This window comes from Neolewinella marina (assembly GCF_002631205.1).
Classification (GTDB): Bacteria; Bacteroidota; Bacteroidia; order Chitinophagales; family Saprospiraceae; genus Neolewinella; species Neolewinella marina.
Genome location: NZ_PDLO01000001.1, coordinates 229,329 through 344,671, shown reverse-complemented (window position 1 = coordinate 344,671; position 115,343 = coordinate 229,329). Strand labels below are relative to the sequence as shown.

The 115,343-nt window shown below is 60.7% G+C and carries 97 protein-coding genes and 2 tRNA genes (2 of these 99 cut by a window edge); 60 read left to right on the top strand and 39 right to left on the bottom strand.

What is annotated here, in order from left to right; translation table 11 throughout:
* Positions 1–963, top strand: partial view of a hypothetical protein gene (locus tag CGL56_RS01380; RefSeq protein WP_099104709.1) — the 3' portion only. Its footprint begins 441 nt before the window's first position; 963 of the gene's 1,404 nt are visible here — the last part of the coding sequence; its start codon lies off the left edge, out of view; the stop codon is at positions 961–963.
* On the opposite strand, the gene lon is transcribed toward CGL56_RS01380, so the two are convergent.
* Complete coding sequence (gene lon / locus CGL56_RS01375) at positions 926–3,307, bottom strand: endopeptidase La (protein WP_099104708.1); 2,382 nt, start codon at positions 3,305–3,307, stop codon at positions 926–928. The genes CGL56_RS01380 and lon overlap by 38 nt on opposite strands.
* A 111-nt stretch (positions 3,308–3,418) precedes the next feature.
* Here lon and CGL56_RS01370 point away from each other — a divergent pair, with 111 nt between their 5' ends.
* A complete protein-coding gene (locus tag CGL56_RS01370) occupies positions 3,419–4,189 on the top strand; it encodes an SDR family oxidoreductase (protein WP_099104707.1) in 771 nt (256 codons plus the stop codon).
* Here the strand turns inward: CGL56_RS01370 and CGL56_RS01365 are convergent.
* The 4 genes from CGL56_RS01365 to miaB all read right to left on the bottom strand — a co-directional run bounded on the left by CGL56_RS01365 (position 4,183) and on the right by miaB (position 9,600).
* Entirely contained in the window at positions 4,183–5,709 is a 1,527-nt protein-coding gene (locus CGL56_RS01365; RefSeq protein ID WP_099104706.1) for an NAD(P)H-hydrate dehydratase, read from the bottom strand. The genes CGL56_RS01370 and CGL56_RS01365 overlap by 7 nt on opposite strands.
* A gap of 6 nt (positions 5,710–5,715) precedes the next feature.
* Positions 5,716–6,756 (bottom strand): MlaD family protein, encoded by a 1,041-nt coding sequence (locus CGL56_RS01360; RefSeq protein ID WP_099104705.1) that lies wholly within the window; start codon positions 6,754–6,756, stop codon positions 5,716–5,718.
* 90 nt (positions 6,757–6,846) lie between these two features.
* Positions 6,847–8,109, bottom strand: a complete 1,263-nt coding sequence (locus CGL56_RS01355) for a sigma-54 interaction domain-containing protein (protein ID WP_099104704.1) — start codon at positions 8,107–8,109, stop codon at positions 6,847–6,849.
* Between the two features lie 42 nt (positions 8,110–8,151).
* Positions 8,152–9,600 carry a tRNA (N6-isopentenyl adenosine(37)-C2)-methylthiotransferase MiaB gene (gene miaB, locus CGL56_RS01350; protein WP_099104703.1) on the bottom strand — a complete coding sequence of 483 codons (1,449 nt, stop codon included), beginning with the start codon at positions 9,598–9,600 and terminating at the stop codon, positions 8,152–8,154.
* Between the two features lie 156 nt (positions 9,601–9,756).
* Between miaB and CGL56_RS01345 the strand changes: the two genes are divergently transcribed.
* The gene (locus CGL56_RS01345; protein ID WP_099104702.1) at positions 9,757–11,739 is read left to right on the top strand and encodes an OmpA family protein; all 1,983 of its coding nucleotides are present in this window, start codon (positions 9,757–9,759) and stop codon (positions 11,737–11,739) included.
* A gap of 308 nt (positions 11,740–12,047) precedes the next feature.
* On the opposite strand, the gene CGL56_RS01340 is transcribed toward CGL56_RS01345, so the two are convergent.
* Positions 12,048–13,454 carry a HEPN domain-containing protein gene (locus CGL56_RS01340; protein ID WP_099104701.1) on the bottom strand — a complete coding sequence of 469 codons (1,407 nt, stop codon included), beginning with the start codon at positions 13,452–13,454 and terminating at the stop codon, positions 12,048–12,050.
* A 185-nt stretch (positions 13,455–13,639) separates the two neighbouring features.
* Here CGL56_RS01340 and CGL56_RS01335 point away from each other — a divergent pair, with 185 nt between their 5' ends.
* A complete protein-coding gene (locus tag CGL56_RS01335) occupies positions 13,640–16,378 on the top strand; it encodes a putative LPS assembly protein LptD (RefSeq protein ID WP_099104700.1) in 2,739 nt (912 codons plus the stop codon).
* 60 nt (positions 16,379–16,438) lie between these two features.
* On the opposite strand, the gene CGL56_RS01330 is transcribed toward CGL56_RS01335, so the two are convergent.
* From CGL56_RS01330 to CGL56_RS01300, 7 genes are all read right to left on the bottom strand, one after another.
* Entirely contained in the window at positions 16,439–17,014 is a 576-nt protein-coding gene (locus CGL56_RS01330; protein WP_099104699.1) for a YlmC/YmxH family sporulation protein, read from the bottom strand.
* Positions 17,015–17,055: 41 nt separating this feature from the next.
* A complete protein-coding gene (locus tag CGL56_RS01325; protein ID WP_099104698.1) occupies positions 17,056–17,715 on the bottom strand; it encodes a hypothetical protein in 660 nt (219 codons plus the stop codon).
* A gap of 87 nt (positions 17,716–17,802) precedes the next feature.
* Positions 17,803–18,624, bottom strand: coding sequence for a YsnF/AvaK domain-containing protein (locus CGL56_RS01320; protein WP_099104697.1), 822 nt, complete (start codon positions 18,622–18,624; stop codon positions 17,803–17,805).
* A gap of 45 nt (positions 18,625–18,669) precedes the next feature.
* Positions 18,670–19,104, bottom strand: a complete 435-nt coding sequence (locus CGL56_RS01315) for a YsnF/AvaK domain-containing protein (protein WP_099104696.1) — start codon at positions 19,102–19,104, stop codon at positions 18,670–18,672.
* A gap of 144 nt (positions 19,105–19,248) precedes the next feature.
* Entirely contained in the window at positions 19,249–22,521 is a 3,273-nt protein-coding gene (locus CGL56_RS01310) for a TonB-dependent receptor (protein ID WP_099104695.1), read from the bottom strand.
* A gap of 133 nt (positions 22,522–22,654) precedes the next feature.
* Entirely contained in the window at positions 22,655–23,389 is a 735-nt protein-coding gene (locus CGL56_RS01305; RefSeq protein WP_099104694.1) for a DUF4197 domain-containing protein, read from the bottom strand.
* A gap of 52 nt (positions 23,390–23,441) precedes the next feature.
* A complete protein-coding gene (locus tag CGL56_RS01300; protein ID WP_099104693.1) occupies positions 23,442–24,518 on the bottom strand; it encodes a saccharopine dehydrogenase family protein in 1,077 nt (358 codons plus the stop codon).
* A gap of 348 nt (positions 24,519–24,866) precedes the next feature.
* On the opposite strand from CGL56_RS01300, the gene CGL56_RS01295 reads away from it, so the two are divergent.
* The 5 genes from CGL56_RS01295 (at position 24,867) to miaA (ending at position 29,918) form a co-directional block, all read left to right on the top strand.
* The gene (locus CGL56_RS01295) at positions 24,867–26,306 is read left to right on the top strand and encodes an anthranilate synthase component I family protein (protein ID WP_209280263.1); all 1,440 of its coding nucleotides are present in this window, start codon (positions 24,867–24,869) and stop codon (positions 26,304–26,306) included.
* A gap of 23 nt (positions 26,307–26,329) precedes the next feature.
* Complete coding sequence (locus tag CGL56_RS01290) at positions 26,330–26,962, top strand: anthranilate synthase component II (protein WP_099104692.1); 633 nt, start codon at positions 26,330–26,332, stop codon at positions 26,960–26,962.
* A gap of 70 nt (positions 26,963–27,032) precedes the next feature.
* Positions 27,033–28,229 (top strand): tryptophan synthase subunit beta, encoded by a 1,197-nt coding sequence (gene trpB / locus CGL56_RS01285; protein ID WP_187305560.1) that lies wholly within the window; start codon positions 27,033–27,035, stop codon positions 28,227–28,229.
* On the top strand, positions 28,226–29,014 hold the full coding sequence (gene trpA, locus CGL56_RS01280; protein ID WP_099104691.1) for a tryptophan synthase subunit alpha: 789 nt from the start codon (positions 28,226–28,228) through the stop codon (positions 29,012–29,014). The genes trpB and trpA overlap by 4 nt, the downstream gene beginning before the upstream one ends.
* Before the next feature lie 19 nt (positions 29,015–29,033).
* Complete coding sequence (gene miaA / locus CGL56_RS01275) at positions 29,034–29,918, top strand: tRNA (adenosine(37)-N6)-dimethylallyltransferase MiaA (RefSeq protein WP_099104690.1); 885 nt, start codon at positions 29,034–29,036, stop codon at positions 29,916–29,918.
* Positions 29,919–30,183: 265 nt separating this feature from the next.
* On the opposite strand, the gene CGL56_RS01270 is transcribed toward miaA, so the two are convergent.
* On the bottom strand, positions 30,184–30,771 hold the full coding sequence (locus tag CGL56_RS01270; RefSeq protein ID WP_099104689.1) for a hypothetical protein: 588 nt from the start codon (positions 30,769–30,771) through the stop codon (positions 30,184–30,186).
* Positions 30,772–31,074: 303 nt separating this feature from the next.
* On the opposite strand from CGL56_RS01270, the gene CGL56_RS01265 reads away from it, so the two are divergent.
* From CGL56_RS01265 to atpG, 7 genes are all read left to right on the top strand, one after another.
* Positions 31,075–32,280 (top strand): saccharopine dehydrogenase family protein, encoded by a 1,206-nt coding sequence (locus CGL56_RS01265; protein WP_099104688.1) that lies wholly within the window; start codon positions 31,075–31,077, stop codon positions 32,278–32,280.
* A 151-nt stretch (positions 32,281–32,431) separates the two neighbouring features.
* Positions 32,432–33,760, top strand: a complete 1,329-nt coding sequence (gene atpB, locus CGL56_RS01260) for a F0F1 ATP synthase subunit A (protein WP_099104687.1) — start codon at positions 32,432–32,434, stop codon at positions 33,758–33,760.
* 41 nt (positions 33,761–33,801) lie between these two features.
* Positions 33,802–34,002, top strand: coding sequence for an ATP synthase F0 subunit C (gene atpE, locus CGL56_RS01255; RefSeq protein WP_099104686.1), 201 nt, complete (start codon positions 33,802–33,804; stop codon positions 34,000–34,002).
* A gap of 109 nt (positions 34,003–34,111) precedes the next feature.
* Positions 34,112–34,624 (top strand): F0F1 ATP synthase subunit B, encoded by a 513-nt coding sequence (gene atpF, locus CGL56_RS01250; protein WP_099104685.1) that lies wholly within the window; start codon positions 34,112–34,114, stop codon positions 34,622–34,624.
* A 7-nt stretch (positions 34,625–34,631) separates the two neighbouring features.
* Positions 34,632–35,204, top strand: coding sequence for an ATP synthase F1 subunit delta (atpH, locus tag CGL56_RS01245; RefSeq protein WP_099104684.1), 573 nt, complete (start codon positions 34,632–34,634; stop codon positions 35,202–35,204).
* A gap of 76 nt (positions 35,205–35,280) precedes the next feature.
* A complete protein-coding gene (gene atpA, locus CGL56_RS01240; protein ID WP_099104683.1) occupies positions 35,281–36,867 on the top strand; it encodes a F0F1 ATP synthase subunit alpha in 1,587 nt (528 codons plus the stop codon).
* Positions 36,868–36,931: 64 nt separating this feature from the next.
* The gene (gene atpG / locus CGL56_RS01235) at positions 36,932–37,840 is read left to right on the top strand and encodes an ATP synthase F1 subunit gamma (RefSeq protein ID WP_099104682.1); all 909 of its coding nucleotides are present in this window, start codon (positions 36,932–36,934) and stop codon (positions 37,838–37,840) included.
* Positions 37,841–37,904: 64 nt separating this feature from the next.
* Here atpG and CGL56_RS01230 read toward each other — a convergent pair whose 3' ends face one another.
* From CGL56_RS01230 to CGL56_RS01210, 5 genes are read right to left on the bottom strand one after another with little or no spacing between them, the layout of a single operon-like run.
* Positions 37,905–39,305 (bottom strand): MATE family efflux transporter, encoded by a 1,401-nt coding sequence (locus CGL56_RS01230; protein ID WP_099104681.1) that lies wholly within the window; start codon positions 39,303–39,305, stop codon positions 37,905–37,907.
* Between the two features lie 29 nt (positions 39,306–39,334).
* Positions 39,335–41,290: a sialate O-acetylesterase gene (locus CGL56_RS01225; RefSeq protein WP_143470570.1), complete on the bottom strand. Its 1,956-nt coding sequence runs from the start codon at positions 41,288–41,290 to the stop codon at positions 39,335–39,337.
* Between the two features lie 33 nt (positions 41,291–41,323).
* Entirely contained in the window at positions 41,324–42,082 is a 759-nt protein-coding gene (locus CGL56_RS01220; RefSeq protein ID WP_099104679.1) for a shikimate dehydrogenase family protein, read from the bottom strand.
* Between the two features lie 3 nt (positions 42,083–42,085).
* Positions 42,086–43,057: a DUF368 domain-containing protein gene (locus CGL56_RS01215; protein WP_099104678.1), complete on the bottom strand. Its 972-nt coding sequence runs from the start codon at positions 43,055–43,057 to the stop codon at positions 42,086–42,088.
* On the bottom strand, positions 43,058–43,501 hold the full coding sequence (locus CGL56_RS01210; RefSeq protein ID WP_099104677.1) for a hypothetical protein: 444 nt from the start codon (positions 43,499–43,501) through the stop codon (positions 43,058–43,060).
* A gap of 198 nt (positions 43,502–43,699) precedes the next feature.
* On the opposite strand from CGL56_RS01210, the gene CGL56_RS01205 reads away from it, so the two are divergent.
* The 3 genes from CGL56_RS01205 to CGL56_RS01195 are packed head-to-tail and all read left to right on the top strand — an operon-like array spanning position 43,700 to position 45,256.
* Entirely contained in the window at positions 43,700–44,404 is a 705-nt protein-coding gene (locus CGL56_RS01205) for a MotA/TolQ/ExbB proton channel family protein (RefSeq protein WP_099104676.1), read from the top strand.
* A gap of 46 nt (positions 44,405–44,450) precedes the next feature.
* Positions 44,451–44,852, top strand: coding sequence for an ExbD/TolR family protein (locus tag CGL56_RS01200; protein ID WP_099104675.1), 402 nt, complete (start codon positions 44,451–44,453; stop codon positions 44,850–44,852).
* Between the two features lie 11 nt (positions 44,853–44,863).
* Positions 44,864–45,256 carry an ExbD/TolR family protein gene (locus CGL56_RS01195; RefSeq protein ID WP_099104674.1) on the top strand — a complete coding sequence of 131 codons (393 nt, stop codon included), beginning with the start codon at positions 44,864–44,866 and terminating at the stop codon, positions 45,254–45,256.
* Here the strand turns inward: CGL56_RS01195 and CGL56_RS01190 are convergent.
* Together CGL56_RS01190 and CGL56_RS01185 are read right to left on the bottom strand one after the other, a co-directional pair.
* Positions 45,209–45,697, bottom strand: a complete 489-nt coding sequence (locus tag CGL56_RS01190) for a hypothetical protein (protein WP_099104673.1) — start codon at positions 45,695–45,697, stop codon at positions 45,209–45,211. The genes CGL56_RS01195 and CGL56_RS01190 overlap by 48 nt on opposite strands.
* 224 nt (positions 45,698–45,921) lie before the next feature.
* The gene (locus tag CGL56_RS01185) at positions 45,922–47,466 is read right to left on the bottom strand and encodes an OmpA family protein (RefSeq protein WP_099104672.1); all 1,545 of its coding nucleotides are present in this window, start codon (positions 47,464–47,466) and stop codon (positions 45,922–45,924) included.
* Positions 47,467–47,584: 118 nt separating this feature from the next.
* On the opposite strand from CGL56_RS01185, the gene CGL56_RS01180 reads away from it, so the two are divergent.
* From CGL56_RS01180 to CGL56_RS01170, 3 genes are all read left to right on the top strand, one after another.
* The gene (locus CGL56_RS01180) at positions 47,585–48,679 is read left to right on the top strand and encodes an arginase family protein (RefSeq protein WP_143470569.1); all 1,095 of its coding nucleotides are present in this window, start codon (positions 47,585–47,587) and stop codon (positions 48,677–48,679) included.
* A gap of 279 nt (positions 48,680–48,958) precedes the next feature.
* Positions 48,959–52,660, top strand: coding sequence for a PKD domain-containing protein (locus CGL56_RS01175; protein ID WP_167641525.1), 3,702 nt, complete (start codon positions 48,959–48,961; stop codon positions 52,658–52,660).
* 323 nt (positions 52,661–52,983) lie between these two features.
* Positions 52,984–56,700 carry a PKD domain-containing protein gene (locus CGL56_RS01170; RefSeq protein ID WP_099104669.1) on the top strand — a complete coding sequence of 1,239 codons (3,717 nt, stop codon included), beginning with the start codon at positions 52,984–52,986 and terminating at the stop codon, positions 56,698–56,700.
* 64 nt (positions 56,701–56,764) lie between these two features.
* Here the strand turns inward: CGL56_RS01170 and manA are convergent, their stop codons facing one another.
* Entirely contained in the window at positions 56,765–57,955 is a 1,191-nt protein-coding gene (gene manA / locus CGL56_RS01165) for a mannose-6-phosphate isomerase, class I (RefSeq protein ID WP_167641526.1), read from the bottom strand.
* 211 nt (positions 57,956–58,166) lie between these two features.
* On the opposite strand from manA, the gene metK reads away from it, so the two are divergent.
* On the top strand, positions 58,167–59,420 hold the full coding sequence (gene metK / locus CGL56_RS01160) for a methionine adenosyltransferase (protein ID WP_099104667.1): 1,254 nt from the start codon (positions 58,167–58,169) through the stop codon (positions 59,418–59,420).
* 13 nt (positions 59,421–59,433) lie between these two features.
* Here metK and CGL56_RS01155 read toward each other — a convergent pair whose 3' ends face one another.
* Entirely contained in the window at positions 59,434–61,050 is a 1,617-nt protein-coding gene (locus tag CGL56_RS01155; protein ID WP_099104666.1) for a CTP synthase, read from the bottom strand.
* 154 nt (positions 61,051–61,204) lie between these two features.
* Here CGL56_RS01155 and CGL56_RS01150 point away from each other — a divergent pair, with 154 nt between their 5' ends.
* The 4 genes from CGL56_RS01150 to CGL56_RS01135 all read left to right on the top strand — a co-directional run bounded on the left by CGL56_RS01150 (position 61,205) and on the right by CGL56_RS01135 (position 66,310).
* Positions 61,205–62,149, top strand: coding sequence for a pepsin/retropepsin-like aspartic protease family protein (locus CGL56_RS01150; RefSeq protein WP_099104665.1), 945 nt, complete (start codon positions 61,205–61,207; stop codon positions 62,147–62,149).
* Between the two features lie 117 nt (positions 62,150–62,266).
* Positions 62,267–65,173: a leucine--tRNA ligase gene (locus CGL56_RS01145; RefSeq protein ID WP_099104664.1), complete on the top strand. Its 2,907-nt coding sequence runs from the start codon at positions 62,267–62,269 to the stop codon at positions 65,171–65,173.
* Positions 65,174–65,203: 30 nt separating this feature from the next.
* Positions 65,204–65,779, top strand: a complete 576-nt coding sequence (locus CGL56_RS01140) for a hypothetical protein (RefSeq protein ID WP_143470568.1) — start codon at positions 65,204–65,206, stop codon at positions 65,777–65,779.
* A 3-nt stretch (positions 65,780–65,782) separates the two neighbouring features.
* A complete protein-coding gene (locus CGL56_RS01135) occupies positions 65,783–66,310 on the top strand; it encodes an Lrp/AsnC ligand binding domain-containing protein (protein WP_099104662.1) in 528 nt (175 codons plus the stop codon).
* Here CGL56_RS01135 and CGL56_RS01130 read toward each other — a convergent pair.
* Positions 66,270–67,079, bottom strand: coding sequence for a PhzF family phenazine biosynthesis protein (locus CGL56_RS01130; protein WP_099104661.1), 810 nt, complete (start codon positions 67,077–67,079; stop codon positions 66,270–66,272). The genes CGL56_RS01135 and CGL56_RS01130 overlap by 41 nt on opposite strands.
* 166 nt (positions 67,080–67,245) lie before the next feature.
* Here CGL56_RS01130 and CGL56_RS01125 point away from each other — a divergent pair, with 166 nt between their 5' ends.
* From CGL56_RS01125 to CGL56_RS01060, 14 genes are all read left to right on the top strand, one after another.
* On the top strand, positions 67,246–67,587 hold the full coding sequence (locus tag CGL56_RS01125) for a LytR/AlgR family response regulator transcription factor (RefSeq protein ID WP_099104660.1): 342 nt from the start codon (positions 67,246–67,248) through the stop codon (positions 67,585–67,587).
* Positions 67,588–67,650: 63 nt separating this feature from the next.
* A complete protein-coding gene (locus tag CGL56_RS01120; protein ID WP_099104659.1) occupies positions 67,651–68,193 on the top strand; it encodes a 3'-5' exonuclease in 543 nt (180 codons plus the stop codon).
* 67 nt (positions 68,194–68,260) lie between these two features.
* A complete protein-coding gene (locus CGL56_RS01115) occupies positions 68,261–71,638 on the top strand; it encodes a VCBS repeat-containing protein (RefSeq protein WP_167641527.1) in 3,378 nt (1,125 codons plus the stop codon).
* On the top strand, positions 71,635–72,237 hold the full coding sequence (locus tag CGL56_RS01110) for a hypothetical protein (protein WP_099104657.1): 603 nt from the start codon (positions 71,635–71,637) through the stop codon (positions 72,235–72,237). The genes CGL56_RS01115 and CGL56_RS01110 overlap by 4 nt, the downstream gene beginning before the upstream one ends.
* Positions 72,238–72,239: 2 nt before the next feature.
* Complete coding sequence (locus CGL56_RS01105; RefSeq protein WP_099104656.1) at positions 72,240–75,560, top strand: VCBS repeat-containing protein; 3,321 nt, start codon at positions 72,240–72,242, stop codon at positions 75,558–75,560.
* Positions 75,557–78,133 (top strand): FG-GAP repeat domain-containing protein, encoded by a 2,577-nt coding sequence (locus CGL56_RS01100; protein ID WP_099104655.1) that lies wholly within the window; start codon positions 75,557–75,559, stop codon positions 78,131–78,133. The genes CGL56_RS01105 and CGL56_RS01100 overlap by 4 nt, the downstream gene beginning before the upstream one ends.
* Entirely contained in the window at positions 78,094–79,353 is a 1,260-nt protein-coding gene (locus CGL56_RS01095) for an MFS transporter (RefSeq protein ID WP_099104654.1), read from the top strand. The genes CGL56_RS01100 and CGL56_RS01095 overlap by 40 nt, the downstream gene beginning before the upstream one ends.
* Before the next feature lie 67 nt (positions 79,354–79,420).
* Positions 79,421–79,804, top strand: a complete 384-nt coding sequence (locus tag CGL56_RS01090) for an STAS domain-containing protein (RefSeq protein ID WP_099104653.1) — start codon at positions 79,421–79,423, stop codon at positions 79,802–79,804.
* 5 nt (positions 79,805–79,809) lie between these two features.
* Complete coding sequence (locus CGL56_RS01085; protein ID WP_099104652.1) at positions 79,810–80,745, top strand: ribonuclease Z; 936 nt, start codon at positions 79,810–79,812, stop codon at positions 80,743–80,745.
* A 51-nt stretch (positions 80,746–80,796) separates the two neighbouring features.
* On the top strand, positions 80,797–81,531 hold the full coding sequence (locus tag CGL56_RS01080) for a 3-keto-disaccharide hydrolase (protein WP_099104651.1): 735 nt from the start codon (positions 80,797–80,799) through the stop codon (positions 81,529–81,531).
* A 12-nt stretch (positions 81,532–81,543) separates the two neighbouring features.
* Positions 81,544–82,659, top strand: a complete 1,116-nt coding sequence (locus CGL56_RS01075) for a glycerate kinase family protein (protein WP_099104650.1) — start codon at positions 81,544–81,546, stop codon at positions 82,657–82,659.
* 61 nt (positions 82,660–82,720) lie between these two features.
* On the top strand, positions 82,721–83,269 hold the full coding sequence (gene msrB / locus CGL56_RS01070; RefSeq protein WP_099104649.1) for a peptide-methionine (R)-S-oxide reductase MsrB: 549 nt from the start codon (positions 82,721–82,723) through the stop codon (positions 83,267–83,269).
* A 38-nt stretch (positions 83,270–83,307) separates the two neighbouring features.
* Positions 83,308–83,379: transfer RNA gene (locus tag CGL56_RS01065), tRNA-Arg, on the top strand.
* Positions 83,380–83,518: 139 nt separating this feature from the next.
* Entirely contained in the window at positions 83,519–84,499 is a 981-nt protein-coding gene (locus CGL56_RS01060) for a T9SS type A sorting domain-containing protein (protein WP_099104648.1), read from the top strand.
* Positions 84,500–84,515: 16 nt separating this feature from the next.
* Here CGL56_RS01060 and CGL56_RS01055 read toward each other — a convergent pair whose 3' ends face one another.
* Positions 84,516–85,232 carry a membrane or secreted protein gene (locus CGL56_RS01055; protein WP_099104647.1) on the bottom strand — a complete coding sequence of 239 codons (717 nt, stop codon included), beginning with the start codon at positions 85,230–85,232 and terminating at the stop codon, positions 84,516–84,518.
* A gap of 141 nt (positions 85,233–85,373) precedes the next feature.
* Between CGL56_RS01055 and CGL56_RS01050 the strand changes: the two genes are divergently transcribed.
* Positions 85,374–85,757 carry a hypothetical protein gene (locus CGL56_RS01050; protein ID WP_099104646.1) on the top strand — a complete coding sequence of 128 codons (384 nt, stop codon included), beginning with the start codon at positions 85,374–85,376 and terminating at the stop codon, positions 85,755–85,757.
* Here CGL56_RS01050 and CGL56_RS01045 read toward each other — a convergent pair.
* The 4 genes from CGL56_RS01045 to CGL56_RS01030 all read right to left on the bottom strand — a co-directional run bounded on the left by CGL56_RS01045 (position 85,744) and on the right by CGL56_RS01030 (position 91,033).
* Positions 85,744–87,048, bottom strand: a complete 1,305-nt coding sequence (locus CGL56_RS01045; protein WP_099104645.1) for a hypothetical protein — start codon at positions 87,046–87,048, stop codon at positions 85,744–85,746. The two genes, CGL56_RS01050 and CGL56_RS01045, sit on opposite strands and share 14 nt — an antisense overlap.
* 330 nt (positions 87,049–87,378) lie before the next feature.
* Positions 87,379–87,451: transfer RNA gene (locus CGL56_RS01040), tRNA-Gly, on the bottom strand.
* A gap of 103 nt (positions 87,452–87,554) precedes the next feature.
* On the bottom strand, positions 87,555–90,260 hold the full coding sequence (locus CGL56_RS01035; protein ID WP_099104644.1) for a carboxypeptidase regulatory-like domain-containing protein: 2,706 nt from the start codon (positions 90,258–90,260) through the stop codon (positions 87,555–87,557).
* A gap of 26 nt (positions 90,261–90,286) precedes the next feature.
* Entirely contained in the window at positions 90,287–91,033 is a 747-nt protein-coding gene (locus CGL56_RS01030) for a GLPGLI family protein (RefSeq protein WP_099104643.1), read from the bottom strand.
* 187 nt (positions 91,034–91,220) lie between these two features.
* Between CGL56_RS01030 and CGL56_RS01025 the strand changes: the two genes are divergently transcribed.
* From CGL56_RS01025 to CGL56_RS01015, 3 genes are read left to right on the top strand one after another with little or no spacing between them, the layout of a single operon-like run.
* Positions 91,221–91,469, top strand: coding sequence for a NifU family protein (locus tag CGL56_RS01025; protein WP_099104642.1), 249 nt, complete (start codon positions 91,221–91,223; stop codon positions 91,467–91,469).
* 8 nt (positions 91,470–91,477) lie between these two features.
* Entirely contained in the window at positions 91,478–92,200 is a 723-nt protein-coding gene (locus CGL56_RS01020; RefSeq protein WP_099104641.1) for an RsmE family RNA methyltransferase, read from the top strand.
* Positions 92,201–92,214: 14 nt separating this feature from the next.
* On the top strand, positions 92,215–92,883 hold the full coding sequence (locus CGL56_RS01015; protein ID WP_099104640.1) for a DUF4159 domain-containing protein: 669 nt from the start codon (positions 92,215–92,217) through the stop codon (positions 92,881–92,883).
* Positions 92,884–92,887: 4 nt separating this feature from the next.
* Here CGL56_RS01015 and CGL56_RS01010 read toward each other — a convergent pair whose 3' ends face one another.
* Positions 92,888–93,853, bottom strand: a complete 966-nt coding sequence (locus CGL56_RS01010) for a hypothetical protein (protein ID WP_099104639.1) — start codon at positions 93,851–93,853, stop codon at positions 92,888–92,890.
* Position 93,854: 1 nt separating this feature from the next.
* On the bottom strand, positions 93,855–94,931 hold the full coding sequence (locus tag CGL56_RS01005) for a metallophosphoesterase (RefSeq protein WP_167641528.1): 1,077 nt from the start codon (positions 94,929–94,931) through the stop codon (positions 93,855–93,857).
* A gap of 154 nt (positions 94,932–95,085) precedes the next feature.
* Between CGL56_RS01005 and CGL56_RS01000 the strand changes: the two genes are divergently transcribed.
* The 5 genes from CGL56_RS01000 to CGL56_RS00980 all read left to right on the top strand — a co-directional run bounded on the left by CGL56_RS01000 (position 95,086) and on the right by CGL56_RS00980 (position 100,712).
* Positions 95,086–95,748 (top strand): hypothetical protein, encoded by a 663-nt coding sequence (locus tag CGL56_RS01000; RefSeq protein ID WP_143470567.1) that lies wholly within the window; start codon positions 95,086–95,088, stop codon positions 95,746–95,748.
* 121 nt (positions 95,749–95,869) lie between these two features.
* Positions 95,870–97,552 carry a dihydroxy-acid dehydratase gene (ilvD, locus tag CGL56_RS00995; protein ID WP_099104636.1) on the top strand — a complete coding sequence of 561 codons (1,683 nt, stop codon included), beginning with the start codon at positions 95,870–95,872 and terminating at the stop codon, positions 97,550–97,552.
* Between the two features lie 21 nt (positions 97,553–97,573).
* Positions 97,574–99,337, top strand: coding sequence for a biosynthetic-type acetolactate synthase large subunit (ilvB, locus tag CGL56_RS00990; RefSeq protein ID WP_099104635.1), 1,764 nt, complete (start codon positions 97,574–97,576; stop codon positions 99,335–99,337).
* A gap of 38 nt (positions 99,338–99,375) precedes the next feature.
* The gene (ilvN, locus tag CGL56_RS00985) at positions 99,376–99,909 is read left to right on the top strand and encodes an acetolactate synthase small subunit (RefSeq protein WP_099104634.1); all 534 of its coding nucleotides are present in this window, start codon (positions 99,376–99,378) and stop codon (positions 99,907–99,909) included.
* A 20-nt stretch (positions 99,910–99,929) separates the two neighbouring features.
* Positions 99,930–100,712 carry an enoyl-CoA hydratase/isomerase family protein gene (locus tag CGL56_RS00980; protein WP_099104633.1) on the top strand — a complete coding sequence of 261 codons (783 nt, stop codon included), beginning with the start codon at positions 99,930–99,932 and terminating at the stop codon, positions 100,710–100,712.
* A gap of 70 nt (positions 100,713–100,782) precedes the next feature.
* On the opposite strand, the gene CGL56_RS00975 is transcribed toward CGL56_RS00980, so the two are convergent.
* Positions 100,783–101,703 carry an FKBP-type peptidyl-prolyl cis-trans isomerase gene (locus CGL56_RS00975; protein WP_099104632.1) on the bottom strand — a complete coding sequence of 307 codons (921 nt, stop codon included), beginning with the start codon at positions 101,701–101,703 and terminating at the stop codon, positions 100,783–100,785.
* A gap of 5 nt (positions 101,704–101,708) precedes the next feature.
* Complete coding sequence (locus CGL56_RS00970) at positions 101,709–102,740, bottom strand: DHH family phosphoesterase (protein ID WP_099104631.1); 1,032 nt, start codon at positions 102,738–102,740, stop codon at positions 101,709–101,711.
* A 91-nt stretch (positions 102,741–102,831) separates the two neighbouring features.
* On the opposite strand from CGL56_RS00970, the gene CGL56_RS00965 reads away from it, so the two are divergent.
* The 8 genes from CGL56_RS00965 (at position 102,832) to CGL56_RS00930 (ending at position 108,487) form a co-directional block, all read left to right on the top strand.
* A complete protein-coding gene (locus CGL56_RS00965) occupies positions 102,832–103,254 on the top strand; it encodes a nucleoside-diphosphate kinase (RefSeq protein WP_099104630.1) in 423 nt (140 codons plus the stop codon).
* Positions 103,255–103,268: 14 nt separating this feature from the next.
* Positions 103,269–104,234, top strand: coding sequence for a bifunctional heptose 7-phosphate kinase/heptose 1-phosphate adenyltransferase (locus CGL56_RS00960; protein ID WP_099104629.1), 966 nt, complete (start codon positions 103,269–103,271; stop codon positions 104,232–104,234).
* Positions 104,235–104,292: 58 nt separating this feature from the next.
* Positions 104,293–105,249, top strand: a complete 957-nt coding sequence (locus tag CGL56_RS00955; RefSeq protein WP_099104628.1) for a mechanosensitive ion channel family protein — start codon at positions 104,293–104,295, stop codon at positions 105,247–105,249.
* 97 nt (positions 105,250–105,346) lie between these two features.
* A complete protein-coding gene (locus CGL56_RS00950) occupies positions 105,347–105,811 on the top strand; it encodes a hypothetical protein (protein WP_099104627.1) in 465 nt (154 codons plus the stop codon).
* Positions 105,812–105,908: 97 nt separating this feature from the next.
* Positions 105,909–106,118: a hypervirulence associated TUDOR domain-containing protein gene (locus tag CGL56_RS00945; protein ID WP_099104626.1), complete on the top strand. Its 210-nt coding sequence runs from the start codon at positions 105,909–105,911 to the stop codon at positions 106,116–106,118.
* A gap of 23 nt (positions 106,119–106,141) precedes the next feature.
* Positions 106,142–106,648 carry a hypothetical protein gene (locus tag CGL56_RS00940; RefSeq protein ID WP_143470566.1) on the top strand — a complete coding sequence of 169 codons (507 nt, stop codon included), beginning with the start codon at positions 106,142–106,144 and terminating at the stop codon, positions 106,646–106,648.
* Between the two features lie 82 nt (positions 106,649–106,730).
* Positions 106,731–107,237 (top strand): hypothetical protein, encoded by a 507-nt coding sequence (locus CGL56_RS00935; protein WP_099104624.1) that lies wholly within the window; start codon positions 106,731–106,733, stop codon positions 107,235–107,237.
* Positions 107,237–108,487 carry an AI-2E family transporter gene (locus CGL56_RS00930; RefSeq protein WP_099104623.1) on the top strand — a complete coding sequence of 417 codons (1,251 nt, stop codon included), beginning with the start codon at positions 107,237–107,239 and terminating at the stop codon, positions 108,485–108,487. Before CGL56_RS00935 ends, CGL56_RS00930 begins: the two co-directional genes overlap by 1 nt.
* Here the strand turns inward: CGL56_RS00930 and CGL56_RS00925 are convergent.
* From CGL56_RS00925 to CGL56_RS00910, 4 genes are read right to left on the bottom strand one after another with little or no spacing between them, the layout of a single operon-like run.
* A complete protein-coding gene (locus CGL56_RS00925; protein ID WP_099104622.1) occupies positions 108,416–109,549 on the bottom strand; it encodes a DUF819 family protein in 1,134 nt (377 codons plus the stop codon). The genes CGL56_RS00930 and CGL56_RS00925 overlap by 72 nt on opposite strands.
* A gap of 2 nt (positions 109,550–109,551) precedes the next feature.
* Entirely contained in the window at positions 109,552–110,046 is a 495-nt protein-coding gene (locus CGL56_RS00920; protein WP_167641529.1) for a SixA phosphatase family protein, read from the bottom strand.
* A 32-nt stretch (positions 110,047–110,078) separates the two neighbouring features.
* Positions 110,079–111,146, bottom strand: coding sequence for a peptide chain release factor 1 (gene prfA, locus CGL56_RS00915; RefSeq protein ID WP_099104620.1), 1,068 nt, complete (start codon positions 111,144–111,146; stop codon positions 110,079–110,081).
* 42 nt (positions 111,147–111,188) lie between these two features.
* The gene (locus CGL56_RS00910) at positions 111,189–111,788 is read right to left on the bottom strand and encodes a Sua5/YciO/YrdC/YwlC family protein (protein WP_099104619.1); all 600 of its coding nucleotides are present in this window, start codon (positions 111,786–111,788) and stop codon (positions 111,189–111,191) included.
* Positions 111,789–112,015: 227 nt separating this feature from the next.
* Between CGL56_RS00910 and CGL56_RS00905 the strand changes: the two genes are divergently transcribed.
* Positions 112,016–114,355, top strand: coding sequence for a PKD domain-containing protein (locus CGL56_RS00905; protein ID WP_099104618.1), 2,340 nt, complete (start codon positions 112,016–112,018; stop codon positions 114,353–114,355).
* Here CGL56_RS00905 and CGL56_RS00900 read toward each other — a convergent pair.
* Both CGL56_RS00900 and CGL56_RS00895 read right to left on the bottom strand, forming a co-directional pair.
* Positions 114,344–114,826, bottom strand: coding sequence for a GNAT family N-acetyltransferase (locus tag CGL56_RS00900; protein ID WP_099104617.1), 483 nt, complete (start codon positions 114,824–114,826; stop codon positions 114,344–114,346). The two genes, CGL56_RS00905 and CGL56_RS00900, sit on opposite strands and share 12 nt — an antisense overlap.
* Positions 114,827–114,829: 3 nt before the next feature.
* Positions 114,830–115,285, bottom strand: coding sequence for a nuclear transport factor 2 family protein (locus tag CGL56_RS00895; protein WP_099104616.1), 456 nt, complete (start codon positions 115,283–115,285; stop codon positions 114,830–114,832).
* Here CGL56_RS00895 and CGL56_RS00890 point away from each other — a divergent pair.
* Positions 115,284–115,343, top strand: partial view of a DUF6503 family protein gene (locus CGL56_RS00890; protein ID WP_099104615.1) — the 5' end (the start) only. Its footprint extends 777 nt past the window's final position; 60 of the gene's 837 nt are visible here — the first part of the coding sequence; its start codon is at positions 115,284–115,286; the stop codon falls past the right edge of the window. The genes CGL56_RS00895 and CGL56_RS00890 overlap by 2 nt on opposite strands.

Sequence of the window (115,343 nt, the reverse complement as noted above, 5' to 3'; positions counted from 1 at the left end):
GCCATCCCCACCAAGCGGGTGCGGCAATTCCTCCTGCAGCAGAAGTCCGACGACGCCCGCACCGCCGCCGGCCGCAAGCAGATCTACGACCGCTACAAGCGGCAGTTCAAGAGCCGCAATTACCAGTACGCTCCCTTCCCCGTGGAGCCCGTGGAACTGATCTCCCACACCGACCACATGGTCAACTTCCTGCTGTACCGGGTATCGAACGCGGAACTGAACAACGACGCCCTGCCCGCGCCCCTCTTTGAATTCGCTACCAACCCCGACTTCGCCGGTCGGCGTGAACTGATCGAGCCGGTGCTGATCTATGGCGCCTACCTGACCCCCGAAGAGGAGACCAAGGATGCCATCGTAGAGGTGATGAACCGGGAACGGAAGGACAACGGCGACCGCGTAACCAGCCAGGTCATGAACTTCATCCTCCGCCTGAAGAACGACCCGACGGTAACCTTCGGTCCTGAGCAGGAGCTTGCCCTGGGCACCATCATTGACCGCAGCATCGACGATGAGCTGACGGCCTACTTCAACCTTACCGACCGCATCCACGGGGAAGGCTACACCGAACCCGAGGTACAGGAGGCCATCCAGGAGGAAGTGCTGAAGCACGACGGTCTGAGCGACTTCAACGAGAACATCCGCCAGAGCATCCTGGTGTACTTCGACCGCCTGGCGACCAGCCTGGGTACCGATGACTACAACGAGTGGTACAGCGTGACCGGCAAGCACTTCCCGGTGTACATGAAGATCTTCGCCAACGAGCAGTTCAACCAGGAACTGCGCCGCCTGGCCATCCGCTACACCAAACGGCTCATCAAGGTGCACACCAACAAGCGGGGCAAGGACTACCGCGACATCAAGAAGACCACCGTCTCTACCTGGACGGACTACAACTTCATGAACGAGAAGCAGCTGAAGGAATTCTTCAAGACGCCACGGAAGCGGAAGAAGACGGAGTCTTAGTCAGCGCGATCGACAACACGTCGTCGAAGCGATTGGCGAAGTGTGCCGTAAGCCCCTCCTTGAGGTAGTCATCGAGCTCTTCGTAGTCCTGGCGGTTCTCCTCCGGGAAGATGAGGGTATCGATGCCTACCCGGCGGGCGCCGATGGTCTTTTCCTTCACCCCGCCAATGGGTAGCACCCGGCCGGTCAGCGTCAGCTCGCCCGTCATGGCCAGTCCGTCCCGCGGGGGCTGACCGGTAGCCAGGGTATACAGGGCCAGGGCCATGGTGATGCCCGCGCTGGGACCGTCCTTGGGCGTGGCGCCCGCCGGGACGTGGAGGTGCACCTGGTGTTTGTCGTAGTAATGATTCTCCTGCCGGCTGAGCAGCGACTTTACGTAGCTGAGCGCGATCTGGGCACTTTCCTTCATCACGTCCCCCAGTTGGCCCGTTAGGCGGAAACCGCCGGACTCCGCCGGTATACCCTGGGCCTCGATGTAGAGGGTAGCACCGCCCAGGGCGGTATAGGCCAGTCCCAGCACCACCCCGGGAATGGGCTCACCGTACAGTTTCTCGGTATTGAAGCGGGGGCGGCCGAGCATATCCTGGATGGTATCCACGGTAACCTCAAAGGTGTGCTGGTCGGTCTCGGCCTGTTTCAGGACCAGCTTGCGGATGATCTTGCGGATCTGTTTTTCCAGGTTTCTGACTCCCGCCTCCCGGGCGTAGCGGTCGACGAGGAAATCCAGGGCCTCCTCCGTGAAAGTGACTTCGTCGGTAGCGAAACCGTGCTCCTTCAGCTGGCGGGGGATGAGGTACTCCCGGGCGATGTTGATCTTTTCTTCCTTGATGTAGCCGCTGAGGCGGATGACTTCCATGCGGTCCATCAGGGGGCCGGGAATGGTATCCAGTTGGTTCGCGGTCGTGAGGAAGAGTACGTTGGAGAGGTCGTAGGGCACGTCGAGGTAGTGGTCCACGAAAGCGTCGTTCTGCTCGGGGTCCAGCACCTCGAGGAGGGCCGAGGCGGGGTCGCCGTGGCCGCTGCCCAGCTTGTCGATTTCGTCGATGAGGATGACCGGGTTGCTGCTTTTGGCCCGGTCGATGGCCTGGATCAGCTTGCCGGGCATGGCGCCGATGTAGGTGCGGCGGTGGCCCTTGATCTCGGCCTCGTCGCGCATCCCCCCAACGCTGAAGCGGTAGAATTCCCGTCCCAGCGCCCGCGCGATGCTCTGCCCGATGCTGGTCTTGCCCACGCCGGGCGGGCCCACCAGGCAGATGATGCTGCCGGCCACGGAGCTGCGCTTGATGATGGTGGCAAGGAACTCCAGGATGTTGTCTTTCACATCGTCCAGCCCGTAGTGGTCGGCATCGAGGATGCGCCGGGCCTCAGCGATGTCGTTGGTGTCCGGGCTGAACACCCCCCAGGGCAGGCCGGCCAGGGTTTCCAGGTAGGTGCGGGTGACGTTGAACTCCGGGCTCTGGGTATTGAGGGACCGGAGCTTGCTCATTTCCCGGTCGAACACTTCCCGCACCGGCTCCGGCATTTCCTTGCCTTCCAGCATGCCGAGGATGCGTTCGGAGATGGACTCTCCCTCGTCCTGCTCTTCCCCCAGTTCCCGGCGGATGGCCGAGAGCTGTTCCCGCAGGAAGTATTCCTTTTGCTTGGCGTTTACGCCTTCCTCGATCTGCTGGTTGATGCGCGACTGGATCTTGGCAACCTGTAGCTCATCCTTGATGATGTTCAGCAGCAATTTGGCGCGTTCGGTAATGTTCCAGCACTCGAGCAGCTCCTGGAGCTTTTCCTTTTCGGAGCTCACCAGGTTGGAGATCACGTCGATGGTCTGGCCAGGCTTGTCGTAGTTCAGCTGGGTGACCACCATATTCACCTGTTCCTGGAAGAGGGGATTCAGGGCGAGGAGACTCTTGATGTCGGAGCTGATGGCCAGCATGTAGGCTTTAAGCTCCGGATCGGGCTTGATGGAGGGTTGGTTGTCGTATTCCACCCGCCACCGCAGGCTCGGTTCGGTCTGCACTACCCGCTGGCGGCGGAAGCGCTTGATGGTGCGGCCCAGGACCTGGATTCCGTTGGGGCCCATCGGCATTGCCTTGATTATTTGGTAAACCGTACCAACGTCATAGTATTCAGACTCCCGGTAATCGTCTTCGTTGGTTTCCTTTTCCAGAACGGCGCCGATGTAGCCGTCGTGTTGCTCAACGGCAATTTTCAGGGCGGTGAGTTTATCCTGGCCGCTGAAGGTCATGGGCAGGGCGGTACCGGGAAAGATGGGGCGCTGGGAAAGGGGCAGGATGGTGAGCAGCTGGGGCAGGGAAGGGTCGATGAGTTGCATGGCAACGTCATGCATCATTCCGTTAATGTCGTTTTGTTGGGTCTCGTCTTGCAAGGGCGTGGACTTTGGCTTTCGGTACAATACTGAGGTCCGTTGCCATTTGTTCAGCCCGGGAATTACCTTGCAGGGATGCAGAAATCAATTGTGATAACGGGAGCCACGGGTGGCTTCGGGCGGGCCTGCGCCGCCCGGTTTGCCCATGCCGGTTACTTCCTGGGGCTCTTCGACCTGGATGAAGCGGGGCTGAAGGAAATGGAAGACTCCTACGGTCCGGAGCGGTGCTTTGTCCGGCGGGTCGACGTTACCGACGCCGAGGATTGCCGTCGGGCCCTGACGGAGTTCGGAGCGCGCAGCGACGGGCGGCTGGATGTACTCCTGAACAACGCCGGCATCATCAACGTGGGCGATTTTGAGCGCCTGCCATTAGCAACAGAACAACGGGTCGTGGACGTCAACGTCATGGGCGTCATGAATATGGCGTACCACGCCCACCCGCTGCTGAAGCGTACCCCCGGTGCCCGGCTCATCAACCTGGGCAGCGCCGCGGCCCTCCACGGCAATCCCGAGATGGTGGCCTACAGCCTCAGCAAGCGGGCGGTGAACAGCTTCACGGAAAGCCTCGATATCGCCTGGGCAGCGGACGACATCCGGGTGTGCGACGTCAACCCGATGTACGCCCGGACGAACCTCATCACCGCCAACCGTCACCTGCTGCGCAACCTGCCCGAACGGAAGATCCGCCTCACCGCCGAGGACGTGGCCGACGCGATGGAGAAGTGCCTGAACAGTCGGCGGGTGCACCACTACGTGGGCACCGATACCCGTTTCTTTTCCCTGGCCGGGGGACTGTTGCCGTTCCGCCTACGGCGCTTTCTGATGAAGAAGGTAATCGGCTACTGATGCCGTTCCGCCAGGCGGTGGAGCTTTTTGAAGGCCGGTCCCAGATGGTGGATGAGGTCCTCGGCCAGCAAGCTTTCCTGCCCCACATCCCGGGCAGCCAGATCCCCCGCCAGGCCGTGGAGGTAAACACCGAGGCGGGCCGCATCGGCCGGGGGGTAGCCCTGGGCCAACAGCCCGGTGAGGATGCCGGTTAGGGCATCTCCCGTGCCTCCGGTACCCATACCGGGGTTGCCGGTGGTATTGAAGAACAGCTCACCGTCCGGGGTGGCCACGGCGGTGTACCCGGTTTTCAGGACGATCACGGCGTTCAGCTCCCGGGCCTTGGCGAGCTGGAGTTGCCAGCGCTGAAAGTCGTCATCGGTAGCCCCGAACAGCCGCTCAAATTCCTTGGGGTGGGGGGTAAGCAGGCTGCCCGCCGGCAAGGTGGCTAGTTTTTCCGGTGTGCCGGCCAGGATGTTGAGGGCGTCGGCGTCGATAACCAGGGGGCGAGGGAACTGTTCCAGTAGCTGGAAGACCGCCTGTTGGGTAGCCGGTTTGGTGCCCAGACCGGGACCCACCCCGACCGTGTCGTACTGCGTCACGTCCTCCTGCAGGGCGGAGACCATATACCGGTGCTGGTCGATGCTGCACATGGCTTCCGGAATGCTCATTTGCAGGATTTCGTAACCCACCCGCGGAATGTGGACGGTAAGTAGCCCAGCCCCCGCCCGCAGTACCGAACGGGCGCTGAGGACGGCCGCCCCCATTTTGCCGAAACCACCGGCGACCAAGAGGGCGTGGCCGAAGGTGCCCTTGTGGTCATTCGCCCGCCGTGCCTTCAGCAGGGCCGCCACCGGCCGGGGGGTAAGCATCCGGGGTGGGGGGCTGGCACCGTCGGCCGGGGCCGGAGGGTCGGCCAGGCGGAAGGGCACCAGCTCCCAGTGACCGAGGTATTCCGTGTTTGCCGGTGCGAAGAGCGCCAGTTTGGGATAGCCGAGGCTGAGGGTGCGGTCGGCGCGGACAATGGCTCCCGTGGAGGGCTCGTCGGTCCGCAGGCCGCTCGGCAGGTCTACCGCTACGCGGGTCACGGGTTGTTCGTTCAGGTGTTCGACCAGCCAGGCCCAGTAGCCCTCGATCGACCGGCTCAGGCCGGTACCGAACAGGGCGTCGATCACAATGCTGCGCTTGCGAAAGGAGGGCAGGGCGTCGCCTTCCCGGAGGGTGCGGATGTGTACTCCTACGTCCTTGGCCCGGCGACGGTTATCCTGGTGGTCGGGCGACGCGGGTGCAATGTCGGCCGCAACAACGCTGATGGTGTAGGCTTCGAAGCGCAGCAGGCGGGCGATGGCCAGCCCGTCCCCGCCGTTGTTTCCGGGGCCGCAGACCACGACGACTTCCCGGGATTTATCTGCAAACAATTCAGTGAACCGCTTGGCCCAGGCGGTGGCGGCACGTTCCATGAGTTCCAGGCTGCTGATGCCGTCCTGTTCCAGGGTTGCCTGGTCGAGCTCCTGATGCTGCTGGGCCGTGAGGATGCGCATGGCGGTTTACTGTTCGGTTTCCAGCTCGTCGTCTTTGCGGTCGAACTTCAGCACGCGTTTGCGGCTCTTGAACGGAACGTAACGGTAGGGTCGCTCCTGGAAGTCGGTTAGCAGGGTGTCCGCGGCCAGGCTGGCGCGGTTGAGCCGCTGGTAGATCTCGTCGTCGGTCAGCAACTTGCCCAGGGTGCCCTCCCCGTTCTGCACGTCCTCCATGACGGCGGTGACTCCGCCCAGGGCCCGGTCGGCCTCGTCGAGGGTGCCCCGCAGCCGCACGATGCTGGTATTGACTTCCTCCACCGTCTGCTGCAATTGGAGATTGCTGAGGTTGCTCGTCAGGGTGTCGGCGTTGCTGATGATGCTGTTGATGCTTTCCTCCCGGTCGGCGAGGGTGCCGGTGACGTTTTCCAGGTTCCGGAAGGTGGAGTTGATCTGGCGGGAGTTGGCGTCCATGATGCGCTGCAGGGCCAGGGTGGTGGCCCTCAGGTTCTCCATGGTGACGGCCAGGTCGCGGGAGGCGCGGGCGATGGGGTTATCGCTGTCTTCGCTGAACAGGGTCCACTTCAGGCTGTCGACGGCCTCACCGACCTGCTCCTTGATGCCGGAGGTGGGGTCGGCGTCCGGGTCGGTGCCGAGGAAGCTGGCCAGGATACCCTTGGAAGCCCCGGTAAGGAAAGTGCCACTCTCTGCGCAGTCTCCATCGCCGAAGCAGGGGCGGTCGTACTGCAGTTCCACGGCCTTTTCGCCCAGCAGGCTGACGGTGGTGATGTAGGCCCGCGTGCCTTCCGGGATGTTGACGTTTTTGCGCACCTCCAGGGTCACGACGACCTGCTTCTTTTGCTGGTCGAGCTGGATGGCTTTGACGGATCCCACGGATACGCCGCTGATCTGCACCGGCGTGCCGACGGTGAGGCCGGCTACGTCCTTGTATTCAACGAAATAGGTCTGGGACGAAGTGAAGAGATTGCTCCCCTGGATAAACTTGAAACCCCAGAAGGCCAGTAGAATAGCCACTACGGCCAGGATTCCAATCTTTACTTCGTAACGCATAAGGAGGGGTCATAATGAGGGGCGCATGATGCGCCCTGGATGAAACACGCGACTGTAACGCAACGGCCGCAAGTTAGGTTTGCCGGCGGCTTATTCCTCGATCTCGTATTCCTTGATCTTGCGGTAGAGGGTCCGTTCGCTGATGCCAAGCTCGTTGGATGCCTCCTTACGGCGCCCGTTGTGCTTCTTGAGGGCCTTGGCGATGAGGTCTTTTTCCGCGTTGGCCAGGCTCAGGTCCTCCTCTACGATTTCGCTGCGGTCGTACTGCCGCTGCAGACCGGTGTCCACAATGATGGGATCCTCGTTGGCCCCCCGGAATTCATCCATCTCCACGCCGGCCCGGCGGTCGATTTCCTCGGCCGCGTCGGGGTAGGCGCCCGGCAGCTGCAGCGACCGGATCTTGCCCATGTCGGGCACCCGCAGGTCGTTGTTGCGGATGAGCTCAAAGATGAGCCCCTTGAGGTCGTTCAGGTCGGCCTTCATGTCGAAGAGGACCTTGTAGAGGATCTCGCGCTCCTGCATTCCCTCCGTGGCGGCGGTACCGGTCACGGCGGGCAGGTTCCTTTCGCGGAGTTTGGGCATCATGGACAGCAGGTCCACGGCGGCCAGTTCGCGCTTTTCGGCCAGGATGCTCAGTTGCTCGGCGACGTTCTTGAGTTCGCGGATGTTGCCCGGCCAGCGGTAGTTCTCCAGCAGCCACCGGGCCTCGTCGTCAATCTGAATAGGGTCGAAGCCCTGCTTTTCGGCGAAGTCGTTGGCGAAGTAGCGGAACAGCAGATATATGTCCTCCGCCCGCTCCCTCAGACTCGGTAGTTCAATATTCACGGTCGCCAGGCGGTAGTAGAGGTCCTCACGGAACTTGCCGCTCTTGATGCGCTCGGTCAGCTTGCGGTTCGTGGCGGCTACAATGCGCACGTCGGTCCGCTGCACCGTGCTGGATCCCACCCGGATGAATTCCCCGCTCTCGAGTACCCGCAGGAGGTAAGTCTGGGTATCCAGCGGCATCTCTCCGATCTCGTCCAGGAAGATGGTACCTCCGTCGTAGCTCTCGAAGTAACCCTTGCGGTCGCCGGTGGCGTTGGTGAAGGCCCCCTTGACGTGGCCGAACAGCTCACTGTTGATGGTGCCCTCGGGGATGGCCCCGCAGTTGATCGCGATGAACTTCTCGTGTTTGCGGGGGCTGTTGTCGTGGATGATGCGGCTGAAAACCTCCTTGCCGACCCCCGATTCCCCGGTGATGAGGATGGACAGTTCGGTAGGGGCCACGCGTACGGCGGTATGCAGGGCATTTTCCAGGGCGGGGGACCGTCCCACGATGCCGTAGCGGCGTTTGATGCTGGTGTAATTCGACATGGTGTATTCTCTCTGGGTATGGTGGTCGGGTGGGGCGGGTGCTTAGTTGGAGGGGGTGGTCTGCCGTCCGAGCAGGGTAGCGCTCGTGGCGTCTTCCACGGTAACGTAAACATAATCGCCCGCCGCGGTCCCCGCTACTTTCGGGAAGATGACCATCTTGTTCTGGGTGTTGCGGCCCTTCCAGTCGGCGTCCGACCGCTTGCTTTCCCCTTCGATGAGGACGCGGAAGGTCTTGCCGATGTCCTGGCGGTTCAGCTCGTCGCTCAGGGCGGTCTGCCGGTTGATGATCTCCTGCAGCCGGCGCTTTTTCACCTCCAGGGGCACGTCGTCCGTCAGCTTCCGGGCGGCGGGGGTTCCGGGGCGCTCGGAGTAGTAGAACATGTAGGACATGCTATAGCGGGCGTAATCGATCATGGAAAGGGTGTCGAGGTGCTCCTCCTCCGTCTCCGTACAGAAGCCGGTGATGATGTCGGAGCTGATGGCGCAGTCAGGCATGATCTCGTAGATGCGGTCGATCTTTGCCTTGTACCACTCCCGGTCGTAGGTCCGGTTCATCAGGTCGAGGATGCGGCTGTTGCCCGATTGCACCGGCAGGTGGATGTACTTGCAGATGTTGTCGTGGTCGCGCATGGTGTAAAGGACTTCGTCGGTGATGTCCTTCGGATGGCTGGTACTGAAGCGGATACGCAGGTCGGGGTCAACCTGGGCGGCAAGGCGCAGGAGCCCGGCAAAATTGACCACCTCCCCGGTTTCGGGGTTCGTCCACTTGTAGCTGTCGACGTTCTGCCCGAGAAGGGTAACCTCCCGGAAGCCCCGATTGAAGAGGTCGGTCGCCTCGGCCACGATGCTGAACGCATTGCGGCTCCGTTCCCGCCCGCGGGTGTAAGGCACCACGCAGAAGGAACACATATTGTCGCAACCCCGCATGATGGAAATGAAGGCCGTTACCCCGTTGCTCTGCAGCCGCAGGGGATTGATGTCGGCGTAGGTCTCCTCGCGGCTGAGAAAGACGTTCACGCCCTTTTCCCCTTCTTCGGCACCGGCCACCAGGTTTGGCAGATCGCGGTAAGCGTCCGGACCGACGACCAGGTCGACCAGCTTTTCTTCTTCCAGGAACTTGGCCTTCAGCCGCTCGGCCATGCAGCCCAGTACGCCCACCATGGTGCCGGGGCGCTTCCGCTTCACCTTGTCAAATACCCGCAACCGCTTGCGGACCGTGTCTTCGGCCTTTTCGCGGATGGAACAGGTGTTGATGAGGATGAGGTCGGCCACCTCCAGGTTGCGGGTAGGGCCGTAGCCGGCTTCTCCCAGGATGCTGGCCACGATCTCGGAATCGCTGAAATTCATCTGGCAGCCGTAGCTTTCGATGTAAAACCGCTTGCCGTCCGGAGCCGTCTCCAGCGCTACTTCGCCGTACACCTGCCCCTGGGCAGATTCGTCGACGACCTTTACCAGGTCGAGATTCTTAATGGTCGGATTATCGTTGTACATCGGCTGCCGCTTTAGCGCGCAAAGGTAGTATTTTTAGCTGACAGATTGTCAGTGTAACCGCCCTAATGTGGGTCCGTCATATGATACGCCGCCCCGCTGACCCCCGGCCGGCAACAATGGCCCCACCCAACCGTTTTCGAGCAAAGTCCAACCGCGATGTACCGTATTCTGCTGATTGCTTTCGTCCTGATTTTTGCCGGCGGCTGTACCTATACCGCAAAGATCACCGACGGTGCCACGGCCGTGGAACGCAAGCAGTACGACGTGGCCGTACCGATGCTCCAGCGGGAATACAAGCGGGCTAAGTCCCGCGGACAGCAGGGTGCCATCGCCATGAACCTGGCCATCAGCTACCGGGAAACCGGCCGGGACGAACCCGCCGTGGAGTGGTTCCAGACCGCCTACGACAACGGGGTCGGCCCGGACGCCCTCCGCGAAAAGGCCGCCGCCCTGAAGCGGCTGGAACGGTACGAGGAAGCCATTCAGACCTACACCGACCTGGGATTTGAAATCGGGTCCCGTTACGAATTCCGCAAGGACATCGCCGGCGCCGAACTGGCCATGCGGCTGAAAGCGGAACGGGAAGCCCAGAAGGTGCCGGAATACGAAGTGACGCCGGTGGCCTTTAACAGTGCGGGCGCCGACTACGCCGCCGTAGCGCTAAACGACCAACTGGTATTCACCAGCGACCGCAGCGCGGCCACCGGGGAGGAAACCTACAAGTGGACCGGCCGCAGCTTCAGCGACATCTTTACCACGGATGACCCGACCTCCGGAGCCGTCAGCCCCTTCAATCCGTCCGTAAACACGGAGTACAACGAAGGCACCCCCGCCTTCAGTCCGGACGGCAACACCATGTACTTTACCCGTTGCAGCCCACCCGCCAAGCGCAGCGACGCCTACTGCGGCATCTACCGCAGCGAACGCACGGGCGGAGGCTGGTCCCCGGCGGAGAAACTGCCCTTCGTGACCCCGGATGCCAATTTCATGCACCCCGCGGTAAGCGCCGACGGCACCCGCCTCATCTTCTCCGCCAACCTCAACGAAGGGTGGGGGGGCTACGACCTGTACACCGTCGACCGGCTGCCCGACGGCAATTGGAGTCAGCCCGACCTGATGAACCGCGCCATCAATACCGACGGCAACGAACAGTTTCCCACCCTCGACGGCGACACCCTCTACTTCTCCAGCGACGGGCTCGAAGGATTAGGTGGCCTGGACATCTTCCGCACCTGGCCCATGGAAGACGGGCGCTACGCCGCCCCCCGTAACCTGAAAATGCCGATCAACAGCGGAGCGGATGATTTCGCTTATATCATCGTGCAGCGCAACGGAACCGGCGTAGGCTCTACCACAACCGGTTACTTCAGCAGCTCCCGCCCCGGCGGAGCCGGCAGCGACGACATCTACGCCTACACCAAAACGGTGCTCCCGCCGCCCCCGCCCAGCCCTGATCCCGTGGTATATCGCAACGTGCTTGACGTCACCGTCGTGGAGAAAATCTACGAGGAGCCCGGCAACCCCCGCAGCCGCGTGCTCGGCCTGCGCCCGGTGCCTAACGCCACCGTCATCGCCAGTATCGGCGACCAGAGCCGTACGGTTTCCACCAACGAGGAAGGACAATTGAGCCTGGTCCTGGCCGACGACCAGCTGTACCAGTTCCGCGCCGAACGCCCCGATTACCTTTCGGACGAAGGGCGATTCAGCAGCCGCAACCTCCCCCGGGACCCAGAGGCGCCGGAACAGCGCTACGAACTGGAACTGGAGATTGAAAAGATCTTCCGCAACCAGGAGATCGTCCTGGAGAATATCTACTACGACTTCGATGAAAGCTCCATCCGCCAGGATGCCCAGCCAACGCTTAATGAACTGGCCGAAGTGCTGACCCTCAATCCCGACATCCGCATCGAGCTGGGCAGCCATACCGACTGCCGAGGCCGCGACGCCTACAACCAGACCCTCAGCCAGGCCCGCGCCCAGGCTGCCGTCGATTACCTCATCAGCAAGGGCATCAGCACCGACCGACTCGCCGCCCGGGGTTACGGAGAAAGCCAGCCCATCGCCGAATGCGTCTGCGAACGCTGCACCGAAGACCAGCACCAGCTGAACCGGCGGACTACTTTTCGGATACTTGAGTGATTTACGGGGTCAAGGGGTCAAGGGGTCAAGGAGTAAATAGGTCAAGGGGTCAAGGATGTTCCATTCACCCCTCGCTTCGCTCGGGTGGGTACAGTACCATCTACCCTCTTTCCCGTGACCCGTCCCAAGCGAAGCGAGGGTTAATTGTCACGTTATTGACCCCTTAACCCCTTGACCCCTTGACCCCTTGACCCCTGGGCAGCCGCATCGCGTTGATATTTTCCCGTGACCCGGCCCGAGCAAAGCGAGGGATAAGTGTCACGCAATTGACCCCTTGCCACCTTAGCTCCTTGACCCCTTGCCCCTCCTTAACTCTTAGGCAACCGTACCGCCTTAATCATGTATCCTTCCGAGCTTTCGTAGTCGTACAGTTCGATCTGCGTTTGCTCGATGAGGATGTTTACCAGGGAGTAGGTGGTCCCGATGGCGTAGCCCTTGTTGGCCAGGTATTGGGTGACGAACCACTTCAGCCCCACGTAGGTCGTGAAATTGAGGTGAAGTGCCTCGTGCAGTTCCTCCAGGATTTCCTCGGCGGTGATTACGCGGTAGCCCGGGGGGGCGGTATCGCGGTAGGTATTGGTTTTGTGTTCCAGCTTGATCTTGCCGATGATCTTCGGGCCCGTCAGTTTTACGCGGTGGTCTCCGCGTTCCTGTCCGTGTTCCGAGCGGGCGGCCAGGGAGGCGGCGGCGGACTCTTCGGGGGAGGAGTGGGAGGTGCGGTTGGTGATCTCCTGGGCCTGTTGCACGGCGGCCTCGGCTTCTTCCTGTTCCTCGCGCACTACTTCGGCGGCGGCCTGGTGGATCGCCTGCTTTTCCTTCAGGGAGAGCACGATTTCATCAATGTGGCTTTCGGCCTCCTTGATGATGGAGGTCAGTTCAGCCGAAAGTTCGATGCCCTTGCGTAACTCGCTGTGAAAGAAGGTGGCCTGGTGAGCGACCTTATTCCGGATTTTGGACATTTCCTTCCACAGCCGCTCGAAATTCTTGTCGCGGAAGAAAGTCTTGAAGTACTTGGTGTAGTTGCCTTCGAGGTTGCTCTTCAATTCCTGGAGCTCCTCCAGCGTCTCGATGCTGGTGAGCTTCTCCAGCACCTTTTCCGGCTCGTTGAAACCGGTGGATTGCTTGTAGATCAGCAGGCCGAGGTCGTCGAAGTCGGCGAACTCGATGTCGCTGTTGATGAAGTAGCTGAACTGGTTGGACCGGTTGCGCTGCCGGGCCTTCACCTTCTCGATCATCTTGGGGGTGGCCGTCACTTCCCACCACGACATCCCCACTCGCTGGAAGAAGAACTTGATGAGGTAGCGGCGCAGCAGGTTCTCCACCGAGTTGATCTTGGGGTACAGCTGGTTGGCGATCTCGCTGCTGATGTCGTCCTGCAGGACGCGTAGGTGGGCAAAGCGAAGTTTTTCACTGAGGTGGCGCAGCAGCCGCTGGCGAAAGGGCTCGAGGGGTTCAAACATTGGGCTTTCTACCCGCAGCACGAAGGCCGCTTCCACGAGGTCGGTCAGAATTTTGGAGGTGTCAACATTGATTACGGATACCGTCAGGCCACTTTCGCCCTTGATGTAGTCGTGGCCATTCTTGTCCTTCGTGATGATGGGCGAACGGCCGTTCCAGACGTCATTGCTGTAACTGATCGCGTGAATAAAGCCGCGCTGATCGCTGATGTCGTCGGGGTCGATGCAGAGAAGTTCGAAGATGAAGTTGGAGGGCATATCATAGATAATTGACTAGTAGTTGATAAATATTGGATTCCCGGAAATATAGCCATTTCGCCACGGAGGGCGACAACGGTCGCTGTCGTACTTTTGCCGCCCACCGTAAGAAACCGTTAAAGCGCTATCCAACCAACCGCGGAACCCAAGCGGGCATCGTTGCCCTGGCAAGATATTTTTTCAGCTTGACCTACCTTCCCCTGCACCCGCGCTCCGCCGCCCTGATCTTCGGACTTCTCCTGCTTTCCAGCTGGGCGGGGGCGCAGGTGGACAGTTCCGCCGTACAGCCCGGGTTCGTCGGCTCCACGGCCCAGTACCGGATGAGCAAGGACAGCCTGGACGCTCCCGTGGACTACAGCAGTCGCGACAGTATGGAGGTGGACCTGGAACGGCAGCAAATCCACCTCTACGGGGAGGCCCGGGTACAGTACCAGCAGATTAACCTGCAAGCCGACCACATCGTCCTGGATTACGGCACCAACCTGGTGGTAGCGGAGGCCTGGCCGGACAGTTCCGGAACGCCGAGAGGTGATCCCCAGTTCAGCGATGGGGGACAGGAGTTTAGCGCCAAGACCATAAAGTATAACTTCAAGACCCAGAAGGGAATTGTGACCGAAACCGTCACCACCCAGGACGACGTGTTCGTGCGTGGTGGCAAATCAAAGTTCGTCAGCGGGGCCATCCAGACCAACGACAGTACGCGGTCCGACGTGATCTATACCGAAGGTGCAATCTTCACGAGTTGCTCCCTCGACCACCCCCACTTTGGCGTACGGACTTCCAAGGCCAAAGTGGTGCCGAACAAGTTGGCGATCATCGGGCCATCCAACCTCGAGATCATGGGGGTGCCGACGCCTTTTTGGCTGCCCTTTGGCTTCTTCCCGTTGAAGAGTGGGCGGAGTACGGGCCTGCTTTTCCCCAGTGACTACCAGTACAGCCAGCAGTGGGGGTTCGGCTTCCAGGGCATTGGCTGGTTCTTCCCCCTGGGGGAGCACGTCAATCTGCAGGCCACCGCCGACATCTACCTGAACGGCACCTTTACCCTGAATACGGCGACCAGCTACCGGCGGCGGTACAAGTATTCGGGCAACTTCGACTTCAGCTACCGCCACCTCCGCCAGGAAAACCGGGAGCTGCAGCAGTTCGTCGACCGGGGCATCAGCCTGGGCTGGCGGCACCGGCAGGACCAGCGGGCGCATCCCACCTTCAACTTCGGGGGATCGATCAATTTCCAGACCAACCTGGCCGACCAGCGCTTCCTTAACAGCTACGAAGCGGTCAGCACCAACGTGATCCGTTCGTCGATGAACATCACGAAGAACTTCCCCAACCTGAAGTCGACCCTGACCGCGGGCCTCAACCACAGCCAGAACAACCAGACGCGACAGATCTCCGTTAGCTTCCCCGACGCCCGCTTCCAGACCCAAACGATCTACCCCCTGAGGAACCTGCCGGGCAACCTGAACGCCTGGTACAAGAAACTGAGCTTTCGCTACACCAGCCAGCTCAAAACGGAATTCAGCGGCTCGGACACCACCTTCTTTACCCAGCAGACCTTTGACGAGGCTCGCTATGGGTTCCAGCACAGCGCGAATTCCGCCCTCAGCCTCAACGTGCTGAAGTACTTCAACGTAAGCCCCAATGCGAGCTACTCCGAGGTATACTACGGGAAAACCCTGGAGTATTTTCTGGATCCCTCGACGATCAAAACCGAGGAGGTGATCGACGACGAAGGCAACGTCCGCATCGATACCACCTCCTTTGCCTCCATCGCGAGCCGGCTCAACCCCGGTCTGGCCAGCTACCGGACCTTCAACGCGGGGGTAAGCGTGAGTACCCAGCTGTTTGGCACGGTGCGGCTGGGGGGCAAGGGGCTGTTTGGCCTCAAGGGATTGCGCCACGTGATGAAGCCCTCGGTGTCCGTGTCCTATAGTCCGGACTACTCCAATGCCCGGGACTACATCAGCGGCCTTCCATACTTCATCCAGGAGAACATGATTGACCCCGCGCGGGGCAACCCCAACCGGTTCGTCACCCCCTTCGCCGGTCAGATCTTTTCCGCTCCGAGCATGAGCGACCTCAGCTTCCGGGCGAGCTACAGCATTTCCAACCTCTTTGAAGCCAAGGTCTACAGCCGCAAGGACAGTACCGACAACATCGTCAAGTTGTTCCAGAACATCGGCGTGAACGGCAGCTACAACCTGGGCGCGGACAGCCTGCAGTGGAGTACGATCAGTGTAGGGGGGAGCACCCGGTTCTTCAAGGGACTGTCGCAGGTGAACCTGCGGGCTACCCTGGATCCCTACATGACCGTATTTGACCCGGAGACGAATAGAGTAGAGCGGATCAACCGTACCACCCTGAGCGACCGCGGGGTGCCCTTCCAGTTGAACCAGTTCAACGGCACGATTTCCACCAACGTTACAGTCGCCAAGATCCGACAACTGTTCCAGGGGGAGGAGGAAGAGTACGTCACCGACATTGCCGAGGAGCGACGGCAGCGGCGGGAAGAAGAAAACACCCTGTTTGAAGAAACCGACATCCTGAGCCTCTTCGAGAAATTCAGCATCCGCCACACCCTCAACTACAGCCTCGACCGTGAGGTTTCGGACGTGGCGGGGGCGCGGGATACCCTGCGTTTCAATACCACGGCGAACAGCCTGGAACTCCGGGGTGCCCTCCAGCTTACCGAGAACTGGAGCGTGAACGTGGGGCAGATCGGCTACGACTTCACCAGCAAGCGGATCACCTATCCCTACCTCAGCTTTGCCCGCGACCTCCACTGCTGGGAAATGCGTTTCAGCTGGGCGCCGCAGCGGAATACCTACCAGTTCAGTATTGCCGTCAAACCTGGCACCTTTGACTTCCTCGAAGTCCCCATCAATCAGAACCGCTACGACGGTCAGCGATTGTTCGGGAACTAAAAAACCCGTCCTGCCGGGAGGCAGAACGGGTAAGTAGATAATTGGTCGGCGACCAGCTTCCTACATCGTATTGCGGGAGGAACGGGTAGCGTAGAAGTCGCTGGTGTAGAAGTCGTCGTCCAGGCGATCGGCATTCCGGTGGGTATCGGAGGAGTAGCGATCGCGGTTGTAGCTGCTGCCGTAATCGTGGAATCCGGACAGGTAGTCATTGGTGTCGATTTCGTAGCCCGTGGAATACCCTTTATCACGCTGTGAACGGGGGTAATCGGTGAAGTGGTCGTAACCCACTCCGGAAACCGTGACGCTGCGCGAGGACTTGTCGATGTGGATCAGTCCAACGGGGATCAGTGCGTGGCGATCCTGGTCGGTGTAGAGGCCGCGCTCGTGGCGGTTGATGATATCGTCGTCAATCTCGACTTCGACGTAGCGGACCAGTTTGGCCTGGGTATCGGCCAGAAGGCCTTCGACCTCGCCGATGGATTCTCCGGAGGGAAGTTTCACGGTGTAGCCCCGGGGATCTACGTCGTCGTGGTGGACTTTGTAACCGGATAGGTCATCGAGAAACTTCAGCCGGCTGTTGTTGGTACGGGCGTGGCCGTTCTCGCGGGTATTGGGATCATTGACTATGGTACTCATGGTTGATGGTTTTGAAGTTAGGAAATGGTGGGACTGAGGGGTTAGCTCATCCGCTCCAGTACCATGCGGGCCTGCCGGAAGAAACTACGAACGTCCTCTTTCTGGTTAAGGGTAAGCGTTTCCGGGGTGATGGCCTGGGCTTCCTGCCGCAGTTTGCTCAGGTCCTCGGCACTTTGCCCATTGTAGGCTTCATTGTCAATGTTCTCGAGCATTTCGGTGATCATCATGGCCGCTTTTCTGATTTTGTCGGCGTGGTCACCGGCCAGGGGGTCCTTCATGATGTCGTCGGAAAGTTGCTCCACTTGATTGACCTTGTCCTGCATGGCAGCATCGGTGGTCAGGCCTTTGTTTTCGGCCAGTGCTACGGTTGCGCGGGCTAGTTCGGTCAGGGCCTGGTGACTGAACTCGTGGTCGAGGCCCATTTCACCTTCCATGTTCTCGGTAGTGGCCAGGTACGCACTTACGGCTCCGGTGTAGTCGTCGTCGGTCTCGTACTCCTTGTAGTTGTTGTTCTCATCGATTCCGGTGGCAACGCCGGCAACGCTGTCGTCGTCTTCAAGGACTTCCTCCGTATAGGTCTCGTCGGACTCCTCAAAGGCTTCGGCGATTCCCCAGACGGCCAGTCCCAGGATGAGCAATCCGATGATCCAGGGCCAAATGGATCCACCGCTTTTCTTCTCTTCGATTCTAATCTGTGTCATGATAAATGTGATTTAATGGTTAATTGATGGCTTCCCAGGCCCCCTCAGTGGAGGGACCTGATAGCCTGATTTTAGGGGAAAGCGGAATTACCGCGCTCCCTCCTTCTGCCGCTTGCCGTTGCCGTCGTTCTTGACGATGTCGACCTCGGTTTCCCGGGCGGTTTCCCGAATCTTTTCGGTGCGGGTGTCGACGTTCTTGCCGACTTTGATCTCTTCCACTACGCGGGCCTTTTTCTCTACCACAGCCTCTTCGGAGGTTTCCTGGACGGTGATGTTCTGGTCCTTGAAAGCATCTCCGGAAGCGGGGCGATCGACCTTGTTGCGTTCGATGAAGGCCTCCTCGGTTCGCAGGCGAAGCGTTTCTTCAACGGGGCGTTCGACAATGTGGCTGCGCACTGAGATGCTGCCGGTGTTCACGTCGCGTTTTCCAACGGCTACGTCTTCCTTTACTACGTCGATCGTTCCGCCGCCGTCAACATCCCCGTAGCGTTCGGTGAGGGATTTCCGGTTCTCCTCCGCATTGAAGCGGTTGTTTTGGTACTGTTCATAACGGTCGTCGAGGTCGATGGCGCCGTACTTGTCCAGTATGGCGGCGGCGCGTTTGGCCTTTTCCATGTTTGCGGTATGAACGGTTACTACCGTTCCCCGGCTGGCTACTTCGCGGGCGGCGTCGCGCCGGCGGTACTTCTTGTCCTGGTCGTCCTGGTCGTCAAAGAGGCGGTCAAAAAAACCTTTTACTTTATTGGAGTCACGGTGGTAATTCTCGCCTACCGTTCCGTGCTCTCCGTACTTGCTTACGTCTACGGCGTGGCCGGTGAAGCCGGCTTCGGCCAGTGCTTTCTTGGCGCTGCGCGCCTGGGTCATGGTGTCAAATACTCCGATTACGGTCTGATTATTCTGCTGATTCATACAAATGAATTTTGGGTTAGGAAATGAATAGGGTAGGGTCCCGGCTCAAGCCGGTGCGGACCCCGGTTTTTCACGAGAGATGGTTACTTTTTCCGAGCGCAGGGGTACGGACTCTTTTCGTTCCGTGACCTCCCTGTGCGGTGTAAGGTGGATTTCTTCCACGAGCACCAAGCGTTTCGTGACGACTTCCTCTTCCCGGACGACGGGAATGATGAGGTTTTCGCCTTCGAAGCGTACCCGGGGCATTTGGTCCACCACGCGGTTGGCCGGAATGCGCTGTTCCCGGTAGGTGGTTTCGATGGTGGTCAGTGGGACCTCCACGGTTTCGGTGGCTACCCGCTTCTCTACACGGACTTCACCGGTGACGGTCGGCTGGCTGGAAATACGGAGTCGCTCTTCGACCACCGGAACGGTGGTTTCGTCTGGGGTTACATACTTGTTGATCCCCTCTTTTTCGTGCCTTTCATCGTCGTCCGTCATCACTTATATATGTTACCCAAAGGGGTATATGTTCTGAAAAATGAGCTGTTTTCCCCGGGGGTAGCTACTTCCGGGCACGAAAAAACCCCCGATCAGCAAGCTGATCGGGGGTTCCGGAAAACCAGTCGGGATTAGCGCCCGGGTTTACTTGAAGATGTAGCGAACGCCGAGCTGCATGGTCCAGCGGCTGCTGCGGAGGCCGGAGTCGTCCAGGTTGTCGTTGAAGATCTCATCGGGCTGCGCGCCGTCCAGGATCTCGCGGTTGACGGTGTAGGTGGGGACGCCGTCGTCGGAAAGGTCTTCGAGGTTAACCAGTGAGTAGGTACCGAAGCCGAGGCTGTTGATCTGACCCCACTCCTTGTTGAGGAGGTTGTTGAGGTTGAAAACGTCCAGGGAGAACTGCAGGGTGTTGCGGTGGCCCTTGCCGGTTTCGATGTAGAAGTCCTGCAGGAAGCGGGCGTCGAAGATCGTCTTGAAGGGCGACCAGTTGCTGTTCCGCTCGGCGTACTGTCCACGGTTCTCGCTCAGATAGGGATCGGACTCGATGAAGGCATCGAGGGCGGCGTACTGCTCGGAGGGGGAGTTGCCGTTGCGGTCTTCCACCAGGTTGATCTCACTGGCGCTGGCGGGGATGTAGGCTACTTCGTTGAAGTCGAAGCCGAAGTCGTTGACGAAGTTCCGGTTGGAAGCGCCGACTACGTAGGTGTAAGCACCGCGTACGTCGCCGTTCATGAACACCGAGAAGGTCTGCTTGGTGTTCTTGATGCCTTCGTAGATGTAGGTAGCCGAGCTGAAGACACGGTGACCGGCGGCGAAGGCGGAACGCTGAACGGGGCCTTCGTTGTTACGACCCTCGGGGTTGTAGTATCCACGCCACTGCGAGGAGTTCTGGCTCGAGGTGCCGTCGAAGAGACTGTAGCTGTCGCCGTAGGAGTAGCCCAGGGTACCAACGAATCCGTTGGTGAAGGGCTTCTGCAGCACGGCGCTGAAGTTCCAGCTGTATCCCTTGTCGGTGTTGGTGCCGAGGTAGATACCGGTGTAGGTGCGGTCCAGGGCGCTGGAGCTGGTGTAGTACACGCGGTTGTCGGGCGAACCGGTCATCCGGGCGATGTTGGAGGGGTCCAGGTTCAGGCTCTGGTAGCGAACGTAGTTGTTGAACTTGGTGTACAGACCTTCCAGGGTCAGGATGAAGTTGTGGGGGAGCTGGTAGTCGACTGCCAGGTTGACCTTGGTGGTCTGGGGCAGCTTGAAGTTCTCGGCGAAGAGGTCGATCTGACCCGAGGGGGCGGGGTTGGACAAGTCGATGTCACCGGGAGGCTGGCTGTTGACGTCGGGGTTGAATACCACCTCGTTGCGCAGGCGCACACCGCCGATGTTGAAGCCGTAGTTGTTGTAGGCGCCACCGGGCCATACCAGCGGGATGCGGCTGGTGAAGATGCCGATACCACCGCGGAGCTGCAGGGTCTGGTTGCCCAGTACGTCGTAGTTGAAGCCCAGGCGGGGGCTGAAGAGGATGCTGGACTTGATGAACTGTCCGGTGCGGGCACCCTGGAGGTCATATCCGGCACCTTCCAGCAGGGGGATGGTCTCCTCGTTGAACTGCTGGTTTTCGGGAACGTCGTTGGGCCACAGGGGAACGTCGATGCGCAGGCCACCGGTGAGGCGGAGCTGGTCGTTGACCTGGAATTCGTCCTGAACGTAGAAGCCGATCAGCGACTGCTTGATGGTGGAGATGGCGGCGCTTTCGTCGCCGGTCACGTTATCCACCTGGCTGTAGCTGCGGTCGAACTGGCTGGAGGGCATGCCCATCATGAACTGCTGGACGCCGGTCAGGCTGTCGTTGTCGAAGTACTGGTAGGAACCGAAGTTCTCGCGGACGAAGAGGTTGCCCGCCTTGAAGAATTCGAAGTTGGCACCGATCAGGATGTTGTGGCGTCCGGCGTAGATGCTGTAGTCGTTCTTGATGGTCAGGATGTCCTGGTCCAGCAGGTTGGCGGTAGAGAAGCGGTCGGCACCGAGTTCGATCCGGCCGTTGTCGCCGTCCTGCAGCCGCACGGTGGGGAAGTCGGGACCGAAGGGGTCGCGGTCGTCGCGGACGGTGGTGAAGCCGATGGTGATGTTGTTGGCCGAGTTGTTGAACAGGCTGTTCAGTTCTACGGCCGAGCTGTTGGTCTTGGAGATGAAGTACTCCGAGCCGTTCAGGAAGTTGATGCTGCGGCTGCCGGAGCCACGGGCTTCCAGGTTCTCTGCGTGGACGTAGGAGTGACGTACGGAGAGCTTGTGAACGTTGCTCAGGTTGAAGTCGAGCTTGCCGAGCAGCTTGTCGCTGTTCAGGAAGGCGGTGTTGTTGTCGTAGCTGCCGGGGTTGTATCCGTAGGTGTTCTGAACGAAGTTGCTCAGGCCTTCCAGCTCGCTGGCGCTGCTGGCACCCTGGTAGTTGGCAATGGAGAAGGGTTGGGGGGTCTCGTCGCGCTGGAGTTCAGCGTTGACGAAGAAGAACACCTTGTCCTTGACGATGGGGCCACCGAGGCGGGCACCGTAGGTCTTGGCCGAAAACTCGGCAATGGGGTCAAATTCAAATCCTTCCTCGTTGGTGAATCCGCCCTCACGGGTCAGGTTCTCGTTGCGGAAGAAGTAATAGGCCGAGCCTTCCAGGTTGTTGGTTCCCGAGCGGGTTACGGCGCTGATGGAACCGCCGGCGAAGCCGCTCTGGCGTACGTCGAAGGGAGCCACGGCAACGGTGAACTGCTCAACGGCGTCGATGGAGATGGGCGATACACCCGTCTGGCCGCCGTTGGTGCCCGAACCGGAAAGACCGAAGGCGTCGTTGTTCACGGCACCGTCGATGTAGATGCTGTTGAAGCGGTTGTTCTGACCGGCGATCTGGATGGCGAAGCCGTCGCCTTCCTCGATCTTGGCCAGCGGGTTGAGGCGGGCGTAGTCGGCAATGTTCCGGTTAACGGTAGGCAGGGCGTCGATCTGCTCCTCGCTGATCGTGGTTTCCTGGCCGGTACGCTTGCCGTCGAATACGTCGGAGCGGATGGCGGTAACGGTAACTTCCCCGAGGTTGACGCCACCTTCACCCAGCGCGCGGCTGAAGTTGAAGGACTGGCCCAGCTGGAGGAATACCTCGTCCTGGATGACGGGGTCGTAGCCGATGTAGGTGGCCGAGATGGTGTAGGGGCCGCCTACACGCAGGCCGGGCAGACGAAAGAATCCTTTTTCGTCCGTGACGTTGCCGTAGGTAGTACCCGAGGGAGTGTGGGTGGCCTGAACGGTAGCCCCGATCAGGGGGTCACCGGTGCTGGCGTCCGTCAGCTGTCCGAAAATGGAAGATGTGGTCACCCCCTGGGCGGCCGCGCTAAAAGATAGCAGCGTCACCAGTAGGACGGTGAGAGATGCGGTAAAAAACCTCATACTAAGAAAGATTTGGTTGATTAGGTTCCGGCCTGCACCGGCGTAATTTGCCGCAAAGGTCTATACCTTTTCCGACGTTCACGTTAACCTAATGTTAACCTTTCCAGTTTGCCCCATGTTGAGGGGCGGGCCGCTATTTATCCTGGCGGGCAAAAACCTTGCGCAGCAGTTCCGTATTACGCAGGGCGGGGTTTTGACGCAATTCTGTTTCCTTAACCTCGATCAAACCGAACATTCCGGCCAGTGCCCGGTCGGTAACGTAAACGTCCAGTTCGGGTTCGGTTTTTTTCACCAGGGGAATTTTGTTGTAGGCCGTGACCACGTTGCGCCAGATTTCGGTGGCGTTCACTTCGTCCAGCGCCGTGCGGATGACGGGCTGGAATTTGCCGGTTAGGGCCAGCGAAGTATTGGACTCCAGGTAGCGGGTGGCGGCGTCGTTTTCTCCCATCAGCAGGTTCAGGGCGTCCTGGAAGGTGAGCCCCTTGATGGCGTCGACAAAAATAGGGCCGGCTTCCCGGGCGGCCAGTTCAGCGGCCCGGTTAATGCGGGTGGTGAGGTCCTGTTCCACATTGCCGAAACCGGGCAGGGCGCTCACCCGGCTGATGATGGACTGGGCTTCCGGCGGCAGTAGGATCTTGTAGGGGCTTTGCAGGTATCCGTCTTCGGCCGAAAGTTTGGTCACGGCCTGTCCAACCCCCTGGTCCAGCGCCTGCTTCAGGGCGGTGCCCACTTCTTCCTGGCTCAGGGGGGTGTTCCCGCTGAGCACGCCCTGGGCCTTGTCGGCCAGTTTACCCAGGTTACCAATCTGGGCGGCGGCGGGGGCGGTGAGGAAGCATAGGGCAACAAAACAAAGCAGGAGGCGGGTCATAGGAGTGGGCTTTAGGCTAGAACGCCTGGTGGAGCCCAGTAGATGCAGGATACTACGTTAAGGTAGTCTTACGGTCGACGAGGCTGCGTTCCACTCCATCGAGTTCCAGCACGAGGTCGGCCCCGTAAAGTCCAGCGGGCGTGCGGTAGCCCGGCTCTACTTCACCGTCCAGTACCCGCGCTACGATCCGCAGGCTGCTGTGGGCCGTAAGGGTATACCCTTCGGGGGTGCGCATACGGGCGGCGACCACCTTGCCGCTTACGTCCTTCACTTCACCGTATATATAGGACTCGGCTGCGGCCCGCTGGCGGTCATCGGGCCCGGCGGGCTGGGCGTCGATCTTTTTGGCCAGGAGCTTCTTTACGATGCCGAGCCGGAGTGCGGGGCCCAGCCAGTTGCTGCGTTCCATCATCCTGATCTGGGCGGGTGGGGCGGCGAAGAAGGTCTTGATGTTCGGGATGCCGGTGGTGAAGTAGGCGGTAAATACGTCTCCCCAGGGGATGGTGACGGCCCGCAGGGGAACTTCGGCCGTGAAGGGGAAGGTGCGTACTTCGTGGGCGGCCTTCACGGGCTTGATGGCCCCGTGCTCGCGGATGGCCCCCCCGCTCCCGAGTCCGGCCAGCATGGTTCTGGCGGTTCCCTGGCTCACCATTCCCCCCTTCCAGGCGAAGGCCAGCACGAGTTCGGTGGCTTCCGGCAGTTGGTCCTTCAGGAAAGCAGCCATACAGTCGGTGGGCACCACGTCAAAGCCGGTACCGGGCATGAGCATCACCCCCGCCCGTTCCGCCGCTGGGCCCAGGCGGGCGGCGAGGGAGAAAACGGGGATTTCTCCGGTGATGTCGAGGTAGTGGGTACCGGTAGCGATACAGGCGTCCATCATGGGGCGGCCGGTTTCGGCGAAGGGACCGGCGGCGTGGAGCACCACGGCGTTGGCCGACAGCAGGTCGTGCAGCCCCTCGCGGTCTTCCAGGTCTACGGCCCGGTAGGGGTAGCCAAACTCCGCCGACATGGCCTGGAGCTTCTCCGGGTTCCGGCCACTGAGCAGGGGGCGCAGGCCGTATTCCGCGGCGGTGCGGGTTATGAGCCGACCGGTATATCCGTAGGCGCCGTAGAGTATGAAGTCCGTCATGAAATTGTGCTTTCGAAATCTGAGCGGGCGGGGAAATGCCGGGTTTGCCGGTCGCCGCTCCTTCCAAGGTAATGGTTTTACTACGGTCCCACGGGCAGGGTGGGGCGCATCAGCCAGGGGTTGGGCTTCGTAAATAGTCGGCCAAGTCGAACGGAAGCTGCGGCCGGAAACCAAAATCTTTTTTACCTTAGCGTCATGCAGAACAATACCAACAACTGGTGGTGGCTTTCACGTACTCGACACTGAGCACGCGGTAGCCCTTTTGCACAAAAATCTAAAGGCCCGTCGGATGCTCCGGCGGGCCTTTCTTGTTGGTTCTCCGGCGTTCCGTCCCAATCTTATCCCGCTTTGACAACAACCATTCCGACCCAGCAGACGACGAACATCAAGGTGGTTACCCGCCGCCTTACCGCCGACCAGCTCACGCCGGTTTCCGTCTATCTGGCGGTGCGCGACCGCTTTACCGACCCGGTGCTGCTCGAATCCAACGAAACGCGGAACAACGAGCACTACTTCAGCATCCTGGGCCTGGAAACCCTGGCTTCCTACCAGGTGGACGAGGGCGTGATCCGGCGCGGCCGGGTGGGGGAGGCGCAGACGCAGGTGCCGTGTACCGACACCCAAACCGTGAGCGATGACCTCCACGCTTTTTTGGGCTCCTTCTCACTGGATTACGGGGACACCACCCCCCTGGTACGGCAGTTCAACGGCCTGATCGGGCACACCAACTTTGAAGGGGTAGCTTACTTCGATACGCTTTCCTTCGACAATCCCCGGCACCTGCGCGCGCCCGCCCTGCGCTACCACCTGTACCGCTTCCTGCTGGTCTTCCACCACTACCGCGACGAGCTTCTCCTGCTGGAAAACCTGCCCGAAGGGGAGGAAAGCCGCCTGGATGAGGTAGAAAAGGCCATCCGCAGCGGGGGGACGGTGCACCCCTTCCAGACGGTGGGAGACGAAAGCAGCAACCTGACCGATGACGAGTTCCGTAACCTGGTAGCTAAAGGCAAGCACCACTGTCGCATCGGAGACGTGTTCCAGATCGTGCTGAGCCGGCAGTTCCAGCAGGGTTTCCAAGGGGATGAATTCCAGGTGTACCGCGCCCTGCGCAGCATCAACCCTTCCCCCTATCTGTTCTACTTCGACTACGGCGACTACCGCATCATGGGCTCCAGCCCGGAGAGCCAGATGGTAATCCGCGACGGGGTGGCCCGCCTGAACCCCATCGCCGGCACCTACAAGCGCAGCGGAGATGCGGAGCGGGACCGGGAAGCCACCGAACGGCTGCTGGCCGACCCCAAGGAAAACGCCGAGCATGTGATGCTGGTGGACCTGGCCCGCAACGACCTGAGCCGCCACACCCGCGACGTGACCGTGCGCAGCCTGCGGCAGGTGCATTACTACAGCCACGTCATTCACCTGGTGAGCACCGTGGACGGCAAGCTGGAGCGGGAAGACGTGGCCGTACGCGTCTTCGGCGACACCTTCCCGGCCGGCACCCTGAGCGGAGCCCCAAAGTACCGCGCCATCGAGTTGATCAACCGCTACGAGAACCGGCAGCGGGGCTTCTACGGCGGCGCGCTGGGCTTTATCGACTTTGACGGGGGAATGAACCAGGCCATCCTCATCCGCTCCTTTTTCAGCCAGGACAACGTGCTGTACTACCAGGCCGGCGCCGGGGTGGTAGCCGCCAGCGACGAAGAGAGCGAAACCCAGGAGGTGTACAACAAACTCGGCGCCCTGACCAAGGCCCTTACCAAAGCGGAATCCCTACCGGCCAGCTTCTAGCCACGGGGCGCAAACCAACGACCATGAAAGTTCTCATTCTCGACAACTACGATTCCTTCACCTATAACCTGGTCCACTACATCGAGGAGGAGCTCGGAACCTCCATTGATGTGTACCGCAACGACCAGATCAACCTGGAGGCCGTGGCCGAATACGACCTGGTGGTGCTCAGCCCCGGACCGGGCGTACCCGCCGATGCCGGCATCATGCCCGAGCTGATCCGCCGCTACGCCGGCGAAAAGGTCATCTTTGGCGTCTGCCTTGGCCACCAGGCCATCGGGGAAGCCTTCGGAGCCTCCCTCCACAACCTGGCGGAAGTCCACCACGGGGTGGAAACGGATATGCTGCGCCGCCCGACCGACGACGATGTGTTGTTCCAGGACGTGCCGGACCGCTTTCGCGCCGGCCGCTACCACAGCTGGGTAATCGACCCCGATACCCTGCCCGCCGAGCTGGAAGTGACCGCCACCGACGACGCCGGCGGCATCATGGCCCTGCGCCACCGGGAACTGCCCATCTTCGGCGTACAGTTCCACCCCGAAAGCATCATGACCGAGCACGGAAGACTCATGATCAAGAATTTGCTGAACTTCGTGCAAGACAGACGGAAAAGCCCCCAACCCGAGCGTAGCGAGGGAAAAATATCACACCCCTGACCCCACCCGAGCGAAGCGAGGGATAATTGCCTGCCCCCCTTGACCCACTGACCCCTTAACCCCCTGAACAATGATCCATACCCAAATAGACGAGCGCGGCTACTACGGTCGCTTTGGCGGGGCCTACATCCCCGAGATGCTGCAGGCCAACGTAGAGGAGCTGCGGGTGAACTACCTCCGCATGCTCGAGGATCCGGAATTCCGGCGGGAGTTCGACCTGCTGTTGAAGGATTACGTGGGCCGGCCCAGCCCCCTCTACTACGCCGACCGCCTGAGCCAGCACTACGGGGCCAAAGTCTACCTGAAACGGGAAGACCTGAACCACACCGGCGCCCACAAGATCAACAACACCATCGGGCAGATCCTGCTCGCCGAACGCCTGGGCAAGAAGCGGATCATCGCCGAAACCGGCGCCGGTCAGCACGGAGTAGCCACGGCCACGGTGTGTGCCCTCAAGGGACTGCAGTGCATCGTGTACATGGGTGAAGTAGACATCGAACGGCAGGCACCCAACGTGGCGCGAATGCGGATGCTGGGGGCCGAGGTGCGCCCCGCCCGCAGCGGATCCCGCACCCTGAAGGACGCCACCAATGAGGCCATCCGCGACTGGATCAACAATCCCGAGGACACCCACTACATCATTGGTTCCGTGGTGGGCCCCCACCCGTACCCCGATATGGTGGCCCGCTTCCAGTCGGTCATTTCGGAGGAAATGAAGTGGCAGTTAGCGGAAAAGACGGGTCGCGACTACCCGGACGCCATCGTGGCCTGCGTCGGCGGGGGCAGCAATGCCGCCGGAGCCTACTACCACTACCTGAACGACGAACGGGTGAGGCTGATCGCCGTGGAAGCCGCCGGCCTGGGGGTAGACAGCGGAGAATCGGCCGCCACCAGCCAGCTGGGCACCGAGGGGATCATCCACGGCAGCCGTACGCTGCTCATGCAGACCGAAGACGGACAGATCGTGGAGCCCTACAGCATCTCGGCCGGACTGGACTACCCGGGCATCGGCCCCCTCCACGCTTTCCTGATCGATGCCAAGCGCGCCGAAGCCGTCAGCGTTACGGACGACGAAGCGCTGGCCGCCTCCCTTTTCGTGGCCCGCCAAGAGGGGATCATCCCCGCCCTGGAAACCGCCCACGCCTTCGCGGCCCTCGATCACATGAGCTACGGTCCGGAAGACGTGATCGTAGTCTGCCTCAGTGGCCGTGGTGATAAAGACCTCGCCGCTTTCTCCGCCTACCTTGAATCCCAGCCCCTCCCATGAACCGACTGACCAAGCTCTTCGCCGCCAAGCCGCGGGACATCCTGAACGTTTACTTTACGGCGGGTTTCCCCACCCTGGACAGTACCGTGGCGGTCATCCGCAACCTGGCCGAGGCCGGGGCCGACCTCATAGAGGTGGGCATGCCGTACTCCGATCCCATGGCCGACGGAGAAACCATCCAGCAGAGCAGTATGAAGGCCCTCCAGAACGGGATGAACCTGAAGCTGCTTTTTGAACAACTCACCGAGGCCCGCCGCCACACCCAGGTGCCCCTGGTGCTCATGGGGTACTACAATCAGGTGATGCAGTACGGACCCGAGCGCTTCGTTGCGGCCGCCGCGGCCGCCGGCGTAGATGGACTTATTCTGCCCGACCTGCCGGCCTACGAGTACGAACGCGACTTCCGCGAGATCGCCGAGGCCGCCGACTTGCAAGTCAGTTTCCTGATCACCCCCCAGACCCCGGACGAAAGGATCCGTCAGATTGCGGAGAGCAGCACGGGATTCCTGTACGTAGTGAGCAGCAGCAGCATCACCGGAGGCAGCTCCGAGATTTCTGACCGGCAGCGCGCCTATTTCGATCGCATTGCGGCCCTCGACCTGCCCAATCCGAAACTGATCGGATTCGGGATCAGCGACGCGGCCACTTTCCGCACCGCCTGCGAATACTTCAATGGGGCCATCATCGGCAGTGCGTTCATCCGCGCCCTGGGGGGGCAAGAGGACAGGGTAGGGGAAGCTACCCAAGCGTTCGTGAAGCGCATTCTGGAACCCAGCTACTCCTAGTCGGCCCAAACCCGCTGTTATGAAGCGCAAGCCGCTCCTGGTCGTAGTCGGCGGCCCTACCGCATCGGGGAAGACCGCCCTGGCCATTGCCCTGGCCCGTCATTTCCGCACGGAGATCGTGAGTGCTGACAGTCGGCAGTTCTACCGGGAAATGCGCATCGGCAACGCCCGGCCGAGCCCGGAGGAACTCGCCGCTGCCCCCCATCACTTCATCGCCGATCGCTCGCTGCTGCAACCCCTTACCGCCGGCACCTTCGCGGAGGAGGCCCTGCCCATCCTGGACCGGCTGTTTCGGGATTCGCCGGTAGCGATCGCCGTCGGGGGAAGCGGACTTTACCAACGCTCGCTCTGTGAGGGGCTGGATGAATTTCCGGCGGTCACCCCGGGCGCCGCGGCGCGGGTGCAGCAGTTGTCGGAATCCCGGGGACTGTCCGGACTGCAGGCCGAGCTCCAGCGCCTGGATCCCGATTATTTCCAGTCGGTTGACCAGCAGAACGGCCGGCGGCTGGAGCGGGCATTGCGTGTTTGCTACACCAGCGGACAACCCTACAGCAGTTTTCTGGGGAAGGCCCCGCCGCGCCCTTTCGATTGCGTCTACCTCCAACCGGCGATAGACCGGGCGTATCTCTACGACCGGATCAACCGCCGGGTGGATCAGATGGTCGCCGACGGACTAGAGGGCGAAGTCCGCAAGCTGCAGGAGTATCGCCACCTGCCCGTCCTCCAGACGGTAGGGTACCAGGAGTGGTGGCCTTTGCTCGACGGGGAGTACGACCGGGAGCGCGCCATCGAACTGATCAAAAGGAACAGCCGGCGCTATGCGAAGCGGCAGATCACCTGGTTCCGGGATTATACTCCCGTGATGGATGCTGCGGCGGCTATCCGGCGGGTGGAGGGGGCGTGAAGAGACATCGGATGTTGTCCGCATGTCATTCTGTCAGACGTCGGATGTCTGACAGCACTTAAGACTCCTTCTTTTACCCTGTTCTGAGTAAACAAATTGAAAACCGATCAATATCCGAGTAAAACCAGGCTATGTCAATTTGTCAGACATCGGATGTCTGACAAGCTGGCCGGCGCACAACATCCGATGTCTGACAACCAAAAAAAACGCCGCCCCCGGAAGCTCCGAAGGCGACGTTCTGTCTTATGTGATGTGATAGGGCGGGTTAGTCGCGGCTATAGATGGACTGACCATTCTTCATCATGTCAGCGATCTCACTGCGGTCGGAAATGTACCGATAGCGGGTATTGGTCATTCCGTCGGGACGGTCACCGATGATGTAGTAGCGTACGTCCATGTCGGGGGCATTAACCACGACCTGGTCGCTGACCCGCATCAGTTGTCCGTTGGAAAGTCGCTCTCCTTCCTTTTCCAGGCTGGCCAGCACGATCATCCGCTGGCCGGTGGTGTAGATTTCTTCGATTTCAAGCTCCGCTTCCTGGTCCACGTCAGCTTCGACCATAAAGGTGGTCTCTTCGGAGTCGCCATATTCATCGGGCCAGTCCACGTCCAGGACGGGTACCTCTACGGGTTCCTCGACCATCTCCACGGTGACGTTGGGTACTTCGACCATGCGGGTGGTGGTGTTCACGTCCACGTCGACCCAGTCGACGTCGTATTCGGGGGCCTGGCCGGGCTCGGTATCGATGTCAACGTCTACTTCGGGCAGCTCGCCCTCCTGGGTCTGGTCGACGTCGCAACTGGTAAATCCTACGGCAAAAAATAAAAGGAATGGTAAAAATCGGATGGTCATGATAGGTAATTATAGTCAATGTAACAGCGTGATTAGCAACGCATTCAATTTTATAACAAAGTGTAGGCGGGGCGATGTTCGATATACCCGGTGCGGGGCGGGGAAGGGCGGTGACGGTACCGGGGTACTGCACATAGCTGGAGAAGGTTCCCTGACCGAAGGAATTCCTTTTACTTTGCCGCCGGTAGGGGTGTCCGGCGATCGGTATCCGGAATTGCGGTGGCCGGAGCGGCTGTCGGGCAATTAATCCGGATTCCATTGCACCTGCGGCCGCGCCTGCCGTTAGCGTAAAAAAAACAATACATGTCTAAAGTACTCATCATCGGCGCCGGCGGGGTAGGCCGCGTCGTGGCCTATAAATGTGCCGAATACCCCGAGGTCTTCACCGAATTCATGATCGCCAGTCGCACGAAACAGAAGTGCGACGAGATTGCCGCCGACATCAAGGCCGACCTTGGCTACGACAAAATCACCACCGCCGCCATCGACGCGGAGGACGTACCGGCCCTGACCAAGCTCATCAAGGAGTACGACCCCTTCATGGTAATCCACGTGGCCCTGCCGTACCAGGACCTCACCATCATGGATGCCTGTCTGGAAGCCGAGGTGCACTACCTCGACACCGCCAACTACGAACCCAAGGAGGAGGCCAAGTTCGAGTACAGCCACCAGTGGGCCTACCACGACAAGTTCAAAGCCGCCGGTCTGACTGCTATCCTCGGCTGCGGATTCGACCCCGGCGTCACCAGCATCTTTACCGCCCGGGCGGCCAGCCATATCTTCGACGAGATCCACTACCTCGACATCGTCGACGCCAACGCCGGCGACCACGGCAAGGCCTTCGCCACCAACTTCAACCCGGAGATCAACATCCGGGAAATCACCCAGCCGGGCAAGTACTACGAGGACGGCAAGTGGGTAGAAATTCCCCCCTTCAGCATTCGGAAGGACCTGAACTACCCGGACATCGGGCCCAAGCCGAGCTACGTACTCTACCACGAGGAACTCGAAAGCCTCGTTAAGCACTTCCCGACCCTGAAGCGCGCCCGCTTCTGGATGACCTTCGGCGATGAATACCTGACCCACCTGCGCGTGATCCAGAATATCGGCATGGCCGGGATCGAGCCCGTGATGCACAAAGGCGTGGAAATCATCCCCCTCGAATTCCTGAAAACCGTCCTCCCCGATCCCGGTGGACTGGGCGAGGGCTACAGCGGTCAGACGAGCATCGGTTGCCGCATCCGTGGCCTGAAGGACGGCAACGAGGAGACCTACTACATCTGGAACAACTGCAGCCACGAGCGGGCCTACCGCGAGACCCGCGCCCAGGGCGTGAGCTACACCACCGGCGTGCCGGCCATGACGGGCGCCATGATGCTGATCCAGGGCAAGTGGGAAGGCGCCGGCGTGTACAACGTCGAGCAGTTCAACCCGGATCCCTTCCTCGACGTGCTGGGCAAACACGGCCTGGAGTGGCACGAGGAAATCGGCGCTGAGCTGGAACTTTAGCGGTTGCGGGGGGCGGTAGTGGGAACGGATATCGGCTACCCTCACCGCCCCCCGGCCCTAACTTCCAAAAAAGGGAACCCCCACCTAGTATAATACCGGCCGTTGTGTTACCTTTGCGGCTCATTTGAGGGATAGTTAAACCCCCCAACGTATGACGTCCAGCGCACGCCTGTTATTTTTCTGCCTTTTCAGCCTTGTATTCACCTTCGTTTCGGCTCAGGAGATCAATGACCACGGCACGGCCGCCGATCACCACAATCCGGAGATTGAATGTGGCGGCCACGGCGATTACGACCCGGCCGGGGTCATCCTTCATCACATCGCCGACGCGAATGAGTTTCACCTCATCGGCGACGTCAGCATCCCCCTTCCCGTATTTCTCTACGCCCCTGAACACGGTTGGACCGTCGGCCTGAGCAGCATGTTCCACCACGGGGAAACCCTGGTCGACGGATACGTGATGAACCACGGCCGCATCAATCGTCTGGCCGACGCCCCCGCAGAACTGCTGGAGGGCCACCATGAGGTGGAATGCATTGCCCACGGCACCACCACCGTGGGAGACAAAACCCAGGATGTCTACTACGCCCTGGTAGGCGGGACGCCTTACCTCCTGGACGCCCCCTCGGTAGGTGAGGGCGGACTGCTCGGCGGTGGCATCACCAGCTTCTACGACTTCAGCATCACGAAGAACGTCTTCACCATGTTGCTGGCTTCCCTGCTGCTGATCTTCCTCTGGAGCGCCGTGGCCCGCGGGTACAAGAAGAACGAAGGCAAGGCCCCCAGTGGCATTCAGAGCCTGATGGAGCCCTTCTTCGTCTTCCTGCGCGACGAGATCACCATCCCCATGATCGGCGAGAAGCACTACGAGCGTTTCCAGCCCTTCATTTTCACGATCTTCTTTTTCGTTCTGTTCTGTAACCTGCTGGGCCTGATTCCCATCTTCCCCGGCAGCGCCAACGTAACGGGCAACCTGGCCGTCACCATGGCCCTGGCCGTTATCTCGGCTATCGTAGCTTACGTACACGGCAACCGCCACTTCTGGGAGCACACCCTGTGGATGCCCGGCGTACCAGCGGCCATCAAGCTGTTCATTCTGACCCCCGTGGAAATCCTCGGGCTGGTCATCAAGCCCTTCTCGCTGATGGTGCGTTTGTTCGCCAACATCACGGCCGGGCACATCATCATCCTCAGCCTCATCAGCCTGATCTTCATCTTTGGCAACAACGGCGAAAGTGTAGTAGGCGCGGGCGCGGGTGCCGTGGTCGGAGTAGCCTTCACCTTGTTCATGAACATGATCGAGCTGCTGGTAGCCTTCGTGCAGGCCTTCATCTTTGCCATCCTTTCGGCCAGCTATATCGGCGCGGCGGTAGAGGATGCCCACCACCACGACGAGGCCGGACACCACGGAGAGAAGAAAATCGCCGAAGGCGGTGCCATGGGCGGTGCGGTCACCGGCATGCACACCCCGGCCAACTAACGATAATCAAGAATTTTTTTTACCCATTTAAATCATTCAACATGGGAGCTCTTGGAGCAGGTATCGCCGCCCTCGGCGCTGGACTCGGAATCGGACTCATCGGCAGCAAGTCGACCGAAAGCATTGCCCGCCAGCCCGAAGCCGCCGCGGATATCCGTAGTGCCATGATCCTTACCGCCGCCTTCGTTGAAGGTGCCGCGCTGTTCGCGATCATTGTAGGTCTTCTGGACAAGCTGCTCTAGCAGCAGCGGCGTCCGGGCCACACCAAAAAGCCGGTAGCGAACTGCGCTTGGCAGCGCTACCGGCTTACTTTATCTTCGCCTGTCGAGTTGTAACACAACCTAATATATAATGACTACGCTTTTCCTTGCTGATTTCAGTGTCATTAAGCCCGACTTCGGTCTGATCTTCTGGACCGTTGTAATCTTCCTCGTGCTTTACGCCATCCTGGGCAAGCTGGCCTGGAAACCCATCCAGAAGGCCCTGCGCCGCCGGGATGAGGAAATTCAAACCAGCATCGACGAAGCCAAGCGCGCCCGCGCCGAGATGCAGGCCCAGGCCGACGAGAACCAGCGGCTGATCATCGAGGCGCGCGAGGAGCGCACCCGCATCATTACCGAAGCCGAGAAGCAGAGCAAGGAAATGATCGCCGCGGCCAAGAACGAAGCCCGCGAAGCCGCTCAGAAGGTGGCCAGCGACGCCCGCCGCGACATCGAAAATATGCGCAAAGCCGCCATGGTCGACCTCAAGAAGGAAGTGGGATCCATGGCCATCGAAATCGCCGAAAAGATCCTCCAGAAGGACCTCAAAAGCGACGCCAACCAGGAGGCTTTCGTTCGGGAGCTCGTACGCGACCTAAACTAAGCACCGCATGACCAATTCGAGAGTAGCCTCCCGCTACGCCCAGTCCCTCATCGAGCTCGCCCAGGAACGCAACCAGCTGGAAGAGATCAAGGCCGACGTAGACACCCTCCTCGCCATGGGCAAGAACCGCGAGTTCGCCCTGCTGCTGAGAAGCCCGGTCGTGCCCCCCAGCAAGAAGCAGGCCATCCTGACCCAGCTGCTGGAGAAGGCCAAGGCCGACAAGCTCACCCGCCTCTACGTAAAGCTGCTCATCGACAAGGGCCGCGAAACCGATATGCTGGGTATCCTGCGGGAATTCCACGAGCAGTACAAGCGCCTGAAGCACATCTCCACGGTGACCCTCACCAGTGCCGCGCCCCTGTCGGCCGCCACCCTGGAAATTATCAAGCAACAGTTGGTGTCCGCCGGCATGACCGAGGACAGCATCGAGCTGCATACCCAGATCGATACCTCTCTCATCGGCGGCTTCATCCTCGAGTTTGACGGCAAGGTGTACGACGCCAGCGTCGCCCACAAGCTCAAGAACATGCAGGACGAGCTCCGCAAACCCAACCTGTACCAAAATCAACTGGCCAGCTAGCGGCCCTCCGCCGCCAGCACCCTCTATAGTCGGCCCGCATAGCAGGGCCTTATCCAATTATCAAGAATAAACAACCATGGCTGACGTAAAACCTGACGAAATCTCCGCAATCCTCAAGCAGCAGCTTTCCGGATTCGATACGGCTACCGAGCTGGAGGAGTACGGTACCGTACTGCAGGTCGGTGACGGTATCGCCCGCGTGTACGGACTCAACAACGCACAGGCCGGTGAACTCGTAACCTTTGAAACGGGTACCGAGGCAATCGTACTGAACCTGGAAGAAGACAACGTCGGGGTAGTACTGATGGGCAGCGCCGCCGGCATCCACGAAGGAAGCCGCGTTTCCCGCACCGGACGTATCGCCTCCATCAACGTAGGTGAAGGCATGGTCGGCCGCGTGGTCAACCCCCTCGGCCAGCCCATCGACGGCAAGGGCGACATCACCGGCACCACCTACAATATGCCGCTGGAGCGCAAGGCCCCCGGTGTAATCTACCGCCAGCCGGTAAACGAGCCCCTGCAGACCGGGGTAAAGGCCATCGACGCCATGATTCCGATCGGCCGTGGCCAGCGGGAGCTCATCATCGGTGACCGCCAGACCGGCAAGTCGGCCATCGCCATCGATACTATCCTCAACCAGCGGGAATTCTACGACCGTGGTGAGCCCGTTTACTGCATCTACGTGGCCTGTGGCCAGAAGGCCTCGACGGTAGCCCAGGTCGCCAAGACCCTGGAAGAGAACGGTGCCATGGACTACTCCATCATCGTAGCCGCCTCGGCTTCCGAGCCTGCTCCCCTCCAGTTCTACGCGCCCTTCGCCGGTGCCGCCATTGGCGAGTACTTCCGCGATACGGGCCGCCCCGCCCTCATCATCTACGATGACCTCTCGAAGCAGGCCGTAGCCTACCGGGAAGTATCCCTGCTGCTGCGTCGTCCTCCCGGACGTGAGGCCTACCCCGGTGACGTATTCTACCTCCACAGCCGTCTGCTGGAGCGCGCCGCCAAGATCATCAACGACGACGAGATCGCCAAGAGCATGAACGACCTGCCGACCAGCCTCAGCGAGGCCGGGATCGTAAAGGGTGGTGGTTCGCTGACGGCCCTGCCGATCATCGAAACCCAGGCCGGTGACGTATCCGCCTACATCCCCACCAACGTTATCTCGATCACCGACGGACAGATCTTCCTCGAGTCGAGCCTCTTCAACAACGGCATCCGCCCGGCCATCAACGTCGGTGTATCGGTATCCCGCGTAGGTGGATCGGCCCAGATCAAGCCCATGAAAAAGGTATCCGGTACCCTGAAGCTCGACCAGGCTTCCTACCGGGAACTCGAGGCCTTCGCCAAGTTCGGTTCCGACCTGGACGCCTCCACCATGAGCATCCTGGACAAGGGACAGCGCAACGTGGAGATCCTGAAGCAGCCCCAGTACAGCCCCGTACCGGTTGAGCAGCAGGTAGCCATCATCTACCTCGGTACCAAGAACCTCATGCGGGAAGTTCCCGTCAACCGGGTCAAGGAGTTCGAGAAGCTCTTCCTCGGAGAGCTCGGCCGCAAGTACCCTGAGGTGCTGCAGAACTTCCGCGACCGGAAGTACCAGGATGAAGACCTCCAGAAGCTCGAGTCGCTGGCCAAGGAACTTACTCCCCAGTTTAAGAAGTAGATCAATTCCCCCGCCGGGCCTGTCCGCGGGCCCGGCGGGAAAATGACGCAATCACCCCCCTACAATGGCAAACCTTAAGGAAGTACGCGAAAGGATCCGCTCGGTAAAGAATACCCAGCAGATCACCAGTGCCATGAAGATGGTATCCGCGGCAAAATTGCGGCGGGCACAGCAGGCCATCACGGAGTTGCGGCCCTACGCCGACAAGCTCGACGAGATGCTGCGCAACATCCTCACCAACCTGGAAGGCGACGCGAATACCACCTTCAACAAGGTTCGCCCCGTAGAGGGTGCCGCCGTGGTGGTGGTCACTTCCAACCGGGGCCTGGCCGGTGCCTTCAACACCAACGTGATCAAGGCCGCCGAAGCCAGCATCCGGGAAATGGGCCCCCTGAGCGGACCCCTCGACATCATCTGCATCGGCCGCAAGGGCGCAGAGTACTTCCGCAAGCACTACGGCAAGCGGGAGAACGTCAAGGTGGTAACCGATTTCCAGACCCTCTTCGACGACCTGAGCTTCGACAACACCCGCGAGGTGCCGGAGCTGCTCATGAACCGTTTCCGTTCGGGCCGCTACGACAAGGTATTCATCGCCTACGCCCGCTTCAAGAACGCCGCCGTTCAGTTTGCTACCAGCGAGCAGTTCCTGCCCGTTGAGGATGCCACCCCGGACCCCTCCGCGGAGGCCGCCACCGGTACCAAGTACAAGGCGGACTACATCTTTGAACCCGGTAAGGAAGAACTGCTCGATTACCTGGTTCCCAGCATCCTGGAAACCAAGTTCCAGGCCGCTCTGCTGGATACCCACGCTTCCGAGCACGGTGCCCGGATGACGGCCATGGACAAGGCTACCGAGAACGCCCAGGAACTGCTGCGCGAACTGAAGATCAGCTACAACAAGGCCCGTCAGGAAGCCATCACCAACGAGATCCTCGAGATCGTTGGTGGTGCCGCCGCCCTCGAAGCCAGCTAAGCGACCTTACTTTTACGACTATCGGAACTGTCGCTGCGCCCCCGAGGTGCAGCGACAGTTTTTGTTAGGGGACGGGCCTTTTTTCCTGGTCCTCGGCGGTGGGCGCCGTCCTAGATGCCAGAGGGCGGGGGGCGGAAGTATTGCGCCACCGGGGTTTGCGGAAATAGCGCCAGCTCAAGCCGAACATCAGCACCCAGTAGACAATCTCCGTGCTCCAGGCCATCGTCAGGTTGCCCCAGCCACTGCGTACGACCAGGAAGACGAGAACCATATACACCAGCGCGCAGAAGGTCTGGTAGAGCAGGGCCTTCTTGGTTTGCCCCGCGCCGATCAAGCCGTTGAAGAAGATGCTGCCGAAGCTGAAGGTGAAGAGGATGCCCAGCAGTACCCAAAAGACAGGGTAGGCCGCTTCGATCAGGTAGGCCCGTTCATCGCCCAGCAGCGGGTACAGCACCTCCCGGGGGAAAAGGATGATGGGCAGCCCCATCGCCAGGGAAACCCCGAGACAGAGGTAGGCGGTTTTCCAGAGGACAATCTTGACATTGTAGCGCTCGCCACGGCCGACGAAGTAGCTCACCAGGGTATTGATGCCGGTACAAAAGCCCCAGGCCGGAATGCTAAGGATGAGGTAGGCAATGCGCACGATATTGGTCACCGCCAGGTCCCGCTCCCCGAAGTTTTCCACCAGCCCGAAGAAGAAAAAGGCACTGCCCAGTCCGACGATGGACATGGCCACGATAGGCACCGAAAGACCGACGATCTCGCGGATCATCTTCTTGTCCCACCGCGGCAGTTTCCCGCGCAGGTATTGGCGGTTCTGCCGGTCGAAAACCATATAGACCAGGAAGACTACCAGGGCCACGTACTCGGCAATCGTGCTGGCCAGCCCCGCCCCGGCGATCCCCATCTCCGGGAAGCCATACATCCCGAAGATCAGGGCACGGTCGAGAAAGATGTTTGTCGCGGCCAGGATAAACGTGTCCACGATGATAAAGACCGGTCGGGCAATTCCGGTGTACAGGGCCATACACGCCACGCCGAGGTAGCTGGCAAATACCCCCCATTTGCGGGTGTCCAGGTATTCCAGGGACTTGTAGAAAATGACGTCCGAATCCACCAGCATGGCAAACAGCCAGTACGCTCCGTAGGTCATGAAGAGAAACAAGGCCAGGGCCAGCACCAGTTCGAAGTACACCGTACTGTAAAAGGCGCGCCCCACCGCGTTGGGCTTGTCCTTGCCGGTGTAGTGGGCGATGAGGATCTGCCCGCCGCGACTGAAGCCAAAACCGATGGCGGCTACAATGATGTAGAAAGCGGCAACGAAGCCGATGGCGGCAAAGTCCTCCTCACTGCGGTAGTACAGAAAGATCGAGTCCGTCATGGCCACCACATTCTGGGCGGCACTTCCGATGATGATCGGAAGGCTGATGTTCCAAATGCTACGGTATGAGGTACTAAGTTTCAAGGGCGCCAATCTACGACGTTCCCCGGGTTCTATTCCTTGCCCTCCTCAATTTCAAAGGGGGTTACCGGCAGTCCGTCCCGCGAAAAAAGGTTGGCGTCGTCGGGATTGTTGAACCAGGCGTAGCGGACCTTCCGGATGCGGCTGCCGGGTGGGTGGAGGACGATCACCGCGTTTTCGTCCGGTGCCAGCGTACCTACCGCCCAGTGCCACTTCCCGGACGTGTCCTGGACGGTGAGGGAACCTACCAGCGGATAGCGATCCGCGAACCGATGACGCAGGGCAAGGCCCGACCCCACATCGGTGAACCGCACAATGGCGTGGTGATCCGATACTTCCAGGGCGGTCGCCCGGGGGCTGGCGGCTTGCACCTCCTGGCCGTAGATATCCCGTAGGGCATGGAGCGACAGCCGGCGTCCGACTTCCCACTTGTTTTCCGGGTGGATGTCGTCCGCTTCCCCGATGTCGGTGATGATGGCCTGGCCGGTACGGGGCACGTCCAGGGCCGAGGTCTGCTGCGCCCGGATGATCGCCCAGCCGGGCTCGTCAGGCGACTGGGGAGCCGGCTGGTAGTTGGCCAGTTGCACCCAATAGAAGGGCAGGCTATCCCTCCTCCCGCCGAGCTGATCGCGCCAGGAATGGACGAGCGACCGCATCTGGGCGCCGTAGCGGGGGGCATCTTCCGGTCCGGCGTTCGACTCACCCTGGTACCACAGTACCCCGGTAAGGGGCCAATCCTGCAGCGGCGCGATCATGGCATTGTATAAGAGGGTAGGGGTGTGGTTCGCCCGACCGTCCGCCCGGCGGAAGGCACCGATGCGGTAGTGGTAGTTACCGGCCAGGGGAACGCGGTCGCCATTCGCTGCTTGCAGGTAGAGCGAATCGGGAGCTCCGTGGAATCCTCCGCCACCACCGGTGTCGGTCACGCGCACGGCCAGGACGTTATCGCCCGGCCGCAATTGATGGGCGGCGATCGAATATTTCCTGTCCTCGGCGTAGGCGTTAGGAGTGCTGCCTACGGCCTGTCCATTTACGTACGTTTCGTCACCATCATCGATGGGGCCCAGGTGCAGGGTCGCCGGGCCGGATGCCTGCTCCTCCGTAAGGCTAAAGTTGCGGCGGAAGTAAAAAACGCCATCCACATCGGGGTAACCATTGCCCTCCCATAGCCCCGGGACTTCCATGGTAGCCCAGGTACCGAGATCCGTCTCCGCCGCCAGGTAGCCCAGTTCCTTGCCCATGTCATCGGTGGGCGGGTTTTCTCCGGGGAAGGACTCCTGGAAGAATCGGTCCACAGTCTGGGCAGCGGCCATGCGCTCGGCTTCCCGCTTAGTGGTGGAGGCCAGGTCGGTGGGGTCGAGGGCGGTAGCGGGTAACCAGGCTTCTATCCGGCTGCCCCCCCAACTAGAGTGGAGCAGGCCGATGGGAACTTCCACCCCTGCCTGCCGCAGGTAATGGGCAAAGTAGGCGCCGACCCCGCTGAATCCGGCCATTTCCTCCGCCGTCCCCGGCTTCCAGGGGGCGTCCAGTTTTAGGTGGTTCCCGGGGACGGGGCGGGAGGTCTTGGAAACCAGCACCTGGCGAATCAGCGGGTCGGCAATGGCGCGGGCGCGGGTGCCATCCAAGTCGGATTGGGCCAACCGCCATTCCATGTTGGATTGGCCGGAGAGCAGGTATACGTCGCCAAAGTAAATGTCTTCCAGCCTGTGGGAACTGCGGCCGTCGGTAACAGTGAGGGAGTGGGGACCCCCGGCTTCCATAGATGGTAGTGAGATTCGCCACTGCCCCTGCCGGTCGGCGCGGGTCGTCAGGGGAACTCCATCAAGGGTAACGGTGACCTTGCGGTTCGGCTTACCCCAACCCCAGACGGGGTGGTTCACGTCGCGCTGCAGCACGGCTCCATCGGTGAACACTTCGAAAAGGGAGAGCTCCTGGGCCGTGAGGGCTCCGGTGAGCATCAGGCCAAGGAAAAAGAGGAGTGGGCGCACGATCAGGGGGTTGTTGATCGTGGAATATCGCAATTATTCGGCGGTCCAGATGTTCCAGGCAGCTTCGGCTTGGGAGTGCAGCATACCCATGCCGTTGGCGGCACCCGCGCCCGCGCCCCGGGCGAGTCGCATGAAACGTGTCTCGGCCGGATTGTAGATCAGGTCGTAGCAGAAATGGGCGGGAGTGAGGAGTTCGTAGGGGATTTCGGGGGCGGTTTCCACCTGGGGGTACATGCCCAGGGGGGTGGTGTTGACGATCAGCCGGTGGGTCGTCAGCGTATCCCGGTCGAGGTCCGCGTAGGAAAGTTGTCCGGCCCGGGCGGAGCGGCTGACCGTGACCGGCTTGACCGACAGGTCGAGGAGGGCCTCCCGGACCGCCAGGGCGGCGCCTCCGCTGCCGAGAATCAGTGCGGACTGCCCCCGCAGGTTGGTAAACCGCTGCTGGGAACGGAGCTGGGCGAGGAGGTCATCGCGGAAGCCCAGGTAGTCGGTGTTGAAACCCCGGGTTTTCCCGTCCTCGATGAGGATGGTGTTGACTGCCCCGATCCGTTCGGCCGCCGGATCAATGGCATCGAGTAGCGCCACCACTCCCTGCTTGTGAGGAATGGTCACGTTCAACCCCCGCAGGTCTGGGTACTCATCCAGAATTTTCTGAAAGTCTTCGAGCGTCGGGATCTCGAAGTTCAGGTAGCGGTGGGTGTCCGAAAGGCCCAGGTCGGCAAACTTCGCCGTGAAGTAACCGCGGCTGAAGGAATGGGAAAGGGGGTAACCCAGGAGGCCGAAGGTGGGCATTGGTCAGTCGTTATGGGAAGTGCCTGAGGTGAGGTTCTCACTTTCCTCGGTTTGCTTCTGGGTAGCGAAGGCTTCCAGGAGGAAGACCAGGGCGAGACCGGCGGACATGGCCAGGACTACGGCCAGTACGTAAGGTTCTCCGCCGAGGTACTGGGCCGGTAGTACCCGTGCTTCCAGCACCGCAACCTCTTCCCCGCTGCTGTCGATGCGGGTGGTGATGGCATTTCGCCAGGGCCAGAGCTGGTTCAGGGAGCCCAGCATGAAACCGGTGAGGAGGGCGAAGGTCCGGTCGGGGTAGGTCTTGAAGGTCCAGGTGAGCAGGCGGGAGAAGGCCGCCAGGCCCACGATACAACCGATGGCGAAGAATGCTACGATCGTAAGTGCCCCTTCCTCACCACTGGCCACCCCGCGCACGGCCCCGAAAACCACGGTGTACATGCCCAGGAGTACGAGGATGAAACTGCCCGATACGCCGGGTAGAATGAGGGCGGAGATGGCGACTACCCCCGAGAAGAAAACCAACAAGGGGGAGGTGCTGCCCGCGAGGGGATTGATGGTTGTGAGAAAGTAGGCGAAAACGGCACCGACGATCAGCAGGGTGACGGCCGACTTGCCCCAACGCCGGATCTGCCGGGCTACGTAGATGGCGGAACTCACGATGAGGCCGAAAAAGAAGGCCCAGACCACCGGGGGGTAATTCTCGAGCAGGGAGGTGATGGCCACCACGGCAATGCCGAGTCCGATGACCATGCCCAGGCCCAGCTGCAGCAGAAACGCCCCGTCGGCGGCGTGCCAGGCCGGGCGAAATCCCTCGCGGCGGAAGGTGCCGGCCACGCGGGTGCCGAGGATGGAGCCGATGGCCTCCAGCAATCGCTCGTAGATGCCCGTGATGAAAGCTATGGTACCGCCGCTGACGCCGGGAATGGCTTCGGCGATGCCCATGGCCATACCTTTTAAGATCAGGGAAAGGTTCATCTATTTGGCGGGTTTGACGCTCTCGTACATGGTTTCAACTTCGGGCAGGGTGAACACCCCGTCGAAGGAGTTCTGAAAGACGAACTCCCGGTCACCGCGGTAAACGATGTAGCGGAAGCCGTAGGCACTGGTGGTATCGATTCGGTTTTCGAAGATGAACCCCTGGGGTTCTTCGCGGACGATTCGCTCGAAGTAGCGGTTGTCGCGGACGTACTCCAGTTCTTCGGCCTTCAGGCGGGCCATATCATTGGTGCTGGCGTTGCTGGCGAGTACCTGGATAGCGAAGCGGTCGGCCGGGCTCTTAATGGTGATGTCGTCGATTACTCCGGAAAGGTTGGAGGCGGTCACCTTGGCGCTGTCGGGGGCCTGGATGGTCACCGGAACGTTGTACTGGGTAAGATCCAGCGACTTGAACCCGTCCCGTCCATCGGAACCGCAGGCCATCAGGGTTAGAAATAAGCAAAGTCCTGAATAAATCAAACGCATGGTAATAATTTAGGCCGCAAAGATACCCAAGGGCTCCACATGGCGGGGGCGGATTGCGGGAAGGGAGCGTGGCCGGTCAATTTTTTTACTTTTGTGGGCAGCTGCCTAACATATCCCGACGGTGGGCGTCGTTAAGCAAGCGCTAAAGCAACCCGAATGTTTCTGAACCACTTTGTCCTTCTCCTGCAAGCGCAGGGCGATCTTAACCTTGACCCCCTGGAACCCGTCGTGGAAAGCGAGAGCTTGCTTGACGTGCTGCTGCAGTCGGGAATGCTGACCATGATCATCGTCGGTATCCTGATCCTGCTCTTCATCATCGGCCTCTACATCTTCTCCGAGCGCTACATCACCATCAAGGCGGCGGGTGCCGACGATGAAGGGTTCATGGAAAGGATCCGTCGGGAAATTTCCACCGGAAACATGGCCAACGCCCGTGCCCTCTGCACGACCACCGACAGTCCGGTGGCCCGGATGGTCGACAAGGGACTGCAGCGCATCGGCCGCCCCCTGCGCGACATCGATGCCGCGGTAGAGAACGTAGGCAACCTGGAGGTTTTCCGTCTGGAGAAGGGGCTCAGCACCCTGGCCAGCATTGCCGGCGCTGCACCCATGATCGGGTTCTTCGGTACGGTAACGGGGATGATCAATGCCTTCTACGAGATGTCGAACGCCCAGAACATCACGCCCGACGTACTGGCGGGAGGCATCTACTCGGCGCTGCTGACGACCGCCGCCGGCCTCTTCATCGGCATTCTGGCCTTCGTCGGCTACAACCTGCTGGTGGCCCAGGTGGAACGGGTAGTGTACAAGATGGAGCGCTCCACCACCGAATTTATGGACCTGCTGCAGGAACCGGGATAGGCGCTTCGGCTTACCCCACCTCTCCTCCGCAACATCCGCAAGCAACATGGGACTCAAACGATCCAACCGGGCCAACGCCCAATTCAATATGTCCTCCCTGACGGACATCATCTTCCTGTTGCTCATTTTCTTCATGCTGACCTCCAACTTCGTGCAGATCCGGCCCTTCGACCTGCCGGAGTCCGACAGCCAGACCGTGGCGCCCACGAATATCGTCGTGGAGCTGGAGAAGGGCGGGGTAGTGCGCGTTAACAATGTGGAAGTCCGCGGTGCGGCCGTGGCCCAGGCCCTCAGCGACGCCCTGGATCAGGCGGATAACCAGGATGATGCCACGGTGACCATCGTTGCCGAAACCGGCGTACCCTTCAACCGCATCACCCCGCTGATGAACCTGGCGGCCCAGCACCGGGCCCGCGCCATCATTGCCACCCAGCCGCGACGCGGATAATCCTCCCTCCCATGGCCCTGAAAAAGCGATCAAAAGTCAGCGCGGAATTCAATATGTCCTCCCTTACGGACATCATCTTCCTGCTGCTCATCTTCTTCATGCTCACCTCTACGGTGGTAGCCCCCAACGCCCTTAACCTGAAACTTCCGGGGCGCGCCGATACCCCGGCCAGCCCCTCTACCGAACGCCTGGATGAAGTGCGGATCGACGCGGAAGGGTCATTCTTCTTCAATGACCGTCGGATCACTTCTGAGGAACTGGAAGCTCAACTGCAGCCGCGTGGAGGGCGGGGGTACAGCATGCTTATTGCCCCCGACCGGGACGCGCCGGTGGAGGGCGTGGTAACCGTGATGGACCTAGCCATGCGGCTGGACATCAACGGGGTACTCGCCGCCGAGGAGTGAGGCAACCTTGATGCGTTTCCTCAGGGTGATGGAGCCGGGGACGCAGGGGCCATAGGAACTGTTTCCCCACCAGGGGCCGGTGAGCACCAGTTCACCCTGCCGGTAATCGGCCCGCAGATCGTATTCCTTCATGCACCAGGCCACGGTAAGGCCGGCCTTGTTGTTCCTCAGGATCTCCAGCTCGGAGATGCGCCAGCTCCCGTCCAGGGTCTGAAAGCCACTCACCTTCATCTCTGCATGCAATTCGCCCAGGCGGACGTAGGCCGTGCCCCTGACGCTCAGTCCAATTTGTTCGAGGTTCATGTAGAGCTCAAAGCGGTCGGAAAACCCTCCTTCATTCTGTAGCAGCAGTCCGCTCCAGCTGCCGGAGATATCGGGTCTCCACTGGGCTACGACAAGGAGGGGAAGGAGCAGAAAAGCCGGGAAGAGGAGTCGTTTCATGGGGCTGTACTTAGCGTTCCGGGGCAAAAGATAGGGGCTGCGGGCCACGGATATGGCCGGTAGGGTATCTCCCTGGGGAATACCTAGTTGATTAAGCGCGAAATTGGAGGACGCCCGCAGAACCATCGCGACTGTGGGCGTACCCTTTTTTAAAGCCAAAGAGCCAGCCGGAAATCTTCCGGCTGGCTCTTTTTGTGGCAATCATCAGGATTGTTCGGAGGGGATTAGTTGCCCTCCATTCCTTCAGGGGCGGGATCTTCCTGGGCATCGGCAACGCCGGTCAGGAATTCCACGCGGCGGTTGACGCGGCTGCGGTCCAGGGGAACGATGGCTTCGTCTTCACCCCGGTACTGCAGTACCAGTCGCTCGCGGGCGATGCTGAAGTTGTCAACCAGGTGGTTGATTACGTTCAGGGCGCGGCGGTAGGACAGCTTCTGGTTGTATTCCATATCACCCGTACGGTCGGTGTAACCCCGCACGATGAGGCGCATTTCGGGGTTGGCGTCCATCAGGCGGGCGATGCTGGCCAGGGTGCCGTAGTCTTCGTACTGGATCTTCGAACCGTTCAGGGGGAAGTACAGCATGGGAAGGTAGATGGCACCACCGGGGGTATTGATCCGGGTGGAGTTGTTGCGGTCGATCTGGGTCATGGCGTTGTTGACCGAGTTGTCGATCATCGTCTGCACTTCCTCCTCGCTCAGGGGGGCGTCGATGCGCTCAGTGACTACACCGTCGGCGTCAACCACTTCACCTTCCCGGGGGGGGAAGAAGGGCTCCTTGTCGCGGTAGTCGGGCACTCCGTCGGAATCGCTGTCGAGCGTGCGGCCGCGGCTGTCGACCGTGGCGCCGGCGGGGGTGTTGGGCTCCTGGTCTACGGCGTCGGCGATGCCGTCGTTGTCCGTATCCGTGGTGGCTTCATCCACCCGGCGGTTCAGGGTAGCGAGGTCCTCCTTGACGGGGGTGAAGGCGTTCGTCCAGTAGCGGGGCTCGGCGTGGGTTTTGGTATTGCCCAGGTTGAAGTTGAGCGAGATACCGGCTACGTTTTGCACGTCGCGGAAGTCGCCGTCATCATAGCCATCGACCAGGTCAGCGCGGTTGCCCATGGGCACGAATACCTGGTATTCGGCACCGATGTTGAAGCGCTCATTGATGCGGAAGTTGATGCCCGTACCGAAGGCGGCGTGGGTGCGGAACGACTGGTCGATCTCACCATTGCGGCCTTCCTCGAAGGGGGAACCATTGGGATTGCTGGCGCAACCACGGCCGCGCACGTTGCCGTTGCACTGGAACTCGGTGGCGTAGAAGTTTCCACCGGCACCGGCCATCATGAACAGGTTGATGTTGCGGATGTCGCCCTTGAAGGTGAAGTTATTGAGGGTTACTACACCGTAGGCGGTACCGCTGAGCCAGTTGGTTTCGAAGCGGCGGTTGTTGGAGTTGTCACCGGTTTCGTTGTCACCCTGGCTGAAGGCGTAAACGCCGTCCAGACGGATGGAGAACAGGTGGTCCAGGGATTTCCGCAGGTGAATACCCCCGCCATAGCCTGCTTTGGAAGTAACGTCGCTGGACAACCAGGAGTAGTAGGGGGAGATTCCCACTTCCAGCATAGTGGGCTGATCCCGTTTGCTCATCGTACCCTCCTGGGCAAGTCCGACGGTACGGGCCGAATCCTGACTGGCGGAGGTAGGGGGAAGGGGAGTACCCTGAGCAGACAGTGCTCCGCAAAGGCAGAAGAGCAGGCCGGTCAGGGAAGATTTGAATATTTTCATAGAGGTGGATCTAGCAAGGTTTGGTGAATAGGGGTTTCTTTCACAATCCTGTGTATATCGGTCAAAGGTAGCAGTTGTTTAGAAAAACTGGGCCTTTCTTTACCTTCGCCCCTTTGCAATGATGTACACCCCCTGGTTATTACCCCCCGCACTTCCCCCTAACCCTCCCGTAGCCAATACAATAGGCAGCCGGCTGGCGGCGGATCCTCCTTCCGCCCCGCGAATTGCCCTGCTGGGCCTGGATGCCCAAACCGCCGACGGGGTGAGGGAACACCTGTACCGGCTGTTCTGGGACTTTGAGGATCTTGCAGTGGTGGACCTCGGGAACCTGCGGAAGCGCACGGTCGACTTCGCCATCCCCCTGCTGAAGGAATTGCATTCGGCGAACATCCTGCCGGTTACCCTGGGCGCACCTTCTTCCTTTCTACCGGCCCAGTACCTGGCCTTCGGGGAGCTGAACCGACAGGTAGGGGTATGTATCCTGGACAGCCGTATCCGGCTAAGGACTGAGTCTACAGGGACAGCCGACGCGGAGAACAACCTGGATGCTGCCGTTTACCGCCAGCGACCTCCCATGTATCATCTGGCCCACCTGGGATCCCAGCGGCAGCTCGTGGACCCTGCCCTGGATGCATTGTTCATGAGGCGCCACTTTGAACGGTACACCCTTGGACAAAGCCGTGCGGACCTGGGTGAACTGGAACCCACCGTCCGGGACGCCGACGTCCTGGCCATCGACCTGGCGGGTCTGGCCGCGGCGGAGGTCCCGGCCCAGGAAGGGTTTGGCCCTTCGGGATTTTCCGTGCAGGAAGCCTGTCAACTGGCGTTCTACGCGGGGAGCAGCGATCGCTTGTCCTCTTTCGGACTTTTCGGCTACCGGGGCGGTGACGCAAGCGACCGGGAACGTGAAACGAGCCTGGCGGCCCAGGCGCAATTGATCTGGTACTTCATGCACGGCGTGAGCCGCCGCAAGGGTGACTTTCCCGTTTCCACCTCGGGCCTGCACGAATACGTGGTAGACAGCAAAGTGGCCGACCGCCTGACGTTCTGGCGCTCGGAGCGCAGCAACCGATGGTGGGTGCAGGTACCCGTCAGCGTCCCCGACGGTGAAGAGCGCAATCGCCTGGTGGCTTGCAGCTACAAGGACTATTTGCAGATCAGTCAATCCGGTGACCTGCCCAGCCGGCTGCAACTCGCTTTTTCCCGGTACTGATAAATTAACCGAGTAGATTGATATATAGATATTTACTTATCTTCGTAAGGATTCAAGGTTAAGGATTGACACAGGTCGGCCCCGATTGGGCCTGGATAATGAAAACTAGACGGCCGGGTTTTGGCACTCCGTTAGTACGGGGCCAGTCCGGAATTCTCGCATGCGTAACTGTCCATTGCACGGGGTAGGAATCGTATGCATTATCCTGATGTCTTTCCGCGACCCGTTAGCTTTCGTATACCCACGAACACACTAATGAGGCACACAACACAAATATTCATGACCCTGTGGTTCGTCTGTATGGGCGTTACTACCCTCAGCGGTCAGTCCACCTGCGGGGAGCAGGATCCCTTCTGGCTTCCCCCTTCCCGCACCTTTTGCGTGGACTCCAATGGAATAGCCACGATATCCTTCAAACTGCTCAACCTGGGAGCGCCGGGCAACTATACCGTGTATTTTCCCGATGGTGCTACGGCCAAGTATTCTGGGATTGAGGATACCGTGACCGTACGTCACAAATTGGAATTCTTTTGCAGCGACCCACCCGGATCCCCCTCCCTGCCCACCATGGAGTCGCCCTTCTACGCCTACATGGGGGAGCTGTCCATCGTACGCTCCGACTGCGTGAACAGCCAGGGAGACTCTCCCCGGGGCAGCTACGATTTTAACGTGATTCCCAATCCGCTGGAAGAGATCACTTCGAGCCGACTGACCTGTTTGGAGGCACCCTTTATGGTTGACCTGGAGGCCGTCCTTTGTCAGGAGGATCTGGTCGAGCGTTTCCAGTGGTTTCTGGATGGGCAACCGATTGGTAATTCCGACAATGCCCAAATCTCCAACCTGGTAATCCTTGAACCGGGGCTGCATATCGTCCGGGTGGAGGCCACGACCAACAAGGAGGGGTGTGGTCCCTTCTTCCTCGAAAAGGAGATCTTCATCACCGAGGCACCCGATCTGGAGGTTGATTTTCTGGTGGATTCCGCCACCCTTTGCCTGCCCGAAGTCACCATTGCAACGGTCACCTCGGCCGCTAACGTAACTCGTTTTAGCTGGAGTTCCGATTCTCCCGACGTGACCTTTTCCGACCCTACGGAGGCCGCCCCGGTCATTTTTATCGATAATCAGTTCGGCGATCAACGCACGATCACCCTGACCGCGGGGAGTGAGACCTGCGGCGAGGTCACCAAATCGTTCACCCTCACCACCTACAACGATCAGAAGATGCGGCTCCGGGGGCAGCTCGAAACCTGTGCCAATGAATCCTACCGGATCTGCGAGGACCTGCTGAATACCTTGGTCGTCGAAAGCATCCGTTGGGAGGATGCTGACGTAACTACCCGGATCACCAACAATACCACGGTTTGTCCGGAAATCACCTTTACCACTCCGGGTGAGCATATCCTCACCGCGGTGGGCATTGACGTATGCGGCCGCCCCTTCTCCCTGCCGGTAACCGTATGGGTGCGCGATAATGAGCCCCTGAGTTTTGAGTGGAGCGCCATCGATACCCTCTGTGAAGAGGAGCCGCCCGTGGACCTCGCAAACCACATCAAACCCTGGTCCAATGTTGCATCCGTAAAGGGGGATGGGGTTGACGGACGGTGGTTCAATCCCGCCGGCCTCCGCGGTGATGTCCGGTTGACCGTGACCGACAGCTGCGGCGCCATAAGCAACCTTTCGATTCACGTGTTGACCACCGGGGGATTTTCCGGGCGCGAACCCGTCATCTGCCAGGGGGAGGATCTGGACCTCACCAGCCTGCAACCCGGGCGGTATACCGGTCCAGGCATAACAGATAATGTGTTCCATTCAGCGGGGATGGAACCGGGGCTCTACCAGATAGAATACATCAGTGATGCGTACTGTGGAGGAGCCGGCACGATAACCCTTACGCTGCACGCCCCCCCGGTGGCCGACTTCTCGATTGCGTCGCCCAGTTGCCCCGGTGGCGATCCGGGTACCGTCTTTCCCGCGGGACAACCGGTGAAGCTCGTCAACCTGTCGGGTTCCGAAGTGATCTGTTACTCCGTTCTCGAAACCGGTGACCGGCAGTGCGGCAGCGCCAACGCCAGTTTCACCTTCCCCTCCGCGGGTACCTACACCCTGCAGCAGGTAGTTGGCTCCCGAGGAACGGACTGCACCGATACCCTGAGCCGTACGATTGAGGTGCGCAACTCCTTTTCTCCCGACTTCACCTATGACCTGGAAGAGGTAGGCTGTGATTCCCTGGCCATCACCTTCCACTCCAAGGGCCTGCCCGCCGGGGTGGTCCCCGGGTGGAGTTTGTCGAACGGCAAGGTGCTGCAGGCTAAACAGGCCACCATCAAAATGGCGCGGCCGTACGAAGAGAAATGGATGTCGGTGGCCGTCCGCGCCACGAATGGCTGCTTTCAATTTCAGGATACCTTTTCACTGGAATTGCCCCGCCGGTTTCAGGTATCCTTCGGTATCATGAACGATAACCGCACGGTGTGCTCCGGGGATACGGTTTACCTACAGGATAATTCCGTTAACGCCAGTCAAATCAGGGTTACCTACCCGGATGGGAGCACTGAGACGGAACTGCCCGAATTTCTAGTCGTTAATAATCCTACCAAGTCCGTCTTGGCGTATCCTATCGTTCTGAGTGGGAGCAGTACGGGATGTAACACAAAAACGGTCTCGGATACCATCTTCATCCTGCCGGTGGAAACCCGTGCCGGGTTCAACCTGACTTATACCGACAACTGCGCCCAGGGGGAGGTCGCCCTCGTCAATCTGTCTACCTCCGGCAGCAACGGCCGGGTCTTCTGGGGCGACGGCTCCTCTCCGCAGTGGGTAGCCGTGGGAGATACCATCCACCACCGGTACGAGATGGGCCGGGATACCACGGTGACCATTAGCCTGGAGGCCGCCCTCTGCGGCACGGACGTCTACCGCAAAGAGTTTACCGTCCTGGCAACTCCCAATCCAACCTTCTCCCTCGTTGACTCTCCGGCCAAGTGCGTGGGGGATAGCCTACGTTTCCTTCCCGAGGCAGCGACCTCCGGGTACAGTTACGACTGGGATTTCGGAGATGGATACTTCAGCCAGCACCAGCGGCCGGGCCACGTCTACGAGAAACCGGGCACTTACCCGGTTATTCTGGAAGTTACCAGCGCTTCGGGTTGTTCCGCCGCGGATACTGCCTGGGTCACCGTCGGTAAATACAATGGTCCCACTATCGATGCGAGCATCCCGGAAGCGGCCTGCGTGGATGGTCCCTTCCCCGTGCAGGTGCATTCACCGGCGGCTCCTGCCTTGCGTTTCCTGTATGGCTCCAACCGGCGTTCCATCGGGGCGCTTGAACGTCCCTTTTCACAGGTCGGTACCTTCCCCTTTACCCTTGTGGCGGTTGACGCGGCCGGGTGCCGTACCGACACCACCGTGATGGTGACCGTTCACCCCTCCCTTGCCGTCAACATTGCACCCGACCGCAGGGATACTACCGTAGAACTGGGCAATTCCCTGAACCTCACCTTTGCCGCAACTCCTCAGCGTGCGCTGGACAGCGTGCTTTGGTCGGGGAATGGAGTAGGGGACCCGACGGCAACCCGCACGCTGGTCACCCCAATAGCCGACGAGCTGTACCGCCTGTCGGTTACCGACCAATTTGGCTGCCGGGCCTTTGACTCCATAATGGTGCGCGTACAGACGGATTACCGCGAGCGCGTCTACAGTCCGAACGTATTCTCCCCGAACGGGGACGGGGTAAACGAGACCTTCGCCTTGCAGGTGAAGCCCAACACGGTGCGCTCGATCACGTCGATGCGCATCCGGTCCCGTTGGGGCGCCGTGGTCTACGAATGCCGGGAATGCGGACCCGGAAATGGTGCCGTTGGGTGGGACGGTTCCTTCAACGGCGGTCCGGCCAAAACCGGAGTATACCTCTGGAACGCCACGGTGGAATTCGTCGACGGTGCCCGGCAGACCTTCACCGGCGACGTCATTCTGTTGCGGTAGTTCCGCCGGCCCGGGCGACCAACGTTAATTTTTCCTGCCCGGGGAAAAGTTTCCCGGACATTAACAATATATCGCGCTCGGATACCGATATGTCTGTAAGGCAGTCGGTATTGGCTGTCGTGTTGTTCTTTTCCCCTTCGGGGTTTGATTGGATTTTTTTACTTCCTGGTCAATTTCTCGCCAGCGTCTCTCTCAAAAGAAAATTACATAGCCGGAAACTCAGTTTTTCCGGACTTCCCCCCTTCGCCGTTGTCGGTGGACGGCCCCTATGTCGTATGCTTTTAGTAGTGACTTGGTAGCATTGACTACAACCCTAGTCTTGCATGTCCAACTTTACAAAGTGTCTTCTCCTAATTACCCTAAATCTTCTTTCGCTGGGCCTTGTGGCCCAGACGAGCTGTGGTCAGGAAGAGCCCTTCCTGCTCCCGCCCACCAGCACCTTCTGCGCCGACAGCGTGGGGATGGTCACGGTGAACTTCAAGATTTACAACAATGGTGACCCGGGCACCTACCGGGTAAAATTCCCCGATGGCAGCGATACCCTGTATACTGGTGTCGTCAATACTGTGGACGTTAAGAAGCGCTTCCTCTTCGACTGTGGGGCCCCTCCCGGCAAGCCCACCCCCCCGAGCGACGGTGCGCTGTACTTCGAATACGCCGGCGCCCTGACCGTAGTACGGGAAGACTGCGTCGACGAGCGTGGCGACAACCAGAAGGGTACCTACGACTTCCGGGTGGTTCCCAACCCCATCGTCAACATCAAACACAGCAACCTGAAGTGTATCGAGGAGCCCTTCAAGGTGAACTTCGAAGGCAAGATGTGCAGCGACAAGCTCGTGGAATCCTACCAGTGGTACATCGACGGTGAGCGCATCGAAGGAGCCACTTCCAAGAAATTCAGCGGCTACGAATTCGGTGAGCCCGGGACCTACGTCGTCAAGCTGGAAGTAACCCCCTACAAGGGCTGCGACAAGTACTACTACGAGAAGACCATCGTCATCCAGCCGCTGCCTAAAGTGGAGCTGTCCTACTACGTGGACACCACCCAGCTGTGTGACGAGACCATCCAGGTGTTCCCCAACGCCACCTACAAGTTCGCCACTTCCTTCAAGTGGTCGTCCAATTCCGACGACGTCTCTTTCTCGGACTCCAGCTCCCCCAATCCGGTCATCACCATCCAGAACAACCAGGCGGGCACCAAGACCATCACCGTGCTGGCCTCCAACCAGAACTGTTCGGCCAAGCCGCAGTCCTTCGACATTACCACCCAGCGCGGACAGGGCATCGCCGTCCTTGAAGACATTGTGACCTGTACCGGCTACGTCCTTGACCTTTGCGAGTACCTGGAGTATACGCCCACGCCGGACAACATCCGCTGGTCGGCCAACGTGCCCAACGTCAGTTTCAGCGACTCAACCGCCCTCTGCCCCCTGGTTACCTTCGGCGACGTAGGTGAGGTAGTGTTGACCGCCTCGGGCACGGATGCTTGTGGTGAGGCATTCGCCATTCCCGTCGACGTGCGGGTCCGCGACGGTGCACGCCTGCAGATCGATATTTCGAGCATCGACACCCTGTGTACCACTGAGGCCCCCATCGCCCTGCTGGATTTCATCGAGCCGGCCTTCAAGGTCAGCCGCATTACCGGTGCCGGAGTAGTGGACAACATCTTCGACCCCTCCGTAGTGGAAGGTAAGACGGAGATTACGGTGATCGACAGCTGTGGAGCGATCTACCCGCTCGAATTCCTGGTCATTCCCCAGGAAAAGTACACCGGCATTCAACCCGAAGTCTGCGTTGGCGGAACGGTGGATCTGGCAGCCATCCAGGCCGGCAACTACACCGGTACCGGCGTGACGAATAACGTGTTTGAATCGGCCGGCCTCACCCCCGGTACCTACGAAATCGCTTTCTCCAGCCAGAGCTACTGCGGTGGAGAGGACACCCTCTACATCAAGGTACAGGAGTACCCCGTTGCTGCCTTTGAAATCGTAACCGACAGTTGCGGTGCCGGGGACGCGGGTGCCGTGTACGCCGGACTGGAATCCATCCTCCTGGAGAACCGCTCCTCCGCCCAGACCAAGAGCTTCACCGTAGTAGAAACCGGGCAAACGGCCAAAAACCGTGAGAAGGCCAAGTTCACCTTCCTCGAGCCCGGGGTGTACACCATCGAGCAGGTAGTTACCTTCCCCGGAGGCGTTTGCTCCGACACCATTCGGAAGACGATCGAGGTGCTCTTCCCCCCCCGCATCGATTTCTCCTACGTCATGGACAGTACCGTTTGTGACTCCATTACCCTGGATTTCTCGGCCGGTCTGCAGCCCGCGGACGTTTCCTACCGCTGGGCCTTCAGCAGCACGGACCGCAGTGAATCGGCTGCCCCTCAGATCGATCTCCTGCGCCCCCTGGCGCCCGAGGTGCTCGGCGTAGACGTCAGCGTGATGAACAGCTGCTACACCACCGCCGATACCTTCGGCGTGGTCCTGCCCCTGCGGTTCCGCGTCTCCTTCGACGTGCTGAACGACAACAACACGGTCTGTTCCGACGATACCATCTTCCTGGCCAACACCTCGGTCAATGCGGATAACTTCCGCGTATCCTACCCCGATGGCCGCATGGGCACCCAGCTGCCCACTTCTCTGGTACTCCGCAACGAAGAGCAGAAAGTACTGAAGTACCCCATCACCCTCCAGGGCTCGAACGTCAGCTGCCCCGACGAACGGGTGACCGATACCATCTACGTACTGCCCATTACCACCGAGGCAGCCTTTAGCCTGGACTACGACAATGTCTGCTCCTCCACCGAAGTGACGCTCACCAATGCTTCCACTCCCGGGGCCCTCACCTTCGTGCACTGGGGAGACAACTCCTCGCCCCAGCTGATCGATGAACTGGAGCCCATCACCCACACCTACCGGGTGGATACCGATACGGAGTTCCAGATCAGCCTCTCGGCCCAGCTGTGCGGCATCGACACCTTCCGCAATGAGATCACCGTACGGCCTTCCCCGGATGCCTCTTTCGAGATCACGGCGGTCGACGCCAACTGCGAAGGAGAAGACATGGTCTTCACTTCCACCGCGGCCACGGCACCCTTTGGTCTCAACTGGGACTTCGGTGACGGCCAGAATTCCCAGGAGAGGAATCCGGTCTACGCCTACGATAAGCCCGGAAACTACATGGTCTACGCCGAGGCGGTAAGTGAAAACGGATGTACTTCCGTCGACAGCATGAAACTTTCCATTGGCACCTACAACGGCGCTCCGATCTCTTACACCATGCCGCCTTCCGTCTGTATGGACTCGCCCTTCGACCTGGAGCTCAATGCCCCGCTTACCGGCTGGACCATCGACTACGGCAACGGACTTATCTCGGACGAGCCCATCGAACGTCCCTACTTCGACGAGGGAACCTACGTGATGAAGTTGACCGCAACCTCGGCCAATGGTTGCCACACCGACAGCAGCACGGTGGTGAAGGTGTTCCCCTCCTTTGACGCCACCATCCGCACCGCCAACCGCGATACGCTGGTTGAACTGGGCGATGCGCTCGACCTGCGCGTCCAGGTATACCCGCCCCGGAACATCACCGAAGTACTGTGGACCGGCGACAGCATCCTCAACCCCACCTCGCCCTACACCACGGCCCGGCCGCTGAACGACGGATTCTACTCCATCAACCTGACGGACGAGCACGGTTGCGTGGCCAGTGACTCGATGCGGGTAAGCGTGCGGAAGAATTACGAAGACCGCATTTACGCTCCGAATGCCTTCAGCCCCAACGGCGACGGCTACAACGAAACCTTCGGACTGGAGGTGAAAAGCCACACCGTACGCGCCATCCGCTACCTGCGGGTTATATCCCGCTACGGCGCGGTGGTCTACGAATGCACCGATTGCCCCACCGGAACCGTAGGTAACGGATGGGACGGAACACTGGGCGGAAAGCCCTTGCAGAGCAGTGTCTACCTCTGGGCCGCCGAAGTCGAGTTTGTCGACGGCAGCAGCCAGCTTATGACTGGCGATATAGCGCTATTGCGCTAGATCCAGGGCCACAGAGTAGGTCTATTCCCTGTTGAAAGGCTCGTCGGCAATTTCCGGCGAGCCTTTATTTTATGGTGCCTACCGTAGCCCAGTATACTACGGCATCGGAGGTACACGACCAGTCGACGGAACTACCCGCCGGCACGAATACGGTCCGCTGCTCCTCCGTCAGGCGGGTCCCGTTGGCCTCCAGGGCTCCGGACATTAGTAACAGGATGCCGGGTGCATCGGAGGCCTCAACGGGCAGGGAGTATCCGGCCTTGACCCGCGCCGTGGAGAGGCTGAAGTCGGGTGCCGGGGTGGGGTATATCTTCCATGGTCCCCGGGCGGCCTGGGGCGCAAGCGGATTGGGCTCGACGGCTTGAAAGTCGGTATGCTTCAGCAACTCTTCGACGTCGATGTGTTTTGGCGTCAGTCCTCCACGGAGCACATTGTCGCTGTTAGCCATCAGTTCGATGCAGCAGCCCTCCAGGTAGGCGTGGGGAATACCGGCGTCCTGAAAGATGCCCTGTCCCGGGGTAAGTTTCACCAGGTTGAACCAGAAGATGGAGAACATGCCCCGGTCGTGGTGGCCATCGTCGGTATATTGTTCAACGGCACGCTGGGCCCAGAAGCGGGGCTGGTCCCGGTGGTAGTTGCCCTTGCGTACCTCCTCCGCCAATGGGGTCAGCAATTGATCAATCTCCGCCTGTTCGGCACCCATCACGTGGGCGTAGAGGGCTTCGGTGCCCCCTTCGTCCAGGGTGGGGATCAAGCCATCCCACCCTGGCACGTCCGCCAGGGTAGCGCGGATGGCTTCCGGGGACCGGAATCCGTGGAGAAGGTAGAAGTCGGTCAGCGCCACGCCCAGTTCGGGCTTGTGGTTATCGTCGCGGTAGTTGCGGTCCGGGGCATCCCGTGCGGGTCCGTTGCGTTCCTCCTCGGCGAAGCCTTCTTCCGCGGCCTGCTTGGTGGGGTGGACCTGGATGGAGAGCATCTCCCGCACATCAAGGATCTTGAACAGGAAGGGTAGCCGTTGGTCGAACCGTTGGGCCACCGCTTCACCCAGGACTCCGGTGGGGTCCTTCTGGATCACCTCCGCCAGGGTGGCCGCGGCGTCCCGCAGCCGGCCCGGCCCTTTTTCGTGGGCACCCATCCACAATTCGGCCCAGGGCTGATGGTCCGGATTGTCTGCGTGCAGCAGGGAGGGTAGGTACTCATAGCCTCCCCAAGCGTAATGCTGGATGACTCCGTCGAAGGGGTAGAGATTGGGCACGGTTGCAGATTTTTGAGGGTGTTGAAAGTGGTGCTCCGGCCCTTGGCCGGCCCCGCAAAGTTGTGACTTTATGGCGGACCAGCCGGTGACCCGGTAAATTTTTCTCAGGAGTGCGGGGATCGGCTCCGGAATTCACCTGGAGCCGCGCACGGCCGGGCTTGCATTAGGTCAAAATACCTACCTTGCGCCACTTTCCGTAAAACAGCCTAGCATGCCATATTTATTTACTTCTGAGTCGGTTTCCGAAGGTCATCCCGACAAAGTCGCCGACCAGATCAGTGACAACCTCGTTGACCATTTCCTTGCCTTCGATCCGGATTCGAAAGTAGCCTGTGAAACCCTGGTGACCACCGGTCAGGTCGTACTGGCCGGCGAGGTGAAGTCGGAGACCTACCTGGACGTACAGACGCTGGCTCGCGACGTGATCCGCAAGATCGGTTACACGAAATCCGAGTACATGTTTGAGGCCCATAGCTGTGGGGTCCTCAGTGCCATCCACGAACAGTCGCCCGACATCAACCAGGGCGTAGAGCGGCAATCGGCCGAAGAGCAGGGTGCCGGCGACCAGGGTATGATGTTCGGCTATGCCACCAACGAGACCGAGAACTTCATGCCCCTGGCCCTTGACCTGAGCCACCGCATCCTGAAGGAACTGGCCGCCGTGCGGCGGGCCGGGGAGAAGATGACCTACCTGCGCCCCGACGCCAAGTCGCAGGTCACCATTGAATACGACGACAACCACCGTCCGGTGCGGATCGACTCCATCGTCGTCTCGACCCAGCACGACGAATTCGGCGCGGACGATATGATGCTCGCCACGATCCGCCAGGACGTGATCGACTACATCATTCCCGCCGTGCGCGACCAGGTCAAGCCGGAACTGCAGGGGCTGTTCACCGATACCATCACCTACCACGTTAATCCGACGGGCAAGTTCGTCATTGGCGGGCCCCATGGGGATACCGGACTGACGGGCCGCAAGATCATTGTCGATACCTACGGCGGCAAGGGTGCCCACGGGGGCGGAGCCTTCAGCGGTAAGGACCCCAGCAAGGTGGACCGTTCCGCGGCCTACGCCACCCGCCACATCGCCAAAAACCTGGTCGCCGCCGGGGTGGCCGACGAAATCCTCGTGCAGGTGAGCTACGCCATCGGGGTAGCCAAGCCCACCAATATCTACGTAAATACCAACGGCAGCTCCAAGGTGGACCTCACGGACGCCCAGATCGCCCAGCGGGTAAGCGAACTCTTCGATATGCGCCCCTACGCCATCGAACAGCGGCTGAAGTTGCGCAACCCCATCTACCTCGACACGGCCGCCTACGGTCACATGGGCCGCCAGAGCGAAACGAAGGAAATCACCTTCCGCAACGGATCGGGGGAAACCAAGACCCTGACCGTGGAGACCTTCACCTGGGAGAAACTGGACTACGTCGAGCAGGTGAAGGCCGCCTTCGGTCTGTAAACCGGGATTACCACTATTGCTTGAGCCGCTTTTTCAGGGCGGCGGCCACGAAGGAGACGAAGAGGGGGTGGGGGTTCTCCACCGTACTCTTCAACTCCGGATGGTACTGCACTCCGACGAAGTAGGGGTGGTCGCCGATTTCGATCACCTCCACCAGGTTGGTCTTGGGATTGACACCGGCAATGGTGAGTCCGGCCTTGGTCAGCTCCTCCAGGTAGCGGTTGTTGAATTCGTAGCGGTGGCGGTGACGCTCACTGATTTCGGTGGTGCCATAGGCCTTGGCGGTCTTTGAGGCCGGATCCAGGCGGCATTCATAGGCGCCTAGGCGCATGGTGCCCCCCTTGGTTGAGATGTCCTTCTGGTCCTCCATGATGTCGATGACCGGCGATTCGGTCAGGGGATCCACCTCCGAGCTGCCGGCACCGGCGATCCCGGCCACGTTGCGGCTGAATTCGACGACCGCGCACTGCATGCCCAGGCAGATCCCGAAGAAGGGGATGCCGTTTTCCCGCACGTAGCGGACGGCCTCGATCTTGCCCTCGATACCCCGCTCGCCGAAGCCCGGGGCTACCAGGATGCCGTCGAAGCGGTCCAGAAAGCTGCCCACGTCGCGGGCTTCCCCCTCCAGCTGCTCGGAGTGAATGGGGACGACCTTGACCTTGCATTCGTTCATGGCCCCGGCGTGGATGAATGCCTCATAGATGGATTTGTAGGCATCCTGCAGTTCGTTGTACTTGCCCACCAGGCCGATGGTCACTTCGTGGGTGCTGTTCTTGAGCTTGCCGAGGAAGTCTTTCCAACGGCTCAGGTCCGGCGCCTTGCGATCGGGTAGCCGGAGTTTGCTGACTACCGTAGCGTCCAGTCCTTCCTTCAGCATGTGCAGGGGGACGTCGTAGATCGTCGAGGCATCCAGGGCTTCCACGATGCAGCTCTTTTCCACGTTGCAGAACAGGGCCAGCTTGCGGCGGATGGAGTCGTCGATCTCGTGCTCCGTCCGTACCACCAGGATGTCCGGTTGGATGCCCGTCTGCAGCAGTTCCTTGACGCTGTGCTGGGTGGGCTTGGTCTTGAGTTCCTTGGCGGCGGCCAGGTAGGGAATGAGCGTGAGGTGAACCGTAATGCAGTTGTCGACCCCAAGTTCCCACCGCAGTTGCCGCAGGCTTTCCAGGTAGGGCAGGCTTTCGATGTCGCCGACCGTCCCACCGAGTTCGGTGATTACGATGTCGTATTCTCCGGTGGTGCCCAGCAACTGGATGCGCCGTTTGATCTCGTCGGTGACGTGGGGAATTACCTGGACGGTCTTGCCCAGGTAGTCACCGCGGCGCTCCTTCTCGATGACGGTCTGGTAGATCCGGCCGGTGGTCACGTTGTTCGCCTGGCTGGTGGAGATGTTCAGGAACCGCTCGTAATGACCCAGGTCGAGGTCCGTTTCCGCCCCGTCGTCGGTCACGAAGCACTCCCCATGCTCGTAGGGGTTCAGCGTGCCGGGGTCGACGTTGAGGTAGGGGTCAAACTTCTGGATGGTTACCGAGAGCCCCCTGGCCTGCAACAACTTGGCTAGAGAGGCGGCAATGATGCCTTTTCCGAGGGACGACGTCACCCCGCCCGTAACAAAAATATACTTGGTCATATTCTGCGATTACGGGACACAAAGGTACACAAAGGCGGGCAACCGGAATGGGGCGGAAACGAATTCTAAAATAGTCGGGGGCACGGCCAACAATCAATGTTAACTGTGTGTAAATAAATGGTTAACTTTATCTGGCCAATCTACCTGACCTTCCGTGACTTCAGCCCTTTCCTACCGCGCCCGCTTCCACTGCCTCCTGGCGGTCGTGGCCGTGCTGTGGGCTGGCCTGCTGAGTGGTCAGCGCAGCGTCAACCTCCTCGGGGGGGTAGGGGAGCGGGCGGCGCCCACCCTGGTGAACCCCCGGGCCTCGGCGGCGAGCGAAGCCTTCGTGCTGGACCGAAACCTGATTTTCTTCGAGGCTTCCGTTAATGGCGCCCCCGGCAGTTTCATCCTGGACACCGGTGCGCCAACTCTGGTGGTCAACAACCGGGGCGGGGGGGACAATGACAGTCGCTTCACGGGCCTGGGGGCCGGGGGGCAGGTTTCCCTCACCGACCACCGGGTGGATCACTTCGAGATGCTGGACCGCTCGGTAGACAACTACTGGGCGATCGGGGTCGACCTGCGCGACATGGAAATCCGGACCGGCAAGCGGATCGACGGCTTCGTGGGCTATGACCTGCTGAACGAGGGCGAACTGCGCATCGACTACCACAAACAGACGTTTCAGCTGCTGGCCTCGCAGCGACGGCCCCGACACGACGGTCAGCTGCCCCGGGCAAGTCTGCGCTTCGCCCTTGCGGACCACCTGCCGGTCATCGAGTTGAAGATCGATGGCAAGCGCTACCGGTTTGCCATCGATACCGGCGCCGGCCTTAACCTGCTGGCCGACTGGGCGGCCGAAAAGCTGGCTGCCGAAGTGGTGGGAGCCTCCGTGAACGTCCAGGGACTGGATGGCCGCGCGGTGGATTGCCCTTCCGTGCAACTCTCAATGTCGGAGCATTTCCCTGGCGACGAAGCCCTGCAGTTCGTCACCACCGACCTTTCCCACCTCCAGGAGGCCGGAGACCTGCCCCTGGCGGGCATCCTCGGATCCTCCTTCCTCAGCCAGTATACGGTGGGAATCGACTACCGGCGGCAGAAGATGCACCTCTGGTAAACCGGGACCGGCGGCCCGGTTGCGGCCCGGAGATTCGTCCGGCATTTCCTGATCTTCATGGCACCCGCGCCCCCGCCCTGTGCACTACCTTTGCGGCCTCACTAAGGAATAGCCCCGATGAAATTTGACGTGCAGGCCATTGACAAGAAATGGCAGGACTACTGGCAGGAGCATAAGACTTACCGGACCACCAACGATACCGCCCGCCCGAAGTACTACGTGCTGGATATGTTTCCCTATCCTTCCGGCTCCGGCCTGCACGTGGGGCACCCGCTGGGGTACATCGGTTCGGACATCGTGGCGCGCCACAAGCGGCAGGCCGGCTATAACGTGCTTCACCCGATGGGTTTTGACGCCTTTGGACTGCCGGCGGAGCAGTACGCCATCGACACGGGGGTTCACCCTTCGGAGTCGACGGCCCGCAACACCGCCCGCTACCGCGAGCAAATGGAGCGGCTGGGACTAAGCTTTGACTGGGACCGCAGCGTAAATACCTCCGATCCCGACTACTTCAAGTGGACGCAGTGGATCATCGGGCGGGTGTACGACCACTGGTACGACTGCCGGGAGGACCGGGCGCGCCCCATCCAGGAATTGATCGACCACCTGAGTGCTCACGGCACCGCGGGACTGGAGGCCGCCGAAAGCGAAGCCCTGGAGTTAAGCGCGGAGGCATTCAACGCCCTCGACGCCAAGGGGCGCAGCGACCTGCTGATGAATTACCGGCTGGCCTTCCGCAGCGTCAGCTACGTGAACTGGTGCGAGGCACTGGGCACCGTGTTGGCGAACGATGAGGTGAAGGACGGGCGCAGCGAGCGGGGCAACCACCCCGTGGAACAAAGGCCCATGCTACAGTGGAGCCTGCGCATCACTGCCTACGCCGAGCGGCTGCTGGCCGGGCTGGCGGAAGTCGACTACAGCGAGGGGCTGAAGGCCCAGCAGGTGAACTGGATCGGCAAATCCATCGGTGCCCTGGTCCACTTCGACATCGAAGGTCACGACGAGCAGCTGGACATCTTCACCACCCGTCCGGACACGATCTACGGTGCGACCTTTATGGTCATCGCCCCGGAACACGAGCTGGTAGACAAGCTGACGACCCCCGCCCAGCGAAGTGAGATTGACGAATACCTGACTTACGTCGGCCGCCGCAGCGAGCTGGACCGCGTGAGCGAGAACCGAGTTACGGGGGCCTTCACCGGTGCGTACGCTACTCACCCCCTGACCGGGAACCGGGTGCCGATCTACATCGCCGAATACGTACTCAAGGACTACGGTACGGGGGCCATCATGGCCGTGCCCAGCGACGACGACCGCGACAAGCGGTTTGCCGAGAAATTCGGCATCGAGATCATCGACGTGGTCGACAAAACGGATTACCCCGGGGCTACCCTCAAGGACAAGGTGGGACGGATCATCAATTCCGACTTCATGAACGGGATGGAGGTCCCGGAGGCCATCGAGGCCGCCACCGAGCGCATCGAAGCCATGGGACGGGGCAAGCGGCAGGTCAACTACCGCATCCGCGACCTCGTCTTCAGCCGCCAACGGTACTGGGGAGAGCCCTGGCCGATCATTTACGACGAAAACGACGTGCCCCACCTGGTGCCGCTGGACGAACTGCCCGTGACCCTGCCCGAAATGGAGGATTTCCGGGCCGTCAGCGGGGCTTCGCCGCTGGAGCGTGCCAAGGATTGGGTGGCGACGCCGCGAGGCCGCCGGGAAACGGATACGATGCCCGCTACCGCCGGTTCCAACTGGTATTACCTGCGGTACATGGACCCCCACAACGGGGATGCCTTCGTGGGCGAAGAGGCCGTCAACTACTGGCGTGACGTCGACCTCTACGTCGGGGGCGCGGAACACGCAGTGAGCCACATCCTGTACAGCCGCCTCATCCACAAGTTCCTCTTCGACATCGGCAAGGTGCCGACCCGGGAGCCCTACAAGAAACTGCTCAACCAGGGCATGATTGGTGGCCCCATCAGCTACATCCACCTGGGCATACTGCTGACCGACGACGGACAGAGGCATCCGGTATGGGTGAGCAGCGACGTGGCCGAGGGCACCCCCCTGACCGTGGAAGGCATCGGCAGCGGTTACCTGGTGGTCGACGAAAGTACCGGCACGCGGCTGACGCCCCTGCGGTTTGTCACCGAAACCTCGGTAAACAACGAAAGCAGTTTCCGACTCTACCTGACCGCGGTGGAAGAGGCCCAGCGGCTCGACCATCAGGACGCCGCCTACTTCCGGACCATCCTTCAGCAGGCAAGTGCCTTCGCCTGGCAAACCGACCGGGAGGGCCGCCAGTACCTGGAGTTGAGCGTCGAGCAGGGAAAGATGTCGAAACGGAAGTACAATGCCGTCAACCCGGACGACATCTGCAACCGCTACGGTGCCGACTGTTTCCGGATGTACGAAATGTTTCTGGGCCCCATCGACCAGGCCAAACCGTGGAGCGTGTCGGGCATCGACGGCGTATACCGTTTCCTGCGCCGCTACTGGAACCTGTTCGTGGGGGAAGGAGACCGGCTCAGCGTAACGGAGGAAGCTCCGACCAGGGCCGAGATGAAAGTACTTCATACATTGATTCGGAAAGTGACGGAAGACATTGACAAACTGAGCTTCAACACCTGCGTCAGTGCCTTCATGGTCGCCACGAACGAACTGACCAAAATGAACTGCCGCAAGCGGGGCATCCTGGAGCCAACCGTCCGCCTTATCGCGCCCTTTGCTCCCCACCTGGCCGAGGAGCTCTTTGCCGCCCTGGGGAATATGGACAGCGTCCACCACGCTACCTGGCCCGAATGGCGGGAGGAATACCTGGTAGAGGACAGCATCACCTATCCCATCGCCTTCAACGGGAAGACCCGGCTTACGCTGGACCTGCCCGCGGAAGCCAGCCGTGAGGAAATTGAGGCAGCCGTTCGCGCCGATGCGCAGGTGCAGGGCCACCTGACCGGAAAAGCCGTACGAAAGGTGATCGTGGTGCCCAAGCGCATGGTAAATTTTGTGGTAGGCTAGGCATATCCGCCGATGTGCTATTTTGTCGGCGTGAACACCTTCGAAGAAAGCGATTTACAACTCACCTTCCCGGAATCCTGGGTGGTGCGCAAGTTTGACGAAACGGCGGCTTACCACAGCGTAAGCGGCCACGGCCTGAAGGGGGTGGACTTTATCTGTCTTACCCCCGAGGGCCGGCTGTGGCTGATCGAGGTGAAGAACTACCGCCGGCGGGAGGAGCGACACCGCACGCGGCGGCGCAGTCCGGAGGCCCTGGGGGAGCACGTCGGCCGCAAGTTCGTCGACACCAAGCGCCTCATCCGCATCGTGAATCGCGCCATGCGCCGCAATTGGTGGATCGCCCTACAGCTTTTCTGGTACGATCTGCGCAAAGTGAACCAACCCCAGTCCCACTATTGGTTCTGGGCCGAAGCGGAGCGCCGCATGTCGAACCCCCGCAAGCTGGTGTGCCTGCTCTGGCTGGAAACCCCGGAACGCAACCCCGACTACGAGGAGGCCACGGCCGAGGCCCTGGAGGAGTGGCTGGAGCCGGGTAATGAACTGAAACTTGCCGAAACCCAGCGCACGGCTGGTGTTCCGGTCACGGTAACCCGCAAGCAAACCTGAACTATGGCTGCTGAATACGAATTGGACGACCTGGATCGCAAGATCCTCGCCCTGCTGATGGAGAATGCCAAACGGCCCTACACCGAACTGGGGGCCAAGCTATTCGTCTCCGGGGGCACCATCCACGTACGCATGAATAAACTCATTGCCGCCGGGGTAGTACGGGGTCAGACCCTGGTGGTGGACCATACCAAGATTGGCTACGACGTCTCGGCGTTTCTGGGCATTTACCTGAAGGGCAGCGGATTGTACAACCAAGCGGCGGAGTACCTGAAGGGCATCCAGGAGATTGTTTCGGCGCACTACACCACGGGGGTGTACAGCATCTTCGCCCGGGTGGTGTGCCGGGACACCGACCACCTGCGCGACGTGCTGCAGCGGATACAGGCATTTGACGGCATCCAGCGCACCGAAACATTCATCTCCCTGGAAGAGACCATCGACCGCCCGGTACAGGTAGTCAGTCAGGAGGAGCTGGCGGAGCTCCGTGCTACAGACGGTCCAGCAAAATCTGCCCGGCCAGGAAAGTGATCGCCTGTCCGGTGAGGCGGACCTTTTTGCCGCGCAGCTCGCAGCGCAGTTCTCCGCCGCGGCGGGAGAGTTGTCTGGCGGTAAGTTCCTTTTTCCCCAGTCGTTTGGCCCAGAGGGGGGTCAGCAGGGTGTGAGCCGATCCGGTAACCGGGTCCTCATCAATGCCGTAGGCGGGAAAAAAACAGCGGCTGACGAAGTCCACCTCCTTGCCGGGGGCGGTCACGATCAGTCCACGGCGTTTCAGGCGCGCGATGACGTGGAAGTTGGGCACCAGGCTCTCGACCTGCTCCTGGTTCTTCAGCACGGCCACCAGGTCGTCTTTTCCCTCGTAGACTTCCACCGGTTTTAGTCCGGCAAGGGCTCCGCGGAGCTTCTTGGAGGAGCGGGTCTTTTTTGGCTTGTCGACCGTAAAATCAAGGCGGTAATTGCCCTCACCTTCGGCCGGGGCCACGACAATGGTGCCGGCCTCCCGGGTCTTGAAGCGCAGCTTGTCCAGGTCATTGCCGCCCGATCGGTAGAGGACGTGAGCGGCGGCCAGGGTGGCGTGGCCACAGAGGCGAACCTCGGTGGTGGGGGTGAACCAGCGGATGTCGAACTTGCCCTTTCCGCGGATCACGACGAAGGCTGTTTCCGAAAGGTTGTTTTCGGTTGCGATCTGCTGCATGAGCTTTTTGGAGGGAAATTCCGGCACCGGAACCACGGCAGCCGGGTTGCCGCCAAAGAGGCGGTTGGTGAACGCATCTACCTGGTAAAGTGGGAGATTATGCATGTATTAACGTTTATTGTGATGAATAAGAACGGCAAGGTATAAAACCGGGGGTGCGGTCGGCGTCGTAAAGTATGGCGTGGCTTGTGCATCTTTGCCCACCGTGCCCTGTCGCCATTCATTGGCCCAGGCTGATCCCTTACCAATACGCTACCACAACTCAAAAAGCATGAATTCTTACAACCAGCCTTCAAAAGATCATCTGTTTCTTCGGGACGGCACCAATTACCTGAAAATTTCACTCTCTGAGATTCAGTACATCGAGGCCGATGGAAACTACGCCTACATCCAGACGAAGGAGAAGCGGTTTGCCATCAAGCGGAGCCTGGCGAATATCGCCGAGGAGCTCGAAAGTGGGGATTTCGTACGGGTGAGCCGTGGCCTGTTGGTCAACTTCACCCAAGTGAGCCGCGTCAGCTTCGCAGAGGGTATCCTGGAACTCAATGACCAGGAACTCAAACTCGGCAAGGCCTACCACGCCGACATCAAGGCGCGCATGCCACGACTCTAGGTCGCCGCCTGTGGCCGCTCGGACGGTCAATGAACGTAGTCGCGGGCCAAGGGTTCTCTGTCCGTGAGATTCATCGTGTACGACATCGAGGCCACCTGTTGGGAAGGCCGCCCCCCTGGTATGGTCCAGGAAACCATTGAAATCGGCGCCTTTGAGGTGAATGCCTTCGGCGAAGTCGGCGGCGCCTTCAGCCGGCTCATCAAGCCGGTGTTGCACCCCCAGTTGAGCCATTTTTGCCGTCGCCTGACCGACATCGACCAAGCGGACATTAACCGGTCGCGCGACTTCACGCGGGTCATTCAGGCATTCCAGGACTGGATCGACGTGGACGGCGAGCCCTATGCCCTGGCTGCCTGGGGCAACTTTGACGAGCGGCAGTTGCGGCAGGACTGTGCCCTGCACCGCCTGGACGATTACTGGCTGGACCCCCACATCAACCTGAAGGCGCAGTACCGTGACATTCGCGGCCTGCCCAAAAAACGGGGATTGGCTTCCGCGATCCGCCATGAGGGATTTGAATGGTCGGGGGAGCAGCACCGGGCCCTGGACGACGCGGAGAACACCGTCAAGATATTCTGCAAATTGCTGGATATGTGGCGGTACTGAGACAAATGGACAGCAATGCCCGGGGCCGCCCCCAGAGGGCGCGAACAGCGTGTTATCTTCGCTTTCCGTGCGTACCCTGACCCTGCTTTGCGGCCTGATCGGCCTGCTGATTTCCTGTGACCGGGAAGCGGCGCCAGCCCCCACAGCGGTGGCCGCCGACCGGCAGTTCTCCTGGATGACCGCCCCCGGGGTGGAGGCAACGGGCGTGAGCTTCCGCAACGACCTGACCTATACCGATCTGCTCAACCCCTATACCTACCGCAACTTCTACAACGGAGGGGGCGTGGGTATTGGCGACTTTGACAACGACGGGCGGGCCGACCTCTACTTCACCGGCAACCTCGTACCCAACCGCCTTTACCTGAACCGTGGGAACTGGCAATTCGAGGACGTGACCGAACGGGCCGGGGTGGCCGTCCCGGACAGCTGGAGCACCGGCGTGGCCGTGGCCGACGTAAACGCCGACGGGTTGCCGGACCTCTACGTTTGCAAGGCCGGTCCGCCGCCGGGAGAAAAAATTCCGGGGATGACCGGCGTGCGCCACAACGAGCTCTTCATCAACCAGGGCGATGGCACCTTCACCGAATCGGCGGAGGCCTACGGCCTGGCGGTGGTGGGCCTCTCCGTCCACGCCGCCTTTTTCGACTACGACCTGGACGGTGACCTGGACTGCTACCTGCTCAACAACTCAACCCGCGCCACAACGGGTTTTGACCTTAGGGAAGACCTCCGGCAGATCCCGGACCCCGAGGGGGGGAACCGCCTGTTCCGGAATATGCTGACGGAAACGGGAACCACCGCCTTCGAGGATGTCACGGCCGCCGCGGGAATCTATTCCTCCAACATAGGCTTTGGCCTGGGGGTGACGGTGGGCGACGTGAACCTGGACGGCTGGCCGGACCTCTTCATCAGCAACGATTACTTCGAACGCGATTACCTCTACCTCAATCAGGGCGACGGCACTTTCCAAGAGACCCTCACGGACCACCTGCCGGAAATCAGCAAGGGCAGCATGGGAGCTGATCTGGCGGACATCAACAACGATGGCCTGCCCGATCTCTTCGTCACGGAAATGCTGCCCGCCGACGACCGGCGCTACAAAACCAAGGCCGCCTTCGACGGCTGGAACCGCTACCAGTTGTACCGCGACAAGGGCTACCACCAGCAGTTCAGCCGCAACGTCCTGCAATTGAATCGGGGCAACGGCTATTTTTCGGAGGTCGGTCGCCTGGCCGGGGTGGAGGCCACCGACTGGAGCTGGGGTGCTCTTCTGGCCGACTTTGACAACGACCGACTGCGGGATGTATTCGTCGCTAACGGTACCGGAAAGGACCTGCTCGATCAGGATTACATCAACTACAATGGCAATCCGGACGCCGTCCGTCGCATGATCCAGCAGGAGGGCAAGGGGATTACCGACCTTATCGACCTGATCCCGTCTGAACCGCTCTCCAACGCCACCTTCCGCAACCGCGGCGACCTGACCTTCGAAGCCGTGGCCGAGGACTGGGGACTGGGTCAGCCGGGCTTCAGCAACGGGTCCGCCTACGCCGACCTGGACAATGACGGTGACCTGGACCTGGTGGTCAACAACGTTAATGGTGTCGCCGGGCTTTACCGCAACAACAGCGAGCGGCCGAGCCAGCAGCTGCTGCTGCGGTCCACCATTGCCGGCAATCCGGATGGCATTGGCGCGCGGGTGACGGTACATTATTCCGACAGCGTATCCCTTTCCAGCGAACTGCATCCGATGCGCGGTTTCCAGAGTACCGTCGACAAACGCATCCATTTGCCCGGGGGGGCGAAAGGAATTTCGGTTTACTGGCCCGGGGGTGGGGAAGAACGATTCGCCATCCCCTCCGACAACACCGTTGTGGTAGTGCAACAGGGAACTGGACAGGCGATTGACAGAGACCTGCCACCCGCGCCCGCCGCCGCTGCCCCTGCTTCCGACCACCCCGGTTTTGTGCTCCTTCCCCTGCGGGCCGATGGGGGGGTAGTAGCACACGTCGAAGACGCTGCCGTGGACTTCGACCGCGATCCCTTGCTGTTCCTGGGCGTCAACAATGAAGGGCCGGCCCTGGCGGTGGCGGATGTTACTGGTGACGGCTACTTGGATATCTACCTCGGCGGCTCGGCCGGAACCGCCGGACGGTTGCTGGCGGGCCAGGCTTCCGGAGGGTACCGGGACATTACCCCACCGGCCTTTCTGACGAGGTCGGTGGCAGAAAACGTAGCTGCAGTATTTTTCGATGCCGACGGCGACGGGGATGCTGACCTCTACGTCGCCAACGGCAGCAACCAGTTCGGTCGCGCCTCGGCCAACCTGCTCGACGACCTTTACCTGAACCTGGGGAACGGTCGCTGGGAGCGGAGTAATCAGTTGCTGCCCTCCAGCCGGCAGCCGGTGGCCAGTGGATGCGTGGTACCCCACGATTTGGACAGCGACGGCGACGTGGATCTATTCGTGGGGGGACGCCTGCTGCCGGGGACCTACGGGGTGGGAGCCACCAGCTACCTGCTGCTCAACGACGGAAAGGGCAATTTCACTTCCGCCGACTTGCCCGAGCTCACGGAGCTGGGCATGGTAACCGACGCGACCTGGGCCAACGTCGACGACGACACCCAACTGGAACTGGTGGTGGCAGGGGAGTGGAGTCCGATCCGCTACCTGCATTTCACCGCGGGCGGCGCAGTGGAAAGTGTGGAGGATCTGGCAGGTACGGCGGGGCTATGGCACTCCGTCGTGGCGGAGGATTTCGACGGCGACGGGCGTACCGACATCGCCGTCGGCAACCACGGCCTAAACTCCCGGCTGCGGTCTACTGAAGGAAGCGCCCTGCGGCTCTACGTCAACGATTTTGACGGCAACGGGAAAGCGGAACAAATACTCACCCGGACGGGAGAAGACGGGGCGGCCTACCCGTGGTTGCTCCGCGACGATCTGGTAAAACAGCTTCCCGGCCTGCGCAAGCAACTGCAACGCTACGCGGACTACGCCGGGAAAAGCATGGATGGGCTGTTTGAACCGACTATAATTAGCCGCTCGGTAGTGCACCATACCGAGGAGCTGCGATCCCTGGTCATCCTCAATACGGAGGACGGCCCCATTCGCAAACCCCTGCCCGTGGAAGCGCAACTGGCTCCGGTATATGCCCTGGCGGCCGCGGACCTGAACGGCGACGGGCATACCGACCTGGTGGTGGCGGGCAATCAGTCGGTCGGCCGACCCGAAATGGGAATTTATGCCGCCAGCTTCGGCGCCATTTTGCTGGGGAGGGGCGACGGGACGTTTACCAGCTTGGAACCCCGGCAGTCGGGCGTGTACCTTGCGGGCGATATCCGGGCCATCCTGCCGCTTCCGCCGCGGGGGGGAGGGGTGCCGGATTTCCTCGTAGCGCGTTCCAATGGGCCGCTGCTGAAATTGCAAACTCAAACCAAATGAACCAATCCCTTACCCTTCTGTGGGTGCTGGTGATCAGCCTGGCCACCGCTTGCCAGCCAACGGACGACAGTCCGCTGGGGCGCTACCGCTCCGCGGTCACCGACGGGCTGAACGCCGAATTGAGTGAAAAGGAAACGGTACTCGGGATCAACCTGGGCATCACCGATACGGCCTACTTCGACTGGTGCACCCAGTTGAACCGCCAGCAGCTCATCACCATGGGCCGCGGGGGCACGGAGGCCGATCACCTGATGGAAACGGACCTTGACCGGCCGGCCAAGTTGTCGTTCCATCCCATCTTCACCCAACAGAATCCCCGCATCGTCCAGGCCTTGCAAACGGAGTTCATGTACCAGGACTGGTCGCCGTGGAACAAAGCCGCCTACGCCGATAAGCTGCTGCCTGATGTGGCCGACTACCTCAGCCGGACCCTGGCTACGGAATTCATCGAGCTGGATCACCCCCAGCACGGCCGCACCTACGCCGCCGTGGACGGGAGCCGGCTGGTGGCCCTCTGGAAGGTGGACCACACCAGCGTCAGGGCCATGATTGCCGATCTTTCATCCCTGAAGGGCGACCCGCTCGGACTAGTACAATAAGCATGAACCTCACCTGGGTAATACGTTTGGCGGGACCGCTAGTGCTGGGCCTGTTGGCCGGCTGCCAGACGGATCCGGTGGTGGAAAACAACGCTCCCCCCTGGGACGGGCAGCGGCGGTTTGAGGCCCTGCCCCCCGACGTCTCCGGCGTCCGATTTGCCAATACCCTGGACTTCGACGAGGACTTCAACATTTATACCTACCGCAACTTCTACAACGGCGGCGGGGTGGCCCTGGGCGACGTCAACAACGACGGGTTGACCGACATCTACCTGAGCGGTAATCGGGTAGCCAACCGGCTGTTCCTCAACCGGGGGGACCTGGCCTTTGAGGACGTCACGGAATCCGCCGGGGTGGGCGGGGAGGCGGCCTGGAGCACGGGCGTCACCATGGCCGACGTCAATGCCGACGGCTGGCTGGACATCTACGTCTGCAACTCCGGAGACATCGCGGGCGACAACCGCCGCAATGAACTGTTCATCAACCAGCAGGATGGCACTTTCAGCGAAGCCGCCGCCGAGTACGGCCTGGCCAACGAAGGGTTGAGCACCCACGGCGTGTTCTTTGATTACGACCGCGACGGCGACCTGGACTTTTACCTGCTGAACAACAGCTACCAGGCCATCGGGTCCTTTAACCTGGAGCGCAACGAACGCCCCAAGCGTGATTCCGTGGGCGGTGACCGGCTGTACGAAAACCGCGACGGCTTCTTTCACGACGTCAGCGAAGCCGCCGGAATCTACGGATCGATCATCGGCTTCGGTCTGGGCGTCACGGTGGGCGACGTCGACAAGGACGGCTGGCCCGACATCTTCGTGAGTAACGACTTTTTCGAGCGCGACTATCTCTACCTGAACAACCGCGACGGCACCTTTCGCGAAACCCTCACCTCGGCCATGCAGTCGATCAGCGCGGCCAGTATGGGCGCCGACCTGGCCGACATCGACAACGATGGGTACAGCGAGCTCTTCGTCACCGAAATGCTGCCGGCGTCGAATCAGCGAATGAAGGAAGCTACCACCTTCGAGAACTGGAACCGCTACCAGTACAACCTGAAGAACGACTACTACCACCAGTTCACCCGCAACGTGCTGCAGCGCAACAATCGCGACGGCACCTTCACCGAAATCGGCCGGTTCAGCGGGGTAGAGGCCACCGACTGGAGCTGGGGAGCGCTGATCTTCGACATGGACAACGACGGCTACAAGGACCTCTACGTAGCCAACGGCATCTACCAGGACCTCACCAACCGTGATTTCCTGGACTACATTGCCGCCGACGAGTTCAAGCAGAAGGTGACGGCCACCGGGAGCGTTGACTTCGCCGTACTTGTCGACGCCATCCCCTCCAACCCGGTGCGCAACTTCGCCTTCCAGAACCTGGGGCCGGCCGGGGATTTTCGCTTCCGCAACGTAGCCGCGGACTGGGGGCTTGACCTGGAGGGCTTCACCAACGGGGCTGCCTACGGCGACCTGGACAATGACGGCGACCTGGACCTGGTGGTCAACAATACCAACGCCGCGGCCCTCGTCTACCGCAACCACAGCAGCGGCCACCACTGGCTGCAACTCGATCTACGGGGACGGGGAAAGAACCCCTTCGCCGTCGGGGCCAAGGCAACGGTGGTTGCCGGCGACCACACCTTCTATCTGGAGCACATGCCGATGCGCGGCTTTGAGTCGAGCATGCAGTACCGCCTCCATTTTGGGCTGGGGGATATTGACTACATCGACCGGGTCGACATCGTGTGGCCGGATGGTACGCTGTCATCGATCCCCAATCCAACGGTCGACCAGCTACTGGTGGTCGCCCAGGACCAATCGGCTACCCGGCCCGCCCCCGCCGCTCCCGAGCCACCGGCCTCACTGCTGCGACCGATCGAGCCTGCCACCCTGGGCATCGACTTCGTACACCGCGAGAACCGCTACAGCGATTTTGATCGCGACCCCCTCATCTATCACATGCTGAGCGCTGACGGACCCGCGCTTTGCCGCGGCGATTTCAACGGCGATGGCCGGCCCGATTTTTACCTGGGTGGAGCCCGCGATCAGGCCGGCGGCCTGTACCTCTCCCGGGGAAGCGGGCAGTACCGCCGGGCCGCGGAGGCGCTACTGGAGGCCGACAAGGTGAGCGAGGACGTAGACTGCGCCTGCTTTGATGCGGACGGCGACGGCGACGATGACCTGTACGTCGTCAGCGGCAGCAGCGAATTCGGGGAGGCCTCGGCGGCCCTTTTTGACCGCCTGTACCTGAACGGCGGCGCCGGTGGCTGGACCAAAAGCACCCAGCTGCTGCCTTCCCCCCGGCGCACGGTGGCGGGAGCGACGGTGGCTCCCCACGACGCGGACGGCGACGGGGATACCGACCTCTTCGTAGGCGCACGTCTGCGCTCGGGCATGTACGGCGTACCCGCCGACAGCTATCTCCTCCTGAATGACGGGCGGGGGAACTTCACGACCCAAACGCTCGAGGAACTGGGGATGGTAACCGCCGCCGCCTGGGTAGATATATCAGGCGACGCGCGGAAGGAACTGCTGGTGGTGGGTGAATACATGGCCCCCCGCGCCTTTTCCTACACCGACGGGAAGCTGGTGGAACGGGAGTTGCCGGCCCACATCCGCGAGCTGACCGGCTGGTATACCGCCCTGGCCCTGGCCGACCTGGACGGTGATGGGCGGGAAGACATCGTACTCGGCAATCACGGACAGAACAGCCGTTTCCGCGCCAGCCCCGAACGGCCGGTGATGATGCACGTCAACGACTTCGATGGCAACGGCACCGCGGAGCAGATTGTCTCCATGTACGAGGGGGATCAGATCTATCCGCTGCCGCTCCTGCACGACCTGGTGAAGCAGATGCCCGGACTGCGCAAGCGCTACCTGCGCTACGCCGACTTCGGCGATGAAAACATGGAAGACGTATTCGGCCGGGAAGCCCTCGACCAGGGATTGTATTATGCCGCTAAGGAGTTGCGTTCACTTGTACTCTTGAACCCCAAGGACGGAGGGTTACAGGTGAGCTACCTGCCCGCCGCCGCCCAGGAAACGCCCGTCCACGCCATCGCGGTGGACGACGTGGACCAGGACGGGGACCCGGACCTGATCCTCGGCGGGAATTTCTACTACGTGAAGCCGGAAATGGGGCGCTACGACGCCGGTCGCGGCCTGCTGCTGCGCAACGACGGGAAGGGCGGATTCACGGCGGTGGATGCCGTCGAAAGCGGCCTCAGGGTCGCCGGCGAAATCCGGGGCATTGAGTGGCTGGGCAATGGGCGCTACGTACTGGCCCGCAACAACGCACCACCCGTCATCCTGGAGCGATGATCAGGGGGGGATACCCCATATTCGCCTGGCTCCTGGTGGTGGCCCTTGGCACCTGCGACCGCGCCGGAGAGCCGCCATTACCTGCGCTCTTCCAGGAACGCACCGGAACGGGCGTGAGTAACATCAACCGCCTGGCCCCCACCGAATCCCTGAACATCGTGGAGTACCTCTACTACTACAACGGCGGGGGAGTGGCGGCCACGGACATCAGCGGCGACGGGCTGCCGGACCTGTACTTCACCAACAACCAGGGCCCCAACAGCTACTACATCAACGAGGGGAACTGGCGCTTCCGGGAGGCTACCGCCGAGGCGGGGGTCGCGGGTGCCGGGGAATGGTCCACCGGAGTGAGTGTAACGGACGTCAATGCCGACGGGCTACCGGATATCTACGTCTGCAACGTGGAGGGTTATAAGGGCCTGAGCGGGAAAAACGAATTGTTCCTGCAGCAAGCCGATGGCAGTTTCACGGAAAGTGCCGCGGCCTACGGGCTGGATCTGGGGGGATTCAACACCCAGGCCTACTGGTTCGACTACGACCTGGACGGCGACGAGGACGTGTACCTCCTGCGGCATTCCGTCCACAACGATGCCACCTACCGGGATGCCACGGAACGCAACTCGCCGGATACCCTGGCGGGTGACTTGTTGCTGCGCAATGAGGGGGGGACCTTCCGGGACGTGACCCGGGAAATGGGGTTGTACTCCTCCAAAATCGGTTACGGACTCAGTGCCGCCATCGCCGATTTTGACGGCAACGGCTTCCCGGACGTGTACGTGTGCAACGACTTTTCCGAGAACGACTACCTCTACCTGAACGAGGCAGGGCGGGGGTTCCGGGAAGTGGTTCGGCAGCGGATGGGGCATACTTCCAACTTCAGCATGGGCAGCGACGTCGGGGACCTGGACGGCGACGGGCGGCCCGACCTGCTGACCCTGGATATGCGCCCCGGTGATGAGCAGGTGCTGAAATCTACCGTCAGTGCCGAACCCTACAACCTCTACCGGATCAAACGGCGGGCAGGCTACCACGACCAGCTGCCCCGCAACAACGTGCAGTGGAACCGGGGCGGGGGCACCTTCTCCGAAATCGCCGAACTGGCCGGCCTGGCCGCCACCGACTGGAGCTGGTCGGTACTCATCGCGGATTTCGACCTCGACGGCGCCGATGAGGTGTTCGTAGCCAACGGAATCGAGCGGCGGCCCAATGACCTGGATTACCTCAAATTCATCAGCAGCGCCGTGGCGCGACAGAGCGGGAACCTGGCCGTCGCGGCGGAAATGCCCTCCGGCTACGTGGCCAATGCATACTACGACCGCGATTCCAGCCTCACCTACCGGCGGGTGGCGTCGGGGCTGGAAATGGTGGGCAGCTCCACGGGGGCCGCGGCCGCCGACCTGGACGGGGATGGAGACCTGGACCTCGTCCTGAACAACGTGAACGCCCCGGCGACGGTGTACGAAAACCGTGTGCTCACCGGAGCCGAAGTATTTGAAAGAACCTCCGATTCCTCCCGCCACACCCATACCTGGCCGGACGGAAGTCGGGCGCAGTTGCAGCGACCGGGGGAGGGGGCACTTCCGTTTATGGTGGCGCCGCAGCGCGGGTTCCTTTCCCAGTCAGCCCCCCCGCCCCTGGTGGTAGTACAAGAGGGTTCCCCTCCCTTCCGGGGCGATACAGTCACCTATACTGTAGTGGAGCGGGGTGAGCAGGGGGGCACCCTCCAAGCTGATGCAGGCCGATCCTTCGATCGCGAGCCCCTGCAGCCTTTTCCCGGCGCGGTTCCTGAGGGGGAGGCTACCTATACCTTGGTGGCCGAGTCGCCCACAGTAAGGGTGGAAGCCGGAATGTGGATGCCCATCCGGATTGGCCGGCGGGTTGGCGGCGGCTGGGAATATGAGGTACTGGAGGGCACCCGGGGGTGGTGGCAGTCGGTTCATTTATCGGGCCCGGATGGAGAGGAGGAAATCCTGGTGGGCAACTGGGGGCTAAACAGTGCCCTGGGCCAACCTTCACCAGAGGCACCACTGCGGATGTACCTCCAGGACCTGGACGGCAACGGGCGGCGGGATCCGTTGGTGACCTATATGCGCGCGGGCCGGGAGTACAGCCTGGCCGACAAGGACGAGCTGGCGGGCCAGTTTCCGTCGTGGCGCCGCAATAACCTGAGCTACGCGGACTTCAGCCGCCGCGGGTTCGCTGAAAACTTTCCGAAGGTGAATGTCGAACCGTTGGTCGCCGAAACCCTGGCTCACCTGCGCATTTCCCGGCGCCGTGGGCGTGGATGGGAAATATCACCCTTGCGTATGCCGGCGCAAATCACTCCGGTAAACGCCATTGCACCTGCCGGCAACGGGTGGCTGCTGGGCGGTAACCGCCTGGACGTATTGCCCCGGGTGGGGCGTCAGGACGCTGCGGCCCTGCAATTGCTGTTGCCCGACGGCCGGATACAGTTTGTCAACCTCGGCGCCAGGTGGAACCACCGCGAGGTGGTCGGTATCCAGGGTGCGGGACCTGATCGGTACCGGGTGGAATTCCGGGACGGGGGCTGGCTTTTATTGCAACTGCCGTAGCTTCGCCGACTCAATTTTCAGCTATCCAACCGCCGGCTTCCCTTCTCCGTACCCGCATTGGGGTTTCCCTGGCTTTCGCCATTAACGGCCTGGTCTACGCCAACTGGACCAGTCGCCTGCCTAGGTTGCAGCAATTGTACGACATCGACAATGGGGAAACCGGATTCGTGCTGATGGCCCTGGCCCTCGGTGCCCTGGTAGCGATGCCGCTCGCGGGCTTCCTGATCGTGCGCAGTGGCAGTCGTCAGCTGGCCCTGATCTCTACCCTCGTATTTATTCTGTCGGCCCCCCTGATGGCCTATATGCCCAACTACCTTGCTCTGCTGGTGGTGATGCCCCTGATCGGGGTTTCCACCGGGGTGATGGACGTGGCCGTGAACGCCCAGTCCGTTGAGGTGGAGAAGCTCTGGGGCAAACCCATCACCTCCTCCTTTCACGCCTGTTTTTCCGGCGGGATGTTCGTAGGGGCGGGGGCCGCGGCCGGCTTCATTTCCCTGGGCTTCGACCTGGGGCCTCACCTGATCACCATCTCCGCGATCAGTACGCTGCTGGCCGTTTATTCCCTGCGCCACTTTCTGTACGACCGTCCCGGAGAGGTCGAGACCGGTGAGGGGGGCGGCAGCAAGTTCAGTTTGGCCATCATCCTGTTGGGCCTGGCTTCCCTGTGTACCATGGTGGGGGAGGGGGCCATGGCCGACTGGACGCCGCTGTACATGACCCGGGTGGCGGGCAGTCCGGAAGCGCTCGCGCCGCTGGCCCAGGCTTCGTTCAGTGGGGCCATGTTCCTGGGGCGCGCCTTTGGCGATTTCGGGAGGAGCCGGCTGGGTTCCCGGGCGATTGTAGTTGGCGGATCCGTGCTGGCGCTGGTGGGGGTCAGCCTGGCCATCCTGATGCCGGAGCCGGAGGTGGCCATCGCGGGATTCGGGATGGTGGGATTGGGGCTGTCGAATCTCGTACCCGTTGTATTCAGTCAGGCGAGCAAGGTGCCTGGCCTGCGCCCGGGGGTGGGCATCAGTTCGGTGAGTACTATTGGTTATGCCGCCTTTCTGTTTGGTCCTCCCGTCATCGGCTTCGTATCGGACTACCAGAACGCCCGCCTGCCCGCCGGAATGGCGCTCTTTCCGGGGGTGGAGGGGCTGAGGGTAGGGTTGGGACTGGTGGCCCTGCTGATGTTGGTGCTGGTGGTGCTCACCGTTGCCTTTTTACGGGTCGATGATTAGCGGGGTCGACCACATTCCTTACCTTTTGGCTACATTTGCGGCGGAGAACCAACAAAAAATCTAACCGATGAAATTCAGTATTGACAAGCAGGAACGCTACAGTGTGATCAAGCCCGAGGACGAGAATCTCAATTCCGCCGTGGCGCCTCAGCTCAAATCCGAGTTCGTCATTCTGGCCAACGAAGGGATCACCAACCTGATCCTGGACCTGAGCCTGGTTAAGTATGTGGACTCCTCCGGCCTGAGCGCCATCCTGACCGCCCGCCGCCTGTGGAGCAATCTGGGCACCTTCGTGGTGACCGGCGTGGAGCACGCCGCGGTAAAGCGACTGGTCGAAATAAGCAAGGTGGACAGTGTGCTGACCATTCTGCCCACCAGGAGTGAGGCCGTGGATTTCATCTTCATGGAGGAGCTCCAGCGCGACCTGCAGGCGGAGCCCGGCGACGAGTAAGCCGGTTGCGCTTCGCCGTCACCATTCTCGGATCAAACGGGGCGGTCCCGACTGCGGACCGCCACGCTTCCGCTCATCTGCTGGAGAGTGAGGCGGCGGACATCCTTATCGATTGCGGGGAAGGTACCCAGCTGCAACTGCAATCTGCGGGTGCCGGAGTGGGGCGGATCGGCCTTATCCTCATCACCCACCTGCACGGCGATCACTACTTCGGTTTGCCGGGCTTGCTGACCACCTTGGCCCTGACGGGGCGGACCGCCCCCCTGCGCATCATCAGTCCGCCGGGACTGCGGGCCAAGCTAACCCACCTGCTGGACCTCGATCGGTACGCCCTGCCCTTCGGGCTGGAGTTTGTCGAACACGCCGCCTCGGCCCGTTCGGTAGTGGCCGAAATGGCCGATCTGGAGGTGCTGGCCTTTCCCCTGCGGCACCGCATTCCGACCAACGGCTACCTCATCCGGGAGAAATCGCGCCCGGACACCATCCTGAAGGATCAACTGGAGCGGTTCGCTATTCCCGTCGAGGCCATTCCCGACATCAAGGCCGGGGGTGACTTTATCAGTGCGGAGGGCCAGCGGATTCCCCACGCTGAGCTCACGGCACCCGCGCCCGCGCCCCGTTCCTACGCCTACTGCTCGGATACGGCCTATTTTCCCGAACTCAGCGCTTACGTACGGGGGGTGGACCTGCTATACCACGAGGCTACCTTTCTCCATGACCTGGCCGCGGAGGCTGCCGAGAAAGGGCATTCCACCGCCCATCAGGCCGCATTGGTGGCCCGTGATGCCTCGGCGGGGCACCTGATTCTCGGTCACTTCAGCGCCCGCTACCGCGACGTGGAGCAGCACGAGCGGGAGGCCCGGGAGGTCTTTGCCCGAACCACCGCGGCGCGAGACCTCTATCGTTTCGTAATTCCTTACAGCGGACGTCGGGGCAATTAGGGCGGGATTTGGCGGGTAAATGCTACCTTGGGCAGCTCAACAACGTCAATTATGCGCCATACCTTTTTACTCCTTTTCAGCTGTTTTACCCTGGCCTGTCAGGGACAAATCACCGACCCCAAGGCGACGGAATTCTACGAGCCCGTTCCGCCAAAAGTGAAGCCCGGCAGCCAGTTGGGCGAGGCACCCGCCGACGCCATCATCCTGCTGGGTGAAGGTGCCGACGCAAGTGAGTGGGTGAGTGTCAAGGACGGAGGCCCGGCCAAGTGGACCAGCGAGGGCAACGCGCTGGTCGTCAACCCCGGCACCGGAGACATTGCCACGCGGCGCAAATTCGGTGACATGCAGCTCCACGTAGAGTGGAAATCGCCCGCCGAGCCCGACAAGCAGGGGCAGCAGCGCGGCAACAGCGGCATCTTCCTCCAGAACCGCTACGAAGTGCAGGTACTGGAGAGTGAGGGGAGCGACACCTACACCAACGGTCAGGCCGGCTCGATCTACAAGCAAACCCCGCCCCTGGTCAACGCCCTCAAGCCGCAGGGTGAGTGGCAGAGCTACGACATCATCTACAACGCCCCCCACTTCAACAAGGACGGTATGCTGACTCGCCCGGCCTACGTTACCGTTCTCATGAATGGAGTAGTTGTCCAGAACCACTTCGAGATCAAGGGCCCCACCGAATACATCGGCCTGCCCCACTACGTTGCCCACGGCGACGACGTGATCAAGCTGCAGGACCACAGCAACAAAGTAGCCTACCGCAACATCTGGGTGCGGGAGCTTTAATCCTCCTTACCCGTGAATGTCCTCGTCTGCCCCGATAAGTTCAAAGGAAGCCTGACGGCCGAAGCCGCCGCACGCGCCATCGCCCGGGGCGTGCGGGCGGCCTGGCCCGCTGCCCGGATCATGGTGCAGCCCCTGGCCGACGGGGGAGAGGGGAGTCTGGCCCTGCTGGCCCGGCAACCGGGACTGAAGCGTCGCAGGCTAACGGTGTCCGGACCGCTGCGCCGGCCGATTGAGGTGGAATACCTGCTCGGCGGTGGCCGGGCGGTGATCGAGTCGGCCAAGGCTTGTGGCCTGCACCTGGTGCCCGCACCCCGCCGCCACCCGAAGCACACCACTACGGTAGGGGTGGGCACCCTGATCGACGATGCCCTGGCCCGGGGAGCCACCGACGTCACCCTGTTGCTCGGGGGCAGCTCCACCAGCGATTGCGGCGCCGGCATGGCCGCGGCCCTGGGTTACCGCTTCATCAGCAAGGAGGGCTACGATTTCGTGCCCATGGCCGATAGCCTTCGTTACGTAGCCACCATCGATGCAACGGGGAAGCATCCGGGCCTGGCCCAGGCGCGCATCACCGCCCTGTGCGACGTAGACAATCCCCTGCTCGGGCCCCAGGGGGCAACCTACACCTACGCCCCCCAGAAGGGTGCCCAGGCGGCCGAACTCCCCCTGCTGGAAAGCAACCTGGCCCACTTTGCCGACTGTATCCAGCAGCAATTGGGTACCGACGTCCGCCACCTTCCCGGGGCCGGAGCCGCCGGTGGCCTGGGGGCGGGTGCCGTGGCCTTTCTCGGGGCCATTCTGGGCAGCGGCGTCGAAGGATTATTCCGGGCGGTTGATTTCGACCGGATGGCCCGGGAGGCCGACCTGGTCATTACCGGCGAAGGAAAGGTGGACGCCCAGACCCTGCACGGCAAAGTGGTGGCCGGTGTACTGCGGCAGGGCCGACCTACCGTGGCCGTTTGCGGGACCTCGGAACTGACGGCCGAAGCGCTGGGAGCCGAAGCCCTGCTCGCCCTGGACCAGGACAGCGGTGCGCCACCTTCAGAATGTATGGAACGCGCCGCCGAGCTGCTCGAGGAGATGGTGGGGCGCTACCTCCGTTCCCGCAACGACCTGCCCGTCGGTTAGACTGCCTGTCCAGTTGAACCCCCCGCCCCGGCGCGGACGTTGTAAGGGTAAATCTGCACCGATGCGCATTCTGTTTTCCCTGGCCCTGCTCTTTGTCCTGGCCTGTAATTCCACTTCCCAAACGCCCGTCACCAATGGAGATGAAGCCGCCGGGGTAACCCCAAACCTGCCGGAATACCGCTACGATCCGCCCGCCCGGGAAGGGGAGGTGGAGCGGATGGATACCACCACGGAATACTGGAAGAATATTCTGACCGACCAGGAATATCATATTCTGTGGGAAGACGGTACCGAGCCGAGCTTCAGCAGTCCCCTGAACGACGTAAAGGCAGCCGGGGTATTCGCCTGCCGGGCCTGTGGCCTGCCCCTCTTCAGCAGCAGCACCAAGTTCGAATCCGGAACGGGGTGGCCAAGCTTTTACGAACCGATCAATTCAGCATACGTCCAGCAGGACGTGGACCGGCGCTACGGCATGGAGCGCGTTGAAGTCAGCTGCGCCCGCTGCGGCGGCCACCAGGGGCACGTGTTTCCTGATGGCCCGGACCCCACGGGGCTGCGGTATTGCATCAATGGCGCGGCGCTCAATTTTGTACCGGAAGCCGATCTGTAAACGTATATTTGCCGGCCCGACTACCTCCGTCGGGAATCAGCCCCATAGTTCAAGGGATAGAACGTTGGTTTCCTAAACCGAAAATGCAAGTTCGAGTCTTGCTGGGGCTACTATTGTTCAGGTAGTAATGGCCGAACATTCGGGTAGTTTCTGCATTTACAAGGCATAGTATGCCGGCAGGAGAAATTAACAGTTTTTTCTGCGGTATGCCGCCGTTGTTTTTGTCTCCATTCGTCTAACTACCTGATCATGAAACGCACCTTTACCTGTTTCAGCCTCGTGCTGATGCTGCTTCCGCTTATCGGTACAGCACAAAATCCCTGTCTTACCGAAAACGGGAAGGCCATCCAGAGTTTTTTCAGCAACTTCAATACTACGGTTGAAGTCGGCGAAATCTACTCCGGATGCGTTAAGATCCCCAGCCCGAATATAGCTACCCTCGGGGTGCAAAGCGCCACCGGGGAGGGCACCCTTGCCGAACTGGCCATTTATCCCACGCTGGAGGGCCCACCCACAGTCGTTCCTATACAAGCGGGTCTGGTTATTCCACCGACTCCCCTGCCCCCGGGAGACTTTGGCATCGAGGTAGACTTGCTGGCCGTAGGCAACATAGAACTGGTGTACACCCGGCCGGTGGGCGCCAGTGGCAAATTTCAGACCGACATCATTACCATCAATATTATTGCCGATGCCGCCTTCCCCGTAACCTGGACGCGGGAACTCACCTACCGCCAATCGGGTGACCGACTGGGATTGGATTGGTCGGTAGCCGACCAGGTCGACGTGAGTGGCTACACGGTAGAGGCCGATTCCGGTAATGGTTTTGAAGCCGTAACCGAGGTGGCGGTACAGGGCGATGGTTCCTCTGCTGAGGTGCACTATTCGGTGGTTCATGACTGGCCACTCACTGGGGCATATTACCGGATCCGGCAGGACGACTACTCCGGGGCCTTCAGCTACAGTAATATGATTTTTGTCCCTGCAGCCGAATCCGCCCAGCAGCTCCACGTATATCCCAACCCGGCTACCCACCAGGTACGCCTGGCCGTTCCTGCAGTGGCGACCTCCGTAGAACTTTACCAGGTCAGCGGGCAGCGGATAGGAACCTACACTCCCGAACAGGCCCGCCAGGGTATTGACCTCCAGGCCCTGCCCCGGGGCATGTACCTGGTGCGCGCCCTCGGAGTGAATTCGGATGGAAATACCCAGCGATTACTGGTGCAGGACTAGCAGCCTCCGTCTCCGGCTACTGCTGCGGCCGGTGTCCCCAGGTTTCGTAAATGGGGTCGCCCTTGCTGCTCAGGCCCATATGGTGCCACTCGTTATTCCGGATCTTGAAGTCGAAACTGAGTTGGGCACCCACGCGGCTCGGGTCGCGGCTGAAAAACTCGATCTTTTCAATGTACTTCGGCTCCTCGGCGGTGTAGCTGCCCCCGCCGGTGCCCAGCATTTCAGCGGTATCGGTGTTGTAGGCGATCCACTGGAAGCGGCTGCCGGACAGGATTTTCATGGTACGGCGCGGACCGGTGGGCTCCCGGCGGGTCATCTCTCCATCGCGCTTGCGTCCGGTGATCTGCCAGGCTCCGGCCAGGGGGCCAGAACCGTCGTCGACCCGCTGCCAAACCTTGTCGTTGTTAAACACCAGCAGGCTGCCGTTAAGCAGATAGGGCATACTGCGGGTAGTGCCGACGTTGGCTGGGGAGGAAGAGTCCCATTCGTAAGTGACGCGGAAGGTATCGCCGGCGATTTCGTAGTGACCGCCCAGGGTGGCGATGAAGGAGTTATTTTCCTGATTGTAGGCCGTCATGACGAAGTAGCCGTCCTGGATGATCATGGACAACTGGTTGGTGGCGCCGTCCTCGCCCGGGAAGCCGGATTGCCAGGCCCCTTCCAGGGTGGCGTTGCTGGTCTGGGCGAACAGTGGGCAGACGCTTAGCAGTAGTAGAAACAGGAAATACTTCATAGTGGTAGTTTGTAGACTCAAAACGGCGTCCGGACGGGCTTCGTTGTATCTTTACGGCCAAACAATAATGGTGCTACCGTTATTTAAGGTGTACCGGTCGCGCACCAAAGCTACATCCGGCTATCTATTATCACCAATCTTATGGGACTACGCAAAAAAGCCCGCCTCATCATCTATCGTTTTCGGGAGCGGGGCCTTGAAGTCTTCCTAACGCAGCAGTCCGAGCAGTGGGGTCTCCCGGGTGGTGACCTGAACATGGACAGCCCCGACCTCATTGAGCTGGAACCGGCCGACGACCGCGAGGAAGCCGTAGCGGTAGAAGGCGACTGGCACGAGATCCCGAGCCTGAAACAGATGCTCTACGAAGATGCCGGTGAGCTGAAAGAACGGCTCAAGGAAATCGAGTCCGGTACCTTCCTGACCGTCAAGGAGGCCCTGAAGAGCCACCTTACGCCGGGTCAGGTCCAGTTCCTGCGCGAACTGGTGGAAGTGGTCACCGACCGGAATTCCGTCAGGGACATTTAATCCGCAGCACTTTCGCCCGGTAAAGGGCCTCCGCATTGACCTGGCATCCGCGCTCCGCCGCCCGGGCGCTGTCCTGTTTGAGATCGTAATTCGGTCGCGGGGCCGTCAGTACGTCATACAGCCAATTTTCTTCCCCCGCTGCCAGTCCTCCGTAGGGTTTTTCCGTGCCGCCCGTACCACCTCCGGGGTGAATCCTCAGGTAATAATCGACTACCGGCGCGGCCAGGGGGTGCACCCGGTAGGTCGTGCCCCGGGCAACATCCGCCAAGCGCCGCCCGTCGCTGAACCTCACGGGCGAATAAAAATGCCGGAGACTGTGGCTGCCATCCAGGGCCACCACCGTCGCGAGCAGGAGGAACACCCGCCCCAGCTTGGGGCTGCTCCGCCACAACCGCCGCGCCCCCACGGCCACGAACAGCCAGATCCCGGGCAGGACGAATAACATAAGCCGCTCGATAAGGCTGTAATAGCCGAAGGAGGATACCCCCAGCACGATCAGCAGCGGCAGCAACAGCCAGGCATGGCGCGGGCGCGGGATCCAGGCGGCCACCAAAAGCAATAGACCCCAGGCCAGAGCCACCGCCGTAAGCCCGAATCCCAGTCGCAGCAAAATAAAGCCGATGCCGCCCCACCGCCGCAGGTCCTCCAGGCTGTCCGGCCAGGGCAGGAAGTAATCCTGGTGGAAGGAATTCAGGTAGCCACTGCCGACCGAAGGGGCCAGGACCAATACGTACAGTATGCCAAAGGAGAGTAACCAACCAACGATGGGGAAAGCCCACCGCCGGTCATGGTACAGCCCCCGCAGGCCTACCGCGGCCAGGATGAACACGGCCGGCAGGGAAATCCAGGGTGCGAGGCTGCCCGCAAGAATCCAATACCACAATAGTCTGCCATGGAGGCGGGGAGGCGTATGCAGGGCACCGGCCAACAGCAGAGTGGCAATACCCAGGTCGAGACCGTAGGGTTTCAGCTCCGTGACGTACCGCAGTACCGTGGGGTTGACGAACAGGAGGAGCAGGGGCAGGGCGGTGAAGTAGCCGAGGTGGAGGCGGCGGCCCGCCAGGTAGAGTCCACCCGCCGCAAGCAGCCCGCCCAGGAAGGCCGGCAACCGCAGCGGCAGTTCTGTGTAGCCGAAGAGCTCACCCAGCAATTTGGCCAACACCAGATAGAGTGGGGGAGCGTACTGGGCGTGGTCGAGCGGCCGGAACAGATCTCCATAGCCGCGGTCAAAAAGGTTGCGGGCTACGTTGGCTTCGTCGATGAACAGCGGCCGGTTGTACAGCAGGTTCATGGTCCACAGCAGCCCGCCGGCGGCGAGGACGAGGAAGACAACGGTGCGGCGGCCGGGAGTGGGGATGGGTCCGAAGTTGGATGAAGACGCAATATACCCGGCACGAACGGTTTAGCTTCGCTGATCGCCCTCGGCTCTGAGTTGAAGATTCAGGTCGCAGTTATCTCCGTTCAGATCAAGGCGGGAAACGTAGGCGACACCTGAGTGTCGGCGAGGCTTCCTAACGAAGAGCTGGGCGGAGAGAACTAGAGATGAACGCCTAAACCACTTCGTAACGGGTATAAACGACAAAAGCCGCTTCTCCGGAGAGAAGCGGCTTCGTCACGTTCGAGCGGATGACCAGGTTCGAACCGGCGACCTCAACCTTGGCAAGGTTGCGCTCTACCAACTGAGCTACATCCGCGTCTGCTGGCTGCTCAGCCATGCTTTATTTCTAAAGCGCTGCAAATATAGGGCCACCATTTTCATCTGTGCAAGCCTACAGGAAAAAACTTTGAAATTCTTCTTTACAGCTGGTAGTGGAAGGTGGCCAGGAAGTAGCGCCCCAGGCCATTACTGATGGTTTCCGAGGTGACGAAGGCCTGGGCCTGGCGGTTGATGATGGTGTTCTGGTTCAGCAGGTCCCGCCCCCGCAGTACGAAGTAGTGGCGTGCCTTCTTGAACGGTCGGATCTCGATGCTCGCCTGGAGGTCGGGGATGTTGGCCGCGTCGGCGAAGGAGGCCGCCTCGAAGATGCGGTAGAGGAAGCGGCTCTCGAACCGCCATTTTTCACTCACTTCCAACTCAAACTGGGTCACGATGTCGTGGGTGATGGTCACGATGTCGGCCGTTTCCCCGTCGTCGAAGCTGTTTACGCTGCGGGCGTAGGTGTAGCCGGCGCGCAGGAAGGACTGTTCGTTGAACTCGGTGGTCAGGTCCACCGTGCCGCTGTTGTTGGCCGAGGTGTTGGTGCGGGCTACCCCGTCGACGAATCCCTGTCCGATACTGCGGTTGCTGCTCAGGTTGGTCCGCAGTTCGCCGTTCATGAAAGCCATGCCGATGGTAGACCCGGCGTAGACGGTGGAGCCCCAGGCGTGGCTCACGTTGATCGTCTGGTAGATCTGCTGGCTGGGGGTGAAGGTGAGGCTGTTGCCGAAGGCGTTGTCGGTGTAGTTCAGACTGGCGTAACCGTTGAGGCTGATGGCGCGGAACTGGTCGTTGAACCATAGGTTGCCGCTGAGCCGGTGTTGGGTGGCGGGGTCCAGGTCGGGGTTGCCCACCGACACCCGTCCGGTAACCGAAGGGCGGGCGATGGTCTGCAACTGGCTGACGCTGGGCGACTGCACATCGGCCCGGTAATTCAGCCGCATAAAGGTCTTGCCCTTGCGCATCCGGAAGTTAACGTTAGGCAGCAGGTAGGTGAAGGCCGACAGTCGGGCGGTGTCGCCGCTGATCTGCAGTTCGTTGCGTTGCACCTCGGCTCCCACCTGCAGGTTGTTGCCCTGGCCGAAGCGGTACGAGAGGTCGGTACCGCCGCGGTAGCTCGTCCATCCGCGGGTGAGGAGGTTGGTGGTAACCGCCTCGTCCAGGCGAAAGCGGTAATCACCTTCGTCCTCGTCGAAGCTATAGCCGACTTCGGTTTCCAGGACCAGCTTGTCCGATAGCGGTTCGTCGTAGCGCAGCTCACCGTCGTAACTGAGGGAGTTGGTGCGCCGGTCCTGTACCTGGAATCCGTTCTGCAGGCTGCCGGCCAGGGGAAGGCCACTACCGCCCTCCTCGTCGAGTCCGGCTACGAGGACTTCCAGGTCGGTCTGATCGGTCTGGTAGTCGACGGAAGTGGAGGCGCCGAACGTTCTCCCCCGCTTGTTGCCCAGCCGCCGGTTGTACCGCAGGGAGGCGCTGCCCCCCGGGTTGTACCCATCGGTCCATTCCTCCACGGTGTAGGGGCTGGCGGTAGTGCCGTCGCTGGTAACGGTGGTGGAGGCCAGGGCGCGGCTGTCGTTGCCGCTCAGGTAGCCACTGCCGTTGAACCGCAGGCGGGAGATGGTATCGATCTCCTGCTCGTATTCCACGTTGACGCCGTGGCTGTAGTTGGTGGTGGCATCGGTTTGGTCGGAGCGGATGATCCGTTCGTTGTCCGTACGGGTAAAGGCCTGGCGTTCGGTTACCAGCTGGGTCTGCTGTCGTTCGAAGAGGGTGTAATCCATGGTCAGCTGACCGTGCTTGCCAACCGTTTTTCCAAAGTTCACCCCGGTAGCGATACTGCGGTTCTGCCCGGGTGCCTGTCCTCCGTCGTAGTAGGGCAGGCCGGTATTACCGGAGTTCATTCCCCGCCCGCGGCCGGAACTGCGGTTGAAGTTCATGATCTCATCACCGCTGAAACCGACGCGGTTAACGTTGTTGATCGTACCCAACACTCCGATCTGGGTGGCGTCGCTGATGCGGAAAACCTTGCCGCCGGCGTCGTAGCGGGGGTCATCGTCGCCGGCCGCCTGTCCGCCGCCGGCGTAGACTTCTCCGAAGATCTTGGCCTTGAATTCTTCCTTCATTTCCAGGTTGACGGTCGTATTCTCTTCCCCATCGTCCACCCCGGTAATTTCCTCATCGTCTGATTTCTGGTCGAAGACTTCGACGTTCTTCAGGGCCTTTGCGTCCAGGTTCTGGGTGACCAGGGTAGCGTTGCCGGCGAAGAAGGGTTTGCCATTGATCATCACCTCCTGCACCGGTTTGCCCCGCCAGGTCAGCTGGCCGCTGGCGTCGATGCTCATCCCCGGCAACCGCCGCAGCAGGTCCTCCACCTTGGCGTTTTCCCCGACGGCAAAGGCCGCGGCGTCGTAGAGCATGGTATCGCCCTTCATGCGAATGGGGATGCGGTCGGCCGTCACCTCCACCCCGCTGAGCTGGAAACCAGCCGGGTACATCCGTAGATCACCCAGTCCGAGGTACTGGTCCGATGCATCCACAGTAAGCGGCTGGTCGGGACGCTCAAATCCGAGAAAACTCACCCGCAGGATGTAGTCCCCGGCCGGGACCTTCTGCATCAGGAACACGCCCTTGTCGTCCGTGGTGCCAAACGAGGTGAGCAGGGAGTCGGACGCCCGCAGCAGGATGGCATTGGCCCCCGGCAAGGTGGTGCCGGTGGTGTCGACTACCGTAGCGCTGATTTCCGACTGGGCGACCAGGCCGGCGGACAGCAGCAGGAAAGGGAGAAGGAGGAAATAGATACGTTTCATTACTGGGTGTTCTGGGGGGTGATGGGTCAGTTGCGGCGTTCCCAGCCCCGGCGACGGCGTTCCATCACCTCGCGGCGTTTTTCGGCTACCTCAAAGAATTTCTCGCGGCTGATCGCATCGCCCTCGGTGGGTCTTGCAAGCTGGAGGTCCGCGGGATTGGGTTGCATGGTTTGCAGGGTGTACTCTGTATACATCCCTTCGTTCTCGACTTTCAGGTAGACGATGGCCCCGGGCAAGCCGCCGTAGCCGTGGGGGCCAATTCCCAACGGAATGGATTCGGTGAAATAGGCCGTCAGGGTATCTCCTTCGGCGGACACGGCGAAGGCCAGTTTGCTGGGCAGGGTATAGGCCATGTTGGCGCGCTGATTGGCCGGTATTTCCCACTCGGGCACCACCCAGCGGTCCTGCATCAGGAAGGTGCGGTCCATGATCCGCCGCTGGTCGGCTACGGTGCTGTCCGCCATATTGGTGTAGTAGACGTCGGGGTTTTCGGTCTGGTCTCCCCACCAGCGGCGGCGGCCTTCGGGTGGGTTTTCCTGTTCCAGTTGCTGGTAGCTGAAGGCGTCCTGGTTAAAGGTGAGGCGTCCCTTCCGGTCAAAGGCCCCCTGGGCCTTCATTTCCTCCATCCGCTTTTTCTGTTCGAGCGACATGCCGTCCCACAGGGGGAACTCCCGGTGTTCGAGGTAGTCGATCGTCCCGTGGGTGATTTGGGCGCGGGCGCAGGTGCCGCAAACGAGGTAAAAGGCCAGGCTAAGCAGAAATAAACGGAGCATCGGGCAGGTTATGATGATTCATAAAGTAAAGGGAAAAGCCGGTCCGGGGCGGCCCGGCCGCGGTCAAATCTACCATCCGGCCGCTGGAGCCGATCACTCGGTTGGGTGGCTCTACGGCTTGCGGACGGTGCAATGACAACTAAAACCTAGCTTTGCGTTGTTTACTTAGCGTGCCAAACCCCAACGTATGACGCCCGAGGAAAGAAGTAGCCTGATCACCCGCGTAGACGCGGCCCTCAATGAGGTACGGCCCCACCTGGCCATCGACGGGGGGAACATCGAGGTCGTGAACGTGAGCGACAACCGCATCGTCGAGATCAAATGGCTAGGGGCCTGCCACGGCTGCTCCATGACCGCCATGACGATGAAGGCCGGCGTCGAACAGGCCATCAAGAGTAAACTCCCCCAGATCAACGGGGTAGTGGCCATCAATTAAAGTATCCCTTGCAGCTTTTTTACGACCCCGATCTCCAGGAGGGCGTCCACCACCTCGCCGAGGAGGAGGCCCGCCACGCCATTCGCGTTCTGCGCAAGCGGGTAGGGGATGAGCTCGACCTGGTCGACGGACGGGGCGGCTGGTTCCGCGGCCGGGTCGTCAACATCAACAAGCGGGAGTGCGTGCTCGACGTCAAACTGCTGCGCAGGGAAGACCGCCGGGCCGGCCACGCCCTAACCTTGATGGTGGCCCCGACGAAGAGTATCGACCGCTTCGAGTGGATACTCGAGAAGGCCACCGAAATCGGAGTGGACCATATCCAACCCATGATTACCGAGCATTCCGAGCGGCAGCGGCTGCGGGCCGACCGCCTGGAGCGGGTGTTGCAGTCGGCCATGAAGCAGAGCTTGCGGGCCTGGTTGCCCACCCTGGGGGAACTGATCGACTGGGAGGAAGCCCTGGGGGAAGCAGTAAGTGGCGACCGCTACCTGGCTTACCTGGGCGATGAGGAAGCGCCCCTGCTTTCGGCTGCCGTCCGGCCCGGCCACGACTGCGTAGTCGCCATCGGCCCCGAGGGCGGGTTCAGCGCGGAGGAAGCGGCGGCGGCCCGCGACCGGGATTTCCGTTACGTCAGCCTGGGTCCCCACCGCCTGCGCACCGAAACGGCCGCCCTGGCCGCCGTGCATACGGTGGAATCCGCCAACTGGGGCATAATCCAGCCCCCCTCCTGATGCGTTACCCTGGCATGCGTACCCTCCTCCTGCTTCTCGGCCTGGCTTTGCTGGCCTCAGCCACCGCCCCGGCACCCGCGAATTCCGCCGCCCGACTCCAACTCGGCCTGCTGAAGTACAACGGGGGCGGCGACTGGTACGCGAACCCTACCGCCCTGCCCAACCTGGCCGCCTTCTGCAACCGGGCCCTGGGGACCGACTTCGCCCTGGACTACGGAACCGTTGACGTGGGCAGCGCCGAGCTCTTCAACTACCCCTGGGTGCACATGACCGGCCACGGCAACGTGGTCTTTTCTTCCGCTGAAGCAGAAAACCTGCGCAACTACCTCATTGGAGGTGGATTCCTACATATCGACGACAACTACGGCATGGACCCCTATGTCCGCGTAGCGATGCAGCAGGTTTTTCCCGAGGTCTCCTTCGTGGAACTGCCCTTTGACCACCCGATCTACCACCAGACCTACTCCTTCAGCGGAGGGGTGCCCAAGATCCACGAGCACGACGGCGAGCCGGCCCGGGGTTACGGGCTTTTCTGGGAAGACCGGCTGGTATGCTTCTACTCCTACAGCAGCGACCTGGGCGACGGTTGGGAGGATGAATCCGTCCACAACGATCCTCCCGAGATCCGGGCCGCCGCCCTGCAGATGGGGGCCAACGTGATCGAATTCGCCTTTAAACAGTAGGCGATTATCGCGACCCGGCCAAATCCGCCAGGGCTTTTTCATCCGCCAGTTCCTCCAGAAAATCATCGAGTCGGTCGAGAATGTACTTCCGCCGCCGACGGTCCAGCTCCGGGTAGGCTTCCACCGCCGCCCGCAACTCCGGCCCGTGGGCCAGAAAGTTGTCCGCGACGGTGCTGATCTCTTCAAGGGTGATCCCCCGGCCCAGGAACTTCGGGTGGTGTACGGAAAGGAGATCCATCGATTCGTGGGGTACGGCGTAGTGGGTACCCACCAGCCCGCTGTAATCGAAATCGTAGGGAATGGGAACGTAGGAGGTAGCGCCCGAGGGCAGTATGCATTCTACATTGTGCCGGTTGTATACGCTCCAGTCGGTGTTCAGAATGAAGTAGTTAAACAGGCACATGTTTAAATAGGCTTCCCGGTCGAGGGAGCGGGTGCTGACGTTGTCGTGGTCCACGATTCTGGCGCCGTAGCGGGCTTCGAGCTGCTGCTCGCTCTCGACCAGGAAGCCCTGGATGGTGTCGCTTTCCGGCGTAACCAGGCTGATCGGGACCGTTCGGTGATAAAAATCGCTCACGATGGCGTGCAAGTCGTACATCAGCTTTTCCCGGCGGAGGTAGGACTCGCCCAGTGACTTGCTGTTGCACTGGATGACGATCTTCAGTTCGTTCAACGGGCTGTAGCCCAGGTCGGTTAAGATGTTTTCGTCGAGCTTTACTTTCAGAGAAGGGTAGTAGCATACCTCCAGCCGCATGTGGCCCCGGGTGCGGATCTTGCCCGGCAGGGTGTTGCCATTGATGGAAAGGGCGACCGGCTGGTAGACCTTGTCCTTCTTGCGGCGCATCAAGGGTTTCCATTCCGTGGTAAGGGTGAACACGGCGGTGTCCTGATTGGCGTGCAGGGCGTCAAACAGGGACGGCTGAGCGGCTAGGGCCGCCCCCAGCAACAACAACAGGGTGGTGAGTAACATCTTATTTAGTCGAAGCCTTCAGCGGAATTCGTTCTCCGCTGATGGTTCCCCTAAAATACGCCCCATTTTCGATAATTAAAACCTCCCCGACGCTGCCGAATTTGATGCTGGAATCCACGGCAATCAGCCGGTTGTCGTAGTAGCTGCTCACCGCCGTAAAGCTGGTGTGGCCTACCACAATGCCCTTGGCGTTGATCTTGCGGAGGACAAAATTCAGGTCCTGCTCGGAAAACTCTCCCCGGCTGAAGTAGCCGCGGTACCACAAGGGACCGCCCCTGCCGTAGAGCATTTCCAGGCGTGCATTCTGATCGGTGATGGTCGAAAGGTCCTGGGCATCGATCAGGTACTCCCGGTACAACTCGTTGATCTGGTCGATGCTGCGGACTTCCCGGACGACACTGCGGCTCAGGCCGCCGTGTATGAACACCGTACCGTTAATATTTACGACCAGGGGCAGGCTGCGGAGCCAGCGGCCGAGGTAGGTGTCGGGGCCATAGAGGTCCTTGTAGAATTCTCCGATGAGTCCGCTGGTAGTCCGGTAGCGGGCGTTGAGGTAGCGCTCGTCCCCCTCCAGGATCATAGTTTCGTGGTTGCCAAGCAGGAAGTGCACCCGTCCCCCGGCCCGTTCGGCCTGTTTTTCGAGCTTGTAGATCAACCACAGCAACTCGGTGACCTGGTCGCCGCGGTCGAAAATGTCGCCTACGATGACGAGGTGGCCGTCGCCGAACGACCAGTTGGAGGACTTGTCGATGATGCCGTTGGCCATCAGCAACTTGCGGCCGGTCTCGAACTGCCCGTGGATGTCGCTGATCGCGGCGATCTTGCTGACGCCGGTGTAGTGGGCCGTAGTAGCGGGAATGAAGCTCCGGTTGGGGTCGACAAATTCCGGCTCAAAGGATGCGAACTGGGGCAGCTCCGAGAAATTGTCGGGTCGGAAAACCACGGTGCCCGTTGTCCGCTCCTCGGTATTCGCCCACCGCGCCACGAGAGAATCGCTCTCGTAGAAGAGGTAAGGTCCGTCCGGCGGAAGGGAATCTACCGAAAAAGACAGGAGGGTTGAAAGTAGGAGGGCGAACAAAAATTTCGATTGAGTTGCTTCAAAGTTAACCCCCCCCGGGGACAGTAGGTTGTCTTTCTGTCGTTAAGGCCATCCTAAGCCGGCGCGGACGCGGGTGCCGCACGCCCCCCGAACAGCCGTACAATTTACCCCATCAACTACTCGTTCCCTGAAAATGACTACCCCCGCCCCCCGATACATTCTCCTCCTTGTCACGTCCATGCTCTTCGCCTCCGCGCTTACCGCTCAGGTGGGGGTGAGCGTCTTCCGGAACTTCAATGACGCCACCCTGTCCCGGGAAAATGGCCCCGCGGAAGTACACCCGCTGGGGTATGAGGACGGCACGGAGGTAGCCTTGAACTACTGGTTCCGGTTGCCGAAGCAACGTATTGAATTTCAGCCAACCGTGTACTACGGCCTGAATGAAAGTGAAGTCGACTGGCGCACCTATGGGTTCCAGTTCAAGACCAATATTTACGTTTTTGACCTGAGTACGGACTGCGACTGCCCCACCTTCGGCAAACAGGGACCGCAGCTGCAAAAGGGGTTCTTCTTGCAGTTGGCCCCCGGCGTGGCCCGTCACGAAGTGGAAACCGCGGATGGACTTTTCCGGGGAGCGGCAACTACCGCAACCCTCGGCGGTGGTCTGGGGCTGGATATCGGCCTCAGCAACCTGCTTACCCTGACGCCACTGGCCTCCCTGCGCTACCACCTGGGCGACTTTGATGGCGTGGATTTCCCGAACGCAGAGGGGGGTGTGTCACCCTCCGAAGGCCGCCTTCTTACCTACCAACTCGGGGTACAGGCCACCTTCCGGCTCGACAAGCGGCGATACTAGCCCCTGCCGGACATCGTAATTCTGGGAAATCGCGATTTCAGTGCGCGTATTCCCCCCGGTTATCTTAGTGCGATAAGCCGCTTCCCGTGCCGGGGTGCGGCTTTTTATCTATTCGCCATCTATGATCCGACCACTTAACCAATACAGCCGAAACCTCACCAATAACCCCGAGCAACCCGCCGCCCGGGCCATGCTGTACGGCATCGGCCTGACCGACGCCGATATGGACAAGGCCCAGGTAGGAATCGTGAGCACCGGCTGGGAAGGCAATCCCTGCAATATGCACCTCAACGACCTGGCCGCGGAAGTCAAGGCCGGGGTCAATGAGGAAAGCGAGCTGCTGGGCCTGATCTACCACACGATCGGCGTGAGCGACGGGATGAGTATGGGGACCGACGGCATGCGGTACAGCCTGCCCAGCCGCGACGTGATCGCGGACAGCATCGAGACGGTAGCCGGCGCCCAGTGGTACGATGGGCTGGTGACGGTGGTAGGCTGCGACAAGAACATGCCCGGCGCCATGATCGCCCTGTGCCGCCTCAACCGCCCCGCCATCCTGGTGTACGGGGGTACCATCAGCCCCGGTTGCTACAAGGAGGAGAAGCTGGACGTCGTGTCCGCCTTCGAGGTGCTGGGCAAGTACCGCACCGGCCAGGTTGACCAGGAGCAATACGCGGGAGTTATCCGCCACGCCTGTCCCGGCTCCGGAGCCTGTGGGGGTATGTACACCGCCAATACCATGGCCACCGCCATTGAGGCCATGGGACTTGCCCTGCCGTACAACAGCAGCATCCCGGCCAACCACCCCGACAAGCGCGCCGACACTGCACGGGTGGGCAACTTCATGCTCAATCTGCTGAAGCACGACATCAAGCCCCTGGATATCCTCACCCGCGAGGCCTTCGAGAACGCCATCGTAACCCTCACTGTCCTGGGCGGCAGTACCAATGCTGTTCTCCACCTCCTGGCCATCGCCCGCAGCGCCGGCGTGGACATCACCATCGACGACTTCCAGCGCATCAGCGACCGCACCCCCTTCTTGGCAGACCTCAAACCGAGTGGCAAGTACGTCATGGAAGATCTATACTATGTCGGTGGCGTACCCGCCGTAATGAAGGAGCTGCTGGTGCGTGGCATGCTGCACGGCGATTGCCTTACGGTGACCGGAAAGACCCTGGCCGAGAACCTCATCGAAGCCGAGAGCCTCCGCGAGGGGCAGCAGATCATCCATCCCTTTGACCAGCCGGTGAAGTCCAGTGGCCACCTGCAGATCCTCTACGGCAACCTGGCCCCCGAGGGAAGCGTTGCCAAGATTACCGGCAAGGAAGGAACCCACTTCATGGGGCCCGCCCGGGTGTTCGATTCCGAGGCCGAGGCCAACGCCGCCATCGGGCGCCGCGAAATACAGCCGGGAGACGTTGTAGTAATACGCTACTGCGGTCCGAAGGGCGGACCGGGCATGCCGGAAATGCTCAAGCCCACGAGTGAGATCATGGGGCAGGGCCTTGGTAAAAAGGTCGCCCTGATCACCGACGGCCGCTTCAGCGGAGGCACCCACGGATTCGTGGTCGGTCACATCAGCCCCGAAGCCCAGGTGGGAGGTCCGCTGTCGCTGGTGGAAGACGGCGACATCATCAACATCGACGCCGACAACAACGTCCTGAACCTGGAAGTCGACGAGGAAATCATCCAGGCCCGCCGCGCGGCCTGGAAAGCCCCGGCCGAGAAGGCCACCTTCGGCGTGCTGAAAAAGTACGCCCGCTTAGTAAGTAGTGCATCAGAGGGCTGCGTAACTGATCGCTAGTCCCACCTAAATTATCATCCTATGTCTCAATTGACCAAAACCCTGTCTTCCAAACGGCCCGCCGCCACCGCACCCGCTACCCAGCGCCTCAGCGGCGCCCACGCCCTGCTGCAGTGTTTGGTCAATGAGGGGGTGGATACGATCTTCGGCTACCCCGGCGGGGCCATCATGCCCGTGTATGACGCCCTGATCGACTTCGAGGACCAGATCACCCACATCCTGCCGCGCCACGAGCAGGGGGCCATCCACGCCGCCGAGGGCTACGCCCGCATCAAGCGGAGTACCGGGGTGTGCATGGCCACTTCCGGGCCCGGCGCTACCAACCTGATCACCGGCCTGTGCGACGCCCAGCTGGACAGTCTGCCCATCGTGGCCATTACGGGTCAAGTACCGAGCTTCCTGCTCGGCAGCGATGCATTCCAGGAGGTGGACGTGGTCAACAGCACCATTCCAGTCACGAAGTGGAACTACCAGATCACGCGGCCGGAAGAGATCGGCTGGGTACTGAAGAAAGCCTTCTTCATCGCCAACAGCGGGCGCCCCGGCCCCGTGGTGGTCGATATCACCAAGGATGCCCAGTTGGCAATGGTCGACTTCTTCTACCCGGAGGAGTTGCCCATCCGTAGCTACGTCCCCTACAACAAACCCAAGGCGCGGGAGCTCCGCGCGGCGGCCGACCTCATCAACGGTGCCAAACAGCCGATGATCCTGGCGGGCCATGGCATTCACATCGCCCACGCTCAGGAGATTTTCCGTCGCTTTGTCGACCACACCGGCATTCCGGTAGGGGTCACCTGCCACGGACTGTCCACCATTCCCAACGATCACCCCTTGTTCACGGGGATGCTGGGCATGCACGGCAACTACGGGCCGAACCTGCTGCAGAATGAAGCCGACGTCGTCATCGCCATTGGCATGCGCTTCGATGACCGGGTGACGGGGCGGCTCGACCAGTACCTGCCCAACGCCCAGGTGGTCCACATCGAGGTGGATCCCGCCGAGCTGAACAAGAACGTCAAAGCTGTCGCTCCCGTCCTCGGTGATGCCCGCGAGGTGCTGGAAAAGCTGCTCCCGATGCTGGACCACAAGACCTATCCCGAATGGGTGGCCCGCTTCCGCAACTGCGCCGAGATCGAAAGCCAGCGCGTAATCGTCGAGGCTATCGCCCCAACCGCCGACGGACAGATCCGTATGGGACAGGTCATCCGGGAGGTCAGCCGGCAAACCGACGGCCGCGCCATCGTAGCCACCGACGTAGGCCAGCACCAGATGATGGCCGCCCGCTACTACGAATACAAGGGGCACGACCAGTGGGTGAGCTCGGGCGGGGCGGGCACCATGGGCTACGGCCTCCCGGCGGCCTTCGGGGCCAAATACGCCGACCCCTCCCGCCAGGTCGTGGCCTTCATTGGCGACGGTGGCTTCCAAATGACCCTCCAGGAGCTTGGCCTCTGCGCCCAGTGGAACGTAGGGGTGAAGATCGTGTTGCTGGACAACAACTACCTGGGCATGGTAAGGCAGTGGCAGGAGCTGTTCCACAAGCGGCGGTACAGCTCAGTGGAACTGCAGAACCCCGATTTCGTCACCATCGCCCGGGGCTTTGGGGTTGCGGGACGGTCGGTGAGCGATCCCGCCGAGGTTCCCGGAGCCATTGCCGAAATGCTGGCCCATGAGGGCCCTTACCTGCTGCACTTCCATACCGTGAAGGAGGACAACGTCTTCCCCATGGTCCCCAGCGGCAAATCCATCAGTGAGGTCATCCTCGGTCCCGAGGATCTCCGCTAGTCGCACCGCCCATGTCAGTTCCCCCCAAATCGTTTTCCATGAAGCGCTCCTTCACCATTACGGTGTTTACCGAAGACCAGACCGGCCTCCTTTCGCGGGTGGTGGGCATATTCAACCGCCGCAACCTGAACATCAGCAGCCTGACCACCAGCGCCAGCAGCGATGAGTCCATCCACCGCTTTACCATCGTCGTAGAGGTTACCGAGGAAATGGTCATCAAGCTGGTGGCCCAGCTGGACAAGCAGGTCGACGTGCTGAAAGCCTTCTACTACGAGGACAAGGATATCGTTTACCAGGAAATTGCCCTGTACAAGGTGCCCATCGAGGTCTTCAGCAACGGCAACCAGGTCGAGATGATGATCCGCCGCCACAACGCGCGGGTGCTGCTGATCGAACCGGAGTTCGTGGTCATTGAAAAGACGGGCCACGAGTACGAAACCGAAGCCCTGCTGACGGAACTCCGGCAGGTGGGGCTGTATGAATTCGTTCGCTCCGGCCGTGTAGCAATCGTCAAGCCGATGGAGCGACTCAACAGCTACCTCCAGGAAATCGAGGCCGGAGTGGAAAGCTGAAAGGGATTTATCTTGACCCCATGAGCTACAATAATCTACTGGTGGAGGTGGAGGACCGCGTGGTCTTCCTGACCATCAACCGCCCCCGGGCCCTTAATGCCCTGAACGACCAGACTTTCGAGGAATTACGCCACTTCTTCTCCACCGGCTACCGGGAGTGCGGAGATTTTCACGGCGTCCTCCTTACCGGCGCCGGCGACCGGGCCTTCGTGGCGGGGGCCGACATCAAGGAGTTTCTAGACGTGGCGGAACAGGGCAACGGAGAGCAGTTGTCACGAAGGGGGCAGGAGGTCTTCTTCCTCATCGAGCGCTTCCACCGGCCGGTCATCGCGCTGGTCAACGGGTTTGCCCTCGGCGGTGGCTGCGAACTGGCCATGGCCTGCCACCTGCGCGTGGCGACCGAAAACGCCAGCTTTGGCCAGCCGGAAGTCAACCTGGGTATCATCCCCGGATACGGGGGTACCCAGCGGCTCAACCAGTACATCGGCAAGGGGAAAACCATGGAACTGATCCTCACCGGCGACCGCATCGGGGCCGAAGAAGCCCACCGCCTCGGATTGGTGAATTACACCCTGCCCCGGGATGAAGCCCGGGAAAAAGCCCTGGAACTGTTGCGGGTGATTGGCAGCAAGGGGCCCGTAGCGGTCGCCCAGAGCATCCGCCTGGTGAACGCCTATTACGGGGGAGACGAGGGGTTCCACGCCGAATCGGCGGCCTTCGGGGAAACGGCCAAAACGGAGGACTTCCGCGAAGGGGCGTCCGCCTTCATCGAAAAGCGGATCGCCAACTTCCGCGGCAAGTAGCCAAAACAAGAGCGGCCGCTTCCCCGAGGGGAGGCGGCCGCTTTACGTTAGATCGGGTGGGGGAGGTGACCTACTGTACCTGCTCCAGTTCGACGTAGAACATCAGTTCGCTGTTGGGCGGGATGCTGCCGTCGGGGGTGCCCTGAGCGCCGTATCCCATCTCGGCGGGGATGATCAGGGTAGCGCGGTCGCCTTCCTGCAGCAGGTCAATGCCTTCGTCCCATCCCGGAATGACCCGGGCGGTTCCGAGGGGGAAGGGAATACCCTGGCCGCGCTCGAAGCTCTGGTCGAATACTTCACCGTTGGAGGTCAGCCGTCCGATGTACTGGACCACCACGCCGCGGCCGGCTTCGGCTTCGGCGCCGTCACCTTCCTCGTGGATGATGTACTTCAGGCCATTTTCCGTGGTCTGCAGCTGGTCGTCCAGTTTGCCGGCCTTGTAGTCCTGGTACACCTGGTCGGTGAATTCCATCACTTCGGGTTCGCGGGCGCGGACTTCCTCAGCCTTGGCCATGGCCTCGGCGCGCAGGGCTTCCTGGCGGGCGTTGAATTCTTCCTGGTTCACTACCTCGGTTACCTCGATGTCGTAAAGCAGGATGCTGTCGTTCTCCATGCCCTGGGGCTTGGCCTGGGGGGGGTACTCGCCGATGTTGGTACGGATGATTACCCGCTCACCGACGCGCAGCTTGCGCACGATGTCTTCCACCGGGCCGGTGTTCTCGTTGACGATGCTGTCCGAGAGGGCCTGGATCACGGGCTGGTCGCCGCCACCCTCGCGGGTGTCGATCACTACGCTGTCGCCTTCGGTTTTCAGCTGGGCGTGGAAGTAGATGTAGTCGCCGGGGTTGGCCAGCTGTCCGTCGTCGTTAGAGGTGACGTAGGTGTAGCGGTTGCCCAGGTCGGTGGTGATCATGCCGTCTTTGCCCGAGTCTCCACAGGAGGCAGCGAAAAGCGATAATCCCGCGAAGAGGAGGAAAATTCTGATTTGCATAAAAATTACTGATTGTTGAATTCCAAATAAGCGGCCTCAATTTCCGCCGCGTATTTGGGCAGTTGGCGTTTGAAGCGGTTGATGGTGGCGCCAAGGGGAGCAAAGCTAGCACCTCCGGCGGCATTCCGGTGGCCTCCGCCCCGGAAATGGGCTTTGGCAATTTGTTGGACATCCATTGTGCCCTTCGACCGCAGGCTCAACTTGACGATGGTCGGCTGCTCATGGATGAAGGCGGCGATCATCAGCTGGGGCATGCGGAGCACGTAGTTGACGATGCCCTCGGTGTCGCCCCGCTGGATGTCGAAATCCTCGTAGTCTTTCTTATTCAGGTAGATCAGGCCCGTGCGGTACTCGGGAATCAGCTCCATGCGGTTGGCCAGGCAGTGGCCCAGGAGGCGGAGTTGCTTTTCCGACTGGTTGTTCCAGACGTGGTCGGCGATCTTGTAGGCGTCCGTTCCGGCCTCCAGCAGGTTAGCCGCCGTGCGCAGCAGGGCAGGGGAGGTGCTGTACTTGAAGCCGCCCGTATCGGTAAGGATGCCGGTGTACAGGCTGTCGGATACCGTTTTGCTCACCCGGCAGCGGTCGCCCAGGTCGTCGATGAAGCGGTAGACCATTTCGCAGGTGGAGCTGGCCGAGGGGTCGCTGAAGATGGGATCGGCAATCTCCTCGGGGTAGAGGTGGTGGTCGATCATGATGCGTGGGCGCTCATCATCCGCCAGCCCGTCCGCCAGGCGGTCGATCCGGTCAAAGGCGTTGAAGTCCAGGATGAAGAAGAGGGTGGCCCGGTCGATGATCTCCTGGGCCCGCTCGGGCTCGTTGTCGTAGATGACGATCGACTGGATGCCGGGCAGGAAGGTGAGGAACTCCGGATAATCCGAGGGCAGTACAATGGTACAGGAGTGCCCCCGGTCTACGAGGTAGTGCTGTAGTCCCAGGCTGGAGCCGACGGCGTCACCGTCGGGGTTGCGGTGGCTGAAGATGACGACCTCCTGGCGCTCCGCCAGCAGCCGTCTGGCTTTTTCTATTCGATCGTCCATAAGGTGCAAAAAGGACGCGCAAAGTTCCGAAAAAATGATGGGCTGGCCAAAACTTCCTACTTTTGCCGGCCATAAACAATTCTACCCGCCCATGGCTACCAACCGCACTTTCACCATGATCAAGCCCGACGCCGTCAAAAACGGCCACATCGGCGCCATTCTCGAGCAAATCAACGGCGCCGGCTTCCGGATCGTCGCCATGAAGTATACCCAACTGAGCGCGGAAAAGGCCGGGGAATTCTACGCCGTTCACAAAGGACGCCCCTTCTACGATGAGCTGGTAACCTTCATGAGCAGCGGCCCCATCGTTGCCGCCATCCTGGAGAAGGAGAACGCCGTTAGCGACTTTCGCACCCTCATCGGCGCTACCAACCCCGCCGAGGCCGCCGAAGGTACCATCCGGTCCAAGTACGCCACCAGCATCGGCGAGAATGCCGTACACGGCAGCGACAGCGACGAGAACGCCGCCATTGAGGGCAGCTTCCACTTCGCCGGCACCGACATCTTCGCCTGATCCGGGGCCCGGAAATGTTTCCCGATTTTTCACGACTGCGCGTACTGGTAGTGGGCGACCTGATGGTCGACCGCTACCTGTACGGCTCGGTCGACCGCATCAGTCCCGAGGCGCCCGTACCCGTGGTGCGCCACCAGCGGCAGGAAGACCGGCCCGGTGGCGCGGCCAACGTGGCTCTGAACCTCTCGGCCTTGGGGGTCGAGGCGGCGGTCGCGGGTGCCGTAGGCGCCGATGAAGCCGCCGGAGTGCTCAGGGGATTGCTGCGTGATCAGGGCGTCGATACCCGGCTGCTGGAGGAAGACTCCGCCCGCCTGACCACCCTGAAGACCCGCGTGATCTCCCACAGCCAGCAGCTGTTGCGGGTGGACCGGGAAACTACCGATGACCTGGCGGCAACCACCGCCGAACGATTTCTGTCGCGCATCGACAGCTATCTGGGCGCCAACCCCTGCGACCTGATCCTCTTGCAAGACTACAACAAGGGGGTACTCTCGGCGCCCGTTATTGAGGGCGTCCTGGCCATGGCCCGGCGCCGCGGCATCCGTACGGCCGTCGACCCGAAAGACAAGAACTTCTGGGCCTACCGCGGCGTCGATCTGTTCAAGCCCAACCTCCGGGAAATCCAGCAGCAGTGTGACTTTGCCGTGCACCCCCGGCTTGCGGAACTCGACCGCGCGGCCGAACGGCTTTTCGACCGGCTGGGATGCAGCTCCGTTATGGTAACCCTTTCGGAGCACGGCATTTACACCCACGACGGCCAGGCCTCCGTCATCCATCCCACCGATGCCCGCCGGATCGCTGACGTAAGTGGAGCGGGCGATACCGTAATCAGCGTAGCTGCCTGCGCCGTGGCCGCCGGCATGCCCCTGGCCGACGCGGCCCGCCTGGCCAACCTGGCCGGCGCCCAGGTCATCGCCCTGCCGGGGGTGGTATCCGTTGATTTAACGGCCCTGCAAGCCACTTGGCAGGCGCGGAGCTGAACACGATCTGTTGTGTAGAGTTATACCGGGACTTACCCAATGTATACCTCCGAACTTCATGCTCCTATTTGAACTTTTTGGCCTGGAACTCGACTTCCAGCCCCTTTTTGATGAACTCCAGCGCTGGTGGGCCGGCTTTCTGCGGCATTTGCCCAATATCCTTCTGGCGATTATCGTCATCGTTGTTGGCGCCATCATCACCCGCTTCGCCAAGAAGTACTTCAACCGGCTCAGTTACCGGATGGTCTCCGATTCCACGGTGGCCAGTCTGATCAGTTCTTTTTTCACCGTCCTGGTGGTGCTGGCCTTCCTTTTTCTCACCCTGTCCGTACTGGACCTTACGGGGGTAGTTACCAGTGTCCTGGCCGGTGCCGGAGTTATTGGCCTAGCCGTCGGCCTGGCCTTCCAGGATCCTATCCTGAACCTGTTCAGTGGCATTATGCTTTCGGTGCGGAACATCTTCCGCGAAGGTGACCTGATCGAGGTAGCGGGCTATTTCGGCAAAGTCAAAGAGGTTACGCTGCGGCATACCACCCTGATCACCCTCCAGGGGCAGGACGTCATGATTCCGAACAAGACCGTGGTCCAGGAACCCATCAAGAACTACTCCAAGCTGAAGATGCGGCGGGTCGACCTGTCCTGCGGCGTGAGTTACGGCGATGACCTGGAAAAGGTGAGGGAGCTTACCATTCAGGCCATCAAGGACAAGGTGCCCCACGACCGGAGCAAGGACGTACAACTGTTCTTTAACGAGTTCGGTGACAGTTCCATCAATTATACCCTCCGCTTCTGGCTGGACAACTCCAAGAGCGGGCAGGCCGACTACCTCCACGCCCAGAGCGAGGCCATCATGGCCATCAAGCGGGTATACGACGACAACGACATCATGATTCCGTTCCCGATCCGCACCCTGGATTTCGGCATCAAGGGAGGGGAGAAGCTTTCGGAAATGATCGATAGCCCCGCGAAAAAGAGTGGGGGCGCGCAACAACCGCTGAACGAACATGGGGCCTGAATCCCTGTTTTATGTACAGAAGAGTGCAAACCAACCCAACAAACCCACTATGTATACCCGGTGCACTCCCGGCATTCTAAACCAAATATCTACTACTATGAACATTCGCATTTTAACCCTCGCCCTCTTGCTTTCGCTCAGTGGCTTTTTCTACAGCTGCGGTGAAAACACCGCCGTAGACAACGCCGGGGACGAAATTGAGTACGAGACCGAAAACGCCCTCTCGAACGTAGGTGCCGAAGTTCGCGCCGAAAGTGATGAGCTGGAGCGTGAGTTCCGCGATGCCCGCACGAACATCGACGCCCGCATGTCCGAGCTCGAACGTGATATGGAAGGTGCCACCGAAGAGGCCCGTATGGAAATGGAGGAAGAGTACAACGAACTCGAAGCCTACCGCAACGACATCGACATGCGTATGGAGCGCGTGGGTGCCAACTGGGAAGCCGGCTGGAACGACTTCGAAGGCGACATCAACCAGGGCTGGAAAGATTTCCGCCGTGAGTCTGATGAGTTGCTGACCAACGTTGAGCGTTTCTTTGATCCCGAGGGTGACCTGGAATAAGTCCGCTAGACCATAACCGACAACTTAAAGCCCGGTGGAGTAAGGTAACAACCCACTCCATCGGGCTTTTTTATTAACCCAAACCGCTACAAACTGCATGATCAGGGAAGGAAGTACCGTCAAATGGAAATGGGGCAACGGCACCGCCACGGGGACCGTGGAGGAGACCTTTACCCACGAAGTGACCCGCACCATCAAGGGGTCCGAGATTACCCGCAAGGGAGAATCCGGAAATAAAGCCCTCCTCATCAAACAGGACGACGGAAATCAGGTACTAAAACTTGAGTCTGAAGTCGAAAAAGCCTAACCGCAATGGACAACGAATCTGATATGAAAACACCTTACGAGGTACGGCCGGAAGGAACCGATGCCATCCTCAACGAAATCGCCATGCTCCACCGGCAATCCGCCGGCTTCTACCGGGACATCGCCAAAGGCATCCACAAGGACGATGACACAGCGGGAGGGTATTTCCGCGCCCTTGCCGACTACCACGAGGAGATGGTGATCGAGGTGAATCGCATCCTGTCTGATATGGCCGGCGGCGTGCATACCCCCTCCCGTACCGGGGAAACCGAACTTAAAAAGCAGGAGCAGGCCGTCAACCGCGCCCTCCAGGCCAAGAATACGGTCGAACTGAGCGAGCTTGCCCACGCTAATGAAAAGGGGGTGAGCGACGCCTACCAGCACGCCCTGGCCAACCCGAACCTGATCGATTTCGCTCGCGACCTGCTGCAAAAGCAACACGAGAAGGTCCTGATCTGGGTAAACCGCGCCGACCGCTACAAGACGGTGCCTCAGGACTTTAATGAGCACTACCAGCCAAAACACGATTAAGTCCCGCTGTTCCGTTGTCGGCCACCGTCTCCACAACGGTAGCAGTTTCATACCTTAGCGCCTCACAAATCTATCCGTCTCAATGGCTCAATCCAGCCCCGCATCCCACGAAAATCCGCCCCATCTGGCTACCCCGACTTTCAATTTCAATGTTGACAAGGAGGGAAGAAAGTATGGCCTGATCCTGGGCGCTGTGGTCAGTGTATACCTGCTGATCGTAAACCAGATCTTTGTTGAATTGCCGATGAGCGTGCGGTTCGCGAAGCACCTGTTGATTATCCCCATAGTTTGGTACGCCACGAAGCAGTACGCCGAGGCCATTTACAGTGGCAACCAGGTCTTCAAGGCCGAAATCGGCTTGATGTTCCGCATTGGTATGTGGGCTACGGGCCTCATCGCAGTGCTGAATATTATGCTTTCCGCGATCAATCCCGCCCTGGGTTTCGAGCAGTTCCTGAACGACAACAACACCTTCGGTGATGCCATGATGAACAGCTTCTTCGTGGCAATGGAAACCCTGGTGTTTGTAGTGATTATCGGTTTCGTCTTCATGCAGTACTACAAACGGGGTGGTTCACCCGAGGATTAATGCCGCATACCACCAAAAAGATCCGCCCGCCGTCTTCCGGCTCGGTAAGCTTCGAGCGGCTGGCTCATTTTATGATCTGTCTGTCTATAGTGCTCTATGCGCTATACGCAGGCAGTTCTTTTTTTATCCCTATTGCGTTCGGCTTGTTTTTCTCCCTGATGCTGAAGCCGATCTGCCATCGGTTTGAATGCAACCTGCCCAACCGCATCCTGTCGGTGGTGCTCACCCTGCTCACCGCGGGCATGATGGTCTTAGGGGTATTGGTATTCTTCATCAATCAGATCCGGGAAATCCTGACCGAGGCCGACGACATCTTTTCCGGTCTCCAGGAAACCTTCTACGAGTGGGCGGAATACGGTGGCGGGCGCTTCGGCCTCTCCGGGCGCGAAGTAGAGCAATACATCGATCAGGCCCTCACCAGCGTGAGTGATCAACCCTTCGGGATCCTATCCACCGGGCTTTCGACCAGTGGCGTACTGCTGGCCAACTTCTCGCTGGTGATGATCTACACTTTCTTCTTTTTGCTGTACCGGACACCCATCAAGAATTTTCTTCTTGGACAATTGCAGCGGGAGGATCAGGTCGAAGGATTGCAAACCCTCACCGAGGTACAGCAGGTGGCCAAGAATTACCTCGGGGGTATGGGGCTGGTAATGCTCATCCTGGGTATCCTGAACAGCCTCGGACTTTTCGCTATTGGTATCGACTATTACCTGGTTTGGGGATTTTTGGCTGCAATCCTTGCGGTGATTCCCTACATCGGCACCGTGATCGGGGGATTGCTGCCCTTCATTTTCGCCATCGCTACCACCGAAACCCTGTGGCAGCCCCTGGCGGTGGTACTGCTGTACGTAACCGTGCAGTTCATCGAAGGCAATTTTATTACGCCCAAGGTGCTCGGCAACAGCGTCAAGATCAATGCCCTGGCCGCCATCCTTTCCGTACTGATCGGCAGCATCTTCTGGGGGATCGCCGGCGTCATCCTGGCCATTCCGTTATTGGCCATGGTGCGCATCATCTTTACCCACATTGAGCCCCTTCAACCGGTCGCCCTGCTGCTGAGCGACGACCTGTACAAGGAGTCCGACAAGTTCCTCAGCGACTACAATGAATCCCGCTTCCGCCTGTCCAATATCTTTTCCGGCAAAGCCAGCCTGAGCCTATTGCCGCGGCGGCGGTCAACCAGTAAACCACCGAAGCGCGTAAGCCACTCCGATGCCCAGGTAGTTGCCGATCCCGAACCCGAGTAGGCTTACGGCAATACCCGCCGCCAGCAAGTGACGGCTGCGGATGGCGGCCGCTACCTGTACCACGAATACCGGACCGTAAAAGGCCGCTACGGAACTGAGGATCACCGTGTCGCGGTCCAGGCGGAACAACCGCGCCAGCAGCAGGTGGAGGAGGGTAGTCGCCGCGAGGGCAATGGCCGAGAAGTACAACAACTCCATGCCCTGTTCGGCCAGCTTGCGGAAGTCGGCCAGCAATCCAAGGGCCACGCAGAAGATCAGGATGAAGTATTCCCCCAGGGGGTAGGTGTTGCCCAGGCGGGATGGTAATGGCGTGAGGGTAACTCCCAGACTGAAAGTCGTTAGCAGCAGAATGAGTACGGTGGGATCCACCCAGTTGCCCGTGAGGGCCCGGCACAGCAGGCTGCTGATCGCGAGTACCCCGAGGGTAGCGGCAAACTGCCGGCTGCCGGTACGGAATCCGCCGACCGAACCCGCTTCCATGGCACCTGCGTCCGCGCCTGAACCGTTTGAGGGGGTAGGGGGGTAAAAGCGGGCGTAAAGCGCCGGAAGGAAGGTAACCAGCCCCAGCAAGTAAGCACCACCCAGCAGAACGTCGGCCGCCTGGATGAGCACGAGGTATTCGGCCGGTGCGGCCAGGGCAACCCCGATGGCCTGTACGTTGGGGGTTCCGCCGGTGTAGAGGCCGGTCAGCATGGCCGCAACCTGCCAGCTGTCGGCCACCTCATCGTGGAGGTAAATGGCGGTTCCGCAGGTGCAAACGATACCCGCGAGGCAGCAAAGCCCAAAGGACAGCAACATGTTGCCGGCCGAGGAGAACCCCTCGCGAATGCGCACCGCGAAAAGCAGCAGGGGGAGCCCTACGAGCATGCTACCCCCGGCAATGCTTTCGAGTAACTCCGGATTCTGCGGCCAGAGGCGGAGGTTGCTCACCAGTATCCCGATGCCGTAGCACAGGATGATGCTGCTGCTCCAGGCCGGTAACCATTGTCGCCGGGCGGCCAGCATGGCCAGCAGGGGGAAGCCCACCGCCAGCAAGAGGCTCAGTAATTCGGGAACCGCCAAGGCTAATAGCGCAGGTTCAGCACGCCGGCCTTGCCGACGGGGGGGATGGACACGACGAGGAGGTTGCCGTAGTCCAGTTCACTGAAGCGGGCCATGGTTTCCGTCTTGGCCAGCAGGTTGGCAAGTTCGGGGGTGGTATCACTGTGACCGACCACCAGTACCGTTTCCCCCGCGTGGCGCCGACGCAGCTGATGGGCAAAGTAGGTCAGTGCCTGCCCATCGTATATCTGGGTATCGAGGCCCGCCTGCTCGGCTGCGGGAGCCGCGGTGAGGCGGGTACGGTGGGTATCGGTGCTGTAGACCGCGGCCAGCTCCGTCTGCGAGAGCATTTCTGCCAACCGGGCGGCGCGGCTATCCCCCGTTGGGGTGAGCAACGGATCAGTGCCGTAGTCCTTTTCCGCGTGGCGGACCAGAATAAAGGTGGTCACCCCCTGTTCACCGAAATTGGCCTTGGCTTCCCGCCGGGCGGGATCGCAGCCCGTGAGCAGGAGCAGCACGAGAAAGGCAAGGATTGAAATTCGTGGTAGCATCATCCGATCCCCTCTTTCATCTTGGAAGCATTCTCCGCCATCTGCAGTCCCTCGATCACCGGTTCCAGGTTGCCCCCCATCACCTTGTCGAGGCTGTGCAGGGTAAGGTTGATGCGGTGGTCGGTCACCCGGTTCTGAGGGTAGTTATAGGTACGAATCTTCTCGCTGCGGTCGCCGCTGCCGACCAGCGATTTGCGGGCGCTGGCCAGTTCGTTGGCCGCGGCCGTATCCTGGGCGTCCTTGATCCGGCGGTACAGCTGCGCCATGGCGATCTCCTTGTTCTTGTGCTGGCTGCGCCCGTCCTGGCTTTCACTCACGATGCCCGTGGGCAGGTGGGTGATGCGGATGGCGGACTCCGTCTTGTTGACGTGCTGCCCGCCCGCTCCGGATGCCCGGAAGGTATCGATCTTCAGGTCGGCCTTGTTGATGTTGATGTCGGCTTCCTCCACCTTGGCCAGCACCGCCACGGTGGCCGCGGAAGTGTGGACGCGCCCCTGGCTTTCGGTCTTGGGTACCCGCTGGACGCGGTGGACGCCGGACTCGAATTTCAGGCTGCTGTACACATCGTCGCCGTGGACTTCGAATACCACCTTGGAGTATCCGCCGGCGGTTCCTTCGTTCTCGTCGATCACCTCGATCTTCCAGCCCATGGATTCCACGTAGCGCTTGTACATGTCAAAGAGATCGCCCGCAAAGAGGGCCGCCTCGTCGCCACCCGTACCGCTGCGGATCTCCATGATAATGTCGCGCTCGTCTTCGGGATCCTTCGGGATGAGCATCACCTTGACCTTCTCGTCGAGGGCCTCCTTTTGTTCCCGCAGGTCTTCGTACTCCAGCTGCGCCATTTCCCGCATTTCGGGGTCGGGATCGCGCCGCATGGCTTCGGCACTCTGCAGGTTTTCCGTCAGGTCCTTGTAGATCAGGTAGGTATCGGCTACGGGTTTCAGCTTGCCGTACTCCTTGTTCACCTTGGTGAAGCGGTCCTGGTCCATGATAACTTCCGGGTCGGAAAGTTGTACTTCAAGGTCCTTGAACCGGTGGTAAATTGCTTCAAGCTGGTCGATCATAGCACGCGCCGTTAACTGGGGCGGCCAAGATACGGCAGCGGGCTAGAGAAACTGTAATTCCTCCCCGTCCATTCGGACGTGCACCGCCGGGCGGCTGCCCAGGGTTTCCTTCTGCCGGCGGGTAACGGTGTAGTCCGCCCGGTAGAGGACATCGGAATTGATCTGACCGAAGCGGGTGGGCAGCAGGGTTTGCCCGTGACCCATGGCGAAACAGGCGGCCAGGGGGCCTTCCAGGTCCTCGCACAGCCGGTAGCAAAAGCTGTCCATGGCCAGGCGAATGTTGACCTCATCGCGGTAATCCACCAGTCCCATCGGAACCTGCTTGCTGGCCGGCAGACTTACCGTCAGGGCACGGCCGTGGTACAGCAGCAGGGTGTCGATCTTGGGGTGAAGGTTGGGAAACCAGGACAGTAGGGCCTCCCGGTCGGCAAAGATCAACTCCGGGCGATTGCGCTTGGAGATGGGGCAGGTGTCCAGCAGGGCCGTCACGGCCGAGCGGCGAGTGGCATCCACGACTACTTGCCAGAGGTTCGCGGTAGGAAGCAACACCAAGCCGCCGGAAGTGAGGGTAGAAATGGCTTCGGTGCCACGGACGGGCAGCTGGTGTTGAATGGATGGGGTATAGTTAGTCCGTAAATTCATTAATTAGCAGTGAAACCTTCACTTCAATAGAAGAAAAAGGCGTGAATTAGGTATTCGGAAAAACAGACCGACAGGGCCGATTTGGCCGAATGCAATAGGGTAGAGCGTATATTAAAGGTGGAGACGCTTGACCGACATTTGCCATAGCAGCGCCGGAGAATCGTTCCGCTAAGGAAACTGTATTTTGTCCCTAAGATTGTGTACAAGTCCATTTAAACCTCCAGCAATTGAACCACAAGCCGTACTTGATTTGTCTGATCGCGCTGCTGGTGATGGCACTGCCCTCCCGCCTGCGAGCGGACCACATCGTGGGCGGCGAATTTCAGTACGAATGCCTCGGCTTTGTCAACGACGATCCCTCCACCGGGATCATGCGGTATCGCATCACCATCAATATGTACCGCGACTGCATCGGAGAGGGAGCCCTGTTTGACGGCAACGACCCGCGGCAAAGCCCCACGGAGCCGAGCGCGGAAGCCAACATCAGCATCTACCTTGGCGACCGCTACTACAATCCCACGCGGGTCATTACCCTTTCGCGCTTCGATCCGGTACCCATCAACCTGGGCAACCCTTGCCTGGTCATCAACGAGCCGATCTGTCAGGAGATCGGCATTTATACCTTCATCGAGGAACTGCCCGTCTCGGACGAAACCTACACCTTCGTTTACCAGCGCTGCTGCCGCAATGAATCCATCCGCAACCTGATCAACCCCCGGCAGATCGGTGCGACCTACTTCATCCAGCTTACCCCCGAGGCCCAACAGCGGTGCAACAGCAGTCCTGATTTCAATATCGATCCCCCGATTGCCATCTGCATCAATGAGGTCTTCAAGATCGACCTGGGAGCTACGGACGTCGACGGCGACAGCCTGGCCTACGTCTTCTGTGACCCCAAGCTCGGGGGAGGCACCGACCCCGGGGAGGGTGACCGGCAGCAGACCGCGACCTACTTCGACGACATCGTTCCCAAGGAGGAAAGCCCCTATCCCTATACCTCGGTCCCCTGGGTGTTGCCCACCTATTCCATGGACCATCAGCTGGGGGTGGGCAGCACCCTGAACATCGACCCCGTGACCGGCGAATTATCCGGCGTCCCCATCTACCCCGGCACCCACGTCCTGGGCATTTGTGTGGAGGAGTGGTCACGGGGCCCCAATCCCGTCCTCCTCAGCGAAACCAAGCGGGAATTTCAGCTCAGCGTCAGTCGTTGCGGCAATACCGTCAATGCCGACCTGGTGGAAACCGAGATCGACGAGCAGGGGCGGTTCTTTATCCGGCAGTGCGGCCCCGGCCCCAACGTGATCCTCAATGAGAGTACCCGAATCACCTCCATTACCAGCTACGACTGGGAGTTGATCGGTCCCGGCGGAGAGCTGTTGACGAGTTCCGACCGCGACTTTTTCACCGACATCCGGGAAATCGGGGTGTACGAAGGTGTGATGATGCTGAACCGGGAGTCCTTCGCCGACAACTGCAAGGACACGGCGGAATTCCTGCTGGGGGTATTCCCCGACCTGACGGCTGATTTCACCACAACAGAGGTAATCTGCGAACCGGAGCCCATCGTATTCACCAACCGCTCCACCACGGAGGGCGGGCAGGCGATTACTGGCTACTCCTGGAACTTCGGGGACCGCACGTCCCGCAGTCCGCAAAAAAGCCCCATCCACCAGTACATGGTACCGGGCGACTTCCCGGCCGAGTTGACGATCACCGACGAGAACGGCTGTACGGATGTAGCGGTAAGGAACGTCGAGTATTTTCCCGCTCCCCGCACCATCATCCTGGAGCCCCAGGATGCCTTCGGCTGTGCCCCCTTCACCAATGGATTCCTCAACCGATCTCATCCCATTGACGACAATTACCTGTTCGAGTGGCGGTTCGGCGATGGGGGTGCTTCCAGTGATCGCGATCCGACACATACGTATGAGCGGACCGGCATTTTCGACGTCTACCTGAGCATTACTTCCCCCCTGGGTTGCTTCGTCGACACCACCTTCCGCCAACTGGTGGACGTGCGGGAGGCACCGATCGCCGACTTCGCCTTCTCTCCGGAACAGCCGAATAACATCTTTCCGGATGTCGACGTGCTCGACCGCAGCATCGGTTCCAACAGCCAGCGGTACGTCGTTTCTGACCAGTCCGGGGAAGCCATTTTCAGTGTTCCCGGGCCGGACTTCACCTACCGCCTCCGCGATACCACCACCTTATTCGTCACCCAGTACGTGAGCCACCCCAGCGGCTGCCTGGATACGATCACCAAGGACATCCGGCTCTACCTGAAGAATACCTTCAATGCCCCGAACGCCTTTACCCCCAACGGCGACGGCCTGAACGACGACTGGCGGCCCAAAGGCATCTGGGAGGGGGCCACCGATTACCGCCTCCGCATCTGGAACCGCTGGGGGGAAAAGATCTTCGAAACGGACAACTTCGAGGCCGGTTGGGACGGTACCTACCAGGGGAGCAACAGTCCCGCCGGGGGATACCTCTGGGACGTCACCTTCACCAACGCCGAAGGGGATCCTGAAGCGTTCAAGGGTGGGGTAGTGCTAATCCGGTGACCACCCCCACCGCTCCAACTGCAGGCTGTCGGGCAGTTCCACGATCGCTTCCCGCGTGAACCCATTGCGGATCAGTACGCGCCGGCTGCCGGCATTCTCCATTTCCACGTGCGCCAGCAATCCCAGGCCGTCCTCGCGGGCAAGCTCCTGGACCGCGGCAATGGCGGCCGTCATGATGCCCCGTCCGCGGTACGCCCGCGCAGTGTGGTACCCCAACTCCACCTCCTGTTCCTCGGGCAGCCACCCCTTACCGCCAATGTTGCCGACGATGGCGTTCTCGGCTTCGTACACAATGAGGAAGGGGACGCCGTAGCGGTAGGCGAGGGGGTGATCATTGATGAGACCCCGTAACCCCTGGTCCAGGATAAGCCAGTCGGGCAAAGCATCCACGGCAACCTTGAAATTGCCGTACCGCCGGGCCTTCACCAGTTGGCGGAATTCGGGGGCCGGTGGTTGCAGTAGTCGAATCATGGATCAGCGGATGGGGTCGATTTTTGCCTTGGTCATTACCCACTCACCTCCGCTGCGGCGCCAACGGTTGGTGAAGCGTTCCCGGTAGGTCCCTGGCTCCCCGTTGGCCCGCCAGCGGAAGGTGCGGATGCCCTGGACGATGAATTGATCCTGGTAGGCCACTACCCGGCTGCTGTCGATGGAAATCTGCAGTTGGGGGAACACCAGCCGCAATTGCCCCAGGTCGTCGATGAACCTTTGGCGGTCCTTCGGCGCGGCCTGTCCGGCGTACACCATCGCAAAGTCGTCCGACAGCAAGCGGTCGATCACCGCCGCGTCCAGGTTTTCGTAGGCGCCGTTGAAGACGGCCTCCCGCTGCGCCACCCGGCCTGCCCCATCCTGTCGGGGGTCTGTATCTTCGCCGGTACCGCAGGTGCCGAGGAACACCATCCCCAGCATTAACACGCAAAGCAACTTCATGACTACCCTAACGCCATCACCAACCAAAAGTAACAGCGGAAACCCCCGGATTTTCACG

Bases quoted from the DNA above. Each gene is read 5' to 3' on its own strand.
- CGL56_RS01365 (WP_099104706.1), bottom strand. From the start codon at position 5,709: ATGCGCATCCTCACGGCCCAGCAGCATCAGGAGCTCGACCAGGCAACC.
- msrB (WP_099104649.1), top strand. From the start codon at position 82,721: ATGCGCATTCTGTTTTCCCTGGCCCTGCTCTTTGTCCTGGCCTGTAAT.
- CGL56_RS01190 (WP_099104673.1), bottom strand. From the start codon at position 45,697: ATGAAACGACTCCTCTTCCCGGCTTTTCTGCTCCTTCCCCTCCTTGTC.
- CGL56_RS00895 (WP_099104616.1), bottom strand. From the start codon at position 115,285: ATGAAGTTGCTTTGCGTGTTAATGCTGGGGATGGTGTTCCTCGGCACC.
- CGL56_RS01145 (WP_099104664.1), top strand. From the start codon at position 62,267: ATGAAATTTGACGTGCAGGCCATTGACAAGAAATGGCAGGACTACTGG.
- CGL56_RS01015 (WP_099104640.1), top strand. From the start codon at position 92,215: ATGCGTACCCTCCTCCTGCTTCTCGGCCTGGCTTTGCTGGCCTCAGCC.
- prfA (WP_099104620.1), bottom strand. From the start codon at position 111,146: ATGATCGACCAGCTTGAAGCAATTTACCACCGGTTCAAGGACCTTGAA.
- CGL56_RS01080 (WP_099104651.1), top strand. From the start codon at position 80,797: ATGCGCCATACCTTTTTACTCCTTTTCAGCTGTTTTACCCTGGCCTGT.
- atpE (WP_099104686.1), top strand. From the start codon at position 33,802: ATGGGAGCTCTTGGAGCAGGTATCGCCGCCCTCGGCGCTGGACTCGGA.
- CGL56_RS00970 (WP_099104631.1), bottom strand. From the start codon at position 102,740: ATGGACGATCGAATAGAAAAAGCCAGACGGCTGCTGGCGGAGCGCCAG.
- CGL56_RS01355 (WP_099104704.1), bottom strand. From the start codon at position 8,109: ATGTCGAATTACACCAGCATCAAACGCCGCTACGGCATCGTGGGACGG.
- CGL56_RS00975 (WP_099104632.1), bottom strand. From the start codon at position 101,703: ATGCAAATCAGAATTTTCCTCCTCTTCGCGGGATTATCGCTTTTCGCT.
- CGL56_RS01055 (WP_099104647.1), bottom strand. From the start codon at position 85,232: ATGAAGTATTTCCTGTTTCTACTACTGCTAAGCGTCTGCCCACTGTTC.
- CGL56_RS00910 (WP_099104619.1), bottom strand. From the start codon at position 111,788: ATGAATTTACGGACTAACTATACCCCATCCATTCAACACCAGCTGCCC.
- ilvD (WP_099104636.1), top strand. From the start codon at position 95,870: ATGATCCGACCACTTAACCAATACAGCCGAAACCTCACCAATAACCCC.
- CGL56_RS01090 (WP_099104653.1), top strand. From the start codon at position 79,421: ATGAAATTCAGTATTGACAAGCAGGAACGCTACAGTGTGATCAAGCCC.
- CGL56_RS01315 (WP_099104696.1), bottom strand. From the start codon at position 19,104: ATGACGGACGACGATGAAAGGCACGAAAAAGAGGGGATCAACAAGTAT.
- CGL56_RS01060 (WP_099104648.1), top strand. From the start codon at position 83,519: ATGAAACGCACCTTTACCTGTTTCAGCCTCGTGCTGATGCTGCTTCCG.
- CGL56_RS01155 (WP_099104666.1), bottom strand. From the start codon at position 61,050: ATGACCAAGTATATTTTTGTTACGGGCGGGGTGACGTCGTCCCTCGGA.
- ilvN (WP_099104634.1), top strand. From the start codon at position 99,376: ATGAAGCGCTCCTTCACCATTACGGTGTTTACCGAAGACCAGACCGGC.
- atpB (WP_099104687.1), top strand. From the start codon at position 32,432: ATGACGTCCAGCGCACGCCTGTTATTTTTCTGCCTTTTCAGCCTTGTA.
- metK (WP_099104667.1), top strand. From the start codon at position 58,167: ATGCCATATTTATTTACTTCTGAGTCGGTTTCCGAAGGTCATCCCGAC.
- CGL56_RS01100 (WP_099104655.1), top strand. From the start codon at position 75,557: ATGATCAGGGGGGGATACCCCATATTCGCCTGGCTCCTGGTGGTGGCC.
- CGL56_RS01320 (WP_099104697.1), bottom strand. From the start codon at position 18,624: ATGAATCAGCAGAATAATCAGACCGTAATCGGAGTATTTGACACCATG.
- CGL56_RS01045 (WP_099104645.1), bottom strand. From the start codon at position 87,048: ATGAACCTGCTGTACAACCGGCCGCTGTTCATCGACGAAGCCAACGTA.
- CGL56_RS01360 (WP_099104705.1), bottom strand. From the start codon at position 6,756: ATGCGTTACGAAGTAAAGATTGGAATCCTGGCCGTAGTGGCTATTCTA.
- CGL56_RS01110 (WP_099104657.1), top strand. From the start codon at position 71,635: ATGAACCAATCCCTTACCCTTCTGTGGGTGCTGGTGATCAGCCTGGCC.
- CGL56_RS01300 (WP_099104693.1), bottom strand. From the start codon at position 24,518: ATGACGGACTTCATACTCTACGGCGCCTACGGATATACCGGTCGGCTC.
- atpH (WP_099104684.1), top strand. From the start codon at position 34,632: ATGACCAATTCGAGAGTAGCCTCCCGCTACGCCCAGTCCCTCATCGAG.
- lon (WP_099104708.1), bottom strand. From the start codon at position 3,307: ATGATGCATGACGTTGCCATGCAACTCATCGACCCTTCCCTGCCCCAG.
- CGL56_RS00950 (WP_099104627.1), top strand. From the start codon at position 105,347: ATGAACATTCGCATTTTAACCCTCGCCCTCTTGCTTTCGCTCAGTGGC.
- CGL56_RS00960 (WP_099104629.1), top strand. From the start codon at position 103,269: ATGTTTCCCGATTTTTCACGACTGCGCGTACTGGTAGTGGGCGACCTG.
- CGL56_RS01340 (WP_099104701.1), bottom strand. From the start codon at position 13,454: ATGCCCTCCAACTTCATCTTCGAACTTCTCTGCATCGACCCCGACGAC.
- atpF (WP_099104685.1), top strand. From the start codon at position 34,112: ATGACTACGCTTTTCCTTGCTGATTTCAGTGTCATTAAGCCCGACTTC.
- CGL56_RS00930 (WP_099104623.1), top strand. From the start codon at position 107,237: ATGCCGCATACCACCAAAAAGATCCGCCCGCCGTCTTCCGGCTCGGTA.
- CGL56_RS01305 (WP_099104694.1), bottom strand. From the start codon at position 23,389: ATGACCCGCCTCCTGCTTTGTTTTGTTGCCCTATGCTTCCTCACCGCC.
- CGL56_RS01220 (WP_099104679.1), bottom strand. From the start codon at position 42,082: ATGCCCACCTTCGGCCTCCTGGGTTACCCCCTTTCCCATTCCTTCAGC.
- CGL56_RS00935 (WP_099104624.1), top strand. From the start codon at position 106,731: ATGGCTCAATCCAGCCCCGCATCCCACGAAAATCCGCCCCATCTGGCT.
- CGL56_RS01180 (WP_143470569.1), top strand. From the start codon at position 47,585: ATGATGTACACCCCCTGGTTATTACCCCCCGCACTTCCCCCTAACCCT.
- miaA (WP_099104690.1), top strand. From the start codon at position 29,034: ATGAAGCGCAAGCCGCTCCTGGTCGTAGTCGGCGGCCCTACCGCATCG.
- CGL56_RS01205 (WP_099104676.1), top strand. From the start codon at position 43,700: ATGTTTCTGAACCACTTTGTCCTTCTCCTGCAAGCGCAGGGCGATCTT.
- CGL56_RS01135 (WP_099104662.1), top strand. From the start codon at position 65,783: ATGGCTGCTGAATACGAATTGGACGACCTGGATCGCAAGATCCTCGCC.
- CGL56_RS00940 (WP_143470566.1), top strand. From the start codon at position 106,142: ATGAAAACACCTTACGAGGTACGGCCGGAAGGAACCGATGCCATCCTC.
- CGL56_RS01130 (WP_099104661.1), bottom strand. From the start codon at position 67,079: ATGCATAATCTCCCACTTTACCAGGTAGATGCGTTCACCAACCGCCTC.
- miaB (WP_099104703.1), bottom strand. From the start codon at position 9,600: ATGTACAACGATAATCCGACCATTAAGAATCTCGACCTGGTAAAGGTC.
- CGL56_RS01010 (WP_099104639.1), bottom strand. From the start codon at position 93,853: ATGTTACTCACCACCCTGTTGTTGTTGCTGGGGGCGGCCCTAGCCGCT.
- CGL56_RS01035 (WP_099104644.1), bottom strand. From the start codon at position 90,260: ATGAAACGTATCTATTTCCTCCTTCTCCCTTTCCTGCTGCTGTCCGCC.
- CGL56_RS01290 (WP_099104692.1), top strand. From the start codon at position 26,330: ATGAAAGTTCTCATTCTCGACAACTACGATTCCTTCACCTATAACCTG.
- CGL56_RS01265 (WP_099104688.1), top strand. From the start codon at position 31,075: ATGTCTAAAGTACTCATCATCGGCGCCGGCGGGGTAGGCCGCGTCGTG.
- CGL56_RS00900 (WP_099104617.1), bottom strand. From the start codon at position 114,826: ATGATTCGACTACTGCAACCACCGGCCCCCGAATTCCGCCAACTGGTG.
- CGL56_RS01195 (WP_099104674.1), top strand. From the start codon at position 44,864: ATGGCCCTGAAAAAGCGATCAAAAGTCAGCGCGGAATTCAATATGTCC.
- trpB (WP_187305560.1), top strand. From the start codon at position 27,033: ATGATCCATACCCAAATAGACGAGCGCGGCTACTACGGTCGCTTTGGC.
- CGL56_RS01370 (WP_099104707.1), top strand. From the start codon at position 3,419: ATGCAGAAATCAATTGTGATAACGGGAGCCACGGGTGGCTTCGGGCGG.
- trpA (WP_099104691.1), top strand. From the start codon at position 28,226: ATGAACCGACTGACCAAGCTCTTCGCCGCCAAGCCGCGGGACATCCTG.
- CGL56_RS01200 (WP_099104675.1), top strand. From the start codon at position 44,451: ATGGGACTCAAACGATCCAACCGGGCCAACGCCCAATTCAATATGTCC.
- CGL56_RS01170 (WP_099104669.1), top strand. From the start codon at position 52,984: ATGTCCAACTTTACAAAGTGTCTTCTCCTAATTACCCTAAATCTTCTT.
- CGL56_RS01000 (WP_143470567.1), top strand. From the start codon at position 95,086: ATGACTACCCCCGCCCCCCGATACATTCTCCTCCTTGTCACGTCCATG.
- CGL56_RS01025 (WP_099104642.1), top strand. From the start codon at position 91,221: ATGACGCCCGAGGAAAGAAGTAGCCTGATCACCCGCGTAGACGCGGCC.
- CGL56_RS01270 (WP_099104689.1), bottom strand. From the start codon at position 30,771: ATGACCATCCGATTTTTACCATTCCTTTTATTTTTTGCCGTAGGATTT.
- CGL56_RS01215 (WP_099104678.1), bottom strand. From the start codon at position 43,057: ATGAACCTTTCCCTGATCTTAAAAGGTATGGCCATGGGCATCGCCGAA.
- CGL56_RS00980 (WP_099104633.1), top strand. From the start codon at position 99,930: ATGAGCTACAATAATCTACTGGTGGAGGTGGAGGACCGCGTGGTCTTC.
- CGL56_RS01310 (WP_099104695.1), bottom strand. From the start codon at position 22,521: ATGAGGTTTTTTACCGCATCTCTCACCGTCCTACTGGTGACGCTGCTA.
- CGL56_RS01105 (WP_099104656.1), top strand. From the start codon at position 72,240: ATGAACCTCACCTGGGTAATACGTTTGGCGGGACCGCTAGTGCTGGGC.
- atpG (WP_099104682.1), top strand. From the start codon at position 36,932: ATGGCAAACCTTAAGGAAGTACGCGAAAGGATCCGCTCGGTAAAGAAT.
- atpA (WP_099104683.1), top strand. From the start codon at position 35,281: ATGGCTGACGTAAAACCTGACGAAATCTCCGCAATCCTCAAGCAGCAG.
- CGL56_RS01185 (WP_099104672.1), bottom strand. From the start codon at position 47,466: ATGAAAATATTCAAATCTTCCCTGACCGGCCTGCTCTTCTGCCTTTGC.
- CGL56_RS00955 (WP_099104628.1), top strand. From the start codon at position 104,293: ATGCTCCTATTTGAACTTTTTGGCCTGGAACTCGACTTCCAGCCCCTT.
- CGL56_RS01330 (WP_099104699.1), bottom strand. From the start codon at position 17,014: ATGAGTACCATAGTCAATGATCCCAATACCCGCGAGAACGGCCACGCC.
- CGL56_RS00945 (WP_099104626.1), top strand. From the start codon at position 105,909: ATGATCAGGGAAGGAAGTACCGTCAAATGGAAATGGGGCAACGGCACC.
- CGL56_RS01050 (WP_099104646.1), top strand. From the start codon at position 85,374: ATGGGACTACGCAAAAAAGCCCGCCTCATCATCTATCGTTTTCGGGAG.
- CGL56_RS01325 (WP_099104698.1), bottom strand. From the start codon at position 17,715: ATGACACAGATTAGAATCGAAGAGAAGAAAAGCGGTGGATCCATTTGG.
- CGL56_RS00965 (WP_099104630.1), top strand. From the start codon at position 102,832: ATGGCTACCAACCGCACTTTCACCATGATCAAGCCCGACGCCGTCAAA.
- CGL56_RS01125 (WP_099104660.1), top strand. From the start codon at position 67,246: ATGAATTCTTACAACCAGCCTTCAAAAGATCATCTGTTTCTTCGGGAC.
- CGL56_RS01210 (WP_099104677.1), bottom strand. From the start codon at position 43,501: ATGGCCTGCGGTTCCGATGGACGGGACGGGTTCAAGTCGCTGGATCTT.
- CGL56_RS01345 (WP_099104702.1), top strand. From the start codon at position 9,757: ATGTACCGTATTCTGCTGATTGCTTTCGTCCTGATTTTTGCCGGCGGC.
- CGL56_RS01030 (WP_099104643.1), bottom strand. From the start codon at position 91,033: ATGCTCCGTTTATTTCTGCTTAGCCTGGCCTTTTACCTCGTTTGCGGC.
- ilvB (WP_099104635.1), top strand. From the start codon at position 97,574: ATGTCTCAATTGACCAAAACCCTGTCTTCCAAACGGCCCGCCGCCACC.
- CGL56_RS01175 (WP_167641525.1), top strand. From the start codon at position 48,959: ATGACCCTGTGGTTCGTCTGTATGGGCGTTACTACCCTCAGCGGTCAG.